This window comes from Paenibacillus glucanolyticus (assembly GCF_037333485.1).
GTDB classification, from domain to species: domain Bacteria; phylum Bacillota; class Bacilli; order Paenibacillales; family Paenibacillaceae; genus Paenibacillus_AQ; species Paenibacillus_AQ glucanolyticus.
Window position 1 is genome coordinate 5,007,501 of the sequence record NZ_CP147845.1, and the last position, 115,343, is coordinate 5,122,843.

General features: G+C 49.9%; 109 protein-coding genes, 2 tRNA genes and 2 other annotated features (2 of these 113 cut by a window edge). Of the genes, 17 read left to right on the forward strand and 94 right to left on the reverse strand.

Annotated features, from left to right (window positions below; genetic code table 11):
- The 52 genes from WDY75_RS23550 to WDY75_RS23805 all read right to left on the reverse strand — a co-directional run.
- Positions 1 to 1,662, reverse strand: partial view of a LysM peptidoglycan-binding domain-containing protein gene (locus tag WDY75_RS23550; protein ID WP_063478872.1) — the 5' portion only. It extends 33 nt beyond the left edge of the window; the window shows 1,662 of its 1,695 coding nt (coding positions 1-1,662); it begins with the start codon at positions 1,660 to 1,662; the stop codon falls past the left edge of the window.
- Between the two features lie 163 nt (positions 1,663 to 1,825).
- The gene (gene ilvE, locus WDY75_RS23555) at positions 1,826 to 2,710 is read right to left on the reverse strand and encodes a branched-chain-amino-acid transaminase (protein WP_063478871.1); all 885 of its coding nucleotides are present in this window, start codon (positions 2,708 to 2,710) and stop codon (positions 1,826 to 1,828) included.
- Positions 2,711 to 3,598, reverse strand: coding sequence for a prephenate dehydratase (gene pheA / locus WDY75_RS23560; RefSeq protein ID WP_006208827.1), 888 nt, complete (start codon positions 3,596 to 3,598; stop codon positions 2,711 to 2,713).
- The gene (gene thrB / locus WDY75_RS23565; RefSeq protein WP_006208826.1) at positions 3,595 to 4,566 is read right to left on the reverse strand and encodes a homoserine kinase; all 972 of its coding nucleotides are present in this window, start codon (positions 4,564 to 4,566) and stop codon (positions 3,595 to 3,597) included. Before thrB ends, pheA begins: the two co-directional genes overlap by 4 nt.
- Positions 4,563 to 5,636, reverse strand: a complete 1,074-nt coding sequence (gene thrC / locus WDY75_RS23570) for a threonine synthase (protein ID WP_006208825.1) — start codon at positions 5,634 to 5,636, stop codon at positions 4,563 to 4,565. The genes thrB and thrC overlap by 4 nt, the downstream gene beginning before the upstream one ends.
- Before the next feature lie 57 nt (positions 5,637 to 5,693).
- The gene (locus tag WDY75_RS23575; RefSeq protein ID WP_006208824.1) at positions 5,694 to 6,980 is read right to left on the reverse strand and encodes a homoserine dehydrogenase; all 1,287 of its coding nucleotides are present in this window, start codon (positions 6,978 to 6,980) and stop codon (positions 5,694 to 5,696) included.
- Positions 6,981 to 7,034: 54 nt separating this feature from the next.
- The gene (locus WDY75_RS23580; protein WP_063478870.1) at positions 7,035 to 7,472 is read right to left on the reverse strand and encodes an ACT domain-containing protein; all 438 of its coding nucleotides are present in this window, start codon (positions 7,470 to 7,472) and stop codon (positions 7,035 to 7,037) included.
- A gap of 238 nt (positions 7,473 to 7,710) precedes the next feature.
- Positions 7,711 to 8,436, reverse strand: a complete 726-nt coding sequence (locus WDY75_RS23585; RefSeq protein ID WP_036641414.1) for a hypothetical protein — start codon at positions 8,434 to 8,436, stop codon at positions 7,711 to 7,713.
- A 34-nt stretch (positions 8,437 to 8,470) separates the two neighbouring features.
- Entirely contained in the window at positions 8,471 to 9,202 is a 732-nt protein-coding gene (locus WDY75_RS23590; protein ID WP_036641412.1) for a hypothetical protein, read from the reverse strand.
- Between the two features lie 21 nt (positions 9,203 to 9,223).
- Entirely contained in the window at positions 9,224 to 10,018 is a 795-nt protein-coding gene (locus tag WDY75_RS23595) for a hypothetical protein (protein ID WP_063478869.1), read from the reverse strand.
- A gap of 52 nt (positions 10,019 to 10,070) precedes the next feature.
- Positions 10,071 to 10,826: a hypothetical protein gene (locus WDY75_RS23600; RefSeq protein ID WP_063478868.1), complete on the reverse strand. Its 756-nt coding sequence runs from the start codon at positions 10,824 to 10,826 to the stop codon at positions 10,071 to 10,073.
- 24 nt (positions 10,827 to 10,850) lie between these two features.
- Positions 10,851 to 11,609, reverse strand: coding sequence for a hypothetical protein (locus WDY75_RS23605; protein WP_006208817.1), 759 nt, complete (start codon positions 11,607 to 11,609; stop codon positions 10,851 to 10,853).
- Positions 11,606 to 12,937 carry an SPFH domain-containing protein gene (locus tag WDY75_RS23610; protein WP_063478867.1) on the reverse strand — a complete coding sequence of 444 codons (1,332 nt, stop codon included), beginning with the start codon at positions 12,935 to 12,937 and terminating at the stop codon, positions 11,606 to 11,608. The genes WDY75_RS23605 and WDY75_RS23610 overlap by 4 nt, the downstream gene beginning before the upstream one ends.
- A 279-nt stretch (positions 12,938 to 13,216) precedes the next feature.
- Positions 13,217 to 14,527 (reverse strand): GTPase ObgE, encoded by a 1,311-nt coding sequence (gene obgE / locus WDY75_RS23615; RefSeq protein WP_006208815.1) that lies wholly within the window; start codon positions 14,525 to 14,527, stop codon positions 13,217 to 13,219.
- 13 nt (positions 14,528 to 14,540) lie between these two features.
- Positions 14,541 to 15,281: a Spo0B domain-containing protein gene (locus tag WDY75_RS23620; protein WP_063455989.1), complete on the reverse strand. Its 741-nt coding sequence runs from the start codon at positions 15,279 to 15,281 to the stop codon at positions 14,541 to 14,543.
- A gap of 165 nt (positions 15,282 to 15,446) precedes the next feature.
- Positions 15,447 to 15,758 (reverse strand): 50S ribosomal protein L27, encoded by a 312-nt coding sequence (gene rpmA, locus WDY75_RS23625; protein ID WP_006208812.1) that lies wholly within the window; start codon positions 15,756 to 15,758, stop codon positions 15,447 to 15,449.
- Between the two features lie 17 nt (positions 15,759 to 15,775).
- Positions 15,776 to 16,108 carry a ribosomal-processing cysteine protease Prp gene (locus WDY75_RS23630; RefSeq protein ID WP_006208811.1) on the reverse strand — a complete coding sequence of 111 codons (333 nt, stop codon included), beginning with the start codon at positions 16,106 to 16,108 and terminating at the stop codon, positions 15,776 to 15,778.
- Between the two features lie 13 nt (positions 16,109 to 16,121).
- Positions 16,122 to 16,433 carry a 50S ribosomal protein L21 gene (rplU, locus tag WDY75_RS23635; protein WP_006208810.1) on the reverse strand — a complete coding sequence of 104 codons (312 nt, stop codon included), beginning with the start codon at positions 16,431 to 16,433 and terminating at the stop codon, positions 16,122 to 16,124.
- A gap of 163 nt (positions 16,434 to 16,596) precedes the next feature.
- A complete protein-coding gene (locus WDY75_RS23640) occupies positions 16,597 to 17,829 on the reverse strand; it encodes an Rne/Rng family ribonuclease (RefSeq protein ID WP_063478866.1) in 1,233 nt (410 codons plus the stop codon).
- Between the two features lie 119 nt (positions 17,830 to 17,948).
- Positions 17,949 to 18,812, reverse strand: a complete 864-nt coding sequence (locus WDY75_RS23645; protein WP_063478865.1) for a M50 family metallopeptidase — start codon at positions 18,810 to 18,812, stop codon at positions 17,949 to 17,951.
- Positions 18,805 to 19,710: a M23 family metallopeptidase gene (locus WDY75_RS23650; protein ID WP_006208807.1), complete on the reverse strand. Its 906-nt coding sequence runs from the start codon at positions 19,708 to 19,710 to the stop codon at positions 18,805 to 18,807. Before WDY75_RS23650 ends, WDY75_RS23645 begins: the two co-directional genes overlap by 8 nt.
- Before the next feature lie 170 nt (positions 19,711 to 19,880).
- Positions 19,881 to 20,675 (reverse strand): septum site-determining protein MinD, encoded by a 795-nt coding sequence (gene minD, locus WDY75_RS23655; RefSeq protein WP_006208806.1) that lies wholly within the window; start codon positions 20,673 to 20,675, stop codon positions 19,881 to 19,883.
- A gap of 3 nt (positions 20,676 to 20,678) precedes the next feature.
- A complete protein-coding gene (locus WDY75_RS23660) occupies positions 20,679 to 21,341 on the reverse strand; it encodes a septum site-determining protein MinC (RefSeq protein ID WP_006208805.1) in 663 nt (220 codons plus the stop codon).
- A gap of 83 nt (positions 21,342 to 21,424) precedes the next feature.
- Complete coding sequence (gene mreD, locus WDY75_RS23665; protein WP_006208804.1) at positions 21,425 to 21,949, reverse strand: rod shape-determining protein MreD; 525 nt, start codon at positions 21,947 to 21,949, stop codon at positions 21,425 to 21,427.
- 1 nt (position 21,950) lies between these two features.
- Positions 21,951 to 22,826: a rod shape-determining protein MreC gene (gene mreC / locus WDY75_RS23670; protein WP_006208803.1), complete on the reverse strand. Its 876-nt coding sequence runs from the start codon at positions 22,824 to 22,826 to the stop codon at positions 21,951 to 21,953.
- A 58-nt stretch (positions 22,827 to 22,884) separates the two neighbouring features.
- Positions 22,885 to 23,919 carry a rod shape-determining protein gene (locus WDY75_RS23675; protein ID WP_036641401.1) on the reverse strand — a complete coding sequence of 345 codons (1,035 nt, stop codon included), beginning with the start codon at positions 23,917 to 23,919 and terminating at the stop codon, positions 22,885 to 22,887.
- 38 nt (positions 23,920 to 23,957) lie between these two features.
- Entirely contained in the window at positions 23,958 to 24,647 is a 690-nt protein-coding gene (radC, locus tag WDY75_RS23680; protein ID WP_006208802.1) for a RadC family protein, read from the reverse strand.
- An 85-nt stretch (positions 24,648 to 24,732) separates the two neighbouring features.
- Positions 24,733 to 25,344, reverse strand: a complete 612-nt coding sequence (locus WDY75_RS23685) for a Maf family protein (RefSeq protein ID WP_006208801.1) — start codon at positions 25,342 to 25,344, stop codon at positions 24,733 to 24,735.
- A 25-nt stretch (positions 25,345 to 25,369) separates the two neighbouring features.
- Positions 25,370 to 25,612, reverse strand: coding sequence for a DUF4321 domain-containing protein (locus WDY75_RS23690; protein ID WP_006208800.1), 243 nt, complete (start codon positions 25,610 to 25,612; stop codon positions 25,370 to 25,372).
- A 127-nt stretch (positions 25,613 to 25,739) separates the two neighbouring features.
- Positions 25,740 to 27,056: an SPOR domain-containing protein gene (locus WDY75_RS23695; RefSeq protein ID WP_036641431.1), complete on the reverse strand. Its 1,317-nt coding sequence runs from the start codon at positions 27,054 to 27,056 to the stop codon at positions 25,740 to 25,742.
- A gap of 208 nt (positions 27,057 to 27,264) precedes the next feature.
- Entirely contained in the window at positions 27,265 to 28,641 is a 1,377-nt protein-coding gene (gene murC, locus WDY75_RS23700) for a UDP-N-acetylmuramate--L-alanine ligase (protein ID WP_006208798.1), read from the reverse strand.
- A 6-nt stretch (positions 28,642 to 28,647) separates the two neighbouring features.
- Positions 28,648 to 30,024, reverse strand: coding sequence for a folylpolyglutamate synthase/dihydrofolate synthase family protein (locus WDY75_RS23705; RefSeq protein WP_172964070.1), 1,377 nt, complete (start codon positions 30,022 to 30,024; stop codon positions 28,648 to 28,650).
- Positions 30,025 to 30,057: 33 nt separating this feature from the next.
- Positions 30,058 to 32,727, reverse strand: coding sequence for a valine--tRNA ligase (locus tag WDY75_RS23710; protein ID WP_063478864.1), 2,670 nt, complete (start codon positions 32,725 to 32,727; stop codon positions 30,058 to 30,060).
- Between the two features lie 111 nt (positions 32,728 to 32,838).
- Positions 32,839 to 33,135: a binding site (T-box leader), on the reverse strand.
- A gap of 243 nt (positions 33,136 to 33,378) precedes the next feature.
- On the reverse strand, positions 33,379 to 34,737 hold the full coding sequence (locus WDY75_RS23715) for a LysM peptidoglycan-binding domain-containing protein (protein ID WP_082834311.1): 1,359 nt from the start codon (positions 34,735 to 34,737) through the stop codon (positions 33,379 to 33,381).
- Between the two features lie 170 nt (positions 34,738 to 34,907).
- Positions 34,908 to 35,810 carry an RluA family pseudouridine synthase gene (locus WDY75_RS23720; RefSeq protein WP_063478862.1) on the reverse strand — a complete coding sequence of 301 codons (903 nt, stop codon included), beginning with the start codon at positions 35,808 to 35,810 and terminating at the stop codon, positions 34,908 to 34,910.
- A complete protein-coding gene (gene hemL / locus WDY75_RS23725) occupies positions 35,807 to 37,102 on the reverse strand; it encodes a glutamate-1-semialdehyde 2,1-aminomutase (RefSeq protein WP_063478861.1) in 1,296 nt (431 codons plus the stop codon). Before hemL ends, WDY75_RS23720 begins: the two co-directional genes overlap by 4 nt.
- Positions 37,103 to 37,135: 33 nt before the next feature.
- Positions 37,136 to 38,137 (reverse strand): porphobilinogen synthase, encoded by a 1,002-nt coding sequence (hemB, locus tag WDY75_RS23730; protein WP_006208792.1) that lies wholly within the window; start codon positions 38,135 to 38,137, stop codon positions 37,136 to 37,138.
- 51 nt (positions 38,138 to 38,188) lie between these two features.
- Positions 38,189 to 39,745 carry a uroporphyrinogen-III C-methyltransferase gene (cobA, locus tag WDY75_RS23735; RefSeq protein ID WP_006208791.1) on the reverse strand — a complete coding sequence of 519 codons (1,557 nt, stop codon included), beginning with the start codon at positions 39,743 to 39,745 and terminating at the stop codon, positions 38,189 to 38,191.
- 4 nt (positions 39,746 to 39,749) lie between these two features.
- Positions 39,750 to 40,706, reverse strand: coding sequence for a hydroxymethylbilane synthase (gene hemC / locus WDY75_RS23740; protein ID WP_036641390.1), 957 nt, complete (start codon positions 40,704 to 40,706; stop codon positions 39,750 to 39,752).
- 2 nt (positions 40,707 to 40,708) lie between these two features.
- Positions 40,709 to 41,365, reverse strand: coding sequence for a bifunctional precorrin-2 dehydrogenase/sirohydrochlorin ferrochelatase (locus WDY75_RS23745; protein ID WP_063478860.1), 657 nt, complete (start codon positions 41,363 to 41,365; stop codon positions 40,709 to 40,711).
- Between the two features lie 7 nt (positions 41,366 to 41,372).
- Positions 41,373 to 42,203, reverse strand: a complete 831-nt coding sequence (gene ccsA, locus WDY75_RS23750) for a cytochrome c biogenesis protein CcsA (RefSeq protein ID WP_036641385.1) — start codon at positions 42,201 to 42,203, stop codon at positions 41,373 to 41,375.
- 18 nt (positions 42,204 to 42,221) lie between these two features.
- The gene (gene hemA, locus WDY75_RS23755) at positions 42,222 to 43,628 is read right to left on the reverse strand and encodes a glutamyl-tRNA reductase (protein WP_036641382.1); all 1,407 of its coding nucleotides are present in this window, start codon (positions 43,626 to 43,628) and stop codon (positions 42,222 to 42,224) included.
- 337 nt (positions 43,629 to 43,965) lie between these two features.
- The gene (gene speD, locus WDY75_RS23760; RefSeq protein ID WP_006208786.1) at positions 43,966 to 44,364 is read right to left on the reverse strand and encodes an adenosylmethionine decarboxylase; all 399 of its coding nucleotides are present in this window, start codon (positions 44,362 to 44,364) and stop codon (positions 43,966 to 43,968) included.
- A gap of 357 nt (positions 44,365 to 44,721) precedes the next feature.
- Positions 44,722 to 45,312, reverse strand: a complete 591-nt coding sequence (locus WDY75_RS23765) for a hypothetical protein (RefSeq protein ID WP_006208785.1) — start codon at positions 45,310 to 45,312, stop codon at positions 44,722 to 44,724.
- Between the two features lie 214 nt (positions 45,313 to 45,526).
- Entirely contained in the window at positions 45,527 to 46,171 is a 645-nt protein-coding gene (gene yihA / locus WDY75_RS23770; RefSeq protein WP_063478859.1) for a ribosome biogenesis GTP-binding protein YihA/YsxC, read from the reverse strand.
- Between the two features lie 17 nt (positions 46,172 to 46,188).
- Entirely contained in the window at positions 46,189 to 48,525 is a 2,337-nt protein-coding gene (gene lon / locus WDY75_RS23775) for an endopeptidase La (RefSeq protein WP_006208783.1), read from the reverse strand.
- Between the two features lie 84 nt (positions 48,526 to 48,609).
- Positions 48,610 to 50,319: an ATP-dependent protease LonB gene (lonB, locus tag WDY75_RS23780; RefSeq protein ID WP_409348338.1), complete on the reverse strand. Its 1,710-nt coding sequence runs from the start codon at positions 50,317 to 50,319 to the stop codon at positions 48,610 to 48,612.
- A gap of 258 nt (positions 50,320 to 50,577) precedes the next feature.
- Positions 50,578 to 51,687 (reverse strand): flavodoxin-dependent (E)-4-hydroxy-3-methylbut-2-enyl-diphosphate synthase, encoded by a 1,110-nt coding sequence (ispG, locus tag WDY75_RS23785; RefSeq protein WP_006208781.1) that lies wholly within the window; start codon positions 51,685 to 51,687, stop codon positions 50,578 to 50,580.
- A 114-nt stretch (positions 51,688 to 51,801) separates the two neighbouring features.
- Positions 51,802 to 53,067, reverse strand: coding sequence for an ATP-dependent protease ATP-binding subunit ClpX (clpX, locus tag WDY75_RS23790; protein ID WP_006208780.1), 1,266 nt, complete (start codon positions 53,065 to 53,067; stop codon positions 51,802 to 51,804).
- Between the two features lie 14 nt (positions 53,068 to 53,081).
- Positions 53,082 to 53,672 carry an ATP-dependent Clp endopeptidase proteolytic subunit ClpP gene (gene clpP, locus WDY75_RS23795; RefSeq protein ID WP_006208779.1) on the reverse strand — a complete coding sequence of 197 codons (591 nt, stop codon included), beginning with the start codon at positions 53,670 to 53,672 and terminating at the stop codon, positions 53,082 to 53,084.
- Positions 53,673 to 53,947: 275 nt separating this feature from the next.
- Positions 53,948 to 55,276 (reverse strand): trigger factor, encoded by a 1,329-nt coding sequence (tig, locus tag WDY75_RS23800; RefSeq protein WP_063478857.1) that lies wholly within the window; start codon positions 55,274 to 55,276, stop codon positions 53,948 to 53,950.
- A gap of 146 nt (positions 55,277 to 55,422) precedes the next feature.
- Complete coding sequence (locus tag WDY75_RS23805) at positions 55,423 to 56,265, reverse strand: hypothetical protein (protein ID WP_006208777.1); 843 nt, start codon at positions 56,263 to 56,265, stop codon at positions 55,423 to 55,425.
- Positions 56,266 to 56,625: 360 nt separating this feature from the next.
- Here WDY75_RS23805 and WDY75_RS23810 point away from each other — a divergent pair.
- Positions 56,626 to 56,699, forward strand: a tRNA-Arg gene (locus WDY75_RS23810).
- A 349-nt stretch (positions 56,700 to 57,048) separates the two neighbouring features.
- On the opposite strand, the gene WDY75_RS23815 is transcribed toward WDY75_RS23810, so the two are convergent.
- Complete coding sequence (locus tag WDY75_RS23815; protein ID WP_006208776.1) at positions 57,049 to 57,516, reverse strand: acetyltransferase; 468 nt, start codon at positions 57,514 to 57,516, stop codon at positions 57,049 to 57,051.
- A 126-nt stretch (positions 57,517 to 57,642) separates the two neighbouring features.
- On the opposite strand from WDY75_RS23815, the gene WDY75_RS23820 reads away from it, so the two are divergent.
- The 3 genes from WDY75_RS23820 to WDY75_RS23830 all read left to right on the forward strand — a co-directional run bounded on the left by WDY75_RS23820 (position 57,643) and on the right by WDY75_RS23830 (position 61,174).
- Entirely contained in the window at positions 57,643 to 58,071 is a 429-nt protein-coding gene (locus tag WDY75_RS23820) for an EamA family transporter (RefSeq protein WP_006208775.1), read from the forward strand.
- Positions 58,072 to 58,203: 132 nt separating this feature from the next.
- On the forward strand, positions 58,204 to 58,968 hold the full coding sequence (locus tag WDY75_RS23825; protein ID WP_006208774.1) for a class I SAM-dependent methyltransferase: 765 nt from the start codon (positions 58,204 to 58,206) through the stop codon (positions 58,966 to 58,968).
- 57 nt (positions 58,969 to 59,025) lie between these two features.
- Positions 59,026 to 59,250, forward strand: a binding site (T-box leader).
- 61 nt (positions 59,251 to 59,311) lie between these two features.
- Positions 59,312 to 61,174 (forward strand): arginine--tRNA ligase, encoded by a 1,863-nt coding sequence (locus WDY75_RS23830; RefSeq protein ID WP_063478856.1) that lies wholly within the window; start codon positions 59,312 to 59,314, stop codon positions 61,172 to 61,174.
- A 98-nt stretch (positions 61,175 to 61,272) separates the two neighbouring features.
- On the opposite strand, the gene WDY75_RS23835 is transcribed toward WDY75_RS23830, so the two are convergent.
- Positions 61,273 to 61,713: a hypothetical protein gene (locus WDY75_RS23835; RefSeq protein WP_063478855.1), complete on the reverse strand. Its 441-nt coding sequence runs from the start codon at positions 61,711 to 61,713 to the stop codon at positions 61,273 to 61,275.
- Between the two features lie 181 nt (positions 61,714 to 61,894).
- Positions 61,895 to 61,968, reverse strand: a tRNA-Arg gene (locus WDY75_RS23840).
- A 158-nt stretch (positions 61,969 to 62,126) separates the two neighbouring features.
- Here WDY75_RS23840 and WDY75_RS23845 point away from each other — a divergent pair.
- Positions 62,127 to 62,423 (forward strand): DUF4870 domain-containing protein, encoded by a 297-nt coding sequence (locus WDY75_RS23845; protein WP_036641371.1) that lies wholly within the window; start codon positions 62,127 to 62,129, stop codon positions 62,421 to 62,423.
- 95 nt (positions 62,424 to 62,518) lie between these two features.
- On the opposite strand, the gene WDY75_RS23850 is transcribed toward WDY75_RS23845, so the two are convergent.
- Positions 62,519 to 62,884, reverse strand: a complete 366-nt coding sequence (locus tag WDY75_RS23850; RefSeq protein ID WP_006208768.1) for a hypothetical protein — start codon at positions 62,882 to 62,884, stop codon at positions 62,519 to 62,521.
- 54 nt (positions 62,885 to 62,938) lie between these two features.
- Positions 62,939 to 63,253 carry a hypothetical protein gene (locus WDY75_RS23855; RefSeq protein ID WP_006208767.1) on the reverse strand — a complete coding sequence of 105 codons (315 nt, stop codon included), beginning with the start codon at positions 63,251 to 63,253 and terminating at the stop codon, positions 62,939 to 62,941.
- 162 nt (positions 63,254 to 63,415) lie between these two features.
- On the opposite strand from WDY75_RS23855, the gene asnB reads away from it, so the two are divergent.
- Positions 63,416 to 65,260, forward strand: a complete 1,845-nt coding sequence (gene asnB / locus WDY75_RS23860) for an asparagine synthase (glutamine-hydrolyzing) (protein ID WP_063478854.1) — start codon at positions 63,416 to 63,418, stop codon at positions 65,258 to 65,260.
- Positions 65,261 to 65,335: 75 nt separating this feature from the next.
- On the opposite strand, the gene WDY75_RS23865 is transcribed toward asnB, so the two are convergent.
- The 3 genes from WDY75_RS23865 to WDY75_RS23875 all read right to left on the reverse strand — a co-directional run bounded on the left by WDY75_RS23865 (position 65,336) and on the right by WDY75_RS23875 (position 67,904).
- Complete coding sequence (locus WDY75_RS23865; RefSeq protein WP_063478853.1) at positions 65,336 to 65,968, reverse strand: XTP/dITP diphosphatase; 633 nt, start codon at positions 65,966 to 65,968, stop codon at positions 65,336 to 65,338.
- A 3-nt stretch (positions 65,969 to 65,971) separates the two neighbouring features.
- On the reverse strand, positions 65,972 to 66,730 hold the full coding sequence (rph, locus tag WDY75_RS23870; RefSeq protein ID WP_036641360.1) for a ribonuclease PH: 759 nt from the start codon (positions 66,728 to 66,730) through the stop codon (positions 65,972 to 65,974).
- Positions 66,731 to 66,845: 115 nt separating this feature from the next.
- Entirely contained in the window at positions 66,846 to 67,904 is a 1,059-nt protein-coding gene (locus WDY75_RS23875) for a GerMN domain-containing protein (protein ID WP_006208762.1), read from the reverse strand.
- 168 nt (positions 67,905 to 68,072) lie between these two features.
- Between WDY75_RS23875 and WDY75_RS23880 the strand changes: the two genes are divergently transcribed.
- Positions 68,073 to 68,636, forward strand: coding sequence for a phosphatidylglycerophosphatase A (locus WDY75_RS23880; RefSeq protein WP_006208761.1), 564 nt, complete (start codon positions 68,073 to 68,075; stop codon positions 68,634 to 68,636).
- Between the two features lie 358 nt (positions 68,637 to 68,994).
- Here WDY75_RS23880 and WDY75_RS23885 read toward each other — a convergent pair whose 3' ends face one another.
- From WDY75_RS23885 to WDY75_RS23910, 6 genes are all read right to left on the reverse strand, one after another.
- A complete protein-coding gene (locus WDY75_RS23885) occupies positions 68,995 to 71,439 on the reverse strand; it encodes a glycogen/starch/alpha-glucan phosphorylase (RefSeq protein ID WP_063478852.1) in 2,445 nt (814 codons plus the stop codon).
- A 39-nt stretch (positions 71,440 to 71,478) separates the two neighbouring features.
- On the reverse strand, positions 71,479 to 72,582 hold the full coding sequence (gene glgD / locus WDY75_RS23890) for a glucose-1-phosphate adenylyltransferase subunit GlgD (RefSeq protein WP_006208758.1): 1,104 nt from the start codon (positions 72,580 to 72,582) through the stop codon (positions 71,479 to 71,481).
- A 13-nt stretch (positions 72,583 to 72,595) separates the two neighbouring features.
- Positions 72,596 to 73,777 carry a glucose-1-phosphate adenylyltransferase gene (locus WDY75_RS23895; protein ID WP_006208757.1) on the reverse strand — a complete coding sequence of 394 codons (1,182 nt, stop codon included), beginning with the start codon at positions 73,775 to 73,777 and terminating at the stop codon, positions 72,596 to 72,598.
- A gap of 448 nt (positions 73,778 to 74,225) precedes the next feature.
- Positions 74,226 to 75,236 (reverse strand): MBL fold metallo-hydrolase, encoded by a 1,011-nt coding sequence (locus WDY75_RS23900; protein WP_063479763.1) that lies wholly within the window; start codon positions 75,234 to 75,236, stop codon positions 74,226 to 74,228.
- 259 nt (positions 75,237 to 75,495) lie between these two features.
- Positions 75,496 to 77,163, reverse strand: a complete 1,668-nt coding sequence (locus WDY75_RS23905) for a response regulator (RefSeq protein ID WP_063478851.1) — start codon at positions 77,161 to 77,163, stop codon at positions 75,496 to 75,498.
- Between the two features lie 7 nt (positions 77,164 to 77,170).
- Complete coding sequence (locus WDY75_RS23910) at positions 77,171 to 79,000, reverse strand: sensor histidine kinase (RefSeq protein ID WP_063478850.1); 1,830 nt, start codon at positions 78,998 to 79,000, stop codon at positions 77,171 to 77,173.
- A 207-nt stretch (positions 79,001 to 79,207) separates the two neighbouring features.
- Here WDY75_RS23910 and WDY75_RS23915 point away from each other — a divergent pair, with 207 nt between their 5' ends.
- From WDY75_RS23915 to WDY75_RS23930, 4 genes are all read left to right on the forward strand, one after another.
- Positions 79,208 to 80,563, forward strand: coding sequence for an ABC transporter substrate-binding protein (locus WDY75_RS23915; RefSeq protein ID WP_082834310.1), 1,356 nt, complete (start codon positions 79,208 to 79,210; stop codon positions 80,561 to 80,563).
- Between the two features lie 182 nt (positions 80,564 to 80,745).
- Positions 80,746 to 81,147: a ClpX C4-type zinc finger protein gene (locus WDY75_RS23920; protein WP_006208746.1), complete on the forward strand. Its 402-nt coding sequence runs from the start codon at positions 80,746 to 80,748 to the stop codon at positions 81,145 to 81,147.
- A gap of 527 nt (positions 81,148 to 81,674) precedes the next feature.
- Entirely contained in the window at positions 81,675 to 82,559 is an 885-nt protein-coding gene (locus WDY75_RS23925; protein ID WP_063478849.1) for a carbohydrate ABC transporter permease, read from the forward strand.
- Positions 82,560 to 82,574: 15 nt separating this feature from the next.
- Entirely contained in the window at positions 82,575 to 83,468 is an 894-nt protein-coding gene (locus WDY75_RS23930; RefSeq protein WP_006208744.1) for a carbohydrate ABC transporter permease, read from the forward strand.
- 165 nt (positions 83,469 to 83,633) lie between these two features.
- On the opposite strand, the gene WDY75_RS23935 is transcribed toward WDY75_RS23930, so the two are convergent.
- Both WDY75_RS23935 and WDY75_RS23940 read right to left on the reverse strand, forming a co-directional pair.
- On the reverse strand, positions 83,634 to 85,358 hold the full coding sequence (locus WDY75_RS23935; protein WP_063478848.1) for a proline--tRNA ligase: 1,725 nt from the start codon (positions 85,356 to 85,358) through the stop codon (positions 83,634 to 83,636).
- A gap of 370 nt (positions 85,359 to 85,728) precedes the next feature.
- Positions 85,729 to 86,034, reverse strand: a complete 306-nt coding sequence (locus WDY75_RS23940) for an ArsR/SmtB family transcription factor (protein ID WP_006208742.1) — start codon at positions 86,032 to 86,034, stop codon at positions 85,729 to 85,731.
- Between the two features lie 481 nt (positions 86,035 to 86,515).
- On the opposite strand from WDY75_RS23940, the gene WDY75_RS23945 reads away from it, so the two are divergent.
- Genes WDY75_RS23945 through WDY75_RS23955 form a run of 3 tightly spaced genes read left to right on the forward strand, consistent with a single transcriptional unit; the run spans position 86,516 to position 88,846 of the window.
- Positions 86,516 to 86,767, forward strand: coding sequence for a ferrous iron transport protein A (locus tag WDY75_RS23945; RefSeq protein ID WP_006208741.1), 252 nt, complete (start codon positions 86,516 to 86,518; stop codon positions 86,765 to 86,767).
- The gene (locus tag WDY75_RS23950; protein ID WP_063478847.1) at positions 86,764 to 87,510 is read left to right on the forward strand and encodes a FeoB small GTPase domain-containing protein; all 747 of its coding nucleotides are present in this window, start codon (positions 86,764 to 86,766) and stop codon (positions 87,508 to 87,510) included. Before WDY75_RS23945 ends, WDY75_RS23950 begins: the two co-directional genes overlap by 4 nt.
- Positions 87,461 to 88,846, forward strand: a complete 1,386-nt coding sequence (locus tag WDY75_RS23955; protein ID WP_063478846.1) for a nucleoside recognition domain-containing protein — start codon at positions 87,461 to 87,463, stop codon at positions 88,844 to 88,846. The genes WDY75_RS23950 and WDY75_RS23955 overlap by 50 nt, the downstream gene beginning before the upstream one ends.
- A 113-nt stretch (positions 88,847 to 88,959) precedes the next feature.
- Here WDY75_RS23955 and WDY75_RS23960 read toward each other — a convergent pair whose 3' ends face one another.
- From WDY75_RS23960 to WDY75_RS23990, 7 genes are all read right to left on the reverse strand, one after another.
- Entirely contained in the window at positions 88,960 to 89,844 is an 885-nt protein-coding gene (locus WDY75_RS23960) for a carbohydrate ABC transporter permease (protein ID WP_006208738.1), read from the reverse strand.
- 13 nt (positions 89,845 to 89,857) lie between these two features.
- Positions 89,858 to 90,739 (reverse strand): carbohydrate ABC transporter permease, encoded by an 882-nt coding sequence (locus WDY75_RS23965; RefSeq protein ID WP_006208737.1) that lies wholly within the window; start codon positions 90,737 to 90,739, stop codon positions 89,858 to 89,860.
- Positions 90,740 to 90,832: 93 nt separating this feature from the next.
- The gene (locus WDY75_RS23970) at positions 90,833 to 92,152 is read right to left on the reverse strand and encodes an extracellular solute-binding protein (protein WP_006208736.1); all 1,320 of its coding nucleotides are present in this window, start codon (positions 92,150 to 92,152) and stop codon (positions 90,833 to 90,835) included.
- Between the two features lie 115 nt (positions 92,153 to 92,267).
- The gene (locus WDY75_RS23975; protein WP_006208735.1) at positions 92,268 to 93,053 is read right to left on the reverse strand and encodes a response regulator; all 786 of its coding nucleotides are present in this window, start codon (positions 93,051 to 93,053) and stop codon (positions 92,268 to 92,270) included.
- A 1-nt stretch (position 93,054) separates the two neighbouring features.
- Positions 93,055 to 94,821, reverse strand: coding sequence for a sensor histidine kinase (locus WDY75_RS23980; RefSeq protein WP_063478845.1), 1,767 nt, complete (start codon positions 94,819 to 94,821; stop codon positions 93,055 to 93,057).
- Positions 94,822 to 95,003: 182 nt separating this feature from the next.
- On the reverse strand, positions 95,004 to 95,282 hold the full coding sequence (locus WDY75_RS23985) for a hypothetical protein (RefSeq protein ID WP_063478844.1): 279 nt from the start codon (positions 95,280 to 95,282) through the stop codon (positions 95,004 to 95,006).
- Positions 95,283 to 95,503: 221 nt separating this feature from the next.
- Positions 95,504 to 95,728, reverse strand: coding sequence for a helix-turn-helix domain-containing protein (locus WDY75_RS23990; protein WP_006208732.1), 225 nt, complete (start codon positions 95,726 to 95,728; stop codon positions 95,504 to 95,506).
- Positions 95,729 to 96,018: 290 nt separating this feature from the next.
- On the opposite strand from WDY75_RS23990, the gene WDY75_RS23995 reads away from it, so the two are divergent.
- From WDY75_RS23995 to nagA, 3 genes are read left to right on the forward strand one after another with little or no spacing between them, the layout of a single operon-like run.
- Positions 96,019 to 96,894 (forward strand): MurR/RpiR family transcriptional regulator, encoded by an 876-nt coding sequence (locus WDY75_RS23995; protein ID WP_006208731.1) that lies wholly within the window; start codon positions 96,019 to 96,021, stop codon positions 96,892 to 96,894.
- Between the two features lie 3 nt (positions 96,895 to 96,897).
- Positions 96,898 to 97,626 carry a glucosamine-6-phosphate deaminase gene (gene nagB, locus WDY75_RS24000; RefSeq protein ID WP_006208730.1) on the forward strand — a complete coding sequence of 243 codons (729 nt, stop codon included), beginning with the start codon at positions 96,898 to 96,900 and terminating at the stop codon, positions 97,624 to 97,626.
- Positions 97,623 to 98,810 (forward strand): N-acetylglucosamine-6-phosphate deacetylase, encoded by a 1,188-nt coding sequence (nagA, locus tag WDY75_RS24005; RefSeq protein WP_063478843.1) that lies wholly within the window; start codon positions 97,623 to 97,625, stop codon positions 98,808 to 98,810. The genes nagB and nagA overlap by 4 nt, the downstream gene beginning before the upstream one ends.
- An 88-nt stretch (positions 98,811 to 98,898) precedes the next feature.
- Here nagA and WDY75_RS24010 read toward each other — a convergent pair whose 3' ends face one another.
- The 19 genes from WDY75_RS24010 to WDY75_RS24100 all read right to left on the reverse strand — a co-directional run.
- Entirely contained in the window at positions 98,899 to 99,996 is a 1,098-nt protein-coding gene (locus WDY75_RS24010) for a YhcN/YlaJ family sporulation lipoprotein (protein WP_063478842.1), read from the reverse strand.
- A 174-nt stretch (positions 99,997 to 100,170) separates the two neighbouring features.
- Complete coding sequence (locus WDY75_RS24015) at positions 100,171 to 101,130, reverse strand: NAD-dependent epimerase/dehydratase family protein (protein WP_063478841.1); 960 nt, start codon at positions 101,128 to 101,130, stop codon at positions 100,171 to 100,173.
- On the reverse strand, positions 101,112 to 101,939 hold the full coding sequence (locus tag WDY75_RS24020) for an SDR family oxidoreductase (RefSeq protein WP_036641336.1): 828 nt from the start codon (positions 101,937 to 101,939) through the stop codon (positions 101,112 to 101,114). The genes WDY75_RS24015 and WDY75_RS24020 overlap by 19 nt, the downstream gene beginning before the upstream one ends.
- Positions 101,936 to 102,922: a polysaccharide biosynthesis protein gene (locus WDY75_RS24025; protein WP_063478840.1), complete on the reverse strand. Its 987-nt coding sequence runs from the start codon at positions 102,920 to 102,922 to the stop codon at positions 101,936 to 101,938. Before WDY75_RS24025 ends, WDY75_RS24020 begins: the two co-directional genes overlap by 4 nt.
- Positions 102,912 to 104,006 carry a non-hydrolyzing UDP-N-acetylglucosamine 2-epimerase gene (gene wecB / locus WDY75_RS24030; RefSeq protein ID WP_006208725.1) on the reverse strand — a complete coding sequence of 365 codons (1,095 nt, stop codon included), beginning with the start codon at positions 104,004 to 104,006 and terminating at the stop codon, positions 102,912 to 102,914. Before wecB ends, WDY75_RS24025 begins: the two co-directional genes overlap by 11 nt.
- 149 nt (positions 104,007 to 104,155) lie before the next feature.
- Complete coding sequence (locus WDY75_RS24035) at positions 104,156 to 105,553, reverse strand: glycosyltransferase family 4 protein (protein ID WP_063478839.1); 1,398 nt, start codon at positions 105,551 to 105,553, stop codon at positions 104,156 to 104,158.
- A gap of 149 nt (positions 105,554 to 105,702) precedes the next feature.
- A complete protein-coding gene (locus tag WDY75_RS24040; protein ID WP_006208723.1) occupies positions 105,703 to 106,827 on the reverse strand; it encodes a glycosyltransferase in 1,125 nt (374 codons plus the stop codon).
- A 38-nt stretch (positions 106,828 to 106,865) separates the two neighbouring features.
- Positions 106,866 to 107,963, reverse strand: a complete 1,098-nt coding sequence (locus WDY75_RS24045; protein WP_006208722.1) for a glycosyltransferase — start codon at positions 107,961 to 107,963, stop codon at positions 106,866 to 106,868.
- Positions 107,964 to 108,166: 203 nt separating this feature from the next.
- On the reverse strand, positions 108,167 to 108,475 hold the full coding sequence (locus tag WDY75_RS24050) for a hypothetical protein (RefSeq protein ID WP_006208721.1): 309 nt from the start codon (positions 108,473 to 108,475) through the stop codon (positions 108,167 to 108,169).
- Positions 108,476 to 108,478: 3 nt separating this feature from the next.
- Positions 108,479 to 108,793 (reverse strand): hypothetical protein, encoded by a 315-nt coding sequence (locus WDY75_RS24055; RefSeq protein WP_006208720.1) that lies wholly within the window; start codon positions 108,791 to 108,793, stop codon positions 108,479 to 108,481.
- Positions 108,793 to 109,104, reverse strand: a complete 312-nt coding sequence (locus tag WDY75_RS24060; RefSeq protein ID WP_234972816.1) for a hypothetical protein — start codon at positions 109,102 to 109,104, stop codon at positions 108,793 to 108,795. Before WDY75_RS24060 ends, WDY75_RS24055 begins: the two co-directional genes overlap by 1 nt.
- Before the next feature lie 32 nt (positions 109,105 to 109,136).
- On the reverse strand, positions 109,137 to 109,427 hold the full coding sequence (locus WDY75_RS24065) for a hypothetical protein (protein ID WP_036641331.1): 291 nt from the start codon (positions 109,425 to 109,427) through the stop codon (positions 109,137 to 109,139).
- A gap of 71 nt (positions 109,428 to 109,498) precedes the next feature.
- A complete protein-coding gene (locus tag WDY75_RS24070) occupies positions 109,499 to 110,212 on the reverse strand; it encodes a glycosyltransferase family A protein (protein WP_063478838.1) in 714 nt (237 codons plus the stop codon).
- On the reverse strand, positions 110,209 to 110,940 hold the full coding sequence (locus WDY75_RS24075) for a sugar phosphate nucleotidyltransferase (RefSeq protein ID WP_006208716.1): 732 nt from the start codon (positions 110,938 to 110,940) through the stop codon (positions 110,209 to 110,211). The genes WDY75_RS24070 and WDY75_RS24075 overlap by 4 nt, the downstream gene beginning before the upstream one ends.
- Positions 110,937 to 111,698, reverse strand: a complete 762-nt coding sequence (locus WDY75_RS24080) for a glycosyltransferase family 2 protein (RefSeq protein WP_063478837.1) — start codon at positions 111,696 to 111,698, stop codon at positions 110,937 to 110,939. Before WDY75_RS24080 ends, WDY75_RS24075 begins: the two co-directional genes overlap by 4 nt.
- Complete coding sequence (locus WDY75_RS24085; protein WP_036641328.1) at positions 111,695 to 112,630, reverse strand: glycosyltransferase family 2 protein; 936 nt, start codon at positions 112,628 to 112,630, stop codon at positions 111,695 to 111,697. Before WDY75_RS24085 ends, WDY75_RS24080 begins: the two co-directional genes overlap by 4 nt.
- Positions 112,631 to 112,784: 154 nt before the next feature.
- Positions 112,785 to 113,645 carry a glycosyltransferase gene (locus WDY75_RS24090; RefSeq protein ID WP_082834309.1) on the reverse strand — a complete coding sequence of 287 codons (861 nt, stop codon included), beginning with the start codon at positions 113,643 to 113,645 and terminating at the stop codon, positions 112,785 to 112,787.
- Between the two features lie 175 nt (positions 113,646 to 113,820).
- Positions 113,821 to 114,378 (reverse strand): WIAG-tail domain, encoded by a 558-nt coding sequence (locus WDY75_RS24095; protein WP_036641327.1) that lies wholly within the window; start codon positions 114,376 to 114,378, stop codon positions 113,821 to 113,823.
- Between the two features lie 82 nt (positions 114,379 to 114,460).
- Positions 114,461 to 115,343: the 3' portion of a glycosyltransferase family 4 protein gene (locus WDY75_RS24100; RefSeq protein ID WP_063478836.1), read on the reverse strand. It continues 263 nt past the right edge of the window; the window shows 883 of its 1,146 coding nt (coding positions 264-1,146); the start codon falls outside the window, past its right edge; the stop codon is at positions 114,461 to 114,463.

Sequence of the window (115,343 nt, forward strand, 5' to 3'; positions counted from 1 at the left end):
TCTTGATGCAGGAGATTGTTTGCGCGATTTTTTTGCTGCTGTTCTTGTTTTATTAGCCTGTTGACGGTTTACTTTCGCTCTGGATTTTGCAGCCTCTTCGACACCAGTATCTCTTATCGGCAAATCATCATCAGCATTCTCAAGCTCATTACTGCCAGAAATGTTGCTCTGCTGTGTCTCAAAAGGGCTGGGAGCAAACTGCTGCTCGTTTTGTCGTTCATTCCAGTTCTGCTCATATGGATTTGCAAATGAAGGATATGTGCCATGAGCTGCCGGGGAACCATATGCTCCTGCATTAAAATCCATCCCACCCTGCCATGGTTGATAAGGAACTCCAACGCCAGGTACGTGGTGACCGTGATGTTCATGTTGCGGGTACCCGTGATGAGGCATATTGTAGTACGGACTTATTTCTCCTCCATGGCACCCGCAAGGTGATGGAACATATCCGTAAGTCATTGCTGTATGATGATGCTCGGGATATGGCTGGTAGTTGGAACCCATACCGCCCGTATATGATTCCGTAATCGAGAATTGTGAATATTCCAAACTCATCGGTTGTTCAGATACTCCCGGGTATCCAGCCGTCGCATTCCCCCAGCCCTCATTATAAGAGACTGGCATCACTTCCTGTGAAATCTGGTGAAACGGATGTACCGCTTTGCCAAAATCCGCGCCTTGCCATTTTACAGGCTCATGATATCCCCATGGCCCTTCAGGAGAGACATATTGTGGCATCGTAAATGCTGGCGCATTTTTATGAGGGAATTCTGGACATGGATGTGGCATCATGTGAACTGGCATCTCCATAAATGGCGGGCACGGTTCCGCGGTCGGATGAATCGGATGCGGCAGCGGCATGGTTTTGACAGGGAACGTATACTCAGGTTCAATGGGTTTATATGGCGGTTTAAATTCTGGTTTGAATTCTGGTTTGAACTCAGGCATAACGACAGGCTTCTTAAATTCCGGCATCACTTCTGATTTCTTAATCTCCGGCATGATTTCCGGCTTCTTAATTTCAGGCATGATTTCTGGTTTCTTGATCTCCGGCATAATGATCGGCTTTTTGACTTCCGGCATCATTTCGGGTTTCTTAATTTCCGGTTCGATTTTCTTAGGTTCCTCTGGAAAAGGTGAAATCTCCGGCAGTTTTGGCAGAACCGGCGGTTCCGGTTCCTTCACTTCAGGTACCGGCGGCTGCTCGATCGGCGCCGTTATTTCTTCCTTCACGCCCGTGTATTCCTTGCTGCCTGGTTTCTTCTTGCCAGGGGTCGATCCAGAGCTCATCGAAGTCCCCTCTTCTGCTCCTGTCTCCGTGTATACCCCTGATGACGGGATATTGACGACTTCTCCCACCAAAAGGGCATTCGGATTTTTAAGCTGCGGATTGGCATCAATGATTTCCTTCAAGGTAACTCCCCATGCCTTGGACAGCTTCCAGAGAGAATCTCCTTGCTTTACCGTATGCTTATGGATGATTGGCTGGCTGCCGCCAGGTACCGGAACAGGCTCTGTTGGTACTTTGATCTTGGTACCGACCTCGAGCTTATTCGGATCCACGAGCTGTGGATTGGCATCGATGATTTTCGCTAATGGGACGTCATATTTTTTGGACAGCTCATATAGGGTGTCGCCTTCCTTGACGATGTGTATCTTCACGCCGCTAAAACCTCCTACACTCTTCTAGGCGTCATGTAATTCGCCCGCTTTCGTTACTACATCCTATGCACGGAATAGGCGATTGACATCCCTCAAGACAAAAAAAATCCTTCCATCGACATGAAAGGATTGTTGAAGACACATAACGAGCTGTCCTATAAAATTAAGATTCCCATACTTTATAACCGTCTTGATCTACAATTTTGCGGAATTCTTCGAGCAGCTTCAGAGTAACCGGGCCAGCCTGCCCTTTACCGATAATCCGACCGTCAATTTCGCGAGCGGCAATAACCTCGGCAGCGGTTCCTGTAAAGAATACCTCGTCTGCAATGTATACGTCGTGCATGCTAAAAGGCTCTTCCTTCAATTTAATGCCCAGTTGATCGCATAAATCGATAATTGCCTGACGCGTAATGCCTTCAAGTGCTCCCAGATAGCAGGGCGGTGTTGTGACCACTCCATTTTTGACGATGAAAATATTATCCCCGGAACCTTCGGTCACATATCCTTGCGCATTCATCATGATCGCTTCATCCGCACCCGCAAAGTTCGATTGAATCTTCACAAGAATGTTGTTTAGATAGTTCAAGGACTTGATCTTGGGATTAAGCGCATCTGGAATGTTGCGGCGCTGAGCCACAGAAACGGCCTTCAAGCCGTTCAGATAAGCTTCCTCCGAGTAAATGGCGAGCTGCTCTACAATGATTAACACGGTTGGTTTAGGACAGCGCCGCGGATCCAGGCCCAGATTGCCAGCACCACGAGATACCACGAGACGAATATAGCCATTACGCATATCGTTGCGTCGAATGGTTTCTGCCATAGCCTCCAGCAGTTCATCGTATGCCAGTGGAATAACTAAATCGATGGACTTGGCGGAATCGTACAGCCGGTCCAAGTGTTCCTTGCACTTAAAGATGTTGCCGTTATATATCCGAATACCTTCGAATATACCGTCTCCGTACAGGAATCCATGATCAAAAACGGATACTTTAGCGTTCTCTTTGGTAACCAATTCTCCATCTAAATAGATCCATTGCTCTGACATTTACTTAACCTCCATCTTCTCACGCTCGTACGCATAGCCCGGATAAGACCCCAGCACGCGAACCAAACATCCAAGCGCTTCAATCTCTCCCATTGCTGCGACCAACAGAACGGAATCGGTAGAAGCCATGACATCGATATAAAAATAGTAATTACCAAGCTTTTTCTTCGTAGGGCGGGACTCGATGCGGGACAAATTCAAACGCCGCCATGCAAAAGCAGAAAGCACCTGATGCAGCGCACCCGGAACGTCTTCCGGCAGCGTAACCAGGATACTGGTTTTGATATGCTCCGGCGAACGGTTAATTGAAATCGGATCACGACCGATCAATACGAATCGGGTGTAATTGTTATCATGATCGGTAATACGCTCGGCAAGCACGTTTAATCCGTGTGTTGCCGCACCCAGTGATGTTCCGATCGCGGCCCACCCCTGGCCTGGATTATCCTTTACGATTTTAACCCCTTCCGAGGTGCTGCCTACCTGCTCCAGCTCCGCTTGAGGTGCTGCTTTTGCAAGAAACTGACGGCACTGCGCAGTCGCAACTTGATGGGACCAGATCTTTTTGATTTGACTGTAATCCATCGTTCCGTCACTCGTAAGGAATTCCGAAGCATTTCCGATTAAATTTTGGATGGAAGGATATACCCACTCCACCTGCATCGGCAGGTCCACCTCATTCACCAGCCAATCCATGTGAAGGCTTACCGATCCTTCAATGGTGTTCTCAATCGGGATAACGCTATAATCGCTCTTGCCTTCTACTGTAGACATAAATACATCAGAGATCAGTTTATAGTGCACAAACTCCACCGGCTCACCATTAAGGAGATAGCGTATCGCTTCATGAGATACCGATCCTGAGGGCAACAAGGCTATTTTTTTCATGAAGTAACTTCCCCTCTAATCATATCCAAAAAGGATTTGTTGTTTATATCATCCATCAGCTGAACACCTTCGGCAACTGGATTCAGCTGGTAACAAGCAGCCGAAATTCCTTCCGACTTCATCGTCTCCATCAGATACGTGCTCAGTTGTCCTTCTACTCGCGGATCTTTGCGGTCCACGAAAGCAATCATAGTCGGACCCGCCCCGCTAAGCGCGATACCGAGTGCTCCCTGGTCAGGTGCTTCCGTCAAAATCCTGGACATCCCCGGTACGAGCGGTGCCCGGTAGGGCTGGTGGATACGGTCTTGCATTGCAGCACGAATCAAATCCAGTCTGCCTGCGCAAAGAGCTGCTGTCATTAAGGAGGACCGACTAATATTATATACAGCGTCGGCTAAACTGACCTGGGCAGGCAATGCTTCCCTTGCCTTGGATGTCGCCAACTCAAAATCGGGAATGACTACGAGCGTTCCGAGGTCCGCCGGAGGTTCAATGCGCATATAATCCGCATGAGCTCCATCCCATACCGCCGTAATAATTCCTCCAAATAAAGAAGCCCCCACATTATCTGGATGCTTCTCAAGATTCGTCGCCATATCAAAAAGCTTGGAATCCGGCAATGGTGAGCCGATCAGAGCGTTGGCAGCTGCTAATGCACCTACAATGGCTGAAGCGCTGCTGCCAAGACCCCGGGTGAGCGGTATTTCAGAGTACATGGAAATTTCGAGTTCCGGGACAGATTGTCCCGCTTCCTCAAAAACCATCTGAGCCACCTTATAAATCAGGTTGCTCTTATCTGTCGGCAGACCGCCCATCTGATCACCATGAAGATGGAATCCGGTCTGCTCCGACGCTTTGATCTCGATCCATGAATAAAGAGACAATGCCATGCCGAGTGTATCGAATCCGGGTCCCAAATTCGCCGTACTGGCCGGAACCTTCACCCGGACTCCTTGGGACAAACTCATACCTGCGCAGCTCCTTCAAGCTGAGCAATAGCATCCATTACGGCAGATTCTGTATCCGACACAACGAGCGGTTCGGATTTCACTGTGGAGATCGCGATGTTGGGATCCTTCAGACCATGTCCTGTCAGAACACAGACAACGGACTCCCCGCCTTTAAAATATCCTTCACGCTTCATTTTATAGACACCTGCAATGGAAGCAGCAGATCCAGGCTCGGCAAAAATCCCTTCCCGCGATGCGATTTTACGATAAGCTTCCAAAATCTCCTCGTCCGTAACATAGTTAATCTGTCCGCCGGACTCCTCTGCAGCAGCAACCGCCGTTTTCCAGCTGGCTGGATTCCCGATGCGGATGGCAGTGGCCACTGTCTCCGGATTCGCGATAGGCTCCCCTTTGACGATAGCCATCGCGCCTTCCGCTTCAAACCCAAGCATTTTTGGAAGTGAGGACGATTTGCCTGCGGTGTGATACTCTTTAAATCCTTTCCAGTATGCGGAGATGTTCCCCGCATTGCCGACTGGAATCGCCAGTACATCCGGCGCTTTGCCCAGTTGGTCTACGACCTCGAATGCCGCAGTCTTCTGGCCTTCGATACGATACGGATTCACCGAGTTCACAAGCGTGATCGGATGCTTCGCAGTAATCTCGCGAACGATTTCCAGCGCACGGTCAAAGTTGCCGTCAATGGCAATGACCTTCGCTCCGTAAATCATCGCCTGAGCAAGCTTACCCAAAGCAATATTATTGTTAGGAATAATGACGATGCAATTCAACCCTCCGCGGGCAGCATAAGCAGCCGCTGCTGCGGAAGTATTACCGGTAGAAGCGCACATAATTGTACGGCTTCCCTCTTCCATCGCTTTTGCTACGGCCATCACCATTCCACGGTCTTTAAAAGATCCCGTAGGATTAAGTCCTTCAAATTTGAAATGCAAATCAATCCCGAGCTCTTCCGATAAGTTAACGGCTTTGATCAGTGGCGTATTCCCTTCCTTGAGTGTAAGAAGCGGAGTACGCTCATTCACCGGCAAATATTCTCTGTAGGTTTGAAGCAATCCTTCATACGGCATCTCTCTTGTTCTCCTTTTCTTGTGAAAAAATTATATAGGGTTCATGCTTTGAATCGCTTATCCTTCAACACGATAAACACTTTTAATTCGGCGGATGACATCCAAGCCTTCGAAATGATTCAGTACCTTATCCATGTTGGCTTTGCTTGCGTTATGGGTGACGATGATAATTTCAGCATCCGGGTTATGCTCATTCGGCTGCTGGACAACGGACTCCAAGCTGACATCATGCTGGGCAAACACCTGCGTAATTTGGGCAAGTACGCCCGCTTTATCATCCACATGAAGCAGAATGAAATTTTTGTACACGATCTGCTCATCGGTTTTGAGTTTCTTCAGTTTATAAGGGACGATGGCTTTCAAGCCGTTAACGCCCAGCTTCAGATTCTTAATGATGGCTACCAGGTCTGCCACTACGGATGTTGCCGTTGGCATCTCGCCGGCACCGGCTCCATAAAACATCGTTTCGCCGACAGCTTCCCCGTATACGTAAACGGCGTTAAATACGCCGTTTACTGCTGCGATGGGATGTCCTTTGCGAACCATCGTCGGCTGAACGCTGATGCTGAACTCATCGTCCTGCCGCTCTGCAATTCCCAGAAGTTTCATCTCGTAACCCAAGCGCTTGGCATACGCAATATCGTCCTTTGTCACTTGCGAGATTCCCTTGACAGATACATCCTGCAGCTCCACATTCGTACGGAAGCCGAGGGTACCGAGTATCGCCATCTTGCGTGCCGCGTCCAAGCCTTCCACATCGGAAGTCGGATCAGCCTCTGCATATCCAAGCTGCTGGGCCTCCGCCAAAACATCCTCGTAAGAGGCGCCCTCCTGGCTCATTTTGGTCAGAATAAAGTTGGTTGTGCCGTTCACAATCCCCATAATTTTCATGATACGGTCGGATGAGAATCCTTCAATCAGCGTCCGGATAATCGGAATGCCGCCAGCTACACTGGCTTCGTAGAACACATCACACTGCTTCTCTTGAGCTTTTGCCAGAATTTCGGCACCGTGCAAAGCCATGAGATCCTTGTTAGCTGTTACGATATGTTTACCCCGATCAAGCGCTTCGAGGATATAAGACTTCGTCTGCTCGATTCCGCCCATCACTTCCACAATGACATCGATCTCGGGATCGCGGATGACTTCCCATGGATCTTCGGTTAGCTTAGTCTGATCCACGCTGACGCTGCGGTATTTCTCCAGATGTTTTACTGCAATACGCTCTATCGTAATCGGCGAACCGACCTGACTGCTCAAATCCTCCTGATGCCCCTCTACGATGCGGACTACCCCTGTCCCTACGGTTCCTAATCCCAAAAGCCCTACTCTGACCGGTTTCATTAATACACTACCTCCTGTATCCCATCACATAGATATCTATTTATTTGTCATATCTTACCCTTGCCCTATCATTTGGACCCTTCTTACCCCGGTTATTCGCCTCAAACCGTCGAGCAGATCATCCAGCTCCTCATTAAGCCGGGAAACCTCAACGGAAATCACAACATTTGCGATCCCTTGCAGCGGAATGCTCTGATGAATAGTAAGCACATTCCCGCCTTCACCCGCAACCAGCCCAAGCACCTCGGACAGCATCCCGGAGCGATGTTCCATATCGATAGAAATCGTTACGATTTCATCACGTTCCAGTTGATTGATTGGATGAATGCCATCTTTGTACTTATAAAAAGCACTCCGGCTAAGCCCAACCTGCTCAACGGCTTCATGAACCGTCCTAACGTCTCCCGACGCCAGCAATTTTTTCACTTGCATTGTTTTAACTACAGCTTCGGGAAGGATGTCTTCCCGGACCAGATAGTAGCGTTCCTTCACAAACGTCCTCTCCTCAAAGACTACTGTATTCGTATAGTGGACATTATACTGGATATACCAAGTAAGGGCAATACATAAGTGTCCATTTTTTAGAGATTACGATATTATTATGTCAACTCTATAGCCTATACTATATCGCAATTCCTATTGGAACTCATCGTAATTAACGTCAAAATTGTAAATGTAGCGTAAGAAAAAGCAGCCTCCGATACTCGAAGACTGCCGATTTCTCTACCAGCTATGTATAGGTCAGGGGCAAACCACAATATTCACATGGAAGAGATTCCAGTGGATTTAACATAACTTTATTTCCGCAGCCGATGCACTCATGACTTTTTGGACCCGGTGGGACCGTTGTTTCAAGTGGTGTTTCATCTGTATTATGGACCAGATTATGAGTACTTTCCATGCCGGGTTTATCCGAATGCTGGTTATAGGCGTTCAACCGCACCCTCCCCTCTTTTATAATGCCGTTAGGAAAGAGTTTGTGATTGAGTAAATACTGCAAATCTTTCAGTACTGCGGATAGAGGTTGATGAACATGCAATGCAATGTCTTCAATACTGTGGAGGCCGTTTGATACCAAAGATTCATACTCTTTCGCGAGTGTATAAAATCTCTTGTTTGCTCTTAATCTTAGTCCATATAGGACAGCAACGATTAATATACCAATAATACCTACCGCTAAAGCCAATCCCATAGCTTTATTAGCCCGTTGTGAAGGCTCGAACTCACTGTATGGAACAAAAAAGTAATACATTACAATAAAGATGTAACCACCGATAAGACAATTGGTTAATTGATAGTAGCTATAACCCTTCCTATAGTTAAGATGAGTTGAGCTGATAAATTTCCATAGTACCGGCAATAAAATGACCGGAAACAATATAAAACTCCCTAATAAGATTAAAGCATCCCAACCGGTTGGTTGGGGTTCGTACTGTTGAGTTTCACTCACTTTCAATCCTCACTCCTCCAAAGTGTTTGAGGTAGCATCCTTAATGAAGTACGATTCCGCAGTAATCGCATTCCTTGGTATCCATCTTGTTAAGTATGACTTTGGATCCACAGCCAGAACATTCCACGGTTTTAGGCTGCGGAGGATTTGCTTGCATGTCAACAAGTGTGTTTGTGGTGCGAATACTCCGTTGGGGACTCACTGAATCCATAATCGAAGTGAACTGGCCCTGTTTATCCAAGAAATTCTCAACCTCATCATTCCGTTTAAAAATCAACTCTCCATCCACAATAGCACCTCGTGGAAAATGGCCTTTATCCATTAAATATTCTAAATCCTTCTCTACACTGATTGGCTTCTGCCTCATCTGTTCTGCAATCTCTTCTATATGATTAATTTTATGAATAAATATAACCTGTTTGTATTGCTCAACCATATTAGAGTACCGCTCATTTCGGTTTAGCTGAAACCCGGCAACTACAACCAGCAAAACAAAATTAATCAAAAATACTCCTACAATATAAGCAAAAATAGAGTTAAAGAAAAAACCATAAATAAGATACGAAACAAAACTGAACAGTAATTGAAATGAAATTAATTTATAGGTGAATCCTTTTCGATAATTGAGATGTTGATTAGAGACAGCCCTCCAGATGGTTAGCGGAATCAATATATAAGGCAAAAGCAAACTGCCAGTTATCAAAACATGATCCAATGCCTCTGGTCGTGGCTCATACTTGTCATGTTTTTGATCCTTTGTTTGTATAGCCAATACTAAACCTCCTTCCGTGGATTACATGTAATTCAACCAACTGCCACAATACTCACACTCTTTAGACTCCTCTGGTTGCAAAATCACTTTTGAACCACACCCCACACATTGTGTTGACTTAGGCAGTTTGCTAGGAATGCTTCGAATTAATGAGCTTTCTGCAGCAGCCTCTTGCTCTGCCTTTTGAGAGGAATCTGTCTCAACTTCTAACGTATCATCATCATTGTTACTTTCATCATCTTCTTGTTCTTGTTCTTGTTCTTGTTCTTCCTCTTCCTCGTCGTTTTCTCCATCCCAGTAGATAATCCCATCCTCAATAGTCCCCGAAGGAAGTGTGTTCTCTTGCATTAAAAACATGATGTCCTCAGTCGCTTGCTCAGGCTTACGATTAACCTGCCTCGCAATCTCCGCAATTTCATCGTGATCTTGATTTAGGAGCAATTCTTTGTAGCTTGTTTCAAGTCCCTTAAAATACGTGTTAGCTCGCATACTCATCACTTGAAAAGTAACAATAAGAGGCAGACAAAACATGGCGACTATTAGCATAAGGGATTGGGTTTCCTTTGTCCTTATGGATGATTCCAATCCAGCGAACGACACAAAATAAGCGTAGATGAATATCCATAAAAAAGTCATGACTATTAGAGTGGATAAAAGACTGTAATTAGAACCCTTCCGATATGAAAATCGATGAGAAGCAACCACTTGAAGTAAACCCACAGCTAAAAACACTGGTGGAAACACAGCGGTCCCAAATATTATAAAAAAATCAACTTTAGTGAATGTAGGTCGGTAAACACTTGTTTGATTATTCATTCCTTGTTCTCCTTGACTATCATGTGGCTATTATTCTTATTAGATTAACTCCTTAAGCAACAATCATCGTACCGCAATACTCGCATTCTTTTTTCTCAAGCTGCGTCACGACCGTCCTTGCCCCGCAGCCAGGACATTCCACCGACTTTGGTACGCTACCCACCTGAGTTTCGGTTCGTTCGGAATTTACAGATTCCGCTGCATCATTGCCCAGTGTATACTGCACTCTCTGCCCGCTGCGTGAAACAAACTCCCCCTGGGTAGGGGATTCGGACTTGTTGAGCAATGAAGGAATGCTCACCATCCCATTATCAATCTTCCCATAGGGAAGCATACGCTCTTCAAACATAAACGTTATATCCCGGGCAGCATGTGCTGGCGTCACCCTGGCGTCCTGAGCGATCTGCCCAATATGAACCAGCCTTTTCCGTATGATGGCATTCGAATAAACTTGCAGGAGGCTGCTGAATTTCTTATCTTCTCGGTTAGCGATCACAAACATGATAATGGCTGGAATTAGTATGACAATGCCAAGCACGATCGTGGAAGAGATGAGCCCGTCAACATCGTTATCATCCATCGTGCCTATCATTATAAGGAATTCCATGACTCCAAATGTGAGAACCAGCACCCACCCAAAGAGTCTGTTGTTCCTTCCTTTACAGCTGTTATGACGCTGGGTGACGAGCACCCGAATGGCCGCGAGCACAATAGCTAACGGAAAAAATATAGCCGCCAGCACGATAATGAAATAATCTATTTTCGTGAGTCTGGATTTAAAAAGCTTCTGCTTCAATGAACCCCCCATACGCTCTCCCCTCAGTCATCTGCTTTATGTTGATCCCGCTTTTGCTTTCAGAAGTGCCGTGTTCCGGTCCTGTACTGTTCTGAGAATATCCCGGATGATATGAACGGCCTGCTCTGTCAGTTCATGATGTTGTTCCTTCTGGGATCCACCGATCAGCGCAACTTGATCCTCCAGCATCGCAATTTTCTGCTGGATTAGATGCTCCACTTCAACTAAAGAGGAGTGTGTGATGGGATCGCTGTAGCGAAGCGTTTCCTCGAGCTCGGCTACCTGGCGGTCTAATGCTTGAATATTCTCAACTGGCATCTGGCTAAGCTTCCTGCGAATAGAGCCAATCCAATCCACAATCTCTCGCTTCCCCGTGAGATGATCGGTTTCCCTTTGTTCATGAGTACCTGCATATTTCCCAACCAGGGCTACCAGCCCCAGAACAACAAAGAACACCAATAAAGTGATGAGATGAATCATCATGTACGAAGATACAGGCAGCTTAAATAAATATCCCAGCAAAATAACCTCCAACAAAACGGAGACGGCATAAATGCCAATAATAGCTCCTGAAGCAATAAAAAACGGAACTGCTGCGGAAGCCGCCTTACGTCGATGGATAAGGAATCCAATAAATATGAAAATGGCCGCTTCGGCGCATCCAAGGGCTATACCCGATATCCAGGAATTCAACTGAACCATCCCACCGGTAAATCCGAACAGGAGGATGGTTACAATCGGAAGCACAACGGCAGCCAGCCATAACTGGTTTCGACTCGTGGTTCTTGTACTCACTCTCTTCCCTCGCTTTCATTCCACGTCAATTTATGGCCGCACTCCATGCAGAACTTTTGTCCCGGTTTAATCTCATGATTACAGCCTGGGCATGCAAGCACTTGGCTTGACCCGCAGCTAGGACAAAATTTTGCTTCCGCATCCACTAATTCACCGCATTCTCTGCAAGGCATAGGGAGGAGTGCACCGCAATCCGGACATTTTACAGCACCTGCCGGGTGGTCATGACCGCACTTAGGGCAAGCGTGATACGGATCTCCACAGTGAAGACAGAACTTGGCATTGGGAGGCAGAGGCTGACCGCAGTCACTGCACGGGATGGTTTTTACCGTTTGTTCCTCCGGCTTCGTGAGAATGGAGTGACCGCATCCCGAACAGAATCGAGATTCTTCCCCATTCAATGTTCCACACTTGGCACATGCCTTCTGTATCACTTGTATATCTTTTTTCTCCCGAACTCTTGAACTTTCAAACATTTGGCCCACGGTCTCATACATCGGGCCAACCATGCCAAGCCCCATACCCAGTCCAGTCCCCATAACAGCTGCCGGGCTGCCGGGATTCTTTGCCGCACCCTCCAGCGTATTAAAAGTCCTTTCCTGATGGTAGGTATATCCGATGATGTCCATTTCCGCTTTTTTTGCCAACGCTTCCTTGATTCGAATCGCAGCGGGGTCATTCTCGGGGATATTGATGGAATCCACATAGAAATTAAGCAGGGTGATTCCCATTTCTTCAAATGAAACAGCAATTGCTTCCATGATGTGCTTCGATATTTCCGCTATGTAAGCATTGATTTCTACGACGCTAATTTTTTTATGAACAATATATGAGGATATGATCTCTGTAATATTGGACATCAGTACGCCACGATAGTATTTGACAAGTGTGCTCTGATCAAAGGTTGGAAGGGTGCCGACCATCGTTGCCAGAAACTTTCGCGGATCGCTGATCTGAACACCGAATTGGCCAAAAGCTCGAAGCGATACAATAATGTTATACTTCGGATCCTGCAGCTGGATTGGCGAACTGGTCCCCCATTTCACATCCAGTGAGCGAAGTTTATTAACAAACCAGACTTCCGCCGTAAACGGAGACTTTCCGCCGAATGGAATGTTGATAATATTAGATAGTATCGGTATATTCGCTGTACTCAGCGTATGTCGTCCAGCAGAAAAGGAGTCCAATGCCTGACCGCCCTTATACAGAATAGCCTCCTGCGTCTCATGAACGATAAGCTGGGTCCACGTGCCTAACTCCTGGTTCGGATAACGCCAAGCAAACACATCGGGGGGCCCTTCGTATTTTACAACTTCAATGATTGCCATAGTTCTACTCTCCTTTTTGCACGGTTCGTTCCATCTGATGATCTATGGAAATAGGTACTAATGTACTACTATTGTATACGATTTATCCGATAAATGGATGCAAAATTTGGAAAGTCGAAAAAAAGACAAGCTATGAGCCTAACAATACGATGAACAGCGTTTGGCATACTTTGGAGATAACGATGTAGACGGATGTGATTCCATTCATGAAAAAAACGGCCAAGTCTGCTGTTCAACAGACTTGGCCGCTTCCTTGAATATATGTTTATGTGGTGCTGATCAATAGTAGCTGCTTCCTTCAACAAATTCGAATTCGAAATCGCCGATTCTTACAATGGTCCCTTCAGTCGCGCCACGCTTACGAAGCTCTTCATCGATACCCATATGACGCATCGTTCTGGCGAGTTTCAGGATCGCATCATGCGAATTCATCTGCATCCGCTTCAGCATCCGTTCAATTCGCTCACTATGGACCACATACATTTCATTATCCCTGGTAACCGTAAAGGAATTGTCGTTTTGCGCTTTGAATTTATAAACCTTACGTTCGGAAACCTCGGTTACCTCTTCGACCGTCGGCTCATCCGGAATGCTCTCAAGCACATCGATCGTGCGATACAGAAGTTCCTGGATGCCCTGACGCGTTAGGGAGGAGATCGGCATAATCTCGATGTCAGGACGGATTTCCTTAATCTTCTCCTTAAAGGCAGCTAGATACTCCTCTGCCTCAGGCATGTCCATTTTATTGGCAGCCACGATTTGCGGGCGCTCAATCAGGAGCGGATTGTACAGTCTGATCTCATCATTGATTTTTTCCCAATCTTCAAACGGATCTCTACCCTCTGTGCCTGCCATATCCACAACATGGATAATGACACGAGTTCTCTCCACATGACGGAGGAATTCATGCCCCAATCCTACGCCTTCATGTGCACCCTCAATCAGACCAGGCAGATCAGCCATGACAAAATTGCGCCCGTCTCCAACGTCAACCATACCCAAATTCGGAGTTATCGTCGTAAAATGGTAAGCGCCAATCTTCGGCTGTGCCGCAGACACAACGGATAACAAGGTTGATTTGCCTACGCTTGGAAATCCAACGAGACCTACATCTGCCATAACCTTAAGTTCCATGGTTACAAAGCGTTCTTCGCCTTCCTCACCGTTCTCTGCAAGTTCAGGGGCCGGATTGTTCGGTGTGGCAAAACGAATGTTCCCGCGGCCACCACGGCCTCCTCTGGCAACAACCACCTGCTGACCATGCCTGGTCAGATCGCCAATCACTTCGCCGGTATCGTCATCTGTCAAGATGGTACCTGGCGGAATACGAACAATCGTGCTGTCCGCGTTGGCACCATGCTGACTTTTATTCCGACCCTTTTCTCCGCGCTTGGCCTTGAAATGCTTCTGGTAACGGAAATCCATCAGCGTGCGAAGTCCTTCATCCACCCGGAAAATCACGTCGCCGCCCTTGCCGCCGTCGCCGCCGGCAGGTCCGCCTTCAGGAACGTATTTCTCACGACGGAATGCGATGAGCCCATCGCCGCCGTCTCCACCTTTTACATATACTTTTGCCTTATCTACAAACATGAAATCACCTTCCTCAAGTCACAAACGGCAGATACAAGCGATACGAGGTTTCCCCCGGCTCCATCTGTTCCACCCGAATGCCTTCGCCTTTTACGGATTGTTCAATCTGAAGCTTCAAGCTGTCCGGTTCTCCGAAGAATCCCTCTCCCTGAGCCCACACAATCAGCTCTTGCTCCTGCTGCATAAATGTTAATGTTAACTGCCGAGATTCTCCCCATGACGCTTTGCCGCTCAATTGGAAGGCTCTCACCGTTTGAATGATCGCGTGGGTAAAAGACTCTGCCGTTTGTGGCGATACTTTGTCTTCCAGCTGCACCTGGTCCACAACTTCAACGTCCAATTGCAGATTGTTGCTGTACGTACGGTATGAATGTAAGTAAAAAACCAGTGAAGGAATGCCCAGCTTAGAGATTCGACTCTCTGTAGCCATCCGTTCCTTTATTCTTTCCACAGAACGCACTGATTTATCATGCTTCCCCAGTTGAATGTAGCCGTACAAAATTTGAAGCTCATTCATCCAATCATGACGATGGTGATTCAGCATCTGAATCGCCGTTTGCTCTACATTCTGAATGATGGCCTGCTGTCTGCGTTCCTCTGATTTACGAACAAGCCATGCCCCGCAGACTGCAGCAGCCACAGCCCAAGCCGTCAATACTGCTCCTGCCGCCCATGTGGGTTTCCATACCATCCATGCTACCGGTATTACTGAGGTTAACCCCGCCCCAGCCGCTATCCATTTCCAGGATTTCATCGCTTCTCCTCGTCTTTCAACAGCAATTGGTTACATTCACCAAATCCCAGTATATCATAGTCTTTCAGGGCGGTTCATCCCCGGATTATCATTCTTATACAATTTACAAAAAAAGAAGCCCCGGCAACGATGCCGAAAGGCTTCTTCTGTATGCATAAGAAACAATTAAGCTTCTACTGCAGCCGCTACTGGAGCGACATCAACCGGGTAGACGCTCACTTTCTTGCGATCACGACCCCAACGTTCAAATTTTACAACGCCATCGACTTTCGCAAACAAAGTGTCATCTTTACCGATACCCACATTCGTGCCTGGATGAATTTTGGTTCCGCGTTGGCGAACCAAGATGCTTCCGCCAGATACTGCCTGACCGTCTGCACGTTTCACGCCAAGACGTTTCGATTGGCTATCACGACCGTTCTTTGTGGAACCTACACCTTTTTTCGATGCGAATAACTGAAGATCCAATTTCAACATGTTGTCTACCTCCTTCTTCAAGTAGTCAGTTCTTGTATTCTTATATATTTGCCGTATGAATCGGCAATTCCCTGTAACATAACAACCATGGATTCGAGAAGCAATTGAACTTGACCAGAGACAGCATCGTCTTCCGCTGACGGAAGATTTGCGCTAAGAAAGCCGCCCTTCATCTTGGTCTCCATAACCGTTCCGGTTAACGCTTCAATCGAATTGACCGTTCCCACTGTAATGCTGGAAACTCCAGCACATACAATATCTTCTCCAGGATCGGAATATCCGGCATGCCCCGTTACCTTGAAGCTATGGATGCGTTCATCTTCCCCGCGTATTACTTGTACAGTAATCAATTACCGCACCTTCTTACGCCTGGATTTTCTCGATGGTTACTTTAGTGTAAGGTTGACGATGACCTTGCTTCTTGTGGTAGTTTTTCTTCGGCTTGTATTTGTATACAACGACCTTGCGGCCTTTACCGTGCTTCTCCACTTTCGCAGTTACAGTCGCACCGGAAACAACCGGCGTACCTGCTACCAAACCGTCCTCTTTGGAAACGGCCAGTACACGGTCGAAAGTCACGCTCTCTCCGTCACCTGCAGTCAGCTTCTCAATGAACAATACGTCGCCCTCTTGAACTTTGTATTGTTTTCCACCTGTTTCGATAATAGCGTACATTTGCTTGCACCTCCCTATATCTCAGACTCGCCTAGTAAAGGTGTCCGTTCCACAATGAAACGTCCTTGCTAACCCAACCGGAGCGGTTACAGCATGTGCAGCAATTCATCACTAAACACATACCCAATGATAATATCATATTCCCCATTCACCGTCAACATCATTACTCGATAACAATGCCTTTGCCTCCGCAATTAACGCAAGGCTTGGCAAATGGGAGCGAAGAGTTTTCCCTGGCTTTTTTACGGGTCATTTCCAGCAGCCCCAGCTTGGTCCACCCTACCACAAAACTCTTCGTGCGGTCTTTGCGCATTACGGCCTCCATGACGGATACCACCTGCTGCCGATGCTCTTCGCGATCCATATCAATGAAATCAACGATAATGATGCCCCCGATATCCCACAAACGCAAAGTTCTTGCAATTTGCTGTGCGGCCATAAGATTTGTCTTAAGCACCGTTTCCTCGAAATTATCGCCACCGATATATTTGGCTGTATTTACATCCATTATGGTCATGGCTTCCGTCTGGTCTACAACGATGGTCACACCTTCCGGAAGCGTGATTTTTCTTGCGAAGCCGGCTTTCATCTGCTCGTCCAACCCATAAGCCTGAAAAATCGGCCCCCCTCCCGTGTGGTATGTAACCTTAGGCTCCATACCGGGAACCGTCTCTTTCAGATAGCTTTTGGTTTCCTCGCCTTTCAGCATACTATCGATCACAAGTTCGTCATGAAGCGGATCGAAGGAATCCCGAATAAAGCGCTGCAGCAAACCCAAATCCCGATGCAGCAGTGCCGGAGCTGACGATGATTCTGCCTTCTCCAGAATCCGAGTCCATTCTTTTCTCAGGTATTCCAGATCGCCGCTAAGAAATTCCAAGGGCTCGTCCTCGGATACAGTTCGGATAATAATTCCCTCTTCATCTGTGCGAAGCTGCTCACCAATGCTCTTCAGACGGGCACGCTCGGCTTCACGCCCAATTTTTTTGGAGACGGCCACATAATCCGCTGTAGGCATATACACCATACACCTGCCGGGAAGCGAGAAATGGGTCGTTACTCTTGCTCCCTTGCCCCCTCTTGGTTCCTTCATAACCTGTACCGTCAGTTCTTGTCCGGCCGTCAGCAGCTGCGAGATCGATGGCTTCTGCTTCGGCTGCTTCTCTAAATGAGGATGGAGCACATCATCAATATATAAAAATGCATTCTTTTTCAGCCCGATATCTACAAAAGCCGCCTGCATCCCCGGCAATACGTTAACAACCCTGCCCTTGTAAAAACTTCCGACTACACTCTCCTCACGACTTCGCTCAACTGCGAACTCGGCTAACCTCCCATCTTCGATGAGGGCCATCTGTATGGTCTCATGTTCACAATGAACTATCATTTGCCTCATGGCATCACCCCTCAAAAAATGGAAGACAATATTCTATTTTTATCCTAACACAATCTCTCGTGATATAAATGGATAAAGAATGATGGTCCACCCTGCGTCTTCCTCATGATGTTTACGATTTACGCATACCAGGGCGGACCATTTGATGCAAAATAGGAAGAAATCACATGCTGTTCCGGCACGACGGCAAGCAAGCTGCCCGGTCCGCTCATGACATAGATCAAATGATACTTCTCTCGTTTAAATAGACGCATAATATCGTCCAAAGGTTTCGAAGAATCTGCAACGATTGGCTGGGCAGGACCAAGTCCCTCCAGATTTCGTTCGTAAATCTCGCTCCGATTCACGAGAAATCTCAAGAAACGGTAATGCACGTTCCGGTAGTCTTCAAAATTGGAATATGCCAGAAACAAGCCGATCATCAGAACGTTTAAACGGATGCCGCCACCCAAGAATAAAGGCTGCAGACCATATCCGATCATCATCAGACTGCACAATATACCGGCTCGGGAAGCCCATAACAAGGTTGCATGATAGGGTGCGAGCAGACTGATGACGGCCTGCAGCACTTTACCACCGTCCAGCGGGAGAATCGGAAGGAGGTTAAACAGGGCGATGACCAGATTCCCCTGAATGATATACGACAACAACTGCTCGTCTCCCCACCCGGCCCATCTGCAGGTCAGGGTAATACCGATCATGATCACATTTTGCAGCGGTCCAGCCAGAGCGATCACGATTTCCTTCATAGCCGTCATCCTGCCGTCATCTTCAATGACAGCAACGCCGCCGAACGGCAGCATTTGAATGGCTCGTACCTTGAACCCCATCGCTGCCGCTGCGGCGGCATGTCCTAATTCATGAATAAATACAATAATAAAAAGGGTCAGCAATTCCAAAAAACGACCGGTGAACACTGACGCCAGCATGACAATAACAAAGAGAGGATGCAGCGACAATACAGTTCCCTTAAACTTAATCAAACGGAATCACTTCCGCCGGATCGACATCACGATCCCCCTCTTTGAGTTCGAAATAAAGGGAGGGCGCGCTCCCTGTGCCCGAAGTTCCCAGCGTACCGATAATATCTCCGCCCTGAACCCAATCATTCACCTTGAGCCCCGTTTCTGCCAGCCTGCTGTACAGTGCCGTTCTCTCACCCGTATGCTGTATGAGAACGGTAATCCCGTTCTGCGGGTGTTCATTTACCTCAAGCACACGTCCGGTCTCTATACTCTTAACCGCTCGGTCCGCTAAAGAACCCCCTTCAGCTTCCAAAACGATACCTTTCAGATCGACAGCGAAGGATTGGACCAGGCGTCCCGCAAGAGGAGGAACCAAGGAAGTTCGGGCATTAACCTTCGTAGAGTTTTCATCGGTTTGTCCAAAAATAGGGATGAAGGAGGGCGCGCTGCCAAAGTGCTCCTCATACCATACCTGCGCTGCCTGAAAATCCATTTCATGGCTCAAGCCTTCGATAATAACAGCCTGGGTTCGAAGCGCCCATGGCTGCTGAAACGAAAACACACCCCAGACTAACCCAAACACTAATACACTTACGGTAATACGGCGAACCAGTCCGGGGACAAACGAAGCCTTTCTCGGTGGCTCTCCAGGATCTCCAGGGTCCGGGGTATCATACCAGCCCCGATGCCCTTGCTTCCAAAGCCGCTCAGGGTCCGGTTCATTCTCCACATAACGGTCGGAAGGTTTCGCAGGATCGTCCTGTACGAAGCCAGTCTTTTTGACATTGGAATTTACAGATGTTCTCTCAGGAATGGCAGGCCACGGCTTATCGGCTTGCATAGGTGTCTGCTGACTTTCCAACAGCTCCCGAATGCGGGCTTCCCGTCGGTTCTTGACTGAAGTTTTAATGTCCATAGTTCTTTCCCCCTTGGGGCTTGTTTTTTTACTCTATCCTATGAGGATATGAAAGATATTTAGAACAAGCCCCGTTGAAGAGGTGGACAGAACAGCTGAACCTTAACAAGGGTCCTTGCGAAAGAAACCAAAAAACCGATGCCTTGCGGCACCGGTCCCTTCTAAACGCTTTAACCCATTCCAAAAAACTTTTTGAATTTTGTGAACATCCCTTTTTTCTGATGAATTTGCATCAGGGGAACCGTATCGCCAAGGATACGCCGGGCGATGTTTCTATAGGCAATGGCAGCTTGGGAATCCGGGTTCATAACGGTCGGCTCCCCCATGTTTGCCGCTTTAATGACCATCTCATCGTCAGGCACAATACCGATCAGATCAATATTCAATACCTGAAGCACATCTTCTATCTCCAGCATATCGCCCGATTTCACCATGTTCGGACGAATCCGGTTGACTACAAGTTTTGGTGACTCGACGTGAGAGCTCTCAAGCAGTCCGATAATCCGATCCGCATCCCGGACTGCCGCGTTCTCAGGCGTTGTCACTACAATCGCTTTATCTGCACCGGCAATGGCATTCTTGAAACCCTGCTCGATTCCAGCCGGACAATCAATAATGACGTATTCGAATTCCTTTTTCAATTCAAGCACAATATCTTTCACTTGATCCGGAGAAACGGCATTCTTGTCTTTCGTCTGGGCTGCAGGAAGCATATACAACTCATCGAAGCGCTTGTCCTTGATCAACGCTTGATTAAGCCGGCATCGCCCTTCTGCAACGTCGCACAAATCGTATATAATCCGGTTTTCCAGGCCCATCACGACATCCAAATTACGAAGACCGATATCTGTATCAACCAGGCACACTTTTTTTCCCAATAGTGCCAAAGCCGTGCCGATGTTCGCTGATGTCGTCGTTTTACCGACTCCGCCTTTACCTGAAGTTACGACGATTGCCTCTCCCATATTCTACACCCCTTTAAACACATTAAAATCCCGACCCAAACGTGAGATGTTGCTGATCTTGTCGATCTCCATGCTTCCATCCTTCAAATACGCAAACTCCATGACCGTCTCCCGCGTCTCCCATTCATCCGGCGGTCTGCTGATCATCTGGGAAATACGGAGCTGGGTAGGGGCAAAATACGATGCTGCTATAATGGCTTCTTCGTTGCCGTCAACACCGGCGTGCGCAGTGCCGCGCAGGGCGCCCAATATGTAAATATCACCGGTACACGAAATCGTTCCGCCGGGATTTACATCACCAAGGAACAAGAGATCGCCTTCATGATGCAATACCTGCCCGGAGCGAACCATCCCCGTCTTAAGCGTAAGCTTCTCCACTAGCGACAGCTCAGACTCAAGCGGCGGCGACTCTACATTACGTATCAGCAGGTTGCCCTTTTGCTTCAATATGTCAAGAATCGTCTGTTTCTCTTCTTCGGAAATTTGCCTGGAACCGAGTTTCACATCCACATGAATAATCGGTCCGGTCAAAATATTCTGATGACTGTGCTCCAGCTTGTAGCGCAGCTCACCAAGCAATTCTTCCAGCTCGCACTGGTCGTCAAGCAGGAATACCAGGCCATCTTTGATGCCCTTAATCGTTACATGATTGGATTTTACAGCCATAAGCCTGTCCCTCCCATCCCTATACATTTCGCGCTCAAACCTTCAAGTTCCTGCTAGTCTAGTAAAATGTCATAATGGAGGGTTCAGGATGCCTTCCTTCTCTGATTCTTTGTAATCAGCTCAATCTGCTTGCGAAGGGGAACGTAAATCGCCAGAGCAAAGGCAAAGTGAACAAGGAGATTGGGAAGCATATGATGGAGCAGCGACCAATTATAAGAGGTCGGATTGAGTCGAAATATCTTATATATGCCAAAGAGCGTGCTGTCAAACAGCAAACTTCCCAGAATGACCACCGTCATCATCATAGGCAAAGGCGCCCGGGGGGATTTAAACACCAGTCCCACCAGATACGCGGATATGCCCATTGCAAACGAATACGTGCCAATCATCTCACCGTAATACACGATATCGTGTAGAATACCAAACACCAGGCCGAGCACGAGCCCGGTATGGCGATGGTAATAGATTGATACAAAAAATAAACAAACCAATACGAAATTCGGATAAATCTGAAGCTGCAGCGAGCTTGGCGTTAACCAGAAAACCACCGTTCCCTGCAGAATGAACAACACGAACAGCAACAGGAGTAAAATCTGCTTGCGCGCCATCTTATTCAGGCTCCTCAGGCGTAAACACAACGGTCAGGTATTTCCAGTCGTCAAACTTGGCCGCCGGTTCGATGGTAGCCGTTCTGCTCTGGCCGTATTGGCTAACCTGAACACTCTTTACCTTACCAATAATCAATCCTTGCGGAATCACGCCTCCGGCACCGGATGAAATGATTTTATCTTCAGGCTTAATCGGATCATCTTCTGTAATACGCGTCATAAGAAGCGTGTTGGTCTTCTCGTCGTAGCTCTCAACCATGCCAAACGTTTTGTCTTCTTTACCCAATGCGGTTACCGAAATTGGCTGCGGATTCGGATCCTGTGCATCCATCGTTGTCAACAGCTTCACCGTGGAGGTGAAGTTGCTTACGCTGCTGATGATGCCAACCATGCCATCCACTGTGGTGACCGACATGTTTACTCTAACTCCGTCGCGTTCACCGAGATCGATGACAAGCGTTCGGTTGTTAGGGTCCGAATTCACGCTAAGCACTTGAGCGGTTCGATATTCGTATTTATCTCTATTTTTCTGGTTTTGGGTAAAACGAAGTTCTTCCTTCAGCGCCTCGTTATTCGCTTTTATGCTGTTATAACTCGCACTCTCACGTGAATACTGAGCAACCGCCCGGCGCAGCTCTTCATTCTCTTCATAAATTTCCTTCATGTTCCGCACGTCTTCAAAGAAACCCGCTATATAGGCAGCGGGCTTATAAAACACACTTTGCACAAAACCTACCGTATCTTTGACGAATTTTTCGGGCCAAGATAAAGAAGCTCTCGGGCCGAGCGTAAATCCCATAATCGCGATAAACGCTACCAGCCCGATGAGCATAATAAACAAACGCTTATTGCCCAGCAGCTTAAACAGTTGCAACACCCTCTAACTTACTGTTTTTCTCTCCCAACATTAGGGGTTTACACTTATCTTCAGATGTCTACCTTCTAGAACGGACGGCAGAGCTGCTCCGGGATTTAAACAGATGAATGTTCTCGAGCGCTTTGCCTGTACCGATTGCTACACAATCCAGCGGATTCTCGGCAACAATCACCGGCATGCCCGTCTCTTCGGCAAGCAGTTTGTCCAGGTTACGAAGCAACGCGCCTCCTCCTGTAAGTACAATTCCACGATCCATAATGTCCGCAGCAAGCTCGGGAGGACATTTCTCCAGGGTTACCTTAACCGCTTCAACGATAGCATTAATGGTATCTGCCAGTGCTTCACTAATCTCATCTGAAGTAATCGTAATGGTCTTCGGCAGGCCCGTAACCAAATCGCGGCCGCGGATTTCCATCGTTTCCACCGTCTCCAGCGGCATAGCAGAACCTACTTCCATCTTGAGCTGTTCGGAAGTACGTTCACCAATCATCAAGTTATATTGACGTTTGATATACGAAATAATAGACTCATCCATCTCATCGCCCGCAACACGTACGGAACGGCTGGTTACAATACCACCGAGCGAAATGACAGCCACTTCGGTTGTGCCTCCGCCGATATCAACAACCATGCTGCCTGTCGGCTCCCATACAGGCAAGTCCGCACCGATTGCAGCCGCGAATGGCTCTTCAATGGTGTAAGCTTCGCGTGCGCCCGCTTGCTTGGTAGCATCTTCAACCGCACGCTGCTCAACCGCTGTAATACCGGAAGGAACACATACCATCACATTCGGATGACGCGGGAATATGGAACGCTGCTTCTGCGCCTGACGAATAAAGTATTTAATCATTGTAGCCGTAGTATCAAAATCGGCGATGACGCCGTCTTTCATCGGGCGGATCGCACGAATGTTGCCCGGTGTGCGTCCAATCATCTTCTTAGCCGATTCTCCTACTGCTTCAATGCTCTTTGTATCTGTACGCAGAGCAACCACGGAAGGCTCTCTAACGACAATTCCTTTCCCACGAACATAAACCAGCGTATTTGCCGTCCCCAAATCGATTCCCAAATCTTTCGTAAAACCACCTAACATGATGTATCTCCCTTTCTTCGTCAATCTGAACTATTATATTACATCAGGCCCCGTTCCTTCAAACTTACAAACGATCCATCCCCTATGATCAGATGATCCAGCACTTCGATCCCGACAATTTGTCCTGCCTCCACTAAGCGTGTAGTCAGCGATATGTCTTCCGGGCTGGGCGTCGGATCTCCGCTAGGATGGTTATGCGCACACACCAGGGATGCACTGCTGCATTTGATGGCTGCTCTGAACACCTCGCGGGGATGAACGATGGAAGCGTTAAGGCTCCCCATCGATAACGTTTCCTGGGCAATGACATGATTTTTCGTATTTAAAAATACACATACAAAATGCTCTTTCTGTAAATAGCGCATCTGTTCACTGAGCAGTTCTGCCGCGTCATGCGGACTGCGAATAATAACTGGCTCTACATGTCTCGATGCGGCCAAGCGCCGTCCAAGCTCAATGCCAGCCTTCAGCTGAACAGCCTTAGCGGTTCCAATTCCTTTAATTTGCGTAATTTCCTCAATGCTAAGATCCACGAGCTGCCGAATACCGCCTGCTTCCCCCAGCAGCCGCTGGGCTATATGTACGGCAGATTCCTGGCGGGTCCCGGTCCGAAGCAATATCGCCAGCAATTCTGCGTGGCTTAAAGCGCTCGCCCCATACTGCATCATGCGCTCTCTTGGTCGTTCATCATGGGGGATGTCGCGCAGCAATAGCGTTGGCGACTCCATATATTCCCCTCTTTTCTAAGATTTAAATCAGCAGGCCAGCCAAACCTAAGGATATCCCTATAGTCCGGATGCCGTTGTTCTATATCTATGAATCGGTTAGTACATCCATCCCCATATCAGACAGCATGTCCGAGAGCAAAGAAAGCGGCAGACCGACTACGTTAAAATAGTCGCCTTCGATTCCTTCCACGATGGTTGCACCCAGGCCTTGAATCGCATACGAGCCTGCTTTGTCAGCAGGTTCCCCGCTCTTTACATAAGCCGCGATCGCGTCATTGCTTAACGATTTCATCTTTACGGTTGTCACACGGTGAGAAACCTGATTACGACCTGATCTCAGATCGACACAAGCCACACCCGTGTATACGAAGTGAGCCCGTCCTTGAAGCATGGACAACATCCTTGCCGCGTCAGCCTGATCCGCCGGTTTCCCAAGAACATGATCATCTACAACTACAATCGTGTCGCTTCCCACAATGATACCATCTTCCGGATCATCCGTCAGCTTGCGCAGTACCGCTTCCGCTTTACGCAGTGCCAGTGATTCCACAATTCGCTCTGGCGACCACCCTTGCGGGGTGTCCTCATCTGCTTCACTGGGCATAATCTCAAAAGGGATACGAAGGGAGGCAATCAATTCCTGACGCCGAGGAGAGGTGGAAGCCAAAATAATACGGCGGTTTCTCTTCTCATTCAAGGGGGATAATCTCCTTTGTCATGTCTTAGAGTCTGCGGTACAGCCAAACGGCAGCAATAATGCCAAGCAGGCTGAGCAGGCAAACTTTAAGTTCAAGGTTAATGTCATAACGAATAATGTCAAAATCAGCTTGAGGCGACCACTTGATTGATGTGGAAGACGTTAGAAAGGACAGGGCTTTAACAGGCAGAAGCGCCTTGGCAAGCCATGATCCGGTCAGCCACCCGAGCAGCAAAAACAAGATGAGCATTCCTTTGTTTTTCTTCATGCATCCTCTTCCCTCGCCATATTTTGACACCCTAATTATTATACGGTGAATCGATAAGCAATACAAACAGAAATCCGGCATGGGGAACTATTTCCAATTCCACGCCGGATTTTACGTTAATTTGAATTTATAGGCCATCCAGGAGTTTCTTTTGACCCATGACATAGTTCATCATGCCTGTTTGAATCTCCCACAAATGCCCCTTGGATTGATTTTTGTTATATTCAGAGAGCGCTGTGATCGAGCTGTTCATCGACTGCTGCATGGCCGGCAGCACAGCCCCGGTCTCAGGACCCAATCCTGCCGAAAGCTGCTGCACCGATTGGATCCACTGCTGATGCAGATTCGTGATGGTGTTCATATGGTCTGCCGCAACGGCTCCCGCCTCCTGCATCCCCAACAGGGATGCCGAAAGTTTGCTAAGCTCCGATACCAGCTTGCCGCTTATCGTAAAATAGTCCGTCAACGTCTGCTCTTCACCGCTAAAAGAGGCAGACTCTAATTGAGGCAGCGATATCTCTCTTACATATAATTCAACGCCTTCAGCCTTCAACTGATTGCTGAGCAGCTTGGCCTGCTCGCGGTCCGGTGAGATGCCTGCATAAACGCGGTTCTCCTCATCCAGGTCCCCTCCCGCTGCAATGCCCGATTGCAGCAATTCCCCCTTCGCTTGCTCCGCCCGCTCCGGCGTGCTGAATACGCCGTATTGGAGCATATAGAAGGCTTGCCCCGGGAATTGAAGCGCCGTTTGGGGCAGATCAGACGACAAGGGCGTCACCGTTCCTTCGGATGGATCAGCCGGTGTTTGATTGACTACGTCATTACCTTCAATCTGCTCGGAAACCGTGTCCTCTCCCGCGCTCCCGCCGTTAAACATGGACAAGACCATGTATCCGAACAACAAACCCGTAATAACAGCTGCGGACACAGAAACAGCCATCTTCCAGAAGGACGTTGGTTTGCGCGAACGATAATAACCGTAATCATCGGCAGGAGAATCATATAGACCGGATTCCGGTCCAAGATCCCAGTTGGAATTATTCGTCCCGCCGTCCCGCCCCCCGGAATAATCGTGCTCGTGGGGATGGTGGAGATCCTCATCCAGTTCCGGATATGTATCTGTATACTCAGGGGTATCACTCTGATACCAGCTGTTTGAATGATCGAGCCGTCGTCTCTCCTCAGCCAGTCGCCCCTTGGTCCGGTTATTACGCGATTGCCGCCAGTCTTGATCGTTTACGTCGAAGGCATGCCCGTCCTCCTCTTCCTGCAGCGGCGGTACAATGCGGAGGTGATCCTGTTTGGAAAGATTGGGGTCATAGACTTGATCCTTGTGTCCTGATGAAACCCTTTGACTCAAATCGCGTTCCTCATGCAAAGGTTCTTTGCTCCGATCCTTGGGCGGATCGTGATCGAAACGAATCGTCATCCGTGCTTTGTTCATATCCACACACCTCACTTGTCCTTCTACACCTAGCTATATGATCAAGCTTGGCAACTTATGAGTGTGCAGATAAAACAAACGGGCTAATCAGGAGATAATCCCGATTAGCCCGCTTCAAAGTACGACATACAGCCGTGCCTTCACTCAGACAACTGAGCAATCCCCTGATGCGGTGAAGCAGCAAGAGATTGTGCGCAAGAAAGATAAATCACTTCTTGCCTTTAATGGAATCTGCCAAGGCAGCTCCAACCTTCCATATATCGCCTGCGCCCATCGTGAGCACAAGATCGCCTTCCTTCACACGGTCTTTGAGATCGTTCAAGACGTCTTCCTTGGTAGGCAAATAACGAGCACCCGCATTGCTGTTCTGGACAATCAGCTCCACCAATTTTCCAGAGCTGATACCCTCGATCTGCTTCTCGCCGGCAGGTGAATAAATGTCGGTAATGATCACTTCATCCGCTTCACTAAACGCGCGGCTAAACGCATCCAGAAGGAAAAAGGTCCGCGAGTACCGCTGCGGCTGGAATACGGCGATAATCCGTTTACCCGTAGCTTTTGCAGCACTGATCGTTGCCTCTATCTCCGTCGGGTGATGCGCGTAATCGTCAATTACCAGAATGCCATCTGCTTCGCCAAGCACCTGGAAGCGGCGTTTGGCTCCATTGAATTTGACGATAGCCTCTACAATCGCTTCAAACGAGATTCCGCCCTTCAAGCAGCAAATCACCGTCGCCATTGCATTGTAGACATTATGTTTACCTGGTACGGACAGCTCCACAGTTCCAAGCTCCATTCCGTTATGAAGCATCATGAAGCTAACTTGCCGGTCTCCCAGCACCAGGTTGGTTGCCGTATACTCCGCATCCGAATGAATGCCGTATGTCGTTACGTTACACTTGAGATCAGGCAAGATGGCCTGAATGTTATGATCATCCGCGCAGACCACGGCCGTGCCGTCTGGCTTGATCTGGCTGAGGAACTGCACATAAGCAGCCTTAAGGCGATTGAAATCCCCCTCATAGTTCTCCAGATGATCAGCCTCTATATTCAGTACAACGCCCAGCCACGGATGATATTGAAGGAATGAACCGTCGCTCTCATCCGCTTCGGCCACCACATGCTCGCCCTCACCGGCTTTGGCATTCGTGCCAACGTTCATAATTTCCCCGCCGATGATAAACGTCGGATCAACACCGCATTCCTCCATCACAAGCGCAATCATGGACGAGGTAGTTGTCTTGCCGTGTGCGCCTGCTACCGCAACCCCTTTTCGTTCGTTCAAAAGACGTGCCAGCATCTGCGCACGGTGCAGAACAGGAATGTTCAGCTTCTCGGCTTCCACCCGCTCCACATTGTCTTTGGACAAAGCCGTTGAGTAAACCACAAGGTCTGCACCCTGGACTTGCTCTGCGGTATGTCCAATGTATATTTTGGCGCCCTTGGCCGCCAGCTTTTCTGTCAATTCTTGCGATGCCACGTCAGAACCCGTGACTTTGTAACCCATCTCCAGCATGACTCGTGCAATGGCGCTCATCCCGTAGCCGCCAATTCCGATAAAATGAACATGTTCTGATGTATTCAACAGATATCACCAACCTTTTTCAGAATCGGAAAGGCCCAGGAGGTTGGAACGCACGTCGGCAATCAGGTACAACGTGCCCGACACCACCCCAAGATCCTCCGCTTCCGTCCGTGACTTCAACTCTTCAAGTGCGTTTTTCCAATTTGGTTCTATGATGATTTGCAGTGTGTGTTTGGCATATTTCTCCCTTACCTGCTCTACGATGTCACCAAGCGCCTTGGCGTCCAGTTTCTTCCGGAAATCCGGTTCAGTCAGGATAAGCGTATCCACTATTGGCAGTATATGCTGCAAATACGATTCATGATGCTTATTTGCCAGTATTCCCATCATTAAGTTCAGTTTCCGGTACTTATAGATCTGCGGCAGGCTTTTAGCCAAGGATTCAGCCCCTTCGGGGTTATGCGCGCCATCGAGAACAATTCTTGGAGAAGACAACACCTGTTCCAGTCTTCCCGCCCAGAAAGTCTCTTTAAACCCGGTACGCAATTCTTCCTCATCCACGATAAAGGCCATATACTGACGAAGCACTTCCAGTGTCATCATGGCAAGCGCGGCATTGGCGCATTGGTGCTCACCCAGCATCGAGATGGCAAGATCCATATCCCGAAACGGTCCGTGGAAATGGAAGACCTGACTTTCCTCATCCCCATGCAATCGTGCATAAGAGAATTGATCATTGACGAGATACAGGCTTGTGCGGTTTTTCTCCGCCGTTTCCTTCAAAATTTCGACGGCTTCCGGCTGAGTTACCGTACTCACCACAGGGACTCCAGGCTTGATAATGCCCGCCTTCTCCCTGGTGATCTCCTGAATGGTATCGCCCAATACGTCGGTATGATCCATTCCGATGTTCGTGATCACCGAGATGATAGGGTGAACAATATTGGTCACATCAAGCCGACCGCCAAGCCCCGTCTCCCATACCACGACGTCCGGATAAACAACCTCGCCATAATACAGTATCGCTAGTGCCGTGGACACCTCAAACATTGTAGGCGACCCCAGCCCCGTCTCTGTTACTTCAGCCACAAGCGGCTGCAGTCGATTAGCGAGCTCAAGCAGCGTCTGTTCCGGTATGTCCTCGCCGTTAAACTGAAACCGATTGGTAAACTTCGTAATATAGGGAGAGGTATAGGTACCTACCGTGAATCCCCCTTGAAGCAGCACTTTTGTTAAAAAAGCGCACGTCGAGCCTTTACCGTTCGTTCCAGCCACGTGAATAAATTTTAAACGACGCTCTGGATGGCCAAGCAGCTCCATCAATCGCAGAATTCTATCCATGCCAGGGCGGATTCCAAACGGAATCAGCCCATTAATCCAAGCCACCGCTTCCTCATAGGTTTGGAACGGAGCCGCCACTGCAGCTGCCGATTGATCACCCATCGCTCTCACCTTCTGGTCCAGATTCATCTTGCTTCAGCCTCTCAATTCTTCGATGCGTGCAATAACTTTACTGCGTTTGTCTGAGTAATCCACAAGCTTCGCGCGTTCTTCTTCAATCACCTTCTCGGGTGCTTTCGACACGAAGCCAGGATTGTTCAGCTTCTTCTCCACACGCTCGACTTCACTGTTCAAGTGCTGAATTTCTTTCTCCAGACGCGTGATTTCTTGAGCGATATCAATCAAACCGGAGAGTGGCAAATACATGTCAACCCCTGTAACCACGGCGGTCATGGCTTTATCTGGCGCCGTCAGCTCAAGTGAGGATTGATACTCCGACGTGTTGCAGAAGCGGCGGATATAATCCGCATTGCGATCGATGATGCTGGCGATCTGCCCGCTCACCGGTTTTAGTTGCAATTCAACTTTTTTGCTCATCGGTACGTTCACTTCCGCCCGGATGTTACGTACAGCGCGGATAACATCCATGAGCAGGTTCATTTCGGTAACGGCTTCCGTGTTCTCGAATGCCGGATCATAGGTCAACCATGAAGCCAGCATAACCGTCTCTCCCTCATGCGGCAGATGCTGCCAGATCTCCTCGGAGATGAACGGCATGAACGGATGGATTAGACGCATCGTGCGGTCCAGAACATAAGCAAGCACCGATTGCGTCTTTTTCTTGGCCGCTTGATCTTCCCCGTACAGGGACAGCTTCGCAAACTCAATATACCAGTCGCAGAGATCATCCCAGATGAAATTGTAGAGCAGTCGACCGGTTTCGCCAAATTCGTAGGCATCAATTAGACGCGTAATGTCGCGGGAAGTTTCGTTCAGGCGGTGCAAAATCCACCGATCCGCCGTTCCCAGCTCACCGGAAATGTCGATATCTGCGGCGGTGAAGCCTTCCAAATTCATGAGCGCAAAACGCGATGCATTCCATATTTTGTTCGCAAAGTTACGAGCCTGCTCCACGCGTTCCCAGCGGAAACGAAGATCCTGACCCGGCGTGCTGCCCGTTGAGATCATATAACGCATGGCGTCTGCGCCGTACTGCTCGATAACTTCAAGCGGGTCGATGCCGTTGCCAAGCGACTTGGACATCTTGCGGCCTTCGCTATCCCGAACCAGGCCATGAATCAGGGAATCCTTGAACGGCATTTGATCCGTAAATTCGAGCCCCTGGAAGATCATCCGTGATACCCAGAACGGAATAATGTCGTAACCTGTTACGAGAACGTTGGTCGGATAATAACGTTTAAAATCCTCGCTGTCCAGATCCGGCCAGCCCATGGTCGAGAACGGCCAGAGCGCCGAGCTGAACCAGGTATCCAGCACATCCTCATCCTGTCTCAGATCATCCTTGCCAAGCTTCGCACGCGCTTCCTCTTCATTCATGGCAACAACCACTTCACCGGTGGACTCGGAATACCATGCCGGGATCCGGTGGCCCCACCATAATTGACGAGAGATACACCAGTCGCGTACATTCTCCATCCAGTGCAGGTAGGTTCGCTCAAACCGGTCAGGCACAAAGTTAACGCCCTTGCCGGATTTCTGCGCCTCTACGGCTGCCTGTGCCAGCGGCTGCATGTTAACAAACCATTGCGTGGACAGGTAAGGCTCAACCACCGCGCCGGTTCTTTCACTGTGACCAACCTGATGCACGTGATCTTCAACTCGAAGCAATACACCCGATTCCTTCATGTCATTCACGATTTGCTTGCGGCATTCGCTGCGGTCAAGACCTTGGTACTTGCCGGCAAACTCGTTCATCGTACCGGACTCATCCATCACCGTAATTTGCGGCAGGTTATGTCGCTGTCCCATCTCAAAATCGTTCGGATCATGCGAAGGCGTAATTTTAACGGCTCCGCTGCCAAAATCCTTCTCCACATACTCATCGGCAATAACCGGGATTTCCCGGCCGACAATCGGCAGTACCAGCGTTTTGCCAATCATGTCTTTATACCGCTCGTCTTTCGGATGAACAGCTACCGCTGTATCACCGAGCATCGTCTCTGGACGAGTCGTAGCTACGGTAATGAAGCCGCTGCCGTCTTTTAGTGGATATTGCAAATGGTACAAATGTCCATTGACCTCTTTGTACTCCACCTCAATATCGGACAATGCCGTACGCGCGGCCGGATCCCAGTTAATGATACGTTTGCCGCGGTAGATAAGGCCTTTGTCATAGAGCTTAACAAACACCTCGCGAACCGCTTCCGACAAACCTTCGTCCAGCGTGAAACGCTCTCTGGAATAATCCAGCGACAGGCCGATCTTGGACCATTGATCCCGGATCGTATTCGCGTACAGATCCTTCCATTCCCATACCTTCTCCAGGAACTTCTCACGTCCCAGATCGTAACGGGTAACACCTTCCTCGCGAAGCTTCTGCTCCACCTTCGTTTGAGTTGCAATGCCCGCATGGTCAGAACCAGGCAGCCAGAGCGCATCATATCCCTGCATCCGCTTCACGCGAATGAGAATATCCTGCAGCGTGAAGTCAAGAGCATGGCCGATATGAAGCATTCCCGTAACGTTAGGAGGAGGAATCACAATCGTGTAAGGCTCCGCGTCCGGACGTTTGCCAGCTTCAAAGAAGCCGCCTTCCTTCCAGTACGGATACCATTTTTGCTCGGCTGCCTTCGGATCATACGTCGTTGGCATTTCTAACTGGGATTGGTTTTGTTTTTGATCCATATTTTCGTACCTCCGTCACTGTTAATCAGTTTTGCCAACCAGAAATGTTTTAGCCTTGAGAAGCGGCCCATGATAGCATTTTTGGCATGAAACAAAAAAAGCCCCTCGTCCTCAAAGGACGAAAGACTGTTCTCTCGCGGTACCACCTTTGTTTCGTGCTTACGATTGTTTATCAACCGTTGTCCTCCCGTGAAGAACATGAAGGAGCGTCAAGCACGACACTTTACGCAGATAACGGCTGCGGCCGGCGAACCCTAACCAGGGTAGTAAACGATCCCTACTCTAACTCAAGTCCGCAACTCCGGGGCGACTTCGGCAAGCTGGTTCCTGCGGAATCTCACAGCGCTGGGTAGCAATTCCGCTCTCTGAAGGCCATACCTTCCTACTCTTCCCGTTCAACGTTGTTCTAGCTTTTGGAATACCTGTACATATACTATTCAAATATACCGTGGTTGTTGCATATAGTCAATATTTCGAGTGTTTCCGAAGAATTTAAACATCATACCTGTCCAATCCAAATATTATGACTTACTGAAAATACTTCCGTGTTAGCTCCCTCATTTGCTTCCATCCTTGTTTCTGTAAAACAAAAAGCAGACCAAGGATTTCCCACCTTGACCCGCTTTCTTCTTGTACGATGAACCCCCTCGATTACTGGGGAATGTATAAGACCTGGCCTTCTTCGACATTCTGTTCAGACATGCGGTTGTATAACAAAAGTTCCCGCGGCGTCAGTTGATAGCGCTCCGCAATCAGATCGAGTGTCTCCTCACGCTGAACAATGCACATCCGTACCTTGCGGAATGGAGTTTCCTCATGTCGGTTGCCAAGGAAGAGACTTTTCCACTCCACATCCTCGGACGCAGCGGACTCCACCAGCTCTTCGGCTTCTTCTTCCTCGTCCCGAGCGGCTTGGTCCTGATCCTGCACCGTTCTGCTCGATTGAAGCAATGAAGAGAAACCTACGCCCGAAGTACTTGTGGTGCTGTTCTTTGTACTGAAGGCAACTTTCAGCTCCGGCTTCGTCGTGACCTCCTCGGGTTTAGCGGAGATTTCCTCGGCTATATCCTCTGAAGCCTCTGCCCCCTCGGCAAAAACAGGCTGAGCTTCTTCCGTTTCCGATGATTCCAGCACCGGTACGGCTTCCACCTCTTCGCCTTTGCGTTCAACAATGCCTGGGAAATCTGCTGCCGGTTCTTCCTGAACCGTCTCCGGCTGAGGCGTTACCCGCTCGAATTGCCATACACTTGGAATAGACGGCTCAGGCTCAGCTGCCTGAGGGATCGTTTCCGTCTCATTATGTAAGGCATATTCGACGGTGTCCCGGGCTTCCTGATCACTGGAGAAGCCTTCAGCGCCAGCTGGCTCTTCCGCATCCTGAATTTGATTCTCATACTCCGCCCAGGATGCTAAATACTGCTGTGTGCGCGCATCCGTCCCCGACACGTTGGCCCTTGGCTGAGTTTCGTTAAAATAGGGAGGTGAAGCCGAATTTGTATCTTCACCAGCTCCTCCGCCTTGCAGCTGCTCATACGGATTGGCAGTAAACTGCTGCTCGCCGTTCGAATAGAAATTAGGCGTTTCAGGAGCATGTACCACTGTGAATTCCTCATTGGCCCATACCTGATCCCGGGAACCCGGTGCCGCCGCCTGAATTCCTTTGAGAGAAAGAACCCCTGTAATATTCAAGCTGCGCTTGGATAGCAAATCTACATCAAAATTCTCAATCTCAACTGCGATGTCATCCAAAGAAGATACCCGGTTCAGCGGAACCGTGATCTCGACCGGAATCCAGTGCTCGAGCGGCTCGGTTTCTCCTGCTTCAGTGTCACCTTTATACAGGCCTGCGAGAAGCAGATGCCCCCGAAGTGTGGCCTGATCCTGCTGGCTGATCACCTGAATGTGCGGGATCAACTCCGCCTCTTCCAATTCTTCGATTCCCGGCAAATCTTCCGTTAAATTAATACGCTCGTAAATATCAAACCGCAATCCGTAGGACTGGTCAAACACGGGAATGTCCTCCTTTTTGGCATATACTATCCGTGATCTGTTATCACGGCATGAGCCTAAGTTTCGCCACTCAATTTATCTATATGCCGAAAACAGGAGAGCATGACTTTTTTGCGAATTGTTGCGTGAAAGTTACAGATTTATTCAGGATTTTGCAAAATCCTCTACCGTCAGGATCCCTCTATGATTAACTCTCTTAATTCCATCATGTCCTGAGGCCATGGGGCCTGTACCTCGACCCTCTCACCTGTTAGAGGATGATGAAACAGCAAGCGTTCACCATGCAGCGCCTGGCGCGAAAACAGTGCCGGTCCCCCATACAAGGAATCTCCCAGGAGCGGATGTCCCATATGACTAAGGTGAACCCGGATTTGATGCGTACGACCGGTTTCAAGACTGATATTCAACAAGCTGGCCCTCGGGTATACCTCAGAGGAGAGAATATGCGTTATGGCAGCCTGGCCGGTTAATGACACTCTACGGCGGCTTGAGTGATAACGGTCCTTGCCGATCGGCAGGTCGATCACTTTAAGCTCCTGTCCTACCCTGCCCTGTACGATAGCAGCATAAATCCGCACAATCTTCTTCTCTCGCATCGCTTCATCAAGCTTCAGCTGTGCGTATTCATTCTTGGCATACAGCACAGGACCGGTTGTATCCTTATCCAGACGATGAATATGCCGGACCGCCGTATGAATCCCCTCTGCTTCGTAATAAGCGGCTACAACATGATTCAGCGTTGTTTCCTCGCTCTCCTGATCGGGGTGGACGGCCATACCGGCCGGTTTGTTCACGACGAGACAGAACTCATCCTCATGCAATACGTGCAGTTCCTGCCATCTCGGTTCGATGCCGTAATCGCGATAAGGAAAAAGGACCAGCCGAAGCCGGTCCCCTCTCCATTGTATCCCTTGCTCATGGCGCAGCTTGCGATACAGCTTCTCGGGCATTCCGAACGTCTCGAGAAGCCACTTGGCAGCGGCCTGTTCCCGATCCGGCTGGCTCAACAGCACCTTGCCAGGTGTCAGCTCCAGCCATTCGCCCCTCTTACTCCAGTTCCCCTTGTAACTCATAGGCTCTTGAAGGCGCTGCGGTTCGCTTCAATGGTGGCATCGATATCCTCCACCGTATGGGCTGCCGAGATGAACATGCCCTCGAACTGGGAAGGAGGAACGCTGACTCCCTCTTGAACCATGGCCGCAAAATATCGGCGGAACATATCCAGATCACTCGTCTTGGCCGTATCGAAATTCACCACTGGCGTATTCGTAAAGAAAGGACATACCATGGAGCCTATCCGATTAACGGACAACGGGATTCCGAACTCCTTTGCATTGGACTCGAGTCCGGCCTGAAGCCGGGCGCCCCGTTCCTCCAGCTGCTCATAGACTGCTGGCGTCAACAGCTTCAAGGTAGTGTAACCGGCAGCCATGGCCAGCGGATTTCCGCTCAGCGTTCCCGCCTGATAGATTGGTCCTGCCGGAGCAATCTGGTCCATCAGTTCACGCTTGCCCCCGTAAGCACCGACGGGCAAGCCGCCGCCGATCACTTTGCCCAGGCATGTCAAATCCGGTGTGACACCATAACGTCCTTGAGCACAATTCAAATCGACCCGGAATCCCGTCATCACCTCATCAAAAATAAGCACACTGCCGTAATCGGAGGTCACCTTGCGCAAGCCTTCCAGAAATCCTGGAAGAGGAGGAACTACGCCCATATTGCCTGCTACCGGCTCAACGATTACAGCTGCGATCTCTTCGCCAAACCGTTCAAAAGCAAGCTGGACCGATTCAAGGTCGTTATACGGAATCGCAATCGTGCTAACAGCCACGCTTTCCGGTACGCCTGGACTATCAGGCAGGCCCAGGGTTGCAATTCCAGATCCGGCCTTGATGAGGAGGCTATCGGCGTGACCGTGATAGGAGCCCTCGAATTTGATGATTTTGCTGCGTCCAGTGTAACCACGCGCCAGACGGATAGCGCTCATCGTCGCTTCCGTACCGGAGTTCACCATCCGTACAACCTCGATCGACGGAACTCGCTCACAGACAAGTTTAGCCATCTCGGTTTCCAACAGTGTCGGGGCACCGAAGCTTGTACCCTTTGCCGCCGTCTCCTGCAGGGCATCAACGACCTCAGGATGGGCATGACCCATAATAAGCGGCCCCCACGAACCCACGTAATCGATAAAGCTGTTACCGTCAATGTCATATACCCGGCTGCCCTCTCCACGCTCGATATAAATCGGTGTTAAACCCACAGACTTAAACGCACGTACCGGACTGTTCACGCCACCGGGAATATATTGCTTGGCTTCCTCAAAAGCAGAACGCGACAAATCTTCTTTCCGAAAATCTTGGCTCATATTATGCACTCCTTACTCTTTAATCGTTAATGGTTACAGGCTGCGCATCCAGCGTGCCGCATCCTTCGAGAAATACGTAATGATAATATCCGCACCGGCGCGCTTCATTCCTGTAAGCAGCTCCATCACAATCGCCTGCTCACTGATCCATCCCTGCTGGGCAGCCGCCTTGATCATGGAATACTCGCCGCTAACGTTGTAGGCTACAATCGGCAGGTCGAACTGGTCTCTGAGCAATCTGACCACGTCCAGATAAGCCATCGCAGGCTTCACCATCAGCATATCCGCACCTTCCAGCACGTCCGTTTCTGCCTCGCGAAGGGCTTCCCTCACATTGGCCGGATCCATCTGATAGGTCTTCCGGTCACCGAACTGCGGAGCAGAATCGGCCGCTTCACGGAACGGCCCGTAAAAGGCCGAGGCGTATTTAACCGAATAGGACATGATCGGCACATTATAAAATCCGGCATCATCAAGCCCCGCACGGATCGCCTGCACAAAACCGTCCATCATATTGGATGGCGCAATGATGTCGGCGCCAGCTTTGGCCTGGGATACCGCCGTTCGTACGAGCAGCTCCAGCGATTCATCATTCAACACATCGCCGCAGGTGTGCCCGTCACGCTCGAAGGTATGCACCATGCCGCAGTGGCCGTGGTCGGTAAATTCGCATAAGCAGGTGTCCGCTATGACCAAAAGATCCGGGTACCACGCCTTTATGAGACGAGTAGCCTCTTGAACAATACCGTCTTCCGCAAAACCGGATGTGCCTACGCTGTCCTTGGTTTCAGGTATACCGAACAGAAGCACGGCAGGTATGCCTAACCCTGCGATTTCATCCACTTCCTCTTTCAAGGTGTCCAGAGAAAAATGATAGACTCCCGGCATCGACGAAATTTCGTTTTTAATGCCGCTTCCGTAGGTTACGAAGATCGGCTGAACCAGATCCTCTGCATGAAGCACGGTCTCGCGAACCATGCTGCGAATGCCGGCATTTTGACGCAGCCGGCGATGGCGTACGATTGGAAAACTCATGGCGTAATACCTCCAAGTGATGTACTTTTGTTCATGTATATAAAAAGAATATTATTGCGAAGCACGCCGTGGATCGTCCTCGTTCCAGGCACATAGGGCACTTACCAGACTATCCACAGTCGCTTCTTCGGCAAGAAGCGATACGGACAGTCCCGCTTCCTCAGCCGTCTGAGCAGTCAATGGACCAATGCAAGCAATTGCCGATTGTTTCAGTAAGTCGGCAGGATGCGCTACGCCCATTCGCTTCAACAACTGGAACAGATTTGTGACCGTAGAAGAACTGGTGAACGTAACCGCATGGATGCCGCCCTCCTGAAGCAGCTTCAGCAGTTCCTCATCGTCTTCCCCGCACAGCACGTTCTCATAGGTCACGGCTTCGGTCACGTGCAGTCCCATATCCGCCAGCTTCTCCGGCAGCCACCTGCGTCCTAAATCCCCGCGAGGCAGCAGCACATGCTGACCTGGCTGGAGCTCAGAGCCGTAAGCATCAATAAGGCCTTCCGCCTGAAAACGCTCCTTGAGCACCTCGGCTGTAATGCCGTAATTGCCGAGGGCATCAGCTGTAGCCGGACCAACCGCAACGATGCGGGCAGCGGCCAAAGAACGAATATCCCGCCCATTCTCCTTCAAGTGACGGAAGAAAAACTCCACCCCGTTGACGCTGGTGAAGAACACCCAATCATACGTAGGCAGCTTGTCCAGCGCTTGTTGAATTCCGGCAAGTATTTCATCTGAGGAAGGCATTACCGTTTCGATAACAGGGAACTCATAGGGTTCTCCGCCCAAATCCTCAATTTGCGACACCAATGAGCTGGCCTGGCTTCGAGCCCTTGTGACCAGAATCCGCTTGCCGAACAGAGGCAGTCGTTCCGCCCACTTCAGTCGCTCCCGCTGAAGCACAACCTCCCCAACCACAATAACGGCAGGCGGCTGAAAATTCGCTGCCTTGACCTTATCCTCAATGTCTGCCAGCGTTCCCGTCAGCGTATCTTGCTCTGCACGGGTTCCCCATCTAATAAGAGCCACTGGCGTTTCCGGCGATCTGCCGTGCTTGATCAGTTGACGGCTGATATAACCGATCTTGGCCACGCCCATCATAAAAATCAAAGTTCCTGTTGCATGGGTAACCTTATCCCACTGAATCATACGATCCAGCTTCTCCGGACTCTCATGTCCTGTAATGATGGATAAGGAGGAGGCATGATCGCGATGTGTCACAGGAATGCCTGCATAAGCCGGCACACTGATTGCCGAAGTAATTCCCGGCACGATCTCATAGGAAATGCCATGACGGTACAACAGCTCCGCTTCTTCGCCCACTCTTCCGAAGATGGTCGGATCACCGCCCTTTAAGCGGACAACCGTCTTGCCTTCCAGAGCAAAATCAACCAGCAGCTGATTGATTTGCTCCTGTTTCATCGTATGCCGATCCGGAAGCTTGCCCACATAAACCTTCTGCGCCCCGGGCTTCGTCCACCGCAGCAACCGAGGGCTGGCTAATCGGTCATACACCACGACATCCGCCTTTTCAATACATTCCTTGCCTTTAATCGTAATCAGGCGCGCATCGCCCGGACCTGCTCCCACCAGATAAACCTTACCTGCCATCCCCTCAGCCCCTAACTTGTGCCAGAATCTTCTCCGCTCCTTTGGCTTTCAGCTTTGCAGCTACTTCCACTCCGAGCGATTCAGGGTCGGTTCCTTCCGCGCTTTCCTTCAATATGATCTCGCCGTCAGGAGAACCTACCATTCCTGTTAATTGTATAACGTTTTGTTCTCCGCGGGAATCTCCTGTGTCCACATTCTTCAGGATGGCATAAGCCCCAATAGGCACTTGGCATCCACCGTTCAGCTCGCTTAGAAACTTGCGTTCAGCCGCAACGGTTCTTGCGGTGACCTCATCGTTATAAAGTGACAACAGATGCAGGAGCTCCGAGTCATTTTCACGGCATTCAATGCCAAGTGCGCCTTGGCCTACGGCAGGCAGACTGATTTCAACCGGCAAATGCGAAGTGATCCGGTCCTCCCAGCCCATGCGCTGGAGGCCTGCGGTCGCCAGAATGATGGCCTGAAATTCGCCTTCCTCCATTTTGCGAATACGGGAATCGATATTTCCCCTAATCCAATCGATCTGCAGGTCCGGGCGGTATGCCTTAAGCTGACTGGAACGACGCAGACTGCTCGTCCCCACCTTGGCACCTTGAGGCAGGTCATCCAGCGTCGCTCCTTCCTTGGAGATCAAGCAGTCACGAGGGTCCTTTCTTGCCGGCACCGCGCCGGATACCAGACCCTCGGGCAGAACAGAAGGCATATCCTTCATGCTGTGAACAGCCATATCAATTTCCCCGTCCAGCATTGCTTGCTCGATTTCTTTAACAAACAACCCCTTGCCGCCTACTTTGGAGAGGGTGACATCCAGAATGCGGTCGCCTTTGGTGACGATTTTCTTGACGGTAAAGTCATAATCCAAACCGTGCTCCTTCGCTAAACGCTTCAAATCATCGATAACCTGTCCCGTCTGTGTCAGTGCGAGGGCACTTTGTCTACTCCCAACCACAATTGTGCGCATCTTCATTCCTCCTGATTGTTCTCGATCCATAGCTTGATTTTGTCCGAATTCCAGGGTACGTAACCTCCGCGGCGAATCTCGCTCAGGACATCCATGCGATATACCTTGTCGAGCAGCCGCCTGCGTACTTCTGCAGACTCTACCTCTTCCCTAATCATCGAACGCATCCTGTATAACAAATCCAAATAGTCCTCATACTCAGGCCCGAACTGTTCTTCCAGCCGCTCACGAATATCGTGTGAAACCTTCGGCCCCGCTCCCGATGTGGATATAGCCAGCGTAAGCCGTCCCCGACGCATCACGGTCGGATAAATAAACGTTCCGGCCTCGCCGTTACTGGCTACATTGGCTAATATTCCAAGACTGTCGGCATCCTCTGCAATCTTCATGTTGAGCTGGGAATCATCCGTTGCAGCGTGAACCAGAAAAGCCCCGTCCAAATCACTGGGCCTGTACTTTCTGTCCGTCCATTGAAGAACCTTGCTCTTTGCTAAGCGTTGAAGCGCCTCGCTTCTTAATACAGGGCTTACAATATGTACGCTTGCCCCGGCATTAAGCAAGGTGAGTGCTTTGCGCTCCGCCACCTTGCCACCGCCGATAATCAAGCATGAACGTCCTCTGCAATTCAACAGCACGGGTACGTATTCATCATACGCCATTCTGCCATCACACTCCTGACCAACTGTGGAAAGCGGACCACGCATTCAAAAAAAAGTTCAGGATGATAAATCCATACCCGATTAATGCCCATATGGCCGCTTCCCTGCCCGATCTTCTCCATAAACGGCGTTTAACAAAATAAACGATATACATCGCAAGTGCCGTCAGTGTAGACAGTACCTTGATATCCAGAAACAAGGTCCAGCGTCCTGCCATTGCCACCGACATCGCCGCTAAAATGAGCGACGCCACCAAAATAATTGTCCCGGCCATCAGCGCTTTATACGAGTAAATATCCAGTTTCTCCAGGCTTGGCAGCCGGCGCATCGTATCGTTCCACTGCTTGTGCTTCAGCTTCCGATGCAAAAACATATAAATCGCTGCAAACACAGCCCCAACGGTTAATGCAGCAAAGCTGACACTCGCCAGGGCGATATGGACCAGCAGCAGACGATGCTCCGTCTCCCAGCTGTACATGGCGTTGTCTCCTGTCGTGAACCATAACCGATTGATCAGCATGACACTGAACCCTACAAGGTTCATCAGCAGGACGGCGAATTCCGAACGCTTCATGTAGGCCAGCGCAATCGAAGTAATGGATATGCAGAATGCCAGCAGGAAGAGAAAATCAAACAGCGTAAATACCGGAAAGTGAAGATGTCCGCCTTCCATGGCTCGGATGCCGATTCCGGCAGATTGAAAGAGTGCTGTAATGACAAGAAGCCCTGTGCCTATCCGCTTCGCCACCGAATTGCGTGAAATGCAATCCGAGATATAAAACAGAAGGCTCAGGGCATAGATACAAATGCCGGTGATATAAATTATATTTAACAGCATGGGATGAACTCACCCTCCTCAAAGGGTGGCTGGGGCCAGAGAGACCTTAAGCGGTTTCTCTTCTGCCTGCTGATCTACAGCATTCGGTATCCGTTCAGCTTTAACGGGTGCAGCTGCTTTCTTGATGTTGCTGCGGGCTTCCTGCTCCTTCTCTTCGATCAGGCTTTCCAGCGCAAAGATTTGTGAAAAATACTCCAGTGCTTCTCCGCCCTGCTTGCCGCCCGTCATTTCTTTGATCCGGTTAATCGGATCATGCATCATCTGGTTGACAATGCTCTTGGTCAACCGACGAATGACTTTCCGCTGGCGTTCATCCAGTTCCGGAAGCTTGTTGAACAAACTTTCCATCGTTTCTTCATGAATAACATTGGATTTTTCCTGCAAGGCCCGAATCGCCGGTCTGACACCGAGCGTCTTCAGCCATGTGTGGAATGCCTCCATCTCTTCTTGAATCATCACTTCAATCTTCGCTGCTTCCACACGGCGCATTTCCATGTTGGTCTCTACGATGCCTTCCAGATCATCAATGTCATACAAGAATACGTTGGACAGATCGCCAACCGTCGGATCGATATCCCGGGGAACCGCAATATCAATCATGAACAACGGACGGGACTGACGTTTCTTCATGCTCTCTTTAACCCGCTCCGCATTCAGAACATATTCATTAGCTCCCGTTGAGCTAATCACAATGTCGACGTCATTCAGTGAATTTACAGCCTCGACAATTGTGCACGGCGTGCCTTTGAACTTGCGGGCTAACTCCTCCGCACGGCCGAGCGTGCGGTTGGCAACAATCACTTCTGCAGCTCCGTTGGCGTACAGATGTTTGACCGTGAGCTCGCTCATTTTGCCTGCGCCGAGAATCATCACTTTTTTATCGTTAAATGTACCAAAAATTCGTTTGCCCAGCTCAACCGCAGCATAACTGACAGATACCGCACTCTCCCCAATCGATGTTTCGGAATGAGCACGTTTGCCAAGCGTAACGGCCTGCTTGAATAACATATTAAACCACGTACCGGTCGCCTGATTCTTCTGCGACGTCAAAAAAGCATTGCGCACCTGTCCCAGGATTTGCGTCTCTCCAATGACCATGGAATCCAGACCGCAAGTGACCTTAAACAGATGGGAAATTGCCTGTTCGTCTTCATATATATAGAGGTGCTGTGTAAATTCTTCACGATTAATGCCGAACCACTGTTCCATGAAGCTGCGGATAAAGTAGCCGCACATATGAAGGCGGTCTACCACAACATAAATCTCAGTACGGTTGCAGGTAGCGACAATGACGCCCTCCAATACGCTCTTGGTCGAATTAAGCTGCTGTAACGCCTCAGGCATGTCTTCATCCGAGAATGTAAAGCGTTCTCTGACCTCCACAGGCGCCGTGCGATAGTTCAACCCAACAACGACGATGTGCATTGCATGTTCACCTGCCTATTTCTCCGAGTAGTTTTGCCGTTCACAACGGACTGTCTTGACCCTGTTCATTATATCACAGTATGCTGAGCACTCTTGTCTATTTTATGAAATGTTTATGAAATCCCCATACTTCATCATTCCATTCATAAACATTCTTAACTGTTCCGTAATACCTTACTATTGTGGATAGAGAACACTTGATATATACGTGTAATTTCTTCGAAAGCGGCTTTCAGAGGAATACGTTTCGTTTGTTGTCACGCTTACTCGTCTCTTCAAAATAAATAACCATGGAAACATCCATGGTTATCAGTATACACATTTTTTAAGAGGCTAATTAAACGAGCTCAGCCTGTTTCATCTCTGGCGTTTCGACAGTCATTTCGCCGAGTCCGCGCACGAGTTTCTTAGCATAGCATTTTTCAGGTTTCAAAGCGGATACCAGATAGTCAATAGCTAACTGCGGATCTACTGTCTCCCCGCAGGTATAACAGTCAATCGCAGCAAAACCTCTCTCAGGGTAAGTGTGAATCGAGAGATGGCTTTCCGACAGCAACACCAGCACAGTAGCACCTTGTGGTTCAAACTGCTTGGATTGGACGGACAATACCGTTGCTCCACATGCTTCAGCGGCTTCCACCATCTGAGCTTGTAAAAATTCTGCACTGTTCAATAGTTCAAAATCGACTCCCCAAGTATCAACAGCAACGTGTCTTCCGAAAGTTGAGTATTCCATCTTCCGGTTTCCCCCTTCCTAGGAATAAAATGTTTGAAAAATTTCATCCGCTAGGACCTACGTCATTCACTTCCCGAGGGAATAATCTCTCGCAACATTACATGTCCTGAGTGAATCCTGGTTCCTATATTCTTTTCAACGAGATTAAAAATAACATCTATGACGTTTAATTGCAACACCTTTTTTAAAATTAACCCATAAATATTTTACAGCTCAATATATGTGTGTCTGCACAACTTGGTGCCAGAGAACGACCAAATGGATCTTATCATCATTTATATTCATAAACATACAAGAAACAAATGTATACATTTAAAAAAGCGCATAAAAAAAGCCGCCCCTTACGGGCAGCCTTCCCTAGGCTTCTAGCACAAATAACCGTTGATTAAACCGTCGCAGCCGTTCATCTATAGTCTGAGTAATATGTTTATCATTCCCTGCTGCAATCCGCTGGTCCAAAAGCACGTTGATATGGTACTGGATGGATTCAATCTCTTTCTCTGCTTCATTGCTGTTGAAGAGACGCTGCAACTCGCCTGCCGTATTCTTGTACTCATAAATAACAATGCTGTCGCTTCCGGCAATCTGCGTAATTCTGTGCACCGTTCCAGCGTGGTAGTCGTAGCTCATCGTAAAACCGCGATAAATCCGATTCACTCTGCCTGATCCTTTAAAAGCCGCAAACAGTTTGCGTACGGCATTTGTCAGGTGAGGAGTGACCAATCGGCACGACAGCTCACAGACGTACAAGCCATTCTTGCGTTCAAAGGGCAAATGAACTTCTTCCCCGCTTTCATCTTCGAGCACAAACTCCTGCTCTCCGCTATCCATGACTTTTACCCGGTTCGTAACCCGGAAAGCTTGGGTATACTGCAGAAATTGATCCATTTGAACATCCGTCATTTGCATTGTGGCATTAACATATTCTGTGGCTAACCGCTGAGCCATAAAAATCTCCCTCAATTCTTTTAACTTACTACCATTATACAGCAGACCCAGGCGGTCTTTCCTGCCGTCCGAATGAGAATATCCATCATATTTCATAAAAAAACGGAATTAGCCGGAATCAGACTGACATTTCCCACAAGATGCTCACTTTCCTGTAAAGAATGCACCGATTCCCTATATCACCCTTGAAAAAAACATCATCAAACAAACGGGATCAGGCTTGTTCATTGCCTTCAGTTCCCGAATCAAGGGATAACTCTTCCTCTTCGTGCTGAGTCCCCATATGAGACTCCATAATAGCCCATAACTCATCTTTACCCAGTCCGAGCTCAGATGAAAACATCACGAATGAATGATAGGGCTTAAAGCCCAGTGTATCCTTAACGATTTTCACATGCTTCTGACGGCGTGTTTTCGGGATTTTATCCGCTTTGGTTGCAACCACACATACCGGACGGTTGTAATGCTGCAGCCATTCATACATGCTGATATCATCTTTTGACGGCGGGTGACGCATGTCCACGATCAACAGGACAAGCTTCAGCTCTTCCCGGTTAAGCAAATACCGCTCAATCATTTCGCCAAAGGCGGCACGCTGCGTTTTGGACACCTTCGCATACCCATAGCCGGGAAAATCGACCAGATACAGGTCATCATTCACCCGATAATAGTTGAGCTGCTGCGTTTTGCCGGGCGTAGAGCTGGTACGCGCCAGATTTTTACGAGCTATCATACGGTTAATCAGTGATGACTTGCCCACGTTGGAACGCCCTGCCAGAGCAATTTCCGGCAAGGCGTCTTCAGGATATTGGGCAGGTACGACAGCACTGATGACAAAATCGGCTTTCGTAACTTTCATAATTTAGACTTTCCTCTCTAGTGCACTCCCGCTTGTTCAACGAGCGCATGCTCCAGAACCTGATCCATATGGGATACCGGAACGAACTCAACGTCGTTCTTCACGCTGTCAGGTATATCACGCAAGTCACGTTCGTTATCCTTAGGGAGTAATATTTTTTTGTAGCCGGCACGGTGGGCTGCCAGAGATTTCTCTTTCAAGCCACCAATCGGAAGAACGCGTCCCCGAAGTGTAATTTCCCCCGTCATGGCCACATCGCGGGCTACATGCCGTTTGGTTAAAGATGAAATAAGAGCCGTGGCAATCGTAATTCCGGCTGATGGACCATCCTTCGGAATGGCTCCTTCCGGGATATGGATATGAACATCGAGTTTCTCGTGGAAATCCGGATCAATACCCAGCTCCACCGCCTTCGAGCGAGTAAAACTGAAGGCAGCCTGAGCCGATTCCTTCATCACATCACCAAGTTTACCCGTCAGGGTCAGCTTGCCGGTTCCAGGCACCACCGTAACTTCAATGGTCAGCGTCTCGCCGCCCACTTCCGTCCACGCAAGCCCCGTGACCGTGCCCACTTGATCCTCAAGCTCGGCCATGCCATAGCGAAACTTCGGAATTCCGAGATATTCCTTGATATCTTCAGCCTTAATCTCAATAGATTCCGATGCATGGGTCACAATCTGTTTGGCTGCCTTGCGGCACAGCGCTGCCACCTGCTGCTCCAAATTGCGGACTCCGGATTCACGGGTATATTCCCGAATCACCTTCATCAGAGCTTCCTCGTCCAGTATCAGCTGTTCTGCTTCAAGCCCATGCTCGCTCTTTTGTTTAGGCAGCAAATAACGGTTCGCAATCTGCAGCTTCTCCAGCTCCGTATATCCTGGAATGTACAGCACTTCCATACGGTCAAGGAGCGGTCTGGGAATGTTATGAAGCACGTTCGCCGTCGTAACAAACATGACGTTGGACAGATCAAACGGAATTTCCACGAAATGATCGCTGAATGTGTTGTTCTGCTCCGGATCGAGCACCTCAAGCAGTGCTGAAGATGGATCGCCCCGGAAATCGGAAGCCATCTTATCAATTTCATCAAGCAGGAACACCGGATTCATCGAACCCGCTGTTTTCATTCCTTGAATGATACGTCCTGGCATAGCCCCTACATAGGTGCGCCGGTGTCCGCGGATTTCGGCCTCGTCTCTCACGCCACCTAAGGAGACACGTACAAACTTGCGCTCCAGTGAGCGGGCGATGGACCGGGCTAGCGATGTTTTACCGACGCCTGGAGGGCCAACCAAACATAGAATCGGCCCCTTCATCTTCTTCACCAGCTTCTGAACCGCCAAGTATTCCAGCACGCGTTCCTTCGGCTTCTCGAGACCGTAATGATCCTCATCCAGTACTTGTTCTGCTTTGACGATATCCAGATCGTCTTCGGTCTTACTGCTCCAAGGCAGCGCCAGCAGCCAATCGACGTAGTTTCGGATAACGCCGCCTTCGGCAGAGCTTGCCGGCATTTTCTCGAGACGGTCGATTTCCTTCTCTACCTTCTCATGCACACGTTCCGGAAGCTCAAGCTCCTGAAGCTGACTTCGGAGCTCCTCTACCTCCCCGGTACGGCCTTCCTTGTCGCCAAGCTCTTTCTGAATGGCCTTCATCTGTTCGCGCAAGTAGTATTCCTTCTGGGTCTTCTCCATTTGCTTCTTGACCCGCTGGTTGATCTTGCGTTCCAATTCCAGCACTTCACGCTCATTGTTCAATATGTCTAGAAGCTTCTCGAGCCTTTTGCGAACATCAATGGTTTCGAGAATTTCTTGCTTATCCTTGATCTTCAGCGACAAATGACTCGTAATCACGTCTGCCAGACGACCTGGCTCGTCAATATCGGAAACGGCCGCCAATGTCTCTGGTGTCACCTTCTTGGACAGATTGATATAATTTTCAAACTGAGACAGTACGGTTCGCATTAATGCGGAAACTTCAGGGTCATGGTTCTCCTCTTCAGGCAGCTCGCGAGCCATGACCTCATAGTATTCCTCTTGATCCGTATATTCAATAACCTCCGCCCGTTCCATACCTTCCACAAGCACACGTATGGTACCGTTAGGAAGCTTAAGCATCTGGCGTACATTCGCAACTGTGCCAATCCGATAAATATCCTCTTGCGTCGGTTCTTCAATGTTCACTTCCGATTGAGAACATAGGAGAATCAAATTGTCTTCAACCATCGCCTTTTCTAAAGCCTTTACCGATTTCTCCCGTCCTACATCCAAGTGAAGCACCATGCTCGGATAGACAAGAAGACCTCTTAAAGGCAGTAAAGGAAAACGACGACCTTTGAATTTACTGGGTCCCATCGCTTTCGCACCTCCAACGGCTCTCAATGTTGACACTATTCCTATTTTATCAAATCTGCGTATAAAAAACCAACAAAGTGAAACTTAACATCCTCCAGCGTCCGTGACTTTCCCGTTGCGCGGAGGCGTTGCCTGCAGCAATGAAGCTGAAGAGGCTGGAAACACTTCGTTTCCGGGGAGCTGCACAACCTCCGGAGCGAACGATCCGCCAAAAATGTGGGCGAATACTTCGTCCACCGATTCTACAGGAATTACCCGTAAACCGCCACTTAAATCTTGGAACAACGTTTGCCAATTGTCTTTGGGAATGATTACACGGGTAGCACCTGCCTGGAATGCCGCCTCCACTTTGGCGATGACCCCGCCAATTGGCTTCACCTTTCCATGAATGCTCATCTCGCCGGTCATCGCGACCTTGTTATCAACCTCAATTCCTTTGATAGCCGATACAATCGCCGCAGCCATCGCAATACCCGCGGAAGGTCCGTCAATCGGCGTTCCCCCAGGAAAGTTAATATGCAGATCATAGTTCTTAGGTGTAAAACCCATAGAGCCCAGGACTGTTAACACATTCTCGATCGATCCCTTGGCCATGCTCTTACGACGCAGCTTCCGCGAGCCTCCGCCAAACTCCTCTTCATCCACAACCCCGGTGATATTGTAGGTACCCCGTCCCTCCTCAACAGGAACCGCAGATACTTCAATTTCAAGCAGCGCCCCCATATTAGGGCCGTATACAGCTAATCCGTTAACAACGCCAACCTGCGGCTTCCCCGGTATTTTTCGATCCGGACGAGGCTGAAGCTGACTGCTGCTGGCGACCCATTCCACGTCCGCTGCACGAAGCGAATCTCTTTTTTCGGTCAGCGCCAGACCAGCAGCCAATTGAATCATATTGACCGCTTCCCGGCCGTTGGAACAGTACTGCTTCACCACTTCTACCGCTTCTGGTGCCGAATTCAGCCCAATCTTCTGAATAGCATCCTCTGCAATCCTTCCAATCTCTTCAGGCAGAAGCGGTCGGAAAAAAATCTCCATGCAGCGCGAGCGAAGTGCAGGAGCAATCTCTTCCGGTGAACGTGTCGTTGCACCCACCAGACGGAAGTCGGCCGGCAGGCCGTTTTGAAAAATGTCGTGAATATAAGCAGGTGTGTTGGCATCCTCAGAATTATAATATGCACTTTCCAGCAGCACCTTGCGGTCCTCCAGCACTTTTAAAAGCTTATTCATCTGGATCGGATGCAATTCCCCAATTTCATCAATAAAGAGGATTCCTCCGTGTGCCTTGGTCACCGCTCCCGGCTTCGGCTGAGGAATGCCTGCAACCCCCATGGCTCCCGCACCTTGGTAAATCGGATCATGAACAGACCCGATGAGCGGGTCAGCTATGCCGCGTTCATCGAACCGGGCCGTTGTTGCATCAATTTCCGTGAACTTGGCGTCATATTTAAACGGAGATTGCGGATTCTTCTTCGCTTCCTCCATCACTACGCGAGCAGCGGCTGTTTTGCCTACCCCTGGCGGGCCGTATACAATAACATGCTGCGGATTGGCGCTGCAGAGAGCAGCCTTTAGGGCTCGCAAGCCGTCCTTTTGCCCCACGATGTCATCCATGGTTTGCGGTCTTGTTTTCTCAGCCAGCGGTTTTGTTAACGATATGGACCGCAGTTTGCGGAGTTTATCAAGTTCCTTACGCGATTCCCGATCCACCGCCGTCTTGCTTGTTTTCTGTCCGCGCAATAAATTCCAAAAATAAATGCCGATGATGACTGCAAAAAACAGCTGCACCAGCATTATCACAATACTTAAGTTCACAAGTCATTCCTCCTGTACTCCATTATGTCTTCATCGAATCGTTAATACATGGTAGTATTGCCGATTCCTCGAATGGTAAAACGCGGATAGCGAAAAAGTCATGACATTGTTGGGAAGGCGCCCCCTGCTGCGGCGTATGACATCCTGCTAAACAGAAAAGCGGCAGTCTCTTGAATTCAAGAGACTGCCGCTTTTAAAAAGTGCAATTATAACGTTATAAAAACCAAGTTATTAAGCTTAAACCGTGGATTTGTGCTTGCGGCCCGGGATTTCGCCGGTTTCCTCGTACACCTTCACGATATTGTCGATTTCCTTCTTAAGCTCCTCCACCATGGTGGCTTCTGGAACTTTACGAATCATCTCTCCATAACGGAAGAGCAGGCCCTCGCCACGCGCGCCGGCAATACCGATGTCGGCTTCTCTAGCCTCACCAGGTCCATTGACTGCGCATCCCAGAACGGAAACTTTAATCGGCACTTTGATCTTCGAGATGTATTCCTCTACCTCATTGGCAATGGAGAACAAGTCAATATCCAGCCGTCCACAAGTCGGGCAAGATACCAAGGTTGCCGCATCCGAGATGAGGCCGAATGATTTTAGAAGCTCCCGGCCCACTTTGATCTCTTCCACGGGATCAGCACTCAAGGAAATACGCATCGTGCTTCCGATTCCCAGGGACAACAGCGCTCCGAGACCGGCAGCGCTCTTCACCGTACCGGAGAACAGCGTCCCGGCTTCGGTAATTCCCAGATGGAGCGGATATGGAATAACCTCAGCAGCCTTCGTATACGCCGCGATAGCCATCGGTACGTCAGATGCTTTAAGCGAAACGATGATATCGTGGAAATCCAGTTCTTCCAGTATCCCGATATGATACAAGGCGCTTTCCACCATAGCTTCCGGTGTAGGATACCCGTATTTTTCGATAAGATGATTCTCCAAGGAACCGGCGTTAACCCCGATCCGAATCGGAATCCCCTTCTCCTTACAAGCCTTCACGACAGCTTCGACTTTCTCACGCTTGCCGATGTTGCCCGGATTGATCCGAACCTTATCAATACCATTCTCGATAGCCATCAAGGCAAGTTTGTAGTTAAAATGAATGTCCGCCACAAGCGGAATATGAATGCGTTTCTTGATTTCTTTTATAGCAGCGGCAGCTTCTTCATTGTTAACCGTTACCCGAACGACCTGACAACCTGCTTCTTCCAGACGCAAAATCTCGGCAACGGTTGCCTCCACATCTGCGGTCTTGGTAGTGCACATGCTTTGAATAATGACTTCGTTCTTTCCCCCAATGGTGAGGTTCCCCACCCTGACGGGCCGTGTGTCTTGTCTCAAAAACATGGTACGATCTCTCCCATATAACGCCAAAGCTCCACTCCAGCAAAGCCCGACTGGACATAACTGGAAGTGGAGAATCAGCGTAGATTTATTCCACGCCTAATACGCTATGGCGTATTAAGCACTTTCTTCTTGTTTCTTGTCATCTTCGCTTCCCTTGCTCTGCAGCTCAGGAATCACTTTATCGCGAACAACCTGCTCCGTGATGACGCAATCCTTGATGTCATCTCTGGACGGAACTTCGTACATAACATCCAGCATAATGCCTTCAATGATCGAACGCAATCCGCGTGCACCGGTATTCCGCTTAATTGCCTCGCGGGCAATCGCTTCTAGAGCACCTGGCTCAAACTTGAGGTTGACATTGTCAAATTCAAGCAGCTTTTGGTACTGTTTCGTGAGCGCGTTTTTCGGCTCGGACAGAATGCGTACCAGCGTTGCCTCATCCAGCGGCTCCAAAGTGGAGACTACAGGCAGACGGCCAACAAACTCCGGAATCAAACCGAACTTGAGCAAGTCTTCCGGCAGAACCATGGTCAGGTATTCACCTGGCTTAAGATCCTTTTGGCTCTCTCCGGAGGCATTGAAACCGATGACCTTCTTGCCGATCCGGCGTTTGATATACTGCTCCAGACCGTCAAATGCACCACCACAGATGAACAAAATGTTCGTTGTATCGATCTGAATGAATTCCTGATGCGGATGCTTGCGTCCTCCTTGCGGTGGAACAGAAGCAACGGTACCTTCAAGAATTTTCAGCAAGGCTTGTTGAACACCTTCACCGGATACGTCACGCGTAATGGACGGGTTCTCCGATTTGCGGGCTACTTTATCGATTTCATCAATATAGATAATGCCGCGTTCTGCTTTTTCCACATCATAGTCTGCTGCCTGGATCAGCTTCAGCAGAATGTTCTCTACATCTTCACCTACATAACCGGCTTCTGTCAGTGAAGTTGCATCCGCAATAGCAAACGGAACATTGAGAATTTTAGCCATCGTTTGTGCAAGCAATGTTTTACCGGAACCTGTAGGTCCAAGCAGCAAAATGTTACTCTTTTGCAATTCAACATCCTCAATCTTGTTCTGGGTGTTGATGCGCTTATAGTGGTTGTAGACAGCAACCGAAAGGGATTTCTTCGCTTGATCCTGTCCGATTACGTATTGATCCAGAATGTCACGAATATCACGTGGCTTCGGAATATCCTTCAGATCCACTTCTTCCTCATGTCCGAGTTCTTCCTCTACAATCTCGGAGCACAAGTCAATACACTCGTCACATATATAAACACCGGGCCCCGCAACCAGTTTGCGGACCTGCTCCTGGGATTTACCGCAGAAGGAGCATTTCAGCTGCCCTTTGTCATCGTTAAATTTAAACATGCTATTACCACCCCTTAAGATTTGGTCGGTGAAGACAGAACATCGTCAATAATACCGTACGCCTTCGCTTCCTCCGCGCTCATGAAAAAGTCGCGGTCTGTATCGCGTTCGATTTTTTCAAGGGGCTGACCCGTGCGCTCCACATAGATTTGATTCAGCTTATGTCTGGTCTTGATGATCCAATCTGCATGGATTTGGATATCGGATGCCTGACCCTGAATACCCCCGAGCGGCTGATGTATCATGACTTCACTGTTCTCGAGAGCATAGCGTTTGCCTGGTGCTCCGGCAGTAAGCAGCAGCGATCCCATACTGGCGGCCATACCTACGCAAATGGTTGACACATCAGGCTTAATCAACTGCATCGTATCATATATACCCATCCCGGCTGTAACCGAACCGCCAGGAGAATTGATGTACAAAGAGATGTCCTTTTCCGGATCTTCCGCAGCCAAAAACAGCAGCTGGGCAATAACAAGATTGGCAACATCGTCATCGATCGCACTGCTGAGGAATATAATGCGATCCTTCAGTAATCTTGAGTAGATATCGTAAGATCTTTCGCCTCGACTAGTTTGCTCAACAACCATAGGTACAAGACTCATGCGACCAACCTCTTTTCCTTGAAAAATATACGGCAGTGTTACAAAAGTTATTCTAACATGTTCGCAGCACGATGTCATTTTTTAACCCTGTTTACATTCTATGAACTTCCCAAGAATTATATCCTGCCAACTTGTCTCATTATGTATGTCGAAATTAATAACCAATTCATGTCATAATTAGTATTAAATTGGCTATTGTTAGGTAAAAATAAGGCACGCATGAAATGTACGTGCCTTATCGAATGTGAGGGCAGCTTTTCGCAGCTGCCTTTTTATTATTCTTCAGTTGCAGTTTCTTCTTTTTTCTCCACAGGAGCGCCTTCTACACTGTTTTCCAGCAAGAAGTCGATCGTTTTGCGAAGAAGCAATTCTTCACGAAGGCTGTCAAGGGAACCGTTAGCACCCAGGATGCTGCGGATTTCTTCAGCGGAACGTTTGTACGTATCAGCCATATTTTCCAGCTCTTTGTTGATTTCCTCTTCCGTTACTTCGAGCTTCTCTTCTTTTGCGATTTGCTCCAGCACGAGGTTGTTGCGAACGCGTTTTTCAGCGTCTTCTTTCATTTGTCCTTCCAGATCGTCACTGCTTTGGCCGGAGAAGCTAAGGAACATTTCCAGGTTCATGCCTTGTTGACGAAGACGGTTGTCGAAATCGCGCATCATGTTTTGAACTTCGGATTGGATCATAGCGTCTGGAATTTCAATTTCAGCATTAGCCGCTGCTTTTTCAACAGCTTCGTTCTCGCGAACGCCTTGTGCTTCTTGCTCTTTGCGAGTCAGCAATTGTTTCTTCAGATCTTCCTTGTACTCATCAAGGGTATCAAATTCACTAACGTCTTTAGCGAATTCATCATCCAGCTCAGGAAGCTGTTTGCGCTTGATTTCGTGTACTTTCACTTTGAAGACAGCTTGCTTGTTAGCTAACTCAGCTGCATGGTAGTTCTCTGGGAACGTAACTTCCACGTCTTTGAAATCTCCAGTAGCCATACCAATGACTTGATCTTCAAAGCCTGGAATGAAGGAGTTGCTTCCGAGTTCAAGGGAATAACGCTCAGCTTGTCCACCTTCAAAAGGCACACCGTCAACGGAACCGTCGAAATCGATCACTACGATATCACCGGATACAGACGCGCCTTCATCGATTACAGCAAGCTCAGCATGACGTTGTTGCAGACGCTCGAGCTCTTCGTTCAGTTCCTCTTCAGAAACTTCAGCGGCTACAGCAGCTACTTCAACACCTTTGTAATCACCCAGTTTAACTTCAGGTTTCACCGTTACTTTAGCTTTGAACTTGAAAGTTTCACCTTTAGCGAATTGCTCGATGTCCACTTCCGGACGATCTACAGGGAAAATATCCGCTTGATCTACAGCTTCGCTGTATGCTTCTGGAAGCAAGATGTCGATTGCATCCTGGTACAAGCTCTCTACGCCATAACGAGCTTCAAAAATCGGGCGAGGCACTTTACCTTTACGGAATCCAGGTACATTTGCTTTTTTAGCTACTTTATTAAAAGCTTTGTCGAGGGCGGATGCAACGCGATCCGCATCAACCTCAACGTCAAGAACGCCAAGGTTCTTCTCTATTTTTTCCCAAGTTGCTTTCATTTATGCTTTCCCCTCCAAAATAATTCACGTGGTCGGCGCAATAATGTATCACGTACCGAATAACCACTATAGTATAAACAACATTAAATCCTTTTTCAAGGGCGAACCCTTATGCTACGATACCGTAAACGTTTTCCAGGCTATGGCTATTCTTCCACACCCGCTGCCACAAATTGCTTGAGAGATCGGTAGGCTCCCTCATAGCGGAACCGCATGGTGTCCGTTATACCGTAGAGCGGGCGGATTTCCTCCTCATTCCGAAACCCCTTCAAACTCTCCGATACAATGTCATGGAGTGCGGCCGCCCATATGTCAAGCGTAGATTCTTCTTCATCCAGCATGGAATGGTAATCTTCGGTACCGTAAATGGCCATTATGAACTGGGACCATAGTTCTTGTGCAAAATAAAACAAAGTCGGTTCATGAATTTCCGTCTGATCTGCAACTCGCTCCAATATTCTCGTTATGGCAAGCGGAAAACTCCCCGGGTCCAGCGGCACCGTGTCGATCTCAATCTCTACGGCTTCCTGTCCCCGATGAAGGCTTACATTTCCCTCCATGCCCCTTCTTCGGAGTGTTTGCAGCACTCGAAATTGCAGCAGGGGATGAAGCGGCGTATCCTGCAGCCACTCAACCAAAACCGCATCAATCTCCGGACGATCCAGATAGGCGAGCTGTTCCAGTGCCAGAATGGTCTGTTCGGTCAACGGTCCGTTCATAACGGAAGCGAGCAGCTTGTCGGCATATCCGGCATCCTGAGCAACTTTTTCCTTAACCATCTGCCTCGCCATTTCCGCTTCGTCTGGATCATCCTCTTCGATATCTGCATCGGAATCAACCGAACGAGGTACAGCCTGTTCTGGAAACGCAGCTTCAAGCCATTCGAGGAGCGAATGCCACTCTTCATAATGCCGTTCATTCTGTCCGCCGCATCTCAGCAGAAAACGCAAAACTTCCATTGCTTCACCGTATCGTTCGTTCTCGAGCATAACCGTAAGCTGAATCTGGTAATAATCCAGCGTCTTCGGAAACAGGATGATGTTCTTATCCTCATGTTCTTGGGAGTAAGAGTCCTTGATAAGGACACCTCCTTTCTATTCCTGTTTTTCATATTCGTTGATTATAGCATATGTACTGCCAAGTTAAAAAAAGAGCGCGGTCTATGCACTTTCCTGCCGTTCTGAAACATTCCGGCGACGCCTTTATTGAAATCCATCTTATGTCTTATCAATATAACCCGGAATGACACACTAATAATCTGGCAGATTCAAAAATGTTCGCAACTTAAATTAATTGTTGAATTTCCCCAATGCATGTGATAATATATTTTTTGCTTGAAAAATTTCTGTGTCCCAGTAGCTCAGCTGGATAGAGCAACGGCCTTCTAAGCCGTCGGTCAGGGGTTCGAATCCCTTCTGGGACGTAAAATGAAGGAGCAGCCACTTATCATCGTGGCTGCTTCTTTGCGTATTCCAGAAGGGACGATGAACCCGGAATCGGGTTCGCCTTAGCTTACGCTTAGGGAGGGGTTACTTCGCAGCCGGCCTGCAAGACCGCATCCCTTCTGGGACACAGTCCGCATATGAACTCCATAGGCCACAATCACAACTTGAACGGACACCAGGAGCGTTATTTCAGAAAAAACGTCCCGTTTTAAAATTTAGCGGACACCACAGCCGTTATTTAGCAATTTAACAGGCAAATCACCCTCTTTTGGCGTTTATAACGGCCCTCAGGTCCGTTAGCATATCTGTTAGAGCTTTTTCACCATATTAGCGGCTTCTGAGTCCGTTATGGCGACCCAGCTCCATATGAATCAGTGGATACGGCTTGCCTGCACCATCCAGTTCCGAGCGGCCCGTCTGCACAAAACCGTATTTTTTGTAAAAAGCGTGGGCTCCGGCGTTCTGTTCATTTACATCGACAGTAAGTTTATCCCCCTTCAACGATTCGGCATGCCGAATCAATTGGCTCCCCGCTCCTCGCCCATGATGCTGTGGATCCACAAACAACATTTCGATTTTCGAGCCGTCCAGGCCCATAAATCCAACGGGCTTGAAATCCTTGTTCAAGCACACCCATAACTCCACAGCTCGAAGTGCTCCATTTTTCACCATTTTATAATAAAAACGGAGATCCTCCTCTGTAAGGAAATCATGCGTGCTGCACACAGCGCGATGCCACAGCTCCACTAATTGATCATGATATTCTTCTTTATAAGCAACAATATGACCCGTCATCCGAAATTCAACCCCTTCTCAGGAAAATCACTAGGTAAATGTAATGATATTGTACAAATCACTCCATACTATTATATAGAAATCCTTAATAGTATTCAGGTCTTTATCGTTCAGGAGGGATATAGGATGCCATTATGGCTTATGTACGCACTGCTGTCGGCGGCCACCGCTGCACTTGTCGCTATTTTCGGCAAAATCGGCCTGCAAAATATCGATGCCAATTCAGCCACTGCCATTCGATCTGTCATCATGGCACTGTTCCTGCTGGGCGTGGTGGCCGTTCAGGGTAAATTTTCCGAGCTCGGGGAAATCCTCGTGCAGAAGAAAGCCTTAAGCTTCATTGTGCTAAGCGGAATTGCAGGAGCCATGTCCTGGCTGTTTTATTTTTTGGCACTGAAATACGGTAAGGTATCGCAGGTCGGGCCCATCGATAAATTAAGCGTGGTCATCGCCGTAATTCTTGCCTTTTTGTTTCTTGGAGAGAAAATATCCTGGATTAACGTGATCGGCGTCGCACTCATTGCTGTTGGTGCCCTGCTCGTTGCCGTAAAATAAAGCCGCTGATCAGCGGTTTTCTCATGATCCACTCATAGTTACAACCTATTGAATCTATCACATTTATATATTTCTAATTATAAACAAAACCTGTCACAATGAGGTTATTCATAAAAAAGGGGGAGTCTTACGATGTCGGAGCAAATATGGAAGCCTCGGGATTACGATCGGCAGTTGTCGTTTGTTTCAGCTTATGGAAAAGGTTTGGCAGAGCTTCTGGCGCCTCGAGCCGGCGAGCGGATTCTCGACCTTGGGTGCGGGACCGGTGATTTGGCTTATGAAATATCTACGGCCGGTGCATACGTGACCGGTATGGACTCAGCCGTGGAGATGATTGAGCAGGCCCAAACTAAGTATAAAAGCCTTGCATTCCGCGTTGGAAATGGCGAAAACTTCACGGTCGAAGCACCTTATGATGCTGTCTTCTCCAATGCGGCGCTGCACTGGATGAAGAATGCTGCAGGTGCAGTCCGCTCTGTGCATGGCGCACTAAGGAGCGGCGGCCGATTCGTCGCCGAATTTGGAGGACAAGGCAATATTGAAACGATCTATGAAGCCCTAAGAACTGTATTCGCCGACCATTATGGAATCGATGCGGACACACGAAATCCGTGGTATTTTCCTAGTGTGGCAGAATATGCGACTCTGCTGGAAGCCCAAGGGTTCAGGGTCCGTATGGCACATCATTATGACCGTCCTACCAAGCTGTCTGAGGGCAAGGAGGGGGTTCGGTATTGGCTCCTGCATTTTGGCGATCATTTCTTTACCGGATTTACAGCTGAAGAAAGGGAGCATGCAATTGCCCGCATCAGCCAAATAAGCTACGACACGCTCTGGCATGAGGATGCCTACTACGCAGATTATAAGCGCTTGCGTATCATTGCGGAGAAGCTTTAACAATTTTATGGTTGATTTTCTTAATAGATTGGTTATAATATGAAAAACTTGAAAATGTGATTTTCGTTGATTGGGAGAGTAACTGCTTCAGACTTTAGTCCAAGCGAGCCGGGAGGGTGGAAACCGGTACAAAGTCGGCCGTGAAACGGACCCAGGAGATGGTCTTCCGAATTGAAGGATTGTAGGAAGCCCCGGCTTACACCGTTATTGTATGAAGGTGGTTGAACCCTTGCCGGTTTAACAACAAGAGTGGTACCGCGAGCACAAGTCCTCGTCTCTTTATTGAGATGAGGGCTTTTTTTATTTTTCCGAGGTGTTCTTATTTTTCAAAGGGGGATTTACCGTGTTAAGTCAATTAATGATTACCAGTGTTCAACAAGCAGCAATCCAGGTGTGTGACTCTTTCGGCATCAAGCTGCCGGAATCCATCCCAGTCCGGGTCGAGCAGCCCTCCAGCATAGAGCACGGGGATTATGCAACCAACATCGCAATGCAGCTTGCCAAGCTGCTTCGTAAGGCTCCCCTGCACATTGCCGAGTTAATTAAAACGGAGCTTGAGCAGGATGTTCCCTTCAAACAACTGGTTTCGGCCACGGAGGTCGTGGCTCCAGGTTTTATCAATCTGCACATCGACTGGGAAGCGTGGGCCAACCACCCATTTGAACTGCCGCCGGCGACCCATGAAAAGATTGTTATCGAGCACACCTCCATCAATCCGAACAAATCTGCGCATATCGGTCATTTACGGAATTCCTGTATCGGGGATACGCTGGTCCGGCTGATGAGAAAGCTTGGCTATGAGGTGGAGGCGCATAATTATATCGACGATCTTGGCAATCAGCTGGCGGATACGGTTGTTGGAATGCTCCATACCCCGCTGTCCAAGGAACATGCCAGATTCGGTGATTACTGCTGGGATGTGTATTCGAGCACGAATAAAGCATACGAAAGAGAACCTGCACTGGTTCAACATCGGACGGAAGTTCTCCACGCATTGGAGGAGGGACATCAGAATCTTTCCTGGATCGGATTGCTCGTAGCTGAAAGAATCGTTAAAGAGCATCTTGAAGAAATGAAGCAGTTTGGCATTGGATACGACCTTCTGGTATGGGAGAGCAGCATTGTCAGAGAGGGATTTTGGGATTCCGCTTTCGAATTGTTGAAGAACACCTCACTGTTCCATCAGGAAACCGAGGGTAAGCTGGCAGGCTGCTGGGTGCTCAAACAATTAGGGGGAGATAAGGCAGACGATCCCGATTCCGAGCACAGCATGGACAAAGTGCTGGTACGCTCTAATGGCATTTTGACTTACACCGCCAAAGATATTGCTTATCATTTGTGGAAATACGGACTGCTCTCCAATGATTTTGTATATACAAAATTCACCGAAGATGTTTGGACCACGAGCACTCAGGGTGAACAGCAGGCATATGGCAAAGCCGATATGGTTATCAATGTCATTGATTACAGGCAGCAGTACCCACAGCTGATGGTTAAGCAGGCACTGGAAGGCTTGGGATTCAACGAAGAAGCCCAGAACCTTCGACATGTCAGTTACGGCGTGGTTTCACTCAGTCCTTCGGCAGCAGCGGATCTTGGAATCGACACTTCCGACGGAAAGGCGTCCTATGCCATGTCCGGACGTCAAGGGATCGGGATCAAAATTACCGAGCTTATCCAGCAAGTAGCCAATGTCATCGAAGAGACCCGTTCGGATAAAAACGGATTGTCCAGCCATGCGATAGCAGCAGCCTCCATCCGTTACTATCTGCTTCGCTTTGCACTGCAAACCGAGGTTGTGTTCGATCTGAAACAGGCCACGGAAATTTCGGGAAATACGGGAGTCTACCTGCTCTATTCCTACGCGCGTGCACTTAGTGTTCTCAATAAAGCGCAGGATGCCGGTGTCTTGCCCTCTATGCCTGCTCACTTCCCTGACATGGAAAAAGCAGAGCATGCGCTGCTGAGGCATATCAGCACCTGGCATGATACCCTTTATGCTGCCGGACGAGAGCTATCCCCAAGCGCCATCTGTAACTTCGCGTATGAGCTGTGCTCCTTGTTCAACAATTTTTATTCGGCATGTCCGATTCTGAAAGCCGAGGCAGACGTACAGCGTTTCCGGATATGGCTCACTTCGCTGTTTAAGGATACCCTTGGCGAAGCTTTGGAAGTGTTGGGATTGCCAACGCCGAGCCGAATGTAAAGGAAACTCTGTGGGAGGTTCCTGAATGCAGCTGTAGTTTCTTTAAAAAAGCCGCCCATTCTTATTCAACAAGAATAAGAATGGGCGGCTTTTTTCCTTTATTGCAGCCCTCTGACGGTCAGTCTGACCTGAACTCCATCCGTTGCTGGCTCTTCCTGAAGAGTCCAGTTGACAGCCAGTGCCTCCTTCAAGCGAGCCAACTGCTCCTCCTTGAGCTTTAACCCCTCAATGATTCCCTCACCCACACGGAAGTCGGATTCCGAGCTGAGGTGAAAGGTTTCCTCCAGCCATATTTTCAGACCGTTTCGGGTATTAAACGTAATTTTGTAGCCCTCGATAACGGCTTTTTCCAAATCTTCCCCATGCTCTCCCGCATAGGCGAACAGTTCCCCGTAATGAAAATGACCATTCTGAGCAATCTGAAATCTCTCATTCTCTCCCGAGCGTACTGCCTCCAGCAATTCAGAGGAGGTGAGTCCCGATTTTCTGGCGTGCTCCAATAGGATGGCGGTATTCTGTGATATTTTAGTAAGCTGCATGCTTGATGCCTCCTCAATATATATACGAAAATATTTTTTCTTCTATTATAAGATGAAATGATTATGAAGTCAGGTCTTCTCAAAACATTAACTAATCGTGTCATGGATATCTTTCATTTGCAAGAAAGGCGGCCCTTGATTGGACGCAAAAACACCGCCATAAATGGCGGTGCCTCTTTTACGTCCCAGAAGGGATTCGAACCCCTGACCGACGGCTTAGAAGGCCGTTGCTCTATCCAGCTGAGCTACTGGGACATATATGTATGAAATGCTTTAAAACAGTAACGAAGTATATTATATCGCATATTCGGCATTTTTTAAAGAACTTTTTTTGAATACCCTCATTACAGAATCAGGAACGCGCTTACTGGGTAATATGTATATCATCAGAATGACTTTAGGAGTGTGATACCATGAGACAGCTTCTGTCCTCTTTATCGTATTTCAGCATCTTTTTTGCGCCGTTTCTTCTCCCCCTCATCGTGTGGATTCTGTCTCCGGACGCCTACGTTGCCAAGCACGCCCGCCGTGCATTATTCTCGCACGTATTCCCGGTTATCGCAGCGATACCCATGATCTATATGGCCGTAACCTCGGGGTCCTTCGGCTCCATTATCGGGTATCTCATCCTGTTCGGGATCATCTACTTCGGAGCATTTGTATATAACATCATCATGGGCATTCAAGTATTGCGGGAAACGGCTTACTAAACACATCAGATGATTGAAGGGCCATGCAGCTATCATGCTGCATGGCCCTTCTTGTCTAGGCTTCCAAAGAACTTTGCCAATCTTTTTCCTAACCCCTAAAAATACTGGGGTCCTTCGCTGAGCCGCTGATTCAACTGCTCGTACAATTGACCGGTCGAGAGGAGCTGCTGTTTAAAGGTATCCCGATCCTCCTCGGCCGTGGAATGAACACTATTCTCGAACGCTTCGTCCGTAGCATCCACAAAAGCATCATGCATGCTGTTATCAAACCAGTCGAGCTCCATGCTGGCGTTGCTCCGGACGATTCTCACCAGTTCGTAGCCTCCCAGCGGAGACGATGGTGTCAGGTAAGCCAGCAATGCGCTTTCTCCCTCCGCTTCAGGATATACCTCCACCTCGGCGCATGGCGCACCGTTAACTTCGGTAATCCGTCGAATTTTTGCGTCTCTAATTGCGTACATCATGCATTCTCCTTCATGGGATGTGCAGGCTTCTGCACAATCCTTTTTTTATTTTCACGTCATATCGGAGAGCAATCGCAGCTCCTCCATCTGCTGACGCGTTGCCGGCGTACCCAACTGATATATCGTCCGGTACACATTATCCAAGGAAGATTGAAACAGGGCATTGGAGCTTTGTTGCGGCGTATCCGGCCAAGGAAACATGTATCCAAGTGCTTCTTCTTCCTTCTCCTGCATCATATCCAGCTCAATCCGGACTTGATCAGCCTCTTCCGGCGTAGCTTCGATCTCCCATTCATAAGGGCTTGCCCCCTGCTGAGTCAACACAGAACGGCTTTGCACGGAAACGTAATAGGTTGACTTATCCATGGACGCTTCTCTCCTTTGCTTTGAAATTCGTCCTCTTTCTTAGTTTTCGTAAAAGGACAGACATTTTATGCCTTCCTTCGGCATATATCTGTATCACTTTGGCGACGTAGGATTAAAAAGTTGGGACAGCGTATGACAAAGACAAAGAGAGGATGAACCGTCATGTGCGGAATAACCGGTTTTATACAATGGAGCGGCGATTTGACGCAGGATTCGCAGCTGCTGGTAAAAATGACAGAAAGTTTGGCTCACCGCGGACCTGACGGATCCGGCACCTGGATTTCCAACCCGTGCGCATTTGGACACCGAAGACTCAGCGTGATCGACCCCGAAAATGGAGCTCAGCCGATGATCATTCATCAGGAAGAGGAAGTCTACGCCATTGTATACAACGGGGAATTATATAATGCTGCTGAGCTTAAAGACGAATTGATACGACGCGGACATCGTTTCAATACCAAGTGTGATACGGAAGTGTTGTTAGTCTCCTATATCGAATGGGGCCCCGAGTGTTTGGAACGCCTCAATGGAATATTTGCCTTTGCCATTTGGGACAGTGCGCAGGAACAAGTGTTTCTGGCACGGGACCGGGTGGGAGTAAAACCCTTGTTCTACAGCTACATCGACGGAACCTTGGTTTTCGGCTCTGAACCCAAAGCACTGCTGCAGCATCCGAAGGTGGAGCCCGTGGTCGGTGCTGAAGGACTTGCCGAAGTGTTCATTATCGGTCCTGCACGGACCCCGGGGCATGGCGTCTATAAAGACATCTCCGAACTCCGCCCTGGCACGGCGATGATATTTAACCGGGAAGGGTTGCGCAAATACACCTATTGGAAGCTGGAAAGCAAACCGCATGAGGATGATGTAGACCAAACGGCAAGCTACTTGCGCGATCTCCTCCGGGATACGGTAGAGCGTCAGCTGGTATCTGACGTGCCGGTCTGCTCCCTTTTATCCGGGGGGCTTGATTCCAGTGCGCTTTCTTCCCTTGCCGTCGATTACTATAAGCGGACGGGCCAAGGACAAGTGCATACCTACTCTGTCGATTATGTGGACAACAACAAGCACTTTCAGTCCCATTCCTTCCAGCCTGGCGCAGATGCGCCATGGATTCAACGGATGCACGATGAGCTTGGGACGAACCATCACTGGATTGAATTCGATACTCCCGAATTGGTTGAGGCGCTGGATACCTCCACGCAAAAGCGCGACCTGCCCGGCATGGCCGACGTTGATGCATCGCTGCTCCTCTTCTGCCGAGAGATCAAAAAAGGCGCCACCGTTGCCATATCGGGCGAAGCTGCCGATGAAATATTTGGCGGATATCCTTGGTTTCACCGGGAAGACATGCTGAACTCCGGCACATTCCCATGGTCGGTCGCTCCGGACATGAGAGCCGGACTTCTGTCTGCCGAAATCCGGGACTGGATCAGACCCCTGGAATACCTGGGAGACCGCTATTCGGATGCGGTAGCTGAAGTCCCTAAGCTGGACGGCGAGACTGGCCAGCAAGCCAAAATGCGGGTTATGTCCTACCTCAACATCACCCGTTTTATGCCAACCCTGCTGGACCGCAAGGACCGGATGAGTATGGGCGTCGGACTGGAGGTCCGTGTGCCTTATACCGATCATCGTCTGATCGATTATGTGTGGAACATCCCATGGAGCATCAAAACAGCAGGCGACCGTGAAAAAGGCATTCTGCGCAAGGCGCTGGAGGGCGTGCTCCCGGATGATGTCCTGTACCGCAAAAAAAGTCCGTATCCCAAAACCCACAATCCGAACTACCTGACCGCCGTCAAAGCGCAGATACTGTCCATACTGGATGATGGCACATCTCCGCTGCTTCCGCTCATTGATACTGCGCGGATACGGGAGCTGGCCTCTTCGCCGGACGCGTCCTCCAATCTCCCTTGGTTCGGTCAATTGATGTCCGGCCCGCAGCTGTTTGCCTACCTGGCCCAGGTTCATTTCTGGCTTAAAGAATATAACGTATCCATACGTTAAACCTTATTCTACTGAAAAAACAAAGAAACCATACCCGCTCACGCCGGTATGGTTTCTTTTTGCAATCATCTCGATTCAGCTCAGCGCCTGCAGATACGCGACCAGCTTGCGAAGGGCTTCTCCGCGGTGACTGATTAACTGCTTCTCCTCCAGGGAAAGCTCTGCCATCGTTTTCTCATGGCTTGGCAAGTAGAACAGCGGGTCGTACCCGAAACCGCCGCTTCCGGATGGATCGGAAGTGATCCACCCTTCGACATGCCCTTCCGCCTCCAGCTTTTCTCCTGAAACCGGATCGTACAGCACCAGCACGCAGACGAATCGGGCCGGGCTTAACAAGGGCTGCTCGGTGTCCTCACCCAGTCTTAATTGCTCCAGCTCGCCGATCAGCTTCTCGTTATTATCCTCATCCGCGCCATGCTCACCTGCATACCTTGCGGAATATACACCCGGAGCGCCGTCCAGCGCATCCACGCATAATCCGGAATCATCTGCAAGCACAGGCAATCCCAGTGCATCACCGACCGCTTTGGCTTTCTTGAATGCATTGGCTGCGAAGGTAACTCCATCTTCAACGACATCAGGCAATTCAGGGTAATCGTACATACTCTTGACTTCCACGCCAAGCGCAGCAAAAGCATGTGCAAATTCCTTCACTTTCCCCTGATTGCGGGTAGCTACAATGAGAGTATCCCCAAGTATCAGCGTCATATCTTAGACTCCAGTTCCCGCATTCACGGAACCGATTTTGGCTGCAATGGGTCCGAGTGCTTCCTGTTGACGCTCGATCAGCTCGCGGATTCCTTTTTCCCCAAGCTCCAGAATCTGATCCAGCTCCTCGCGCGAGAATGGGCTTTCTTCGCCGGTTCCTTGAACCTCAACGAATTTACCCCCTCCGGTCATAACCAGATTCATATCCACCTTCGCTTTGGAATCCTCTTCATAGTTCAGGTCCAGCAGCGCCTGTCCTCCAGCGATACCCACACTAATCGATGCCAAGTAATCCGTGATCGGAAATACTGCGAGTTTATGTTGTTCTGCAATTTTATTTACCGCTATGGCCAGGGCTACAAATGCTCCTGTTATGGAGGTGGTCCGCGTTCCGCCATCCGCCTGGATCACATCGCAGTCCAGCGTAATTGTCCGCTCGCCAAGAGCATGCAGATTCACAACAGACCTGAGCGCTCTGCCGATCAGCCGCTGAATTTCCATCGTCCGGCCAGTGAGTTTACCGCGATTGGCTTCCCGTTGATTCCGAGATTGTGTTGCGCGCGGCAGCATTGAATATTCAGCCGTCACCCAGCCCTTTCCTTGTCCTTTCAGAAACGGGGGAACTTTCTCATCCACGGTTGCCGTAATCAGCACCTTGGTGTCTCCCATTTCGATGTACACGGAGCCTTCCGCATATTTATTCACATGGGTCGATAAATTCATCGGTCGAAGCTCATCGCTCTTACGTCCGTTAGATCTCATGTTTTCTGCCTCCTACTTCTTATCGCAATCCTGATTAGCATTCCCTATTCTACCAAAGTGCAGGCACAAAAGCACCTTTTTGGGGTGCATCTTGTCAAACAAAGCGATAAAATCGTCAGATCGAAATTTCGTTAATAAATTCCGGACGGCTTACTGGCTCACTGTAGTTGCGGCTGTCCGTTCCAACCACCTCAGCCAGATCGTTCATCCGGATTTTCACCTTCGCATTTTCCGAATTTTCGGAAACCGTAAGCACGACAGCCTGCAGCAGCTCGGTCGGAACCTGCTCTCCCTGTTCAAACATGCTGTCCTGGAGCGATACGGTTACGGCGCCGTCCTCCCCTGTTTCAATGGATGCAACGGTTGTGTCATCCGGAATGACTTCAACGAGTCCATCACCATACTGCGGTCCACGAATCAGCTCATTCAAGGCGGCCTGGACCGCATCTTGTCCGGTCGGAACAAGTCTTGTTACCGGTACATAGTACTGGATCCCGTCTGGCGTTAATGAGGAGAAATAAACGGTAACCGGTGAGGAAGCGGAGTATAACGCATCATCTGCCTTCTGCAAATTAATGCCCATCGCACGAGACAGCGGACGATCCAGCGGCGTGTGATTCACCGGCATCTCCGTCAGCTTGACTCCATCCACCCATACCTGCATCTGCTCAATGCCTTCATGTCCTGTCAGCGTCCACGTCAACGCCTCCAAAATTCTTCGTTCATCTGCCGCTTTATATTCCGTAAACGATTTATTGAATTCAACAACAGCCAGTTTGTTCTCCTGATCTACCGTCACATTATTGATTTGGGTACCGGCAGGCAGCACGGCCTGGAAGCCCTGTGGAACAAAGCCCGCGTAGCGCCCTCCATTCACAAGCACTTCAAGGGATTCGGCCACCTCATTGGCACCCTCGACCTTCGGAATCCCCAAGGTTACTGGTGCCAGCATTCCTCTCGTATCGGATAAATAAACCGTGGTTTGTGTGCCAATGTCGCCCTGCGCCGCTGTAGATCCGGCCGTGTTCAGCATCTGCTTCTCCACTTGTGCAGGCGGTGGGTCAATCGCTTCCGATTGTTTCCCGGAAAACACACCACAGCCGGACAATACGATCGGAACAGCAAGCAGCCCGGCGGCGGAAAGCCTGCGAAGATTGCGTTTGTTACTTTTCATGTATTGTTCCTCCCTAACATTTTTTTGTACAGGTTGTACTCCTATGTATACGAGCCCTTTCCAAAAAAATAACTCTCAGTTTTGCCCTTTCTGGACAAAGGGGTGCCGGAAAAAGTACAATCGTCGTAAGCATCTTCATCAACCCACAAAAATGAGGTGAGTTCCATCATGGCAGAAAACGATACAAATATCCCTTACAGTCTGAACAGCAAAAAGGTAGCAGAAGCAACACGGAGCCTGCTGCATGAGCGTGGAATCAAATTGGAGGAAATCGCAGAGCTGGTAATGATCCTTCAAAAGAAATACTATCCGAATTTGACGATGGAAGAATGCATCGAAAATGTGGATGCCGTGCTCAGCAAACGCGAGGTGCAAAATGCGGTATTGACCGGAATCCAACTGGATATTTTGGCGGAGGAGGGCAACCTCATCTCTCCGCTTCAGGAAATGCTGGCCAATGATGAAGGGCTATATGGCGTGGATGAGGTTCTGGCATTTTCCATCGTTAACGTGTACGGTAGCATCGGCTTCACCAATTACGGATATATCGACAAACTCAAGCCCGGCATTCTGGAGCAATTGAATGATAAATCAAGCGGCAGGGTCCATACCTTCCTGGACGATATCGTCGGTGCGGTTGCCGCAGCCGCCAGCAGCCGGATCGCCCATCGCAAGCAAGCGGACCGGGAGATCGAGTTGTACGGCACGACCGAAGAACTCCCCAAAGAATAAACCATTTCAAAAAGGAGATTCGCAGCTATCGCGAATCTCCTTTTTTATCGCCTATCAATTGGACTCCTCCACCTTGACCTAATCGAAGGAGCCCGGTAATTTCAAAGAATCATAGACGATAGCGCGCTTACCGAAATCTAAGCTTCTCCAGGCTTGGAGATGAGTTCCTTCTATAATAAAGAGGCTCATCTTCGGCTATGAAAAATCGGGCTGTCCAATTGCATAAAACGGTAAATCTATCTAGTCATTTTTGCAAGCCTCAATCATATCCTATGATGAAGAACAATCCAATAGAGCACTTATGGATACCCCGCCAATCTCTATGACGGGGTTCTTTTTTTGTCAGAAAAATAGTAGACTACCTGTTCATACTGACCTTTACGGAAGCAATGTCCCAGATGTCGGATGCATAGCGGTGAATGGTATTGTCGCTGGAGAAATGACCCGAATGGGCAATATTGATAATTGACTTCTCGGTCCAGGCCCTGGCATTCAGATAGACGTCATCGATATCCGCCTGGGTCGCAACATAGCTGGAAAAGTCCTCCAATACAAAAAATTCATCATTGTGATCCAGCAGGGACTGCAGGATCTGACCGAATTCCAGCTCGTGACAGCAGAACGGGCCTGAGGATATTAATTGATCCAGCACACGGGCGATTCTCGAATCCTGCGCATACCTCTCTCTGGCTACATACGCCCCGGTCCGGTAATATTCCAGCACATCCGCAAGTTCCAGACCAAACAGGAACATATTATCTCTGCCCAGCAGCTCAAACATCTCCACATTCGCTCCATCCAGCGTACCGATGGTCAATGCGCCATTCATCATAAATTTCATATTACCCGTGCCGGATGCCTCCTTGCCGGCGGTTGATATCTGCTCGCTCACATCGGCAGCGGGAATAATCTTCTCGGCAAGCGAGACCGAATAATTCTCGAGAAACAGCACTTGAAGTTTGTCATTTACCTCCGAATCGTGATTAACGACATCCGCTACGACATTAATTAACTTGATGATGCTTTTGGCTAAATAGTAACCCGGCGCTGCCTTCGCCCCAAAAATGACGGTACGCGGTACACGATCTGCCCCCGGCTGATCCTTAATCTCGTTATAAGCATGGATGACACGCAAAATGTTCAGCAGCTGCCGCTTGTAGCCATGGAGCCGCTTAACATGGACATCAAATATCGAATCAGGATTAATCTGTATCCCTTGTTTATGGGCAATATAGTCCGCAAGCCGTTCTTTATTGCTCCGTTTGATTCGCTGAATTCCTTGCTGAAAGGCAGAATCCGTCTTTAATGACTGAAGCTGTATCAGTTGAACGGGATCCGTGATCCACGAGGTACCGATGCCTTCGCTGATGAGCTGGCTCAATCCCGGATTGCTGTGCATGAGCCAGCGGCGGTGGGTAATCCCGTTGGTCTTGTTGCTGAACCGCTCCGGATACAGCTCATATTGCGGTTTCATCACCTGCGTCTTAAGCAGTTCTGTATGCAGAGCTGCTACGCCGTTCACATGATAGCTTCCCACGATGGCCAGATTGGCCATTCGTATTTGATCGCTCTCCACAATCGCGAGCTGTGATATACGCTCTTGGTCGCCTGGATAACGATCCAGCAGCATGCTGCAGAAACGTTTGTTGATCTCTTCAATGATCCTGTAAACGCGAGGTAGCAGCTCCCTGACCATACCAGCCGGCCATTTTTCCAATGCTTCGCTCAGCAGGGTATGATTGGTATAGGACACGGTCCGGCTCGTAATGTCCCAAGCCTCATCCCAACCCAAACCCTTGTCGTCAACAAGAATCCGCATCAGCTCGGGTATGACCAGTGTAGGGTGTGTATCATTAATATGAATTGCGACATATTCCGGCAGCTCACGATACATCAGCCCCAGCTTGTCAAACGTTCTGAGGATGCTCTGAACCCCCGCGGAACAGAGAAAGTACTGCTGCTTCAGCCGCAGAAGCTTGCCTTCGTAAGCCGAATCATCCGGGTACAAAAATTCCGATATGGATTCAACCGACCTGTTATATTCTAAAAATTTATAATAGCTGTTATGTTGATTGGCCGTACGGATTCTGGACAAATCCGTTGCCGATTCGGCGCTCCACAGGCGCAATGTATTCACCTGCCCCTCGCCATAACCGATCACAGGCACATCATAAGGGACGGCCAGAACACGTTCGTAGTCCACCGTGTGAAACACCGTTCGTTCTTCCTGCATACCGATTTCCACATGACCCCAGAAGCGTACTTCCACCGCTTTGTCCGCCCGCCGCTCTTCCCAGACGTTACCCCGCTGGAGCCAATTGTCAGGCAGCTCAACCTGATAACCATCAATAATCTTCTGTTCAAACAATCCATACTTATAACGAATCCCGCATCCATGGCCTGCATAACTCAGTGATGCCAGCGAATCCAGAAAGCATGCTGCAAGACGCCCAAGCCCCCCGTTGCCGAGACCTGCATCCGGCTCCTGCTCCTCAATCTCTTCCAAATTCCAGCCCAGCTCCAGCAGACCGCTCCGGACCATGTCCAGCACGCCGAGATTCAGCAGATTGTTTCCCATCAGCCGCCCGATCAAAAATTCCAGCGAGAAGTAATATACTTGTTTCTGCGCTGTATCCCGGTAGGTCCGATTGGCTGCCGCCCATTGCCGTCCGACATACTCCCGGATCATGCCCCCGAGTATTTTATAAACATCCTCAGGCGCTGCTTCCTCAAGCCCCTTCCCCAAACGACTCACCAATTGCTCCGTAAAGACCTGCTTGAATGTTTCCTTGTTGTTAAACAAAAGAAAGTTCCTCCTGACGGACTCGTTTTATTTTTGATATCAGATGGAGATGTCCTTGGCAATTACAAAGGGCTTGCGAAAATCGCCCTGAAGTTTATGATCCCGCGAGATGATCACGTCTTTATCGAGTATGACGTTCTCAAGCCTTACGTTTTCACCAATAACGCACTTTTGCATAATAATCGAATTGTGAATGCTCGCACCTCTTTTTACCTGTACCCCTCGAAACAGAATGCTGTTCTTGACTTCCCCATCGATCTGACAACCGTTGGCTACCAACGCATTGCTTACATCGGCGGAGTTCAAATATTTTGCCGGAACCTCGTACTTGATTTTGGTGTGAACAGACTGCTTGCGAAACAAGCTGTTGTATGCCGTGGGGTTGAGAAGATTCATGCTGGTGCGGTAATAGCTTTCAAGCGAGTTGATCACCGCATGATATCCGCGATATTCGTACCCTGCAATATTCAGCTTATGACGGTTGCGCATGATCGCATCCCGAAAGAAATTGCTGCCGCCATGGGCTATGCAATGATCCGCCATCTCAAGAAACAACGATTTCTCCATCACAAACAATTCCATGTAGACCCCATCGTGCTTGTGTTCGTAATGAATGTCCGTTACGATGCCATCCTCGTTGACATCCAGGTGTGTGCAGGAACGATGCTCATCTCTCGGCTTATCCACTCTTGTGTATACCAGTGTTACATCAGCGCCCTGCTCCAGATGGTATTCATACACCTCGTTCAAATCGACCGTACTGATATGCTGACTGCCGGAATGCACGATATATTTTGCAGCCCCCCGCTCAAAGAAATCCAGATTGTTATAAATATGTCGCAGCTCGCCGGCGGACACATCCGTCTCATCATTCCAATCCGGTGGAAGGATGAATAAGCCGCCCCGCTTACGATGCATATCCCACGGACGACCTTCACCGAGATGATCCATCAAGGATCGGTATTTCCGGCGAACGAAGAGCGCGATATCCTGGATGCCGGCATGCATCATGTTCGACATCACAAAGTCAATCAAGCGATACCTGCTCGCAAAAGGCACAGCCGCACCGCAGCGGTAATACGTCAATTCATTCAGCACATCCCGTTCATGCTCCAAATTAATAATCCCCATGAGTTCTCTCATCTGCGATCCCGTCCTAACCTTGATTAATGTGGGACGAAGACGATTGAAGCAGCTTCAGCACGTCTTCATCATTACCGCTTACAAGCACGATCTGGGATGGATCTTCCGGAGGCGGACCGATGGTTGTATGGTCTTCAATGACCATATCCTCGGTCACGATGGCACGGTGTATGCGAACATGGCTGCCAATACGCACCTTGGGCATGATAACCGAATCGGTGATGACACTGCCTTCCCCTATCTCAACGCCATAAAAGAGGACCGAGTGCTCCACCTCGCCGCATACGGTGCAGCCTTCATTAATCATGCTGTTCCGCACGACCGCGGTTGGCGAAATATACTCTGCCGGCTGATTCGGATTCCGGGTATAAATCCGCCATAACGGATCGTTTAAGTCCAGCTTGGGCTTCTCGCTGAGCAGATCCATATTGGCTTCCCATAGGCTTTGGATCGTGCCGACATCCTTCCAATACCCGTCGAATGGATAGGCGTACAGCGTTTTCCCATCATCCAGCATATTCGGCAGAATGTCTTTGCCAAAATCATGGCTCGTTCCTGGAAGCTCCGCATTCTGCAGTAAATAGGATCGCAGCAGCTTCCAGCGGAACAGATACACGCCCATGGAAGCTGTAGTGCTCTTGGGCTGTGCCGGCTTCTCCTCGAATTCATAAATCCGGTAGTTCTCATCCGTATTCACCATGCCGAACCGCTTCGCTTCGTCCAGACTGACTTCAATGACCGAGATGGTGCAATCGGCATCCTTCTCCTTGTGGTAAGCCAGCATGCGGTCGTAATCCATTTTGTAGATGTGGTCTCCTGATAAAATGAGGACGTGCTCGGGATCATACTGATCAATAAACTTGAGGTTACGGAAGATTGCATCTGCCGTCCCGCGGTACCAGGTAGTCCCGTCTTCGCGTTCATGGGGCGGCAGCACGAATACGCCCCCATTCAGCCGGTCCATATCCCAGTCGCTGCCTACACCGATGTAGGAATGCAGCACCAGCGGCTCATACTGCGTGAGCACACCGACGGTGTCAATTCCAGAATGGGAGCAGTTGCTGAGGGGAAAATCAATAATCCGGTATGTACCCCCAAAATAAACAGCCGGCTTCGCCAGTGTCTTTGTCAGACCCTTCAGCCGTTTGCCTTGACCTCCTGCGAGCAGCATGGCAACCACATCTTTTTTCTTCATGGCAGATTCTCCTTTTCAGGGGCTTATGAGATACGAATCCTATAACATGAAAATTGCAGATTGAAACCCAAGTGATGGAGTAGATCATGGTGGTCAATGATTAAGACTAAAGATGATACAAGAGGGAATGCTTGCGCTTATACAGCACAGGTAACATTAAATATATGCGGGTTATTAGAAAACTCTGACTCCGGATAACGAAGGATCCCCCTAAGTTGAAGCGCTTTCCTATTCTAAGAATGTACTCTGCTGCAGTCTTACAGGGGATGTACCTACCAAGCATCCAGACGCAGCGGTTCGGACGCTTTTTCCCGGGGTATCCCATAGCGGATGCTCCACAACGTATCCCTTCTGATCTATTAAACAAAAAACCGCCCTTTCTACGCATGATGGAAGCAAACGTACAAGCAGACGGTTTATTCATGTCTTAATTATATCAGGAATGCCGCTATTTCCGCACAGAAAAATAGCACATTCCGTCCTCGTGTTCCACCATCTCGGCTTCCCTGCGATCGGTGAGCTCGGCGAGATGGGCAAGCGCTTCGCACATGGCAAAGCGCAGCTGGTGGATGCCGAGCTTATCGCCGAAGAGGGCGGTGCAGACCTCGAAGGCGGTTAGCCGTCCGGCTGCGCCCAGCATGCCGGCGATTGCCGTCAGGCGCTCCTCGTGATGAACGAGGAGCGTGTCGATCCGTTCACGGACATGCGTGAACGGGTGGCGGTGTCCGGGATACGCAGTCCGGACATGCAGTTCCCGCAGGCGGCGCAGCCCTGCGAGGAAGAGCGCCAGCGGCCCGGCGTCGCTGCCGGGCAGCAGGCTGACGTTGGGCGAGATTTGCGGCAGCACAGCATCGCCGCAGAGCAGAATGCCGCTGTCGGCATGGAAGAACGACAGATGCCCCGGAGCATGGCCTGCGGTTTGGACCGGTATCCATATCCGGCTCCCCATCCGGAAAGGCAGGTCCTCCCCGATGTACGAGACTTGCGGCTGCGGCGTAACTTGGGGGAAGAAGCTGTTCAGATGCTCCGGCAGCTGGTCAAGCCAGGATTCCGGCATGCCATGCAGCCCAAAGAACGACGGAAGCGCGCTGTCCATAGTAGAATCCGGGCCCCACATCAGCATCGCTTCCTGATGGGCACGCTCGGACATCCAGACCTTCGCACCGGTGCGCTCCTGAAACCATCCGGCCAGCCCATAGTGATCCGGATGATGGTGAGTCAGCACAATCGAGACGATGTCGCTGATTCCGATATCGAGCTGCTCCAGCGCAGCCTGCCATTCCTGCTCCGAGGAGTCCGTACGCGGGCCTGGGTCAAGGATGGTGACACCATCATCTCCCCGCAGCACATAACTGTTCACCCAGCGCAAAGGATTAGACAGCGTAATCTTCACCTGACTGAGCTGATGCTCTTCTATATGATTAATCCCGGGGATTTGTCCCTTCTCTTCCTGATTCATCGTAGATGCAACCTCCATCTGCATTGTGGCTTCAAAACCTGACCCTTTCATCATAAGCTTGTAATCGGGATATGTATACAAAAGGCTGAGCTCGTTGGGAGCGGTGTTCAAAGAAGAAGGCACCCCCGTATGGCCCATACCATCTTGGAGATGCCTTTTCTTTAGCGCCCCTCCAAGTCCCTCACAGGGACTTGCACCGCCGCCGACTTCCTTCCACACACCCTTTTTCCCCAGGCTCATCCTTCCACTCCACTCCAACTCAATGAACGCTCGACTTATACTGGGAAGGGGTAACACCGGTCCACTTCTTAAAGGTGGAGCTGAAGTGCCGCTCCTCCTGATAGCCGACCAGGCGAGCGACGGCGTAGATTTTCAAATTCTGCTGAAGCAGCTCCTTGGCTTTCTCAATCCGGTATTGATGCAGGTAATCCAGAAAATTGACGCCGAGCTCCTGCTTGAACAGGGAGCTTAAATAAGTATTGGAGATATAAGCCTCGCGGGCGACCGCCTCCAGTGTAAGGTTGGTATTGTATTTCTCCTTGATCAGCTCCAGTACGGACTGCACCGTACGGTGCAGGATACGGTTGGAGGAGCAGGCTTCCACAAGATGCTGCATGATTTTTTTCACGATGGTAGCCAGCTCTTCCAATGTCTCTACTTGCGGCAGCTGTTCCATCGAATTCACCAGTTGGTTCTTCCACTCAAACGCCCCGATCCGGTGCTCCTTGGCGATTCTTTGCAGACTGATCATAAACGTTGTCGCCCGCAGGTTCACCTCCTGCTTGCTGTAATGGGATTGTGTCTTAAACATCTCCAGCCATGCGTCCAGTTGATCAAGTGCCTGCTCGAAACTTCCATGCCGCAAGTAATCCAGCATCTCCATTTCACATAAGTCAAATCTCTCATTATCCAGAATGGATGTGGACTCCGTACTATTATCATATCCGCTATCTTCGCCCCGCAGCTTCTCGGAATAGAAGAACACGCCGCCTCTGCCTTGATAGAAACGGGACTCCATCGCCTGAACCGACTCCTGATAGGAATCGTGGGCCTGATTGATCGATGCCTTCCATGAACCTAGTGCAATACTGACGGTCATCTTTAAATATTTCTCCAAATTTCCCTGCAGCATCCGGATTTGGGGCTCTAATCTTTCTTGGGACGGAGCCGTGATCAACGATGTGTTGGCCGAGCCTCTTCTGCCCCTCTCCGCCATGCTGGCGACCCACAACAGATCGTTGCCTTCCTGGAACACTTCGATCCGCCCGCCATATACATTGTCCAGTGTTTCCTTCACAATGTTAACTGCCGCGTAGCGAAGAAGAACGACATCCCGTTCATCCAACGGAATTTGAGACGTATCCACGCGAATTAGTCCTACCTGAACACCTGCATTCTGGATATCCATCTGCAGCTCCAGCATGAGTCGGCCCCTGTCCTCCAGCGGAACAGCGGGATACCGTGTCCATTGGGACAGGACCTGACTCTTCATTAATGGAATGTTGCGGTTCCAGGATTGGTCCCTTTCCTTAAGCCTGGATTCGCGCGCTTCCTGGAACTCTGCCGCCTTCTTAGCCTCCAGCACTGTCCTAAGAATCTCTTCCGGGCGGCAAGGCTTCAGTATAAAATCGGAAGCACCAAGTCGAATGGCTTGTTTGGCATAACTGAATTCATTATATCCGCTAAGAATGATCGGCCTGAACTTAAACCCGCGAGACTGTGCCTGTTCGATCAGTTCCAGTCCATCCATATGGGGCATCCGAATATCCGTCAGCAAAATGTCCGGGCTGCAGCTTTCCATGATTGACAACGCCTCGCTGCCGTTTCCCGCTTCCCCGCAAATGACAATCCCGTGGGATTCCCAATCAATTAACCGCACCATTCCCTCTCTTACCGATATCTCATCTTCCGCTATGAGCAGTTTCATAAACAGATCAATCCCCTTTCCTCTCCAGATGGATGACGGCACAGGTTCCTTTACCTTCCCTGCTATCCAGTTCAAGGTAGGCACCGGATTGGAACAATCTCAGCCGATCCTGAATATTCAAAAGCGCGAACCCGGTTCGCAGCTCATCTTCCTTAGCCTCCAAACTGCGGTTCTCCACCCGCTGCAAGCCGGAAAGCAGCTTATGCAGCTGCGACTCTGTCATCCCGATCCCGTTATCCAGCACCTCCAGCACCACCGAATTGTCAAACCCGTACGCCTTCAGGGTAATAAAACCGTTCCCGTTCAGCGGCTCAATCCCGTGTATGATCGCATTTTCGGCCAGAGGCTGCAGAATAAGCTTGGGTATCATAAAGGAGGAAACCTCCTCGGCAATCTCAATCGAAAAATCAAACCGGTCCATAAAGCGGCGCTTCTGTAAAAATAAATAATTCCGCACCAGCTCCATTTCCTGTTCAATTGTGAAGAAATCCTTGCCGTCGTTCAGACTGAGCCGGAATACCTGGGATAAGGAGTACACCATGTCCGCTATATCCTTCTCACCCTTTCTCTCGGCCGTCCAGCTGATCGTATTCAGTGTGTTGTATAGAAAATGGGGGGATATTTGCGCTTGCAGCGTTTTCAGTTCCGCTTCCTTCTGCTTTAACTGCGTAGCATACACATCATCGATTAATACCTTGATCCGCTGAACCATCGCATTGTATCCGGTCCCAAGCTCCCCGATCTCATCCTGTCCGGTAAAATGCACCCGCTGCGTAAAATCCCCCGTCTGGAGCTTGCGCATGGAGCGCGAAAGCTTCATCAGCGGCTTCGTAATCATATTGGACAACAACCACGTGATGACAAGACTAATCAAGAAACAAAGAACCGCCACGGCGACCGTCAGCTGTCCGATCCGTCCCAGCTCACTCACCAGCTTCTCCCTTGTATTGACCACAACGACATGCCAGCCCGTACTTGGAGAAATCGTCTGTGTAATCATCCAATCCGGCGATTCCTTCCACAGCCCCAGTCTCTCTTCCGTTGAGAACCTTGTTTGAGCCGCTTTCGTCCCGTTATAGGGTAGCTCTGTGTCATATTTTCCGATCCAGCGCTGATCCGTAGCTGTAATGATGAGCCCGTCTTCGCTAATGACAAACATCTCGGTTGCAAGCGTGGGCTGGCCCAGATACAATCGGCCGATACGGGCTGCGTCCACGCCAATCATAATCAGCCCTGCCGGTTTCAAGTTATAGATGTTGCCGATGACGCGCGACAGAACGATTTTGTGATAATGATCCCCGACAAAAATATCGTCCGACGGCTTCACCAACCCATAGACGGGACTGCCCTTAACCTTGAGCGCAGCTTCATAATAGGGACCCTCCATAAAATGGGACAATGTCATCGCACTCGTAATTCCCGCCTGATTGGTTGCAAACGGTTCCAAATGTTCGTAGCCGGGTTTGAGCGTGTATAATATCATCGATTGGATGGAATCGCTGGCAACCATCATATTGGAGATGGTTTTGAAAGCTTTTTGCCGTTCCGCAGGTTGATAATCGGATTCCAGCAGTCTCTGTATCTCATCATCCAAAAAGAGGTTGTTGGAGAAAAACAGCATTTCTTTTGCGACACTGTCGATCTGATCGGCTGTTTTTTGAGTGAGCTGATTCTGGGTCTGCTTCATCTTGTCCATCACTTCATTGGACGATATTTCATAAGCGATCCATCCCATAGCAACGATAGTTGCCATCAGAAGCGGAACGAACCAGAACAGCAGCTTAAACCGGATCGGCATGCCGGCATACCACCGCTTGTATCGTGGGGTGTCCTTCATGAATGCAATCACCTGTTTTCAGAAGAATATGTGAAGGATTGAAATTACTGTTATTATAGCGGATTCCTTCTGCAAAAAGTTGCGCTCCACCCCAACACCTGAAAAATGCATACATCCATCTGAAATTTTCGGCATGTTGCACACTTCCTCTGCCCGGTATGATGAATCTTGCAAGCTGAAAAATATCAATAAAGGTGGGTTAACCAAATGAAACCTATGAGATTATGGCTGCTGACCGTTATCATGGCTGTCCTTCTGGCAGGCTGCGGCGGCTCCGGCGGAACCACTGCAACCGACCCGGGATCGAATCCGAAACCGGATGAAGCCGGTACAGATCAAGGCACGAAGACCGAGGAAGCAGTAACATTGAAGATGTTCACAGCTTATGCCGACCGCGCGAACGGCCCGGGAAAAATAGAACAGGAAATCATTGATGCCTACATGCAGGAAAACCCGAATGTCAAAATCGAGGTTGAGGCATTGCAGGATGAGCCGTACAAAGCAAAAATCAAAGTGTATGCCTCCACGAACCAGCTGCCGGACATTATTCAGGCATGGGGACAACCATCCTTCCTCTCCCCGCTGCTCGACAACGACATGCTGCTCGAATTGAATCCGGCTGACTTTGATGGGAGTCATTTTGTTGCCGGTTCGGTTGACGGCTTCAGCAAAGATGGAAAAATGTACGGGATTCCCCGGAATACGGACTATGCCGTTCTCTATTACAACAAGAAGATTTTTGACGATAACGGCTTGAAGGTGCCCACCACGGTGTCGGAGCTGCTGGATGTCGTGAAACAGCTGCGGGCCAAGGACATTAACCCTGTAGCGATTAACGGGATGGAAGGCTGGACGCTGCCGATTATGTTCGATTACTATGCACAGCGTGCAAGCGGCGATTTTACACTCATGGATAAAGCCTTTAACGGCGAAATTTCTTTTACGGATCCCGGCCTTATTCAGGGGGCAACAGATATGCTGGCTTTTGCTGAAGCCAAAGGCTTTGCAGATGGCTGGCTGACAGCTGATTACGGCACGGCCAGAAATCTGTTTGGACAAGGACAGGCGGCGATGTTTTTCATGGGGAACTGGGAAGCGAGCTTGGCTACCGATGAGAACTTCTCCGAGGAGTTCCGTCAAAATGTCGGCGCCATCTCCTTCCCTGCATCCGACAAGGGCGCGCAAACGGACATTGCAGCATGGTATGGCGGCGGTTACGCCATCTCCAAGAACACCAAGCATGCGGATGCTGCTATCGCATTCATGAAATACTTCTTCACACCGGATAACTGGCCGAAAAAAGTATGGCAATCGGGCGCAGGCACGCCAGCGCAAAAGTTCGACCCATACTTAACAGGTGAAGAGACCGAGCTGCAGAAGCAGCTGATCGATATTTTCACCAATATGACATCGTCAGCCGGCACGCCGCTTCAGGACATTTCCAGCGATGAATTCAAGCAAAAATCGATGGAAATCCATCAGCAGCTGCTGTCTGGCAAAATCACGCCAGAGCAATTCGCCAAGGATCTGGATGCCGCAGCTGCTAAAGCAAACGGCAAATAATAATAATGAAAAAACAGGAGCGTTCCAGCAAGGTCTATCAGACCGGTGGGTGGGGCGCTCTTTTTTTCGTCTTGAACAAATTTTTATATGAGACGAAGGATTTTTTTACCTTTGTATGGAATAAATATACTTAGATCTGTTTACATTTGTAAACATAATCAATAAAGGAGGGTGAAATAAGCATGGATCAGGAGTTCCGCAAGAAGATGTTTCGGGGAGCCAAGATTGAAGACACCATCCTAGAGCTGGAGAAGCTGAGCCTGTTATGCGAGAGCTACATGGACAAGAGTGAATCCATTGACCGTCAACGGTTCTATGAAGGAATGGCTATCGCCTATACCACCGTCGCTCTAAAGCTGAAAGGAGAGTTTGATTATATTGATCGGGACGTGATCGGTCATCTCTACGAAGCAGCTGCACATAACAAACCCCAGGAACCATCAGCACCTGTTCATACCGGGTCTTGCTCATTCTGCAATCGGAGCAAGGATGAAGTCGGACCATTGGCTCTCGGACCTGGAGTGTCCATCTGTGGGGAATGCCTGGAATTTGGCAAAGAAGTCATGGGAGCGCCACAACCCTGATTCTAAAATTCACCTTGTAACTAGAAGGATCAAGCTTTTTGTCCAGTCGGTTGAATGGGCCACGATTCATCCTTGCCAGCATTCGATGTAGATACTTTAAAAAGAATCCTCCTTTTGCGATCTAACAGATCGATGAAAAGGGGGTTTTTGCTCTGCCGTTTAGCGCATGAACATCCCCTATTTACAGGTTTATCATCCGGTAGATGATAACCACCCTTTCGTCTTGGTCGCATAGGCCGCGAATGAAGGTTTCGATTCTTCAGATGAAGAACGCTGTTTTTACGAATTCCCGTTCTTGATTTGTTTCGCCGGGGATCTTGACTCTCTCGCCGTCATTTCAGGAATCGGAGGCTAATCTGCGTTGTAATGGTCTGATAAAACAACCTCTGAAAAATGAATACACTCATCGTAAATTTCCGGCATGTTCACTGCCCTCCGCGCTCGGATACGATAGCAGTATCGGATATTGGGGGCTGCGGAAAGCATTCGGCCCCCCAAGTTTATGAAGAACGGAGATGTTGAACACCATGCACAAAGTACTCAGTGACAAAAAAGCGATCTTTCTGCTCATCGCTCCGGGCTTGATCTTGTTTATATTCATGATCTGCATCCCGATTTTCATGAGCGCTTATTACGGCTCCACCGATTGGAGCGGCATCGGTCAATACCAATATGTGGGCCTGAGTAATTATAAGGAGATCCTGTTCGAGGATCCTGTATTTTGGAATTCGCTCTGGAATGCACTGCTGCTCACGGCTGCCACGCTTGTGATTCAGCATCCGATTGCCATCCTGCTCGCCATCTTCCTTACGCATTGCGGTAAATACGAGAAGATATTCCGGACCATTTTTTTCATCCCCGCCGTCATCTCGATTGTCGTCACCGCCAAGCTGTGGAGTGGCATTTTCCATCCTAACTACGGATTGCTCAACAAATTCCTTGAGGGCATCGGGCTCGGCGTATTGAAGCATGACTGGCTCGGCGATCCGAACACCGCCATCTGGTGCATTATTGTGGTTGTCATGTGGCAAGGGTTTGGATATGCGCTGCTGCTGTACTACTCCGGCCTTCAAGGTATTCCCAAGGATTTGGGGGAAGCCGCCAAAATCGATGGTGCAACCCATACACAGCTGTACAGCCGGATTATGATTCCGCTGCTGGCTCCCATGATGCGGGTAGCCATCATCATTGCGGTCACCACCTGCCTTAAACAGATGGAAACCGTATTTCTGATGACGAACGGCGGACCAGCCAACAGCACGCAGTTCTTGGGCAACTATATTTACAAAGTCGCTTTCTCCTCATCCCTTTATGGATACGGGAATGCCATTTCGGTGCTGTTCATCGTGTTCTGCCTGATTCTTACGGTTGTGCTGAATAAAGCTTTGAAAAAAGATGTCGGGGAATTTTAAAAGGAGGGGTTACCGTTGTTTTCAACCATACAGCCATCAGCTCAAAAACCGCAGACTAAACCTGCTTCAAGCCGGATTGTCCGGCGCAGCCCCTGGCCTAGACTAGCACTGTTTGCATTTATGATCGTTGTTGCCTTGATCCAGCTCTTCCCATTAATCTGGCTGGTCGATTACTCACTGCTGAAGAGCGGGGATTTCTTCGGAAAAAACTTTCTGGTATGGCCCGATCCGCCCCAATGGGCAAACTATAAAAATGCGTTCACCTATGGTCGTGTGCCATTATTCTTCTTTAACAGCCTGCTGGTTACCGTTATCACGGTTGCGGCTTCGGCCGTGCTGGCACTCATGATGGGTTATGCCTTTACCCGGATGAAATGGAAGCTGAGCGGCTTCTTTCTCGGTTTCGTCATGCTTGGTATGATCATTCCGATTCACGCCACGCTGCTGCCGAATTTCATCCTGTTTCACAAGCTGGATATGCTGAACAATCTGTTTACCTTGATTCTTCCTTACACGGCAATTGTCATTCCGATCAGCATGTTCATCATGACCGGGTTTCTTGAGACCATTCCCCGCGCCATTGAAGAATCGGCTGTGATGGATGGCGCCGGTATATTCGGCGTTATCTTTAAGATCATCTTCCCGATCACGAAACCGGCAATCGCCACGATCTGTGTGCTGAATTTTATCAGTACGTGGAATGAGTTCATTATGGCCAACACCTTCCTCACCAGCGAGGACATCAAAACGATCCCCTTCTCCATCATGAAGTTTGCAGGAGAGTACTCCTCCAATTACGGTGCGCAATTTGCCGTTATGACCATCATCGCTCTGCCAACCATTCTGATCTATCTCCTCTTCACCGAGCAGATGACCAAGGGCATTACGGCGGGAGCAGTGAAGGGATAGGTCCTGTCTGGATGAAGCAGCAACCTAGAACCCTCGGAAGGCTGCAAGTCCTCTCACATTAGACCCCCCCTGAAATCATGAGAGAGACAAACCTGAGGTTTGCTCCTTCTGTTTCAGGGGCGTTCTGTTTCATATATAAGTGGGTCTCATTGCGGAATTCATTCCTCAATCCCGTACCCGGGCAGCTGCCTCGCACGCACGCTGGATGGCTGCCGCGGCCGGGAGATTGACCTTAACTCCGTCTTCGCCCATCCATTCGACCTCGCCGGAAGCCGCGCCGCGTCCAATGATCAGGCGCTGCGGAGCGCCTGCGAGATCGGCATCCTTGAACTTCACCCCGGCACGCTCATCACGGTCATCCAACAGCGGCTCCAGACCCGCCTTGATCAGCTCCTTGTATATATGCTCAGCCAGATTCATCTGGGCCTCATCCTTAACCGCAACAGGAATAACGTGAACCTGGAACGGAGCTACGGACATCGGCCAGACCAAACGCTCCCCCGAAATCCGCTGCTCGGCGATGGCAGCCATGACGCGGGAAACGCCGATACCATAGCAGCCCATAATAAGCGGTTTCTCCCGTCCATCGGAATCGAGGTACATGCCATTCATAACTTCGCTGTATTTCGTCCCCAGCTTAAAGACATGACCCAGTTCGATCCCGCGATGAAACTGAAGCGGAGCGCCACAGCGCGGACAAGGCTCTCCTTCCTTCACATTCCGGAAGTCGCCGATGTATTCCAGTGAGAAATCTTGCCCGGGGCGAACCCCCTTCAAATGAACATCAACCTGATTGGCTCCTGTTATGCCAGCTGTCATAGAGGCGACTTCGTAATCGACGAGTACTTTCAGTGACAGGCCTACCGGTCCCGCAAACCCTACCAGAGCTCCCGTCGCCTGCACCACTTCTTCGGCGCTCGCCAATTCTGCAAGCTCCGCCTTCAAGTAGGATTTCACCTTGGTTTCATTCGCTTCACGGTCACCCCGGATCAGCACGGCATACAGCTGGCCGTCCACTTGATAGATCAGTGTCTTGATCAATTGCTCCGGGCCCACTTGAAGAAAGTCCGTCAGTTCCTGGATGCTCTTCACATTCGGTGTGACTACCCGCTCGATGGCCGAATCGCCGTCGACCTTCACCGAATCCACGCTGCCCTGCCTCGCTGGAACGACGGATTCGGCACGTTCCAGATTCGCCGCATAACGGCAGTCTCTGCAGGATACAACGGTATCCTCGCCAATATCTGCAAGCGCCATAAACTCATGGGTCTCTCCTTGTCCGCCGATGGCACCGGCATCCGCTTCCACCGCCCGGAACGTCAGACCGCAGCGCTCAAAGATTCGTTCATACGCTTCATACATGCTCCGGTAGGACACATCCAGGCCCTCCCAGTCCCGGTCGAAGGAATACGCATCCTTCATCAGGAACTCCCTCCCCCGCAGGAGGCCAAAGCGCGGACGCCGCTCGTCCCGGTACTTGCTCTGAATCTGGTACAGATTGACCGGCAGCTTCCGATAAGAGGAAATTTCTTGACGCACAATCGACGTGATCACTTCTTCGTGGGTCGGTCCGAGCACAAACTCCCGGTCATGACGGTCATGCAGCCTGATAAGCTCCGGACCGTAAACGTCGTACCTGCCGGATTCCTTCCACAGCTCAGCAGGTTGTACTGCCGGCATCAGCATCTCCTGTGCTCCTGCCGCATCCATTTCCTGGCGGATAATCCCCTCGATCTTTCGCAGGACCCGCCATCCGAGCGGCAGATACGAGTAGATCCCTGCCGCCGTCTGACGGATATAGCCGCCACGGAGCATCCATTGATGGCTCAGCGCCTCCGCCTCGGACGGCATATCCCTCATCGTTGTCATCAATAATTGGCTTTGCCGCATGTTCCTCATACTCCTTTTTCATCCATGAAATTACCTGCCGAACGCAAAAAAGCACATCCGCCTCCTAGGGACGAATGTGCTCGTGGTACCACCCTGATTCGATCTTGTCCGACGTATAAACCAATCTTCCAAGAAACTCAATGCGGCGGTAACGGGCCCGGGCCGGCACCGCTTGTTCACGGCGCAACTACAAGGTAGGAAGAACGCAGTCGGACGGTTGGAAGCCTTTCAGCCAAGGGCTTCTTCTCTGTCACGCCGAGGGTTGCAATTCTCATGTCCTTGATGATCGTTATTCACGGGAAATTCATTTTCCAATACATTACAGCCGGGAAACCGCAATGTCAAGCACAAATAGGCCGGGCCCCTTTATTTAATGGGCTATATGGTCCAGCACTTGCTGCAGTATGCCGATGACATGCTCATCTTCATACGTGTAATAGTATGTATTGCCATCCCTGCGGTACTTCACCAGTCTCAAGCTGCGCAAATAGCCGAGCTGATGGGATACCGCCGACTGGCTCATGCCAAGCACCTCGGCGATATGGCCGACAGGACACTCCTCTTGCGACAGCAAGTGGAGAATCCGGATTCGCGTCGGATCCGATATGGCCTTCAGAAGACGTGACGCTTCCATGGCCTGGTCTTCATGCAGCAGCTCATGGTGCTCTTTTTCCATAAACTTATCCCCTCTTCTCCGTGATACCTTAACAATTTCGCGGGCATCCCGCGACACTCCTGCCTAAAGCTCGGAGCCCCGGTGTCTTTTGCCAAGGGCAATCCTGCGTTATTAAGCCCCTTTGCTATAGAGCCAATCATACTTGCCACACAACCGGTAGCCCAGATGATCTTCCTTACCTTAAGCTCCGTTACATCCACGAATCGAAAGCCTGCAGCGACGACTCTCTTTTTCAACACCACTTTACCGTACTTGACCGCTTGTTTCAATTCATAACCAAATATCGGGTCTCCCTGGCACCTCAGCCTGCGACTGACCCATGAGGACCTCCCGGCTGTTAAAACGTAATGTCCAAGCCACCTCTCAATAAATTGGATAAATCCAGTTGACAATACACGCATTCGGTCATACTATAGGCATAAAGTTGCTTCGAGGAAACAATATATGCTCGGCCCAATTTATTAGGGAGAGGTTAAACTTTATGGATGAGACAAAACATCTTCAGCATTTGCAGCAGGCAACGCTCGGAGAGCGCTTCCTGATTGAAAAGGTGGATATCCGTGGAGAGCATAAACGGCGGCTTCTGGACCTCGGATTTGTTCCGGGTTCCGTGATTGAGGTTCTGAAAGCCAGTCCGCTCGGTGATCCCACCTCTTATAGAGTAGCAGGTACCGTCATTGCATTAAGAAAAGAAGAAAGTCAGTTAATCTGGGGTAAGGTGATGTCATCATGAGAACTTATACCGTTGCGCTGGCGGGAAACCCGAACACGGGAAAAAGCACGCTGTTTAATGCCCTGACCGGCCTAAAGCAGCACACCGGCAACTGGTCCGGCAAAACGGTCAGCCTGGCGAGCGGCAATTATGAATACAAGGACACCCGCTTCCGGTTTATCGATCTGCCGGGAACGTACTCCTTGTTCTCCAACTCTGCGGACGAAGAAGTGGCGCGTGATTATATTATTTTCGAGAAACCCGACGTTACGCTGCTGGTCCTGGATTCAACCGCTCTGGAAAGAAGTCTTAATTTGGCGCTTCAAGTGCTGGAAATGACCGATCGGGTCATCGTATGCCTTAACCTGATGGATGAAGCGAAGAAAAAAGGCATCAAAATTGACGCCCGCAAGCTAACGGATCAGCTCGGCGTTCCTGTCATTCCGATATCGGCCCGAAACAATGACGGACTGGACACCTTGTCCGAGCAGCTGCTTCTCATGTGTACAGGACAGACTCGGACGACACCCTACCGGATGAAATACAACGAACAATTGGAGTCTCAGATTTCCAGGCTCGAGTCTGAATTAAGGGACATCTTTGGGGGTGAATATCCCGCCAGATGGCTTGCGATCCGCTTTCTTGACGGAGATCAGAAGCTGATTGCAACACTCAAGCACAGATTATCGGTTTCGGATAAAGGAGGGATGACACATGGAGCAGCTCAAGCGCTTGGAAGCTCTAACAGCGGCCATTCCTGCTGAGCAGGTAGAGGATGTACGAGAAGACATCGTAGGCGAGTTGTTCAAAAAATCGCGCGAGCTGTGCAGTGACGCCGTGACCGTGACCAACCGGGAGCTTCTGTACCGTTCCGAGCGGCTGGACCGCATCTTCACCTCCAAGCTGTGGGGATTCCCGATTATGCTGGCCATGCTTGGCATTATTTTTTACTTAACGATAGCCGGGGCTAACGTGCCATCTTCCATGCTGGCGAGTTTCTTCGGCTGGATTGAAGGATACCTGACCTTGGCCTTTCAAGCGCTTCATGCTCCGGATTGGCTCCATGGGATCCTGATCCTTGGATTGTTCCGGGGTACCGCCTGGGTCATCAGCGTGATGCTGCCTCCGATGGCCATCTTCTTCCCGGCTTTCGCTCTGCTCGAGAATTATGGCTATTTGCCACGGGTTGCGTTTAACCTGGACCGTCTGTTCAAAAAAACGGGAGCACACGGCAAGCAGTCCCTTACCATGGCGATGGGATTCGGCTGTAATGCTGCAGCCATCATGTCCACCCGGATCATTGAATCGCCGCGTGAGCGGATGCTCGCCATCCTGACAAATAACTTCGTGCCCTGCAATGGACGCTGGCCTACGCTGATCCTGCTGGCCTCCCTGTTCATGGCTGCAGGCTTTTCAGGTGGAGCCCAGACACTCGTGACCGCTTCCGTTGTCATGGGCATGGTGCTGATCGGTGTCGTTGTCACACTCTCGGTATCATGGGGGTTATCCAAAACCGCTTTGAAAGGCGTTCCTTCCCATTACACGCTGGAGCTGCCTCCATATCGGAAACCTAAAATTCTGAATACCATTCTGCGGTCTACCCTGGATAAAACCATCTATGTCCTGCGCAGAGCCGTTATCGTAGCGGCACCCGCAGGTGTGCTGACCTGGATTCTCGCCAACATTCATATCGGCGATTCCAGCATTTTGCTTCATTTTGTTCATTTTCTTGATCCGTTTGCCCAAGCACTCGGACTCGACGGCTTCATTCTTATGGCCTTTATTATCGGACTTCCTGCGAATGAGATCGTGCTGCCGATCCTGCTCATGGGGTATTTGGCTACAGGTTCTCTCACTGAGGTTACCGATATGTTTGCCCTTAAGCAGATCTTTCTGGATCAAGGCTGGACCTGGCTGACCGCTCTTAACATGATGCTGTTCTCACTGCTTCACTATCCGTGCGGAACCACGCTCGTCAACATCTGGAAGGAAACCAAAAGCGCCAAGTGGACGTTCCTGTCCTTCGCCATCCCGACCGCAATCGCGATCGGTGTCACGTTCATTGTTGCGCAGGTGGTCCGGGCGCTGGGCTGGGTTTAAGTATAACAATAGCATGTACAATAATAACAACGAGCCGCGTCAAGAAAATTCTTGGAGCGGCTCGTTGTTATTTTCTCTATCTGCATGTTATGAAACCCTATCCTATCCCAACTTTAACCTTTAACCGAACCTGCGGCGATGCCTTCCACGATTCGATCACTGAGGAAGAGGAACATCAGCAGGATTGGCAAGATACTGATCATCAAGGTTGCGCCAATGGCGCCCCAATCGGTGGTGTACTGTCCGATAAAGTTCTGAACGCCCACCGTCAGCGTCTTAAACATGTCCGAGCTAATGAAGGTGTTTACAAATATGAATTCATTCCAGTTGTATATCATATTGATGATGGCTGTCGTTGCCAGAACCGAGCCCGTCATCGGAAGAACAATCCGGAAAAAGACCCGATGAACCGAGCAGCCGTCCATCACCGCCGCCTCTTCCACTTCCTTCGGCAGCGTATAATAGAACCCCAGCAGAATCATAATCGTAATCGGCATGTTGAAAGCCACGTAGGACAATATCAAAGATATCGGATGGTCCGTCAATCCCACTTTGTTAAAAATGCTGAACAGCGGGATCAAGGTGGAATGCACCGGTATCATCATCGCAACCATAAACAATCCGAGGACAAAGGAACTGCCCTTCCACTTCATTCTTGTAATGGCAAACGTAACGAGGCTTCCCAGGATGACCGTGAGCGCCGTCGCTGCAACGGTAATCCAAACGCTGTTCAGGAAATATACGCTTATATTTCCTGCGCTCCATACCTTCTCGTAATTCTCCCAACGCGGATTCATCGGGAGGGACAGAGGAGGCAGATCGAATACTTCCTGGTTGTTTTTTAATGAGAACAGCAGCAGCCATACGAGCGGAAACAACTGAAATACGGCTACACCGATCAGCACGACATACAGCAGCATGTAGCCAAGCTTGCGTCCCGCTCCATTACCGGATCGGGCACGCCCTTCCTGGAGCTGTCCTGTGGCTCCGGATATCATGAAGCATCCCTCCTTATGAATATTGGATCGTTTCTTTTGATGCCGTTAATTTACGAATGACCCACGTTACGATCAGGCAGATGACAAGCAGGAAGAACCCGATGGCGCTGCCGTAACCGAAATCATAAGCGCGGAAAGCCGTGTGATACATATAGGACGCCATCACTTCACTCGAGCCGTTAGGCCCCCCGTCTGTCATGACAAAGATCAGATCAAAGTACTTCAGGGAACCTACCACCGCAAGCACGATCGTAACCTTGATCACTTCCATGATGAGCGGAAGTTTGATTCTGAACGCGATCTGCATGGAGGTTGCTCCATCGATTTTAGCTGCCTCCACAAGCGAAGCCGGAATATTCTTTAATGCCGCATAATAGATCAGAATATAGAAACCCGCATACTGCCACAGAATTGGAATAAACAATGCAAACAATACGAGTGACGGCTCGGCAAGCCATGCCGGCGGATTCGATATCCCGATGGATTCCAGGAAGCTGTTCACAATCCCGTTGGTCGGATGATAGATGCGAAGCCACAGCTGGGCAATTGCAACCGATGACAACAGCATCGGGATCAGATAGATTTTACGGAACAGGTTGGCGCCTTTGATCTTCGAGGCCAGCACCATCGCTACAGCCAGATAGATAATAAGGCTGGCAGCCGAGAATACGGCTAACAGCAAGGAGTGCCATGCGCTGTCCCAAAATTTCCCGTCCGTAAGCAGAGCCTGGTAGTTATCGAGTCCGATAAAGGTCATCGCGCCGATTCCGTTCCATTCGTTCAGTCCGTAATAAGCGGTCAGGATGATGGGAATGTAGACAACGGCCATAATGACAAGCAGAGCAGGCAGTACATACAGCGCGATGATTTTTTTGTTGGACATCACTTTATCCAAAGTGTCCGACTCCTTTCTTCTTATCGTCTTGAGGAAAGATTATCCGGCAATAGCTGCCGGATAATCAGGTCCTGTTTCTTGGTTGTCTGAGTCTTATTTGCCTTTGGTAATCACTGCATCATGCTCTTCGGAGAATTTCTCCGGCGTTACGGCTTTACCGAAGAGTGCCTGGATCATGTTCAGATGCGTTTCAGCGGCATTGGCCTCCATTTGAACGTCTGCGAACAGCGTGATGCTGCTGGCCTGGTTCATTTCATCAAACAGATCAATGTACAGCTGTGGAAGCTCCAGGGTGGATGTATCGACTTTGGTTGCTGGAATGACGCCTGCTCCTGTAACCGATTGTTCGCCCCATTTGGTTACGAAATACTCAACAAACTTCTTGGACTCCTCTTTCACCTTGGAGTTTTCGCCGATGAACAAACCTACGCCCGGTCCACCTACCCAGCTGTTGATATCGCCTTTTCCGCCTTCAACCGTCGGGAACTTGAAGAATCCGACACTGTCGCGGAACTCTTTCGGGATCTCCTCATTTGTTGTAAAGTTCGGCAGTTCCCAAGTGCCCATCATATACATCGCTGCTTTGTTGTTCAGGAATTCGGATTTGGCTTCCTCGTTGGACAAGCCGTTGAATCCTTTGACAAATGCGTTGCTGTCCACCAAAGATTGAACCTCGGCGGCCGCCTTTACAAGCGATTCATCCTTGAAAGAACCGGCACCGCTAATCGCATTGGCAAGCGCTTCTTGCCCGCCGATCCGGTCTGCCAGATACATGTACCACAGGGATCCGGTCCAGCGATCCTTATTCCCGAGTGCAATCGGGGCAATCCCGTTATCCGAGAGCGTTTTCACGATTGTCTTGAATTCCTCGTAGGTTTGTGGAACCTCCAGGTTAAACTGTTCAAAAATCGCTTTATTGTAATATACGGGAGCGATATTGAATTCTAGTGGAAGCGCATACGTTTTGCTGTCAATGGCATAAGCTTCGGTGGTACCGGCTACAAACTTGCCATTCAGCTGACCCTCAAGCAAATCGTCTACAGGAGCAAACAGATTGCCTTCGACATAAGGTTTCAGGAATCCGGCTGCCCAGGTTACTCCAACGTCCGGAAGCTCATTCGAAGCAGACAGCACTTTCAATTTGTTTTTATACTGCTCATTATCCAGTACTTCCTGTTTGATCGTAACGTTAGGGTTTTCCTTCTGATATTCTTCGATAATCTGATTCACAATTTTGTTCTGTCCGGCGGATACGCCAGCTGGCCACAAGTGCATGAAGTTCACCGTAACTTTATCGCCTTCGCTGCCACCGTTGCCGGAATCTCCTGTGCTGCTGTTGTTAGATCCACAACCAGCCGCTACCAGAGCGAGACACAATGTCAGAAGCAGAACCGTCCATTTTTTGTTGAACACGTTTACAACCCCTTTTCTAGTATGCTGTTCGCGTAATGAAACCGCTTTAATCAAATTGTATCAGTGAGGGGATGATTCTATAAGGTCATAACGATTGGGACTAATTCCACTATTATTAGATTTCTTCTCCGCTGTCCGATACGCTCTGGCGATATTGGCTCGGGCTTACTTCCTCAAGGTCGCGGAACACTTTCACAAAATATTTTGACGTCTGGTAACCCACCTTCTCCGCAATCTCTGAGACAGGCAGCGCTGTGCCGGCCAGCAGCTCCTTGGCCCTCTGCACTCTGCGGCGCGTCATATATTCACTGAAGGTGAGCCCTGTCTGCTCTTTAAATAACACGCTGAAATAGCTGGAGTTCAGGTGCAGCACCTCGGCCACTTCCTTCAGCGATACCGAATCCTGGAGATGCAGGTCTACATACTTCAGTGCTTCCTGCACCTGGATGCTGTATCCCTTATCCTGCTGTGCTGCCTCCAGCAGTTTCGGATCCACCAGTTTCTCCATTCGCTCAATCCGTTCTAGTTTATCCCCGCGCTCGAGCGCTGACTCTACTGCGGCTACCAGTTTTCGTTTATCCAGCGGCTTCAGAAGATAATCCACCACCCCGTACTGCAGTGCTTTACGGGCATAATCAAATTCCGAATAGCCGGATATCACGATGATGACCGGGGGATGCTCTAATTCATGCAATCTTTCAATAAGCTCAAGTCCTCCAATCTCAGGCATGCGGATATCGGTCACCACCAGGTGAGCCACTTGCTCCTGCAGCCACTGGAGCGCCTCTACACCGCTTGCAGCCGTTGTTATCCGGCAGCGGCCGGATGACCAAGCCTCCAGCGTCTTCCTTACGCCTTCTCTCGTTCTCGGTTCATCATCAACGATCAGTATCGTTTTCATGCTATTCCCCCTCCCCCTTTATGGCCGGAAAATCATTCGGTATTTCAAATGAGATGGTGGTTCCCTGACCAACCACGCTGTCAATGTGCAGACCGGCTTGCTCGGAAGCGTAGTACAGCCGGATTCGCTGCTCTACATTGGCAAGGCCGACCCCGCTGTTTTTAGAGGATGCCGCATAACCTTTTTCCATCGATGAATAAAGAGTGGCTACCGTTTCCTCGTCCATGCCGGGACCGTCATCGGTAATTGTGATGACCGTGTATCCCGGATGATCAGCAGCTTGTGCACGCACGATTACGGTGCCTGGACCCAGCCTCTGCTCCACCCCGTGCAGAATCGCATTCTCCACGATTGGCTGAATCAGCAGCTTTGGAATCGGCACATGACGGCTCGCTTCATCTGCCTCAATTCTCCAGGACAGCCTGTCCAGCATCCGCATTTTCATAATCATCAAATAACGCTCCGCATGGTCAAGCTCATCCCGGATCGATACCCATTCATCCTCGTCTTTTCTGTTGATAACGTAACGGAACAATCCAGACATCGCGACCACGATTTGAGCCAGTTCCTCTTCCCCCTGATCATCCAAGGCCCAGTAAAACGCTTCCAAAGTATTGAAAAGAAAGTGCGGATTGATCTGCGCTTGCAGAGCCTTAAGCTCCGTTCGGCTCTGAATAATCTCCTTCTCGTATACAACCTCGATTAATTCGTTCAGCGAGTCAACCATCTGGTTGTACGAATTGTTAAGCTCATTGATCTCCATTGTCTTCGAGGTGACCGGAATCGGTTTAAGGGTTCCCAGCCTTACGCCGCGCATGGCTTTGATCAGATTCAAAATCGGACGGATGATCATGGTGGTCAGGATAAAGCTTAAGAATAGAAACAGCAGCGCACCGACGCCCCCGGATACGATAATCGCGGTCCGCAGTACCGCTATGCCTTCGGTAGTATAATCCACAGGCGTCAGGATGACCAGGTTCCACCCTGTCGCCTCCGACTGCTTCTGTACGGCGATGAAGTCCTCATTGCCAATGGCAACCGTCTCCCCTTCACGATGCAGAACATCCTTCGCGTCCACCGCTGTCGCAAAATCCGATGATATTTCATTTCCCGCCTGATCAAACAGCCCCATCGTTTCACGCGAATCGCCAGCCGTGCCGCCAGTGGAATCAGCAAGCGCAAAATAATCCTTCTCCAGCTTCACAAGCAGGTATCCGCCATGGGCAAAGGAATGGTCAATCAGCCGGATTCTCCGAACAGCCACCACCACCTCCGGGTCCTTCGGATCCTGTCCGAACCAAACCAGCCTCCCCTTTCCCGCATCGGCCGCCAAGATCCAATCGACCCCGACCCGGCTCGTCAGACTGCCTTCATCCAGCGGAAACAGCCGCCGGTAGTCCGTCGTATATAATTCAAGTGAACGAATGCCTGTAGCGTAAGATTCATATTTGCGGACCTCCTGCTGGAGCGATTGCCGTTCTCCGAAGCTGATCGGCTTGCCAGCAGTTTCCTGTGCCAGATAGCGCTGAACCGTTGCGTTGGTAGAAATTTGCGCCGTGAGTGTATCCACCTGCTTGAGCAGCGCATCCAGCTTGCCTGTTGCCTGCACAGCCGTCTGCTGAATATGCTTCTCGGCGCTGTTGCGCAGCAGTACGGATACCTGGTCGTATACAAAAACCCCGACTAATGCCAGCACAATGATCATCACCAGCATAAATCCAAGGAAGATTTGATTCCGCAGTGTATTCAGCCTGCCAAACCTGTTCAAGTTCTCGCACTCCCTTTCGACTAGGAACTGTTATTCACTATACACAATCTTGCCGAAGTTAGGGAGTCCTCGTCAACCCAAAGCGGGTTGCATCTATATGTACTTTTTCACTAAAAAAAGAGGCAGCGCGCAGTTTAGGTTTCCCTCGCACTTCCTCTTACGATACAGCTTCATATGATGGGCTATACCGGATATAATTCCTGATGCTGTTCAAGCTCTCTTCTGCATTCGTTACATAAACCTCTTACGGCACCGGCATCATCCGCGCAGAAGGCCAGTTGGCGCTTGTGTCGGCATCGACTGCAGGGCTGAGCGTTATTTTCGCTGCTGATTTTCACGTTTGCTTTTGATTTTAACTGGATGACATTGCTTCCCCTAACGCTGCTCGACTTACGCTTCATTCCTGTAACGACGAAGACAACAAGGATGACAACGATCATGGTTCCCAATATCCATCCCACGTTTATTCCACCTCCAACATGTGCAGGCTATTTGTACTAAATAGCTAGTCTACCCGATTCATTTTCACATGACATCCGATATGTAGTTACGCACCAAACCCATTGCCATTTATTAAGAAGCAGCTCCCATCCATTTTAACACAAAAAAGCCTTCTCAATCCCGGTAAGAATCGGGAAGGAAGGCTTTCGCTGTGCTTTCGTTACGTGCAACCGGCATGGTGTCAGATCTTCAACTCACCGAGTTTTATCAACTCAACGACAGCTTGCGAACGGCCCTTAACATTTAGCTTCTGCATGACATTGGAGATGTGGTTACGCACCGTCTTCTCGCTAATAAACAACTGCCCGGCGATATCGCGAGTCGTTTTGTCTTGCACTAGCAATTCAAATACTTCGCGTTCACGGTGGGTTAACAAGAACTTGCTATTATGGTCGGTCCCCTTCAATGGTGTCACCCCTCCTTGCCCGGGTATGTGTGGTCTAACAAGGGTAAGGGATACAGTCAACTCATCTTATGTTGGAGAAGGGGGGAAGGTGCGGAAGGGGCCATCAATTTGGGCGCTGGGTTCATGTTGATGATTTTTATCCTTGATTCCTCCCGAAGGTTCCTTTATGATGTGGGGGAGTAAAAATTATTTTCTTTATTTTTTCATTTTTTTAAAAATAATTTTCAAATCAAATCCCATCCGTTATGCCCAACAAATAAGCTCACCGGGAACCTTGAAGGAGGCTTTTGATGACACCAATCTTGCATATTATCTCTGTCGAAAAGGAAAGCCTGCCCCGTCAGGAACGACGGCTCGCAGAGTTTATTTTGACAGCTCCATCCGAGATTGTGCATATGGGCATTAAAGATCTTGCAGATCAGTGCGAGGTCAGCGCTGCCACAGTCACCCGCTTTTGCAAGAACTTTCAGTGCAAGGGATATCCTGATTTCAAGCTCAAGCTTGCCGCAGAGATCGCCCATGCCGAGTTGGCTTCACGCACAGGAAGCACCCGTTATCAGGACATCGTTGCAGGCAATCCGCTTGCCGGAATCGTAGAGGCGATTGAATCCAATCACCTGACGTCGATTCGGGATACGACAGAGCTTCTGGATTTGGGGCAGCTGGAGCGCGCAGTGGATGCCCTATGCCGGGCAAAACGCATTGACCTGTATGGTGTGGCAACGTCCTCTATTGTGGCACAGGACTTTTACCAGAAGCTGATCCGGATCGGGAAAAACTGCACCGCTTTTGCAGACTCCCACATGCAGATCACCTCAGCCTCCACGCTGACTTCAAGTGATGTTGCCGTGGCCGTTTCATACTCCGGCGAAACGCCGGAAACCATCGATGCGTTGGCGTGTGCCAAAGACACAGGCGCATTTACGATCAGCGTTACTTCCTACCGAAGCAGTGCCATCTCCTCCATGGCGGACATTACACTGTATTCGTCCTCGCTGGAGGAAGGAATGCGCCGAGGTGACATGGCCTCTCGCATTGCCCAGCTTCACATTATAGACATTCTGTTCATGGGTATGGCCAGTCGGGACTTCTCCACGTATGTTCCCCGTCTGGAGCAGTCATATCTTAATGTTCAAAACTATCGCAAAAGCCGAGGAGGACAATAACTAATGAATATTTACACATTCCGCGATGAAGAACAATTCGTGCAAACAGGCGCAAACCTGATCACCAGTTTGCTGCACACCAATCCGCGCGCTACACTGGGACTGGCTACAGGCAGCACACCCGTTGGGCTCTATGCCAAGTTGATTGAGATGCACCGTCAAGGGCTTGTCAGCTTCGCGCAGACCACAACATATAATCTGGACGAATATGTGGGCCTGCCTGAGAATCATCCGGAGAGCTACCGCACCTTCATGAATGAAAAATTCTTCAACCATGTAGATATCCAGATCGAACGGACTCATGTGCCGAATGGCAACGCTGCCAATCCGGAAGAGGAATGCCTGAATTACGATAAAATGCTTGAAGAATTTGGACCTGTTGATCTCCAACTCCTCGGCATTGGACATAACGGACATATCGGTTTTAACGAGCCGGGTGAAAGCCTCAGCGGCGGGACTCATCTGGTAGAGCTTCAAGAGAAAACTCGAAACGCCAATGCTAGATTCTTCCCAACGCTTGCGGATGTTCCGACCCACGCCATCACGATGGGGGTTGCTACCATCCTCAAAGCCCGCCAAATCCTCCTTCTCGTCCGGGGAGAAGATAAAGCCGAGATTGTACATCGTGCGTTGAAAGGGCCTATCACGACCGAGTGTCCGGCATCACTTCTTCAGTGCCATCCGAACGTTGTTGTGCTGTTGGATCAAGGTGCAGGGAGATTGCTGGTATGAGCAGCGAAGCCAAGAATGCTGTCCAATTGTTGTATGGTCAAGTACTGACGCCCAGAGGCATCCGTACAGACGGTGTGCTGGCCATTCAAGGCGAGAACATCGCATACGCTGGTGATGTTTCCGAACTCCCTGCAAGCCTTAAACAGGCAGCCGCAGAGGTTATCCATCAGCCCGATGGCTATATCGTACCTGGCTTTATTGACATCCATGTTCACGGCGGTAACGGTGAGGATTTTATGGACGCAACGAAGGATGTTTTGGATCAAATTACATCCTTCCACAGCTCTCAAGGCACCACGGCGATGCTTGCTACCACGATGACTGCGCCTAAAAAAGCAATCGATCGGGTACTGAAGGAAGTAAGCGACTATCGTAATCAGGGCATGTCTTATACCAGACTGGAAGGCGTCCATCTCGAAGGCCCGTTTATCAGCCCAAAATGGCCAGGTGCGCAAAATCCTGAGCATATCGTCCACGCGAATATCAGGTGGCTGGAAGAATGGGTATCTCAATATCCGGGGCTGGTTCGTCAGGTCACCCTTGCACCCGAGCGTGAAGGGGCACTAGAGGCAATCTCGTGGCTGGATCAACACGGAATCGTGGCTGCCCTGGGTCATACGGATGCAACCTATGAGGAAGTAGAAGCCGCTGTCGAGGCCGGCCTTAGTCATGGCGTGCACACGTTTAATGCGATGACAGGGCTTCACCACCGCAAGCCAGGCGTGGTTGGTGCGATGCTTGGCGATGATCGGTTAAGCTGCGAAATCATTGCAGACGGCATCCACGTCCACCCCGCGGCAATTCGGATACTGGCCCGCATGAAGCAGGATGGGAATCTGATTCTCATCACGGATGCCATGTCGGCTACCGGCATGCCTGACGGCGAATATACGCTGGGTGATTTGCCCGTTGTTGTTGAGAAGGGCATTGCCACGCTCAAGCATAACAGAGACAGTCTCGCGGGCAGCACATTAACGATGATTAAAGGGTTCCAGCTGCTGGTTCGGGAGGTTGGACTCAGCATTGAGCAGGCCTCCACCATCGGAAGTATGAATCCAGCCAGAAAAATTGGCATCGCCGATCGCACGGGATCGCTTGAAGCCGGCAAACTCGCCGACATCCTCGTTCTTTCCAGCGATCTTGAGCTGCAAGGAGTATGGATTCAAGGACAACGCAAACATTAAGGTATAGCATTCATTATAAATAGCAAAGGAGCCGCCTAGGATAGGATGATTTCAATCCTACAGGGCAGCTCCTTTTTGTATAGAAATTTTACCGGCTGTTTCGATTGCCGCCAAACCAACCGTCGTCCGTATCATTTTTAGTCATGTTGCCGCGTGTATCATTCATACCATCACGAGTTCCTACATGAAGCGGGAACACACGGTTAATCCATGACCCAAAATCACGGGAAAGTGTTCCAACCGTATTCTTGGCGTTACCCCCCGTTACAAAACCTTTGGCATGCTGATAAAATCCCTCATCTGTGGAAACATATACTTGACTGATATGTGGAGCGGTTTTACGAATCTTGTTCGTAATTTCATGACGCACATGCTGAGGAACCTCTTCACGAGCGCTCATCATGCCCATGTTGTTTCCGTAAGTTCCATAAGGCACTCCATTGATGCCAGTTCCCATATGAGTATTGTTTACCGTCCCGTCGGTACCGGTAAGACTGTTGGTACGCGTGCCGTACCCCATATAATCATTGGTACGAGTTCCGTTAGTACCCATAAGTCCGTTATTGCGCGTTCCGTTTAACGTATTATAGTTGCTGCCGCCAAAACCGCCATTCGTCGTCGTTCCGTTAACGCCAAAGCCGCGGTTATCGGCGGTTCGGCCAAGACCTGTTGTGTTTTCTACAGCACGAGTGGTATTCTCCACGACACGCTCTGTGCCTCTAGCCATATTGCTCAGAAGCCCCACACTGCCTGTACCCGAAGTGTTGAACGTACGGTTCCTCACATTCGTTTTGTTCATGCCTGTCATTGAACGGCCGTCAGAACGGTTTGCCGTGCTCATACCCGTAACATGTCCATCAATGCTGTTGGTGTTCGCGCCCTCTTTGGGCAGCGAAACATACGCGCTGTGATTGGTTACGAATACATGTGCAGGACCCATGCCACTGATATCCGACACTTTTTGGGACAGCGTTTTGCTGTACTTCAGGTTTGTCAGGTCATGCTGCTGGGTGCTGCGAATGTGCTGGTTGTTGTTACGCACGGAGTTCACACCAACACGACCCTTGTCCACGTTGTTTGTACGTGTCGTGTTGCCGTCTGTGGTGTTGCCGCATCCTGCTACCGCAGCCATACTGAGGAGCAATGCTGTGGAGACGGTCAGGTTGAGGGCTTTGGATTTAATCATGATTCATCCTCCATCTCTATAATAGGTGTATTAACATCGTTTAGGATGACCTTGCGCCGGAATCGGTATGCTGAAAGGTTTTAACATGGAAGATTACTGCTTATCATGCCTAATTTTATGTACAAAAAAACACCGATCAGATCATGATCGATCCATCGGCGTTTGATTGTTCTATTATGAAGAGGACGGCTGTGCCTGTATTCTGGCATAATCCATAATATCGGCCAGCGACCGCTCCAGAGGGTACTGTGAATTCCAGCCCAGCGCTTTAAGAAGCTCGGTACCCTGCTGCCCCCCGGTTCCTTTATTTAATGAATCTAATGAGAGGGGAGCGGATTCAGGACCCCAATCCATCGGCACGGCTGCCTGTGTATGCAGGAGCAGTGCCTCAGCGAGCTCTCCAAGGGTATGTTCCGTACCGGAACTGATCGGATAGGTCATCCCAGAAGTGCCCTCTTGAAGCAATATGCTGTAAGCTGCTACCGCATCCCGAACGTCCAGGAAATCCCTTGATTCGTAGCGAGAGCTTATACGGAACAACGGAAAATTTCGACCTGTTTCATAACCCGCAATATAGCGGGCAAGCAGCGTACAGAAGCCTGTTGATTCGCCGGGGCCAATCAGATTGGACGGCTCAGCCAGAACGATATGCTGGTTGTACAAACCATGCCAGGCAGCTGCGGACCAGCTGGCAAAGGTTTTACTGAGGCTGTAAGGATGAGGAACGGCAGCCGCACCTTTTGCAGGGTCCACACTTAACCTGGAGCCTACCATAACCAAACGGCTATCGGGGCAGTGCTGCCTCAGCGCTTCAAGAAGGTATATGGTGGCCATCACGTTGCTCTCCATGTAAGAAGCCGGTTGTTTCCAGGACTCTGAAGCTGAATTTTTTCCGGCTAAATGCAAAATATAATCAGGAAGGCTCTCTTGAATCAGAATATCCACCTGTTCACGGTTCTCGAGATGGCACACGGCCGGAATGACGCCTTGTATGGACTCCAGCGCCTGCTTGTTCCGCCCGGCAGCAATAACGGTACATCCCTGCCGGACGAAATAGTCGCAAGCATGCAAGCCGGTAAAACCTGCTGCCCCTGTTATGAGAATTTTTTGATCCTTTAATGATCCTGCTGCCATGCGTACATCTCCTTTAACATTTGAACATAATCCGGGAATGGATATAACGCATCCAGCCGCGTGCTTCGCAGAGTCCGATCCTGAACCATATCGTCGGTTGGCACTACAACAACATCATGTTTTCCCCATATGTCCTTGAACAGCAGCAGCAGATCGTATTTGCTTACCGGATTCGGATGTCCGAGATGTATCAGACCCCCGACGTCCTTATTCATGAAGAACTCGATCGCTTTAGCAAGCTCAAGCGTGGTTACCCCGTTCCACTGCACGGCGCGATAACCGGAAACTTGACCTCGCTGCTTCATAAACCAGTTGAACAAACCGATTCCACTCTGCCGGATTTCGGGTCCTATAATGGAGGTGCGAATCGTTAGGTGATCCGGGTCCTGCACTTCGCCCAGTGCTTTCGTTAACGCATAGGAAGTCACGCCATCGGGAAGATCGTCTTCCCGATAACCCCCTTTGTCTCCGAGAAACACGCAATCCGTGCTGATATGAATAAGTCGGGCCGATATGGCGTCCGCTAAATACCGCAGACGATGAGGCAAAAATCCGTTGATATGATATGCATTAATTTTGTCATCATCTGCCCGTTGATTCAAAACACCTACAGCGTTGATGATCATATGCGGCCGAACCGCTTTGATTATATGCTCCACGGCACTCATATCGGTTACATCCAGCACAAGGCCTTGTGAATCATGTCTGTCCCGGGTCGTGTAAAAGACATGATGCTTGCCGAACGACTGAAAGTACTGAACAAGCATATGTCCCGCCATACCGTTGCCCCCGAGAATGAGCATCTTCATGGCAAGAATCCTCCGCGTTGAAGGATTTCGCGTATCTCGGCCTTGGTCATTAATTGATGCTCCGAGCTGAAGCTGTTGAAGGATACTTTGGATAAGCCCTGATACCGCTCCTTCAGATCGGGAATTTCGAGTGTCGGCAATATGACCAGGTATTCATCATCATAAACCACCGTAGTCAAGCTTTCAAAATCACTCATAAGAATTTCATGAATCTTCTCACCCGGCCGAATACCCGTTTCAACCAGTGTAACGTCGCTTCTGCCAGAAGCATCTATCAGTACTTCTGCCAAGTCCACAATGCGGCAGGTCGGCATCATCATAACAAAAATTTCGCCGCCTACACTTTCAATCGATGCCTTGAACAGCAGGGATATCGCATCCTTCAAGGTCAGGAAAAATCGGGTCATGTTATGGTCCGTGATGCTGATCTGACCCTTCTGCCGGATCTGATTCTTGAATACATGAACAACGCTTCCGTTCGTTCCAAGAACATTTCCACCCCGCACACAGACAAATTTGGTGTGCTTACTCAACAGATTAGCATACACGATCAGTTTCTCGCCAATCGCTTTGGTCATGCCGTAAAAGTTGGATGGATTCGCTGCCTTATCCGTTGAAATATAGATCACTTTTTTCACTTGATTTTCAATAGCAGCCTCAATAACATGCTGTGTGCCGACCACATTGGTTTTCAGAGCTTCATAGGGATGCTCTTCGCACACAGGAACGTGCTTCAGTGCCGCCAGATGGAATACATAATCCACATCCTGACAGGCTGCTGTTAGAGCTTCCTTGTCGCGAATATCTCCGATTCGGAAAGTGAGTCTTGGATCTTCAAACTCACGGTCCATAGCCACCTGCGTAGCCTCGCTTCTGGAATAAACGATGACCTGCTTAGGATTTAGCGGCAGAAGCTGCGTGATCAGTTCATGTCCCCAAGAGCCTGTGCCGCCAGTCACCAAAATCCGTTGATTAGTGAACATTCACTTTCCCTCCAAGCACATATTTTACGACGGTACGCGACACATTGTCCGCTAAATACCCCTCAGGGCACACCCAGTCACGACCCAGCTGCGTCATCAGTTTGACCGCTCCATGGATACGCTCAGCATTCAAACCGGAGACGATGTTGCTTCCGCAGTCCACAGTTTCCGGCCGCTCCGTCGTCCGGCGAACCGTTACCGTAGGAACGTGCATGATGCAGCACTCCTCCTGCACCGTACCGCTGTCCGTGATCGCGCAGAGTGCCTCTTTCTCGAGTCGTACAAAATCAAAAAAGCCGAATGGCTCATGAAATTCAATAAGCGGATGAAGTTGAACATCCTTGGCCCCTTCAAGACGCGAGGCCGTCCGGGGATGCAAACTGCATATGAGTCGCTTTCCGAACGTTTCAGCGACCGCATTTAACCCATTTAATATTTCCGTTAAATTCTCAGGTCGATCCACATTCTCTGAACGGTGTATCGTAATCAGAAAATATTGCTGGGGGGAGAGCGACAGCTTCTCCATAATCCGGCTCTGATTGACCTGAGCTTCGTAATGCTTCATCACTTCATAGATCGGGTTCCCTGTCAGGACAATGCGTTGACTAGGCACTCCCTCTCGAAGCAGATGATTCTTGCTGTAGTTTGTATAGGGCATATTGATGGAGGACACCGCATCTATGACTTTGCGGTTCTTCTCTTCAGGCACATCCAGATCAAAGCAGCGGTTTCCGGCTTCCATATGCACCACCGGGTATCCCAGACGCTCTGCCAGCACAGCACATAACGCACTGTTTGTATCACCCAGCAGCAGAACCGTGTCCGGCTGCTCCTGTTCCAATATTTCCTCCATTCGGCTGAACATAACGGACAACTGGCCTCCCAGCGTGGCCTGGCGGTCCTGAAGCACATAGTCCGGACTGCGGAGCCCCATCTCCGAGAAGAAGACCCCGCTTAAGGTATTGGTGAAATTTTGTCCCGTATGCACAAGCACATGCCGCGTTGCATACTGGTCTAGAAGAGGAATGATCAAGCTTAATCGGATAATTTCGGGCCTCGTACCCAAGATCGTCATGACTTTCATATCGGATTCTCCCTTGCCAACTTAATCACAGATCCGAAGGCGATAACTCCGTAGCACGACCATTCTTCTCGCTTTCGTGAGACAGCAGAACGGAAGCGGACTTTTTGAAGTAAGCCTAGACCGTTCACCGCTCTGCTGTTGACCTCGTCTCATGCCTTTCGTCGCCTTGCGGACGTTCTGCGTAGTCTAAGCCTTGATGCCCGTCGCCTGGTCGCCCTGCCTTCCGGTCTCTTGGTTCGTCTACGAACGAATAACCGACGCGCAACAGCAGCACTTCGTTTCTTCCTGCGGCTATTCTGCTTACGTCGTCTCGCCGGAACAACCCGGCGCTTCACCCGTCTTGCCGTCACCTGAAACCATGCAGGATATTCATTCATCCAGCGTGAAACCATGCCGTTCAATCGCATTCCGTACACCTCTGGACCAAATACAGCCTGGATCTGAAGGCGGTTCTGCATACCCAGAGCCTCGCCCCGATCCTGCTGATCCAGGATGAACCTCACCTTCTCTGCCAGTGAGGCCGGGCTCCCGGGAATCGCGAGCAGATGCGGGCATCCGGCAGCCGTCAGGACCTCCTGAAGTCCTCCTGATGCGTAGGCTACAACCGGCTTCCCGTGCAGCAGCCCCTCCAGAGCCGTTAATCCGAATCCCTCCGGTATCAGACTCGGTACCACCACGACATCAAGGGCACAATATACTTGAGTGATATCGTCTTGAGATCCGGCAAATATGAAACGATGCTGAGCTCCCGCCGAAGCAATGCGATCGCGGCACAATATGTCATAATCCGGATTCAGCGCACTCCCAACGATGAGAAAGGCTGCGTCGGGGTAAGCATCCTTGAGCGAGAGCGCCATGTCTATGAAGTGATGCACCCCTTTGCTCTCGATCAGAAATGAAGAAATCATACCAATTAACGGTTGATTTGCAGTGATGCCGAGACTGCCGCGAAAGGAAGCTCTCGTTGTCGCCCATGCGGCTGGCTGAATATCAGACTCAATCCAGGATGGAGGGAGTACCGTCATTTTGGACTGCCTGACTTCCACCGGGAAACTCTCGGCTACGGATTCGGAAATGCTGACCAGCCAGTTGCTGTACTGATGGATTAACGAAGTGGCCAAATGGGCGTTCCCGTTTTCCGTAATTTTTTCGGTCAATTGCCATACTACGGGAATTCCAAGTCTCTTGCCCGCTGCTGCCGGCATAAAGTGCACACACGTATTTGTCAGAATTACCTGCGGGGCCTCACCTGCAATCCATTTCATCAATCCACGGAAAACCGATGTTGCCATCAGCTTATTGGCTTCGGCCAAAAGATTGGAACCCGGTGTATACACGCTGTGAAACAATGGAATTCTGTGGATTTTGACCGTAATCCCGGATTGTCTCGCCAATATAGTCAGCCGGCCTTCGTTCGGTGCAACCAGAACGCAATCAAAATAAGGAGTCATCTGTCCGCAGAAGAACAGAAGCAGCTTCTCCGCTCCCGTAATGCTGGATGGATTGGATACGTGTGAAAAAATCAACATTTTCGGTTTAAAGGCCATCGGTATTATCCGCATCTACAGTAACCGTGATTGTGGCAGTACCGGATGCGATCCACCTCCTTTTCACCCAGTTGGTACAATATATTAGAAAAACAAAGACACCGTAACGACGCTTGTTCCCCCATCATTGAACTATTTCTGAGCCAGGATCAAGGAAAGATAACCGAGAAGAGCGTATTCAGGCGGTGTGCATAGGTATGCTCCTGATAGGTTCTCTCCAGGGCACGATGTGCGATCTCTTTTCTCAGGTGGTCGTTAGCAAGATAGTACTCTACCTTCTCCAGCAGCTCACCCTGAGACCGGTAGGTGTCAATCTCCACACCTGGTGTATAGAACCGCGCCAGATCTGACCGCTCATCGCAGAGCTGAAGCGTGCCGCAAGCACTAATCTCAAACGTACGCGGATTCGGGGAAGCCGCCGGTATATGTCCGCTGTTCTGATTGATTTCATCGTCATCCACCGCACGGTGCAAATTGATGACAATCTTGGCGCTGTTATATACGTCCGCAGTCTCCGCCGGACCCATCCACTTGTTGATCTCAATCTGGTTGTTAAATCGGCCGTAACCCGGGAATTTCTCCCACCAGTTACCGTTAATAAAGGTCCGGTGTGCCATCAATTGGTCCATAATGGGCTCAAAAAACTGAATTCGTTTCGGATACGCTGTACCAACAAAACCGATATCCCGCTTAGCTGCTCCCGGCATGGCAATCGGACGATAGTGTACGGGAAACGCGGCAAACGGCAAATAGTGAACCTGGGAGCAGCCTAAGTTCTGATAATGGGCCACGCAGTTCAGTTCCAGTGTAAATACATAATCGTAGTGGTGGATCCAGTCTACGGTCATATCCGTATAATACGGATCGTCCGTCATCCAGACGGCCGTCCGAATATCCATGGCCCGAACCGCATCCATCTGTTCCACAGGCAAATACATGCCGTCAAGCACCAGTACAAGATCCGGCCGCGTACGGCTTGCTTCTGCAGCTACGTCCTGCTTGGCATCCGTCAATGAAACCTGGCGTACCATGCCGTGCAGTGTACCAATAATCGCCTCGTCAATCGGCGAGTAAGGAAATCCTTTTCCCGAGCTGACAAACAACACATGGATATCCCTCACAGGCGGCGTATAGACAACCCGGTTAACGATACCCTGTGATTTCCCTCGAAAATACCCCTCATCATATCCGGCGTGCATACCTGCATTCCTGCCTCGTCCATATGCATCGGATACGGCGGACCGACGGGGTCCGGCAGCTAAACTTTTAGGCATCCGCTTCGCTCCTCCCTGATATTTGCTCGGACAACTTGCTAATTCAAACGTTGGGCCTCGATCAATGTCAGAAGTTCAGGCAGTCGGTGAACATACGTATGTCTCGTCATGGTCGTCTGCAGCGCTCGCTGCGCTATACTTCTGCGCTGATCCTCCTGAGAAAGATAATAGGAAATCTTATGTTTCAATTCTTGGACAGAACCAAAGGTCTCGATGTCGATCCCAGGCGTGTAATAATGGCTCAGATCCTCCCGGATATCCGTAATTTGCAGTGTTCCGCAAGCATTGATCTCAAATGTCCGCGGATTGATCGAACGGCCCGGTAAATTCAGGCTGTTGCGGTTGTCATCACCGCTCTGGGTTGGCCTGTGCAGGTTGATTACAATTTTGGCGCCGTTGTAGAATTTCACGGTTTCCGCAGGCGGTATGAAACCGCTGTGTATGAAGGGGGAGAGCTCTTTATAGCGGGCAAGCCGCTCCCAGTAGCCTCCGATGATGCGAACCTGCTTTCCCTTCAAGAACGGTGCCAATTCATCAAACAAGGCCGCACGGTTTCGGAACGCATTCCCGATGAAGCAAATGTCCGAACGATAAGCCGGCCCTGCCATCAACGGGGTAAACAGCTCCGGATGAACCCCCAAAGGAAGATAATAAACCTCCCTCACCCCGACACTTTGATATAATGGAACACAGCTCAACTCATGCGTGAACACAACATCAAAGTGTTGTGCCAGCCCCGGTGTTTCCTCTGTGAAATACGGATCATCCACAAACCAGATGGCCGTTCGGAAGCCTGCTTCGCGGAGCTGAGTCATCGAATGCTGAAAATCATCCGGAAAAACATGCAGACCGTTCATGACCAGAATGATATCCGGTCTCTGCTGCAAGGCTGCTTCCAGCACCTGTTCCGGACGTACGACGATGCATTCCCTGACGATTTTGCCAAGTCCGCTGGATACTCCTTCATCAATGGATTCAAAGCCTTGGGGGACATACATGACCTTCACATTGAAATATGGCGGGGGCTCGGTTGGAATACGATCGATCAGCGCACGGCACCCACCCAAACGGTAACCTTCACTGTAACCTGCCCGGTAGCCCTCCTTCTGACCTGTACGCTTCGATAAACTCACCATTTCCACCCTGTCTCTTATGGGATTTACAAAGGTTCATATAACTATATGCCAAGAGGACGAATGCATCATGGACGACTGTCCCTGAGACGGGGAATTTGGCGGATGCCCTTACGTCTAGCCTGGTCATGACAGGATTGGCAAAAAATAAAAAAGAGCGGTCTCCCACGGATTCAAGCCTTCCGTGAGAGCCGCCCTGCCTGCCGTCATACCGGCGCAGGTGGGATTTGACCGTCTTCGTATCCTTGTGCAAAACCCGATTTAAACCCTTCATCATAGGCCTGATTGTAGCCCTGATTATACGCTTGGGAAGAGGCCGGAAAGAACACGCGTCCGCTTCTTCTTAAACGGTAGCGCCCCCGGATTCCGCGACGTTTACGTAAGCTGGAGCTGACGCCACGACGCCGTCTCACGCCCTTTACGACCTTCAAACGTCTTACAGCTGAGGATATTTTTCTGCTGCCGATAGGACGTGTACGTCTTCGCGTTCGTAAAACCGTTGATTTCACTTTCATCCTTTAACCTCCTGAGTCCTTTGATTCTTCCTGTGCTGCTGTACTAGAGTTGGCTATGCGTCCAACCGCAAGCCATGGGGATGAAGGAGATCCCCATTGGGTCCGGTTCAAGGGAATTCCTGTCAGCATTTCAGTCATGACCGACTGGTAGCCGGTCAATAATCGAATATTCTCTGCAAGCTTTCGCGCGGTCACATCAGAATGAGCAGAAACCTCTGCAATGTTCTGAAGTATGTCTGCCAGCGCCTCCTGACTTCTGGCAATGGATGAGATCATGGCCACTCTTGCTGTATGTTCCCGGTGGGTACGTGTAATCATCAGTCCGATTCTCCAAAATCAAACTCGTCAAAACCTCCGCTGGCAGCCTGATCCTCGGTACCTAAAGCCACTCGCAGATTTCGGCATAGACCTGATCCGATACGCGTCAGTCCCTCGATCTGCTCCACAATCTGCTCATGAATGACCAGCGAATCCTTCAATCCGCCCATTGAGGGCTCTTGGGACAACACCCATTGACGAACCTTCTCCGCTTCGACGGCCTTGCCCTCCAGGATCAGAGAGGTCTCGCGCTGAATGGCGACGGCCGCTTCCAGCATACGCATCAAAGACTCTTCTTTGCTCAACTGCACTCCCGCCTCAGTCATCCGGTAATGATACCGGGTTATTCTTCATCCTGCTCTCTCAGTTCCTTTAATACAATCTCCAGGCTGTCCGCCGCCGTTTGCTGCAGGTCCGCCATCGCATTCAGATAAGACACGATACTGCGATTAACTTGTACCGTATGCCCTCCAGATGATCTTGATCCTTCAGCAAGCTGAAGTTCATAATCAGGAAGAGAATGTATAATTTGAGCCATGCGAACAGCAGCATGGCGCTGAGCTTCCAATATCCGGGCCAGCTGCTGCTGAGAATGTGAAAGATGCGCAATCATATCATCAATTTTGCTTTCCACGTCGGTACTCCCCTTCACTCTTCTATCTGTTCAGCATATGCGGAGAACGGATTCTCCGTGCAAAACACCCGCTATAACTTTCCTCCTGCAAATACGGTGGATGCCTCAATTCTGGACCTCTGCTCCACCGGTATCCGTTCCAGCCATTTGAGCATGCTATCCTCTGCAGAACCGATATCCTCCATCCACAATCCGATCTCTTCCGGAAGTTTACGCCTGAACAGCAAGCAGCTTAATTTCTGTCCGGAAAGCGGGACTTGCTGTGCCGCCTCTTGTGTCGTCGTTAAGCCCCCGGAACTGGCATAGACCATTCGGATAGCAGGCTCGCGCTCAAGCTCCCTTATCAGTACCCCCAGCCAGTTGTCCAGATTCGGAGCATCATAAGCCAATACGGCGATATATTCACCAAGCGATGTGGAGATGGCCCTGTTTATGACAACAGCAAGATTGTCGCCGCTCTTCCCCTTAATATGCCGTATGGCTCCGCTCCGTCCAAGAATATACCGTCTCGTGGCCGGTGTGGCCCCAGCATCTGCAACAAGCACTTCATACAGGTGGGGGGTCATGGTCTCCACATGCTGAATGATTTGAACGGCTGAATCATGATGCGGATGGGCAGGAATTATAATGCTCGTTCCATCAAATACACTGCCTCGATCCTCCTGTCCAAGCCTCAGTCCCAGTGCATAGCCTGCCTGGTAACCGGCTCGGTAACTCTCCCCGGATCCCCCTTCCCGTTTCTCTGTGGTATTGAGCGTGGCTCTCGCTGCACGTCGTCTTTTCATGGCAATGCATCCTTCATGTGTACAGCCGCCTCCTGCAGCGATTCAAAAGTACCGGCATCACACCACCATTGCTGCAGAATGTCATACACCAGTGTCCCAGCAGCTGCGTACAGATTATTGACATCGGTAATCTCCAATTCCCCTCGGTCCGACGGACTGATTCGGCTGATGATTTCAAACACACTATGGTCATACATATATATTCCGGTCACCGCATGACGGCTCCGGGGATTTACGGGTTTCTCCTCAATGAAGAGCAGTTTCCCACTGCCATCCTCCGCAAAAACAGGCACGCCGTACCGATGAGGATTATCCGTAGGGCTGAGCAGCACCATTGCAGTACCAGGCGGCTGCTGTGTATAACACTGGATGAAGGGCTTTAAATCATCCTGAAACAAGTTATCCCCCAGGAGAACAACAAATTTCTCGTCTGGCGGGATGAATCCCTTGGCAAGCTCCAGCGCTTCCGCGATACCCCCCGCTTGTTCCTGCACCCTGTAGGTTAGATTGACACCGAAATTCCGTCCGTTCTCCAAATACTCCGCATACAGACCAACCGATTTGGAGCCGGTAATTAACAAAATGTCATCAATGCCAGCCTGCTGGAGCTTGTGTATTCCATATGCAATCATCGGATACTTTCCTACCGGAAGCAGGTGCTTATTCATATATTTCGTTAGCGGAAGGAGCCGGGTGCCGTTTCCTCCCGCCAATAATACGCCCTTCATGATGCGTCACCTCTCTCCTCGATGAATTGTAATGGGTCCACGTTCCATTTTTCCACAAACCGTTTCCGGTTTCGTTCAATCAGGTCCTGGAACCCGCCCGGAAACCGATTCCGGAAGCTCGCGCTGCCCTCATGATGTACCAGAACGTTGCCTGCGACCAATAGCTTGAACCCGCCAAGACGGGCACGATAACAGTAATCATCATCCTCGTAATGACCGGGCGAGAACATTTCATCCAGCAGTCCAACCCGGTTCATGACCGTGCGCTTAAACAGATAACATAGTCCGACAATGCGGTTCACTTCCTGCCAGCGCCCCGGATTCGTCACATTCCAGCGCTCCGCTTCATGGATGTAACCCGTGATGTCCGTATACCCTGCCTTCACCTGCTGAATTCCGCTTGCGTAATTCGTTACAGGTCCAACGATCCCGATCTCCTCCCGGCTGTACAGCGCCTCCAGCAATAACGTCAGCCAGCGAGGCGAGACAAAGACATCGTTGTTCAGCAGCAGTAATTGGTCACCCGAAGCCATCCGAAGACCGCGGTTGCACGCAACGGGAAATCCGGTGTTATCCGGCAGGGAAATCAGCAGCAGCTTCTCACGAAGACAATATTCGCCGGTGCCGTCCCGGGATCCGTTATCTACCACGATAATCTCGTAGGGTACCTCAGTATAAGCACGAATATGATCCACGCAAGTTCGCAGCAGATGCAGTCCATTAAACGTGGGGATAATAATGCTTGTAAGTCCGCTCATAGGCTGTTCCTCCGTAAGGCTAGTTCCGTTCGTGACACCTGTCCCCATTGAAGACGTGCGCCAAGGTCTTTCATCGTTTCTCCAAGTGCTTCAACATGATCGCCAATGATCAGCCTTGCCACCGGATTGTCCTTGCCCCGGTTCGTTTTTCTTCTCCGGTTCATACTGAGAACATCCACCGTCTGCACCGCTTCAATCCGAAGTCCCTGTCTTATAGCCAGGGACTGGGCCATGGGCGGAACCGCAAGGTTCCCATACCCAATGCGCTCCATGGCATGCCTTGTCATGGCGTGCGGCACAGCCGTTAGAGAATTAGCCTCGAGATCATCGCGCCCCATCATTCGATTGAGAAAGGTTTTACAGCGGGTAACCTCATCTTGTCGTTCAAAAGCCGGCAGCAGCGGCATAATATCGTTTAAAGCTACATCCACTCCCCGATCTGCCGCCACCAGATACGAGCTCAGTTTCTCGGCAGATACCGGCATATCCCCGTCCATGAACAGGATGATGTCGCCAGTGCTCATCTTGGCCCCCATGGCACGGGCCACGTCATGCCCCAGACGATCCGGAATATGCGCAACAATGACCCCTTCAAATGAACGTGCTGCAGCGTACGTGTGGTCCTGACTTCCATTCTCGACCACAATGATCTCATGGAATGGAAGTCGCTTCAGCTCCCGCAGCACCATCGGGATCGAGCTTGCCTCATTGCAGGCAGACACGATAACGGAAACGCGCCCGTTCAGAGGCGGCAGCAGTGGCGCGGGGACAGGCTCCCTGGAGCTTCTGGCGTACCCGCGCCGGAAAGCTTCAGCTGCACTCGGCATTACATGGTAGAATTGGTGCCGGGGAATTCCACTGGAATACAACCACTGCCCAAAGGCAGCCGAGGCCGCACTGCTGGAAACAGTCCTGTTCCTTTTGCCAGCCATGCCTCCCGCACTCCATGCCAGCCGTTGCCACCGACTGCTCAGCGAGGATCGGAAGGCTGTGGAGGCTCGGGGGGAGCCCTTTGCTTTTCTTGAACGCCTTTGGCTGTAACGGCCTGATCGGAATGATTTTTTATAAACTACCTTCTGCACGTGCTCACCTCACCAAGCTCCGTCTTCGTCCTCCATCGTGATATCCGCCGCGGACGCCCCTCTCCGCAATCACGGCTTCCAGTGCTTCCAGATGATCGCCCAGCACCAGCATTTCGAGCGGATCCCCGCCCGTTGTCCGTCCCGGGTTCAAGCGTCCGACCTCAACGCGATAAACCGCCTCCACCCGCAGCCCCCGGCTCATCGCAGCTGCCTGCGCTTTGGGAGGAATCGACAGTTCCCTTGCACCCATGACATCAAGTGCCCGGCGGCTTAATGCATGCGGCACGGCTGTCATGGACGCTCCCCGCAAATCAGACCTGCCCAGAATCGAATTTAATGTATATTTCGCAAGAATAACCCGGTGAACCGGCGACCGATCGACAGGGCCGGTGTAATCGTTCAGGGCCACATCCACACCAGACAGCACCGCCTGTACGAATGGCCTTAATTCACCAGAAGGAATAACCATATCGCTGTCTGTAAAAAGAAGAATTCGTCCTTTAGCTGCTTGTGCGCCTACACTTCGTCCAACATCGTTACCGAGCGGCTCCGCAAAAGATAATACCTTAGCTCCCATTCGCTCTGCGACCGATGCCGTTTGATCCTTGCATCCATTCGCAACCACAATAACCTCCGTTTCGGGGTGAACCGCCCGGGCCTCTGCTATCACCGCACCGATTTTGCCTGCTTCATTCATAGCCGGAATAATGACGGATACCAACGGATTCGGATGATTATCGATTGGGATCTGTGGTTCCGAAGGACGGTAGGTTATACGGTTAGCCGGATCTGCCGGCTGCACTCCTCTTCTGGAGGCTCGCCGTGCAACCGATCTTCGTGGTCTTAACCGCTGCACATTACGCATATTCGTACTCCTCCTCCCATGTAACGTCACTTGCTCCTTGGCAATCTATGCTATTGTATGTTTGCTCTCACTCACCGTAACGGCATATGTACGGTTATGCGCCATGCTCATCCCCCATCTGCTACCTGTACACACAAAAAGGGCGGGGAGTTTCCTCCCCGCCTTTTTTTCACTCCTAATGTCCGCCTACCGCTATCCACGACACCCACCCGGCAGCTAGCTGACTGCCTTCGTTTCTTGTAATGCCAACTACCGCCTGAAGTTCGTTCCGTGACCTAACCCCCGCCTGAAATGCCGGATCGCTGCACGATACCACCATCGCATAGTTTGCGTCGGCATAGGGAGACTGAAGCGATACGGCAACATCGATGTCGTCCACGTCTTCCGGAAACACGAACGGTATATTGCCGAACTGCTGCATTAACGGCCTGTCAGTTGTCCCTTGCACCGGATTAAAGTTCAAATGATCCACATCCACCGAATGGATTGCAATTTTAGAAGAAGTAATCGATTCAGGGGACAGATGAATGCTGTACACGGAATAGTCTTCAATCGCCTCACTCCTTACGCTGCGATGCCGAAGATGAGCGGCGCCGATCGTATCATCGGCCAGGGCATATTCGCTTCCACCATGATCCGCGCTCGTTCTGAACGTGGATGTTTTGAGACGGCCAGGATATCGCCGGTACGATCTCTTCCCTCTTCCCCTGGTGATCCTTCTGGCTTTGTTCACTGTCGGCTCTCTCCTCTGCTTCTAATCGTTACTTCATCCTATTCGGCAAGGGGGGCTCCTGCCACAGTCCCCTCGGTTTCCATCAGATGGTCTGCATCAGATGGACCCAGCGCTCTGCTGTGTGGTTCCATCTGAACCGCTGCCGCACCGTTTCACGGCCAGCCATTCCGATCTGTCTGCGAAGATTTTCGTCCTGAAGCAGATTGTTGATCCGCTCTGCAAGCCCGGTAGGAAAATCATCGCTTTGAACCAAGTAACCCGTCACCCCATTCTCTACAATTTCCGGAATGCCTCCTGCGCTTGATGCGATAACCGGTACGCCTGCCGCCATTGCCTCAACGTTGACCAGTCCAAAAGCCTCTCTGGGCGCAGATGGAACAGCCACGATATCCGCCAGCGTGTACCAGTCGGCTATAGCCGGATAAGGCACAAAGGGGCGGAAGCACACCCACTGCTGATACGGCCTGGCAGCCCTTTTTAATTCCCTTACATAAGCGGTTTCCCGGTCCGAGCCGTAAGCTGCGCTCCCGATAATGAGCAGCAGCACGTCCGGATGCTTGTCAATGATCTGTGGCAGTGTTTCAATTAAGTGGTGAACGCCTTTATCGGGTATGAGCCGTCCGGCAAACAGGAGAATGCGCCGCCCGCTCCATCCGTGCTGAGCAAGCCTTGCTTCCTTCAATGCCTTGGCAGCCGGGCTGAAGGGCGGGGTAAAATGCTCAAGGCTAACCCCGAGGTGATTAATCGTGATTTTATCCGACAGCCACGGATGCCTGGTCGTAATATCCTCCAGTAGAAAACGGCTGTTGACTACAATCCCGTCCATCCAGCGAGCAATGTTCCCAAACCGCTGTTCACTCATGTACGGAGGCGTGACGAAGGTATTGGAATGGAGATTGAGTACTGTCTTCACATCAGGAAGATGCATCTTCAGGCGCTGGGCTAGCAGCGGCCGATTGTGCACT

Coding starts and splice junctions, on each gene's coding strand:
- WDY75_RS24080 (WP_063478837.1), bottom strand. CDS start 111,698: ATGAGCGGACTTACAAGCATTATTATCCCCACGTTTAATGGACTGCAT.
- asnB (WP_063478854.1), top strand. CDS start 63,416: ATGTGCGGAATAACCGGTTTTATACAATGGAGCGGCGATTTGACGCAG.
- WDY75_RS23845 (WP_036641371.1), top strand. CDS start 62,127: ATGAGACAGCTTCTGTCCTCTTTATCGTATTTCAGCATCTTTTTTGCG.
- WDY75_RS23650 (WP_006208807.1), bottom strand. CDS start 19,710: ATGGACATTAAAACTTCAGTCAAGAACCGACGGGAAGCCCGCATTCGG.
- WDY75_RS23850 (WP_006208768.1), bottom strand. CDS start 62,884: ATGTACGCAATTAGAGACGCAAAAATTCGACGGATTACCGAAGTTAAC.
- cobA (WP_006208791.1), bottom strand. CDS start 39,745: ATGGCAGGTAAGGTTTATCTGGTGGGAGCAGGTCCGGGCGATGCGCGC.
- WDY75_RS24015 (WP_063478841.1), bottom strand. CDS start 101,130: ATGGCAGCAGGATCATTAAAGGATCAAAAAATTCTCATAACAGGGGCA.
- WDY75_RS23855 (WP_006208767.1), bottom strand. CDS start 63,253: ATGGATAAGTCAACCTATTACGTTTCCGTGCAAAGCCGTTCTGTGTTG.
- WDY75_RS23975 (WP_006208735.1), bottom strand. CDS start 93,053: ATGAAAACGATACTGATCGTTGATGATGAACCGAGAACGAGAGAAGGC.
- WDY75_RS24055 (WP_006208720.1), bottom strand. CDS start 108,793: ATGATTACACGTACCCACCGGGAACATACAGCAAGAGTGGCCATGATC.
- rpmA (WP_006208812.1), bottom strand. CDS start 15,758: ATGTTGAAATTGGATCTTCAGTTATTCGCATCGAAAAAAGGTGTAGGT.
- rph (WP_036641360.1), bottom strand. CDS start 66,730: ATGAGATCTAACGGACGTAAGAGCGATGAGCTTCGACCGATGAATTTA.
- WDY75_RS24025 (WP_063478840.1), bottom strand. CDS start 102,922: ATGTTCACTAATCAACGGATTTTGGTGACTGGCGGCACAGGCTCTTGG.
- WDY75_RS23910 (WP_063478850.1), bottom strand. CDS start 79,000: ATGAAGGACACCCCACGATACAAGCGGTGGTATGCCGGCATGCCGATC.
- WDY75_RS23940 (WP_006208742.1), bottom strand. CDS start 86,034: ATGGAAAAAGAGCACCATGAGCTGCTGCATGAAGACCAGGCCATGGAA.
- WDY75_RS23835 (WP_063478855.1), bottom strand. CDS start 61,713: ATGCAGCTTACTAAAATATCACAGAATACCGCCATCCTATTGGAGCAC.
- WDY75_RS23710 (WP_063478864.1), bottom strand. CDS start 32,727: ATGGATCAAAAACAAAACCAATCCCAGTTAGAAATGCCAACGACGTAT.
- WDY75_RS24050 (WP_006208721.1), bottom strand. CDS start 108,475: ATGAAAGTGAAATCAACGGTTTTACGAACGCGAAGACGTACACGTCCT.
- WDY75_RS23695 (WP_036641431.1), bottom strand. CDS start 27,056: ATGAACAAAGCACGGATGACGATTCGTTTCGATCACGATCCGCCCAAG.
- nagB (WP_006208730.1), top strand. CDS start 96,898: ATGAATATTTACACATTCCGCGATGAAGAACAATTCGTGCAAACAGGC.
- WDY75_RS23950 (WP_063478847.1), top strand. CDS start 86,764: ATGAGAACTTATACCGTTGCGCTGGCGGGAAACCCGAACACGGGAAAA.
- WDY75_RS23895 (WP_006208757.1), bottom strand. CDS start 73,777: ATGAAGAAAAAAGATGTGGTTGCCATGCTGCTCGCAGGAGGTCAAGGC.
- lonB (WP_409348338.1), bottom strand. CDS start 50,319: ATGCTGGTGCAGCTGTTTTTTGCAGTCATCATCGGCATTTATTTTTGG.
- ispG (WP_006208781.1), bottom strand. CDS start 51,687: ATGTTTTTGAGACAAGACACACGGCCCGTCAGGGTGGGGAACCTCACC.
- speD (WP_006208786.1), bottom strand. CDS start 44,364: ATGGAATACTCAACTTTCGGAAGACACGTTGCTGTTGATACTTGGGGA.
- WDY75_RS24020 (WP_036641336.1), bottom strand. CDS start 101,939: ATGAAGATGCTCATTCTCGGGGGCAACGGTATGGCGGGACATATGCTT.
- WDY75_RS24070 (WP_063478838.1), bottom strand. CDS start 110,212: ATGAAAAGACGACGTGCAGCGAGAGCCACGCTCAATACCACAGAGAAA.
- thrC (WP_006208825.1), bottom strand. CDS start 5,636: ATGCCGTATGAAGGATTGCTTCAAACCTACAGAGAATATTTGCCGGTG.
- wecB (WP_006208725.1), bottom strand. CDS start 104,006: ATGAAAGTCATGACGATCTTGGGTACGAGGCCCGAAATTATCCGATTA.
- hemB (WP_006208792.1), bottom strand. CDS start 38,137: ATGAGTTTTCCAATCGTACGCCATCGCCGGCTGCGTCAAAATGCCGGC.
- minD (WP_006208806.1), bottom strand. CDS start 20,675: ATGGGAGAGGCAATCGTCGTAACTTCAGGTAAAGGCGGAGTCGGTAAA.
- WDY75_RS23720 (WP_063478862.1), bottom strand. CDS start 35,810: ATGAGTTACAAGGGGAACTGGAGTAAGAGGGGCGAATGGCTGGAGCTG.
- WDY75_RS23575 (WP_006208824.1), bottom strand. CDS start 6,980: ATGAAACCGGTCAGAGTAGGGCTTTTGGGATTAGGAACCGTAGGGACA.
- WDY75_RS23640 (WP_063478866.1), bottom strand. CDS start 17,829: ATGAGGCAAATGATAGTTCATTGTGAACATGAGACCATACAGATGGCC.
- WDY75_RS23955 (WP_063478846.1), top strand. CDS start 87,461: ATGGAGCAGCTCAAGCGCTTGGAAGCTCTAACAGCGGCCATTCCTGCT.
- WDY75_RS23925 (WP_063478849.1), top strand. CDS start 81,675: ATGCACAAAGTACTCAGTGACAAAAAAGCGATCTTTCTGCTCATCGCT.
- thrB (WP_006208826.1), bottom strand. CDS start 4,566: ATGAGTTTGTCCCAAGGAGTCCGGGTGAAGGTTCCGGCCAGTACGGCG.
- WDY75_RS23900 (WP_063479763.1), bottom strand. CDS start 75,236: ATGAATCAGGAAGAGAAGGGACAAATCCCCGGGATTAATCATATAGAA.
- pheA (WP_006208827.1), bottom strand. CDS start 3,598: ATGAAAAAAATAGCCTTGTTGCCCTCAGGATCGGTATCTCATGAAGCG.
- glgD (WP_006208758.1), bottom strand. CDS start 72,582: ATGAGAGAACTCATGGGGATTATTAATTTGGAGCATGAACGGGATGTG.
- WDY75_RS23995 (WP_006208731.1), top strand. CDS start 96,019: ATGACACCAATCTTGCATATTATCTCTGTCGAAAAGGAAAGCCTGCCC.
- mreD (WP_006208804.1), bottom strand. CDS start 21,949: ATGGCGCGCAAGCAGATTTTACTCCTGTTGCTGTTCGTGTTGTTCATT.
- WDY75_RS23690 (WP_006208800.1), bottom strand. CDS start 25,612: ATGAAGAAAAACAAAGGAATGCTCATCTTGTTTTTGCTGCTCGGGTGG.
- WDY75_RS23920 (WP_006208746.1), top strand. CDS start 80,746: ATGGATCAGGAGTTCCGCAAGAAGATGTTTCGGGGAGCCAAGATTGAA.
- WDY75_RS24090 (WP_082834309.1), bottom strand. CDS start 113,645: ATGCGTAATGTGCAGCGGTTAAGACCACGAAGATCGGTTGCACGGCGA.
- WDY75_RS24045 (WP_006208722.1), bottom strand. CDS start 107,963: ATGGTGAGTTTATCGAAGCGTACAGGTCAGAAGGAGGGCTACCGGGCA.
- WDY75_RS23865 (WP_063478853.1), bottom strand. CDS start 65,968: ATGACGCTGATACTTGGGGATACTCTCATTGTAGCTACCCGCAATCAG.
- WDY75_RS23745 (WP_063478860.1), bottom strand. CDS start 41,365: ATGGCGTATGATGAATACGTACCCGTGCTGTTGAATTGCAGAGGACGT.
- WDY75_RS23600 (WP_063478868.1), bottom strand. CDS start 10,826: ATGGGGGGTTCATTGAAGCAGAAGCTTTTTAAATCCAGACTCACGAAA.
- WDY75_RS24040 (WP_006208723.1), bottom strand. CDS start 106,827: ATGCCTAAAAGTTTAGCTGCCGGACCCCGTCGGTCCGCCGTATCCGAT.
- ilvE (WP_063478871.1), bottom strand. CDS start 2,710: ATGTCAGAGCAATGGATCTATTTAGATGGAGAATTGGTTACCAAAGAG.
- rplU (WP_006208810.1), bottom strand. CDS start 16,433: ATGTACGCTATTATCGAAACAGGTGGAAAACAATACAAAGTTCAAGAG.
- clpX (WP_006208780.1), bottom strand. CDS start 53,067: ATGTTTAAATTTAACGATGACAAAGGGCAGCTGAAATGCTCCTTCTGC.
- lon (WP_006208783.1), bottom strand. CDS start 48,525: ATGGGACCCAGTAAATTCAAAGGTCGTCGTTTTCCTTTACTGCCTTTA.
- hemL (WP_063478861.1), bottom strand. CDS start 37,102: ATGAGCCAAGATTTTCGGAAAGAAGATTTGTCGCGTTCTGCTTTTGAG.
- WDY75_RS24010 (WP_063478842.1), bottom strand. CDS start 99,996: ATGATTAAATCCAAAGCCCTCAACCTGACCGTCTCCACAGCATTGCTC.
- radC (WP_006208802.1), bottom strand. CDS start 24,647: ATGGAGTCGCCAACGCTATTGCTGCGCGACATCCCCCATGATGAACGA.
- ccsA (WP_036641385.1), bottom strand. CDS start 42,203: ATGCTGTTAAATATAATTTATATCACCGGCATTTGTATCTATGCCCTG.
- WDY75_RS24085 (WP_036641328.1), bottom strand. CDS start 112,630: ATGGCTGGCAAAAGGAACAGGACTGTTTCCAGCAGTGCGGCCTCGGCT.
- yihA (WP_063478859.1), bottom strand. CDS start 46,171: ATGAAAGTTACGAAAGCCGATTTTGTCATCAGTGCTGTCGTACCTGCC.
- WDY75_RS23610 (WP_063478867.1), bottom strand. CDS start 12,937: ATGGCAATCATTGAAGTTGTAAAATACGAAGGGCCCCCCGATGTGTTT.
- WDY75_RS23660 (WP_006208805.1), bottom strand. CDS start 21,341: ATGGCTGTAAAATCCAATCATGTAACGATTAAGGGCATCAAAGATGGC.
- WDY75_RS23705 (WP_172964070.1), bottom strand. CDS start 30,024: ATGGGTGATCAATCGGCAGCTGCAGTGGCGGCTCCGTTCCAAACCTAT.
- WDY75_RS23815 (WP_006208776.1), bottom strand. CDS start 57,516: ATGACGGGTCATATTGTTGCTTATAAAGAAGAATATCATGATCAATTA.
- WDY75_RS23675 (WP_036641401.1), bottom strand. CDS start 23,919: ATGTTAGGTGGTTTTACGAAAGATTTGGGAATCGATTTGGGGACGGCA.
- hemC (WP_036641390.1), bottom strand. CDS start 40,706: ATGCGCACAATTGTGGTTGGGAGTAGACAAAGTGCCCTCGCACTGACA.
- WDY75_RS23805 (WP_006208777.1), bottom strand. CDS start 56,265: ATGCTCGAGAACGAACGATACGGTGAAGCAATGGAAGTTTTGCGTTTT.
- hemA (WP_036641382.1), bottom strand. CDS start 43,628: ATGCACATCGTCGTTGTTGGGTTGAACTATCGCACGGCGCCTGTGGAG.
- WDY75_RS23915 (WP_082834310.1), top strand. CDS start 79,208: ATGAAACCTATGAGATTATGGCTGCTGACCGTTATCATGGCTGTCCTT.
- WDY75_RS23765 (WP_006208785.1), bottom strand. CDS start 45,312: ATGGCTCAGCGGTTAGCCACAGAATATGTTAATGCCACAATGCAAATG.
- WDY75_RS23825 (WP_006208774.1), top strand. CDS start 58,204: ATGTCGGAGCAAATATGGAAGCCTCGGGATTACGATCGGCAGTTGTCG.
- WDY75_RS23905 (WP_063478851.1), bottom strand. CDS start 77,163: ATGAAACTGCTCATAGCGGAAGATGAGATATCGGTAAGAGAGGGAATG.
- WDY75_RS23820 (WP_006208775.1), top strand. CDS start 57,643: ATGCCATTATGGCTTATGTACGCACTGCTGTCGGCGGCCACCGCTGCA.
- WDY75_RS23960 (WP_006208738.1), bottom strand. CDS start 89,844: ATGATATCCGGAGCCACAGGACAGCTCCAGGAAGGGCGTGCCCGATCC.
- WDY75_RS24035 (WP_063478839.1), bottom strand. CDS start 105,553: ATGGCCTTTAAACCGAAAATGTTGATTTTTTCACACGTATCCAATCCA.
- obgE (WP_006208815.1), bottom strand. CDS start 14,527: ATGTTTGTAGATAAGGCAAAAGTATATGTAAAAGGTGGAGACGGCGGC.
- clpP (WP_006208779.1), bottom strand. CDS start 53,672: ATGAGTCTTGTACCTATGGTTGTTGAGCAAACTAGTCGAGGCGAAAGA.
- WDY75_RS23935 (WP_063478848.1), bottom strand. CDS start 85,358: ATGCGGCAAAGCCAATTATTGATGACAACGATGAGGGATATGCCGTCC.
- WDY75_RS23880 (WP_006208761.1), top strand. CDS start 68,073: ATGGCAGAAAACGATACAAATATCCCTTACAGTCTGAACAGCAAAAAG.
- WDY75_RS24075 (WP_006208716.1), bottom strand. CDS start 110,940: ATGAAGGGCGTATTATTGGCGGGAGGAAACGGCACCCGGCTCCTTCCG.
- nagA (WP_063478843.1), top strand. CDS start 97,623: ATGAGCAGCGAAGCCAAGAATGCTGTCCAATTGTTGTATGGTCAAGTA.
- WDY75_RS23875 (WP_006208762.1), bottom strand. CDS start 67,904: ATGAAAAGTAACAAACGCAATCTTCGCAGGCTTTCCGCCGCCGGGCTG.
- WDY75_RS23620 (WP_063455989.1), bottom strand. CDS start 15,281: ATGAAATCCTGGAAATGGATAGCGGCTGGGGCGGGGTTAACCTCAGTA.
- WDY75_RS23945 (WP_006208741.1), top strand. CDS start 86,516: ATGGATGAGACAAAACATCTTCAGCATTTGCAGCAGGCAACGCTCGGA.
- WDY75_RS23595 (WP_063478869.1), bottom strand. CDS start 10,018: ATGAATAATCAAACAAGTGTTTACCGACCTACATTCACTAAAGTTGAT.
- tig (WP_063478857.1), bottom strand. CDS start 55,276: ATGAAAGCAACTTGGGAAAAAATAGAGAAGAACCTTGGCGTTCTTGAC.